Origin of the sequence: Lysinibacillus sp. GbtcB16, assembly GCF_019091145.1 — a bacterium.
GTDB lineage: Bacteria > Bacillota > Bacilli > Bacillales_A > Planococcaceae > Lysinibacillus > Lysinibacillus fusiformis.
In genome coordinates, this window is record NZ_JAGXJV010000001.1 from 2,082,216 (window position 1) to 2,197,558 (window position 115,343).

The following is a 115,343-nucleotide window of genomic DNA, read 5'->3' on the forward strand; positions in this document are numbered from 1 at the left end:
CACAAATAAAATAGTTGTCAGTGTCACTAAAACGACTAGTAAGGATTGTCGCTCCCATATATCGGACACAGGTATGTCAAGTACAACGTTGCGAATAATGGACCCACCATAAGAGGTTGTTAGGCCTAGTACAAATATACCAATAAAAGAGTATTTGGCCTGTAAGGCGACAAATGCGCCGCTAATTGCATAGGCAATAATGCCAATAATGTGTAATACTGTCCACGTCATCTGATCCAACTCCTTTTGTTTACAGCAAAAAGCCCACCATAAAATAGTTGCGCATCTTTGACGCCAACTATTTTATGGTGGGCTAATATCCTAGCAGTTTTACCTACTAAATTATCCATCTCACCAAATCTTCATTTGAAATTTCATAGACGTTCTGCAATGTACAGAAAACACAACGACCATAAAATTTCCAAGTAAAATTGTAATCCATTTATGCTAGAAATACAAACGATAATTTCAGTTACAGTGTTTCATAGATGACCTGACCCATCTGAGAAACATCATAATCTCCTAATGCAGCCACTTCAGATTGGAAATCTGCTGAAGTCAAAATCTCCTTCACCGTATCAATTAATTGTTGATTGTCAGGTGTTTTTAACAGCACAATATCATAGCGCTCTCTAATAACAGGAATAAAATCAACGTTTACTAGTTTAGCAATTTTCTCAACCCCTATGCCAACATCTGCATGCCCATTTGCTACAGCCGATGCGACATCGAGATGGCTCATTTCTTCTTTGTCATAACCATCAATCGTAGAAGGAGCTATGTGATGAATACGTAATTGCTCATCTAATAAAGTACGTGCACCCGATCCTTTCTCACGATTGATGAGCGTAAATGACTTGGTCTTAAAGTCTTTAAAGGATTCTAGTTGGAGAGGATTTCCTTGCTGAACATAGAAACCTGCTCTACGGGACACTACATTAATGAGCAAAAAAGGATGGCTCACAAAAATCTTTTTTACATAGGGTGTATTGTAGTCTCCTGTGTCCCCATCAAACATATGTAAACTGGCAATATCGCATTCTCCGTTATACATCGCCATGATACCATTAAAACTACCTTCATGAGATCTCAATACTTTACTAGACTGTCTTTTTTCCATGTATTTTGCTAATACATCTAACACTACATCTTGTCCACTAATAATTATTTTTGGAAGTTTTTTTGTTTGGCTGGCTCCTACTGGCGTCGATGCGGCATTACCTGTCTTACGTTTTTGTATATAGCCCTGTAAATCAGCACGGTCCACCCTCATTTGGCGTCCTACTCGGAAAACGGGCAAATCTCCTTTTTTCACTAAATCATAGACCGTTAATTTCGAAACCTTTAATAATTGTGCAACCTCTTCAATTGTATAGGATTGTTCTTGTGACATATCATTCTCCTCCTATAAGCCTCTTCTTACATGGTAACTTATTTATTTACGTGTGAACATCTTGAAATTTTCTACCAATTACAGGTTTCTTTTTCACTTATAACTTATTATAATTAGTTATGTCTTGTTATAACGAGTTATAAAAGGAGAAAAATAAAGTGAAAAAATTTTATAATTTCTTTGCATCCATACTCATTCTAGTTGGTCTATTAGCTGCTTGTGGAAACGAAGAAAATGATCCGCAAGTAAAAGAGCCGATTGAATTAACCATTTCTGCGGCTGCTAGTTTACAAGATGCCCTAGAAGAACTAAAAACAACATATGAAAAAGAACACGATACAATTAAAATCCTCTATAACTTTGGAGGTTCAGGCGCATTACAGCAACAAATTTTACAGGGTGCTCCTGCAGATCTTTTCTTTTCGGCAGCCGAAGATAAATTCGATGCGCTTGTAGAAAAAGAGATGATTGATCCTAATCAGGGAGTGGATCTTTTAGCAAATGAATTAGTATTAATCGTTCCTAAAAATAATGACAAACAAATCCAATCCTTTGAAGATTTAAAACAAGCAGGAAAAATTGCACTCGGTACACCTGAAACAGTGCCTGCGGGGCAATACGGTGTGGAAACATTAAAAAATATGCAACTGTGGGAGTCACTTGAATCCAAGGTAGTATACACAAAAGACGTACGCCAAGTCCTTACTTATAGCGAAACAGAAAATGTAGATGCAGGAATTGTTTATAAAACAGATGCGCTTGTATCGAATAAGGTCGAAGTCGTTGCAACTGCAGATGATCAAACCCACACACCAATTATTTATCCTGTTGGTGTCATTAAAAATAGTAAGCATGTACAAGAGGCTGAAGATTTTTATCATTTCTTACAAAGTGATGAGGCAATGGAAGTCTTTAAAAAGTATGGGTTTAAAGGAGTGCAATAAAGGATGGGTACCGATTTTTGGTCTCCCCTTAGGCTTTCGATAGAAATTGCCTTTGTTGCCGGTATTATTGCTATATTGGCAGGAATTTTACTGGGCAAATGGATGGCGACCCATCATTTTAAGGGGAAGTTATTACTGGAAACGGTTTTGCTGATGCCCTTAGTATTACCTCCAACTGTAGTAGGTTTCCTGCTCATCGTTATATTTGGCAAGAATAGCTTATTAGGAAATTTAATTATTTGGCTTTTTGATCAGCCTGTCATGTTTACATGGTGGGCAGCCGTCATCGCCTCTACCATCGTTGCCTTTCCATTAATGTATCAATCGGCCAAAACGGGCTTTTCTTCGATTGATTGCGATATTGAACATGCAGCACGAGTGGATGGGGCTAACGAATGGCAAGTCTTTATGTTCATTTCCATTCCACTTGCATTAAAGGCTCTTGTTTCAGGAGGAATTTTGAGCTTCACTCGTGCATTAGGTGAGTTTGGGGCTACGTTAATGTTTGCGGGTAATATTCCAGGGAAAACCCAAACAACGCCATTGGCTATTTATATGGCCATTGATTCGGGGAACATGACCCTTGCCTGGACATGGGTTTTGTGCATGATCGCTATTTCTTTCCTAATGCTTCTTAGCATTCATATTCTAAAAGTATAAAAGAGGTAGCTGGTTTAAACCAGCCACCTCTTTTTCGTCATCCCCCACTAATAGGTGGAATAAAGGCGATTGTGTCACCCGATTTAACAATGGTTGTATCCGTTGCAAATTCCTCATTAATGGCTGTCATCATTTGCTGCAATGTCAATTGAGGATAATGCTGTTCCATCCATTCTTTTACGTGAGCAACCGTCACGTCTGACAGTTCTACTGATAGTGTTGACGCACCAATCGCTTCTTGTAAATGAGCAAATAATAAGATATTAATCACAATTTCCCCTCCTCATCAATCGCCGGTTTTCCTTCAGGATACGGGACGTTTTCTAATTGATCCCCGATCCATTGTGTACCATCTTCCCAATGTTCTTTTTTCCAAATGGGCACAATCTGTTTAATGCGGTCAATTGCATATTCATTTGCCAAATAGGCTACTTTTCGATGTGGGGATGATACCGCAATGACTACGGCAATATCCGTAATATCCAATCGCCCTACACGATGTGTAATCGCTATTTTTGCTTCTGGCCATTGCTGCTTTAGTTCCTGTGCAATTTGCTCAAACATTTTAATTGCCATAGCTGGGTATGCTTGATATTCCAAGTACAAAGTTTTCTTCCCTTGTGTGATTTCACGTACAGTTCCGATGAACAGCGTAATCGCTCCAGCGTTTCGACTAAGTACTTTGTGCCGTACTTCCTCCACATCAATCGGCTTATCAATAATTTCAAACATGGCTGTCGTCATAGTTTTTCCCTCATTTCATTCAACAAAAACTCCATATATTCTGTTTCTTCATTAATAGAAAAGCTTGGAATCCTTAGGTTTTGATCAATTGGATAGCTCGGCCAATAAATTACACAAAGGATATTAGACATTTGTTGTAGTAACAGATGGTCCTGTGCTGTTCGTAGTAATACGACCTTTGGGTAATGTTCTCTTTTATATCCCTCAATCAAAATAATATCCATTGAAAAATTAGCATAAATCGCAAGTATATCAGCAAGCTGCCAACTATGTTGATGAATACTTAACCGTAAAGTTCCTTCCCCTTCTACTGCTGAAACACGAGCACCTGCCTGTTCGTGTCGGTTACTATCCTTCGAAGAATTTTCTACCGGCGCTCCACCATGCCCATGATGCTTAATGGTCCCTACTCGTAGCCCTTCTGTCGTGGCTTGCTTGATTAATTGCTCCATCAAAGTCGTTTTTCCGCTATTTTGATAGCCAACTATCTGTATGATTTTTCGATGTTGTTCCAAGGCCACTCACTTCCTCGCAAATCTTCTAGCAATAAAACTGCTACCTGCATGTCTTTTTCATAGCCGCGGGAGCCACCAGGTAAGACAATAAATGCATTAGCTGACGCTAAAGACGAAACGGCACTCGATTTATCAAAACCAGATGGTACAGCCACTAGCTGACCATCTTCATAGTATGCTCGAGCTCTTACAAAGCGAGTGAATGGATTGGGCTTTGTAAAATCTGCCCCTAAAATAGCTTGCTCTCTGCGGACATGTGGCTGTTGATTGCCAAATGCCGTGCGAATAATAGGGCGTACAAATAGCTCAAAGCCTACATAGCATGCTGAAGGATTACCGGAAAGTCCAAATAATAATTGATCATTTCTGGCAGCAACTGTTGTTACACTCCCTGGACGCATCGCCACCTTATTAAATAATACCTTAGCGTCGATAGCTTGATAGATAGCCGGTAAATAATCATAATCTCCAACGGAAACGCCTCCCGTTGTCAGTAAAATATCGACTTCCTGTAATGCATTTTCAACGATACGAATACATAAATCAAGATCGTCGCTAAATTTGCCAAAGTATCGAACTTCTGCACCTGTTCGTTCGATTTGTGCCATGATCATATAAGCATTGCTATTTCGAATTTTTCCTGGCTGTAAAGATTCCTCTGGCTCTAGTAACTCACTACCAGTGGCAATGACACCTACCACTAATTTACGGAATACAGGCACTTGCGCATAGCCAAATGTAGCTAGTAAGGCCATGACACCGGGGTTAATATATTGTCCTCTTTCAATTAGAACCGTATGCTGCTGTACATCTTCACCTTTATAAGAAATATTAGTGCCCGCTGTAAACGCCCGTTTAATTGACATAAATGTTTGCTGATGTTCCACAAATGTCTGGGTTAATTCTAGCATTACAACTGCATCGCAACCTTTTGGTATTGGCGCCCCCGTCATAATGCGTACTGCTTGGCCATATCCAACTTCATCCTCGTAAACAAAGCCAGCACCAATTTCTCCAACGACTTGAAATATGGCTGGCTGTGCTGACGACGCTTCTTGACTATCGATAGAACGAATGGCATAGCCATCATAGGGGGATCGATCAAAGGCTGGTACATCATGATCGGCGACAATGTCCTCCGCAATAAAGCGTCCATATGCCTGTGATAATGGCACAAACTCCTTTTTGGCTTGAAAAGCATATTCCATTACACGATGTACAGCTTCTGACACTTGAATTGGTTGTCTCTTTTCTAACATTTGGCACACTCCTTTATCCTAACAAACGATAGTAAATGGTTTTTGCTTGTTGTATCTCCTGAATTCCATGAATCACTACACGCCCATCCTGAAAAATGACAATGCGATAATCTTCTGTTTGGCAAGATAGCAAATAAGGATTAATTTGAATATCTCCATAGGAACGAAGCTGATCTGCCAACTGCTCTAAATTATAGTGAGTCGGATTTGGCGGTCGGATTTGTACTGCATCACGACCACAAAGCACCTCTAGTTTTGTTTGATTTTCATAAGCTAAAGATGGATACGTAGGGTGGTGACCACAGGTTGGACAATCATCCTGACGTATTTTATCTACGTTAATTTCATAATGTTGATTTTGCCAAACATCAAACGTCAAATAGCTTTTTCGTAACGCCTTTTCATCGCCCACTAGCAGTTTTAACACCTCTGCTACTTGATATGCCGCTACTATTTGGACAGTAGGGCTAATAATTCCTACTGTATCACAGGTCATCCCTGTTTGAGGCATGACCTTTAACAAACATCGTAAACATGGTGTTTTCCCTGGCACAATCGTATAGGTAGCCCCATAACTACTTACACAGGAACCGTACACCCATGGAATACGATACTGTTGTGCAAGATCGTTCAACAGAAAGCGGACATCGAAATTATCAGTGGCGTCTACCATGACATCTATATCGTCTAGCAACGGTAGCAATGATTCTGTACAGGCATCCATAATAGCAATATGAATGGCCACCTCTGCATTAATTTGTTGCAGTCGATTTTTGGCTGCGATCACTTTCGGCAATTTCTCTTGTGCATCTTCCTCCGTATACAATTGCTGTCTTTGCAAATTACTCCATTCCACATAATCTCGATCTATCAGCGTTAATTTTCCAACACCTGCACGCACGAGTGCTTCTGCACTAGCACTACCTAAGGCGCCAACCCCTATGATGAGGACATGTTTTTGTTTTATTGCCTGCTGCCCTGTTTGTCCAATAGGGCTAAATAATTGTTGTCTCGAATATCTATTATTCATAAGTATTTTGCCTTTCCTTCTATGAATTTTCGTTTGACCTTTTCGTCGATAGCATTATAATAAAGTGAAACTTACTCAGAATATTTTTCTCTATTTCGTGCTCGTTCTTCACTTCATCAATCGAGCCTTTTTTGTAAAAAACTCCAATAACGCAAGAAAAGGAGGTCATTCTACCTTGCATCCTACACATCATCAACAACCCATCCATGCGGCCATTTTAACTGTGAGTGATACACGGACAAAGGCAGATGATTTAGCGGGTCAGCGCATTCATTCTTTACTTCAAGAGGCTGCTTTTGAAGTAGTTGACTACCAAATAACAAAGGATGAACCGCTTGAAATCTCAGAACTTATTCATCAATGGTGCAATCATGCCAACATCAATGCCATAATCGTCACTGGCGGAACTGGTTTTACACCAAGAGACCAAACCTACGACACCATTTTGCCTCTTTTTGAAAAAGAAATGATGGGGTTCGGAGAAATATTTCGAACGTTAAGCTATGAGGAAATTGGTCCAAAAGCTATGTTTAGTCGGGCCACAGCTGGTTGCCGCCATCAAACGGCTATTTATGTTTTACCAGGTTCTACTAACGCTGTCACATTGGCCATGACCAAGCTTATTTTACCGACCGTACAACATTTTGTTGGCGAATTGAATCGCCTATGAACGTTGCTGGTGTTATCTTAGCTGGTGGTCAATCTTCTCGATATGGTCAACCGAAAATGTTTGAGACGTTTGCTGGGCTGCCATTATATAAGCACAGCCTCAACGCCCTCCAAGAAAATCAGCTAGCTCCTTTGGTGATTGCTACAAACGCTAGCCTGCAACCAAGGTTTGGCCCCGAGAATGTGCAATGGATTATAGAACAGCAGCCCCATCAAGGGCCACTTTTTGCCCTGTATCATATACTGGCAGCTTTTCCTGAGGTAGAATGGTTTTTTGTCGTCGCTAGTGATATGCCCTATATGAACGCACCGTTTATTGAAGAGATGCTAGGCAATATAAATGATTCTTATGATGCGATTGTTCCAAAACAAAACTCACGCTACCAGCCATTAGCAGCCTTATATCGACGCACTGCCCTACCCTTGGCAAAACAATTGATGGAACAAAACAAACGGAGTATGAAAGTGCTTTTAGATCAGCTTCGTGTTTGTTATGTTCCTTTTAATGAGAACTGTCCAACATTTATTAATATCAATGCTCAACATGATTGGCTACAAACAGTTACAAAGGAGTCTAACAATGAATAATTTTACCCACTGGAACGAAGCAGGTCGTCCCAAAATGGTCGACATATCTGATAAAGAAATAACAACGCGTACAGCCATAGCACGCAGTACCATTACATTATCCAATGAGGTCTATCAGGCCATCCAACAAGGTGGTATCAAGAAAGGTGACCCTACACAAGTCGCTCAAATTGCAGGAATTATGGGCGCTAAAAAAACGGCTGATATCATTCCTATGTGCCACCCTATTATGCTACAGGGCACGGATCTGCAATTTGACTATCAGAAAACGGATCTTGGTTATGAGCTACACATTCAAGCTACTGTCAAATGCAATGGAAAAACTGGTGTCGAAATGGAGGCTCTTACAGCTGTTTCCATCGCTGCCCTCACTTTTTACGACATGTGTAAAGCGGTAGATAAAACGATGGTCATTAAAGAAACCTATCTTGTAGAAAAAACAGGTGGAAAAAGCGGTACCTTTACGCATAAATAAACAGAAAAAATTCGGCATCTTGCCGATTTTTTTCTGTTTTTCATGTTTACCCTCCGATATGAGACATTTCAACTTTAGCCTTTTTCCTGTTTGCCATCGTCTGTTCATTCCGCTCGTCTGAATAGCGATCATTTCTTTCTGTCCAAACATTTTTTATACAATTAATAATTGCTGTATCATCTTGTCCTGATCTTAATAGCTCTCTTAAATCCGTACCTTCAGTAGCAAATAAACAAGTATATAATTTGCCTTCTGCTGAGAGGCGGGCACGTGAGCAAGAAGTGCAAAAAGAATCTGTGACTGATGATATAATACCAATCTCCCCTTGATTATCCTTGTATTGGTAACGTGTCGCCACTTCCCCTTGATAATTAGGAGCAATTGGTTGCAGCGGTGAATGCTGATGGATTTGCTCAACGATGTCTTTTTTGGCCAGCACGTCATCCATGCGCCAACCATTCGAATTCCCAACATCCATATACTCAATAAAGCGTAATATATGTTGTTTTTCCTTAAAGAATCGTGCCATTTCTAAAACATCCTGGTCATTTTTCCCTTTTTGAACAACCATATTAATTTTTACTTGTAAACCTGCTTCCGCTGCCTTTTCAATACCCTCTAACACCGTTGACACCTTCCCTCGATGTCCATTCATCTCAAAAAAACGCTCATCGTTTAGTGAATCTAAACTAATTGAAACACGGGATAAGCCTGCTTGTGCCAATGGCTGTGCATACTTTTTTAATAAAGTGCCATTTGTTGTTAAGGCGATATCCTCTACACCTTCTAGGCGATGAATTCGGGCAATTAATTCCGTTAAATCACGGCGTAATAAAGGCTCTCCACCTGTAATACGAACTTTTTTAACACCTAATGAGACGAAGATTTTGACTAATCTTTCAATCTCATCGAAGTTTAATATTTTATCAGACGGTAAAAATGCATAATCTGGACCAAATACTTCTGCTGGCATACAATAACGACAACGAAAATTACAGCGATCTGTCACGGATATTCTTAAATCTCTTAACGGTCTGTGTAGTTGGTCTTGTAGATCCGTCATTTAATCTCCTTCTTTCCGTACATTCTGTGCTGGCATGATGATGCGTTCTGGATGTGTATAAATATTCAATGTTTGTTGTCGAATAAAGCCTACCGTCGTAATACCAAGCTGCTCAGCCAATTGCAAGGCTAATTCGGTTGGTGCCGATTTAGACAATACTATTTCACAGCCTATTTTAGATACCTTTAGTAATATTTCTGATGATATCCGTCCACTAAAAACAATAATTTTATCGTGCATGCTTATATTTTGACGTAAACAATAGCCGTAAATTTTATCTAGAGCATTATGGCGACCTATATCCATCCGACTTAAAACAATGCCATTGACATCGCATAGCGCTGCATTATGCACACCACCTGTTTTTTTAAATATATCAGCCGTTTCCTGCATGGCATGCATTAAACGAAAGCAATCTTCAGTCGTAATTTGTACATGAATATCTTCCATTTTTTTTGCTACTAAAGCATCGTTTGTGAAGACAAAGCCTTGTCGACTCATTCCACAGCAAGACGTTATATAGCGTTTGTTTTGCGTTTGCTGATAGTAAGGATTGATATGCTTGGTTTTAATGTGCACAAAGCCTTCTTGTTCTTGATGCCAAATATCCTCAATATCCTCGTAACTACGGATCACCCGTTCAGACGCTAAATAACCGATGACCATATCCTCGACATACTCTGGCGTACAAACCATCGTGACAAATTCTTGTTGATTAATTTTCACGGTCACTGCATATTCTGAGACAATTAAATCATCTATTTCCTTCACTTGCTGCCCTTCAACCCGCACAATCTTCCTCGTAACGGCCCTCTCCATAAGGCTTCCTCCTTTATTCACTTATAGGCTTTTCAAAAACAAAGACGGAAATCGCAAAGTCCTCTTCAATTTTAATATCTGAAAATAGATGGAGTAATTTACTGCCCATTAATTCTTCCATGCCCTCCGGTGGCGATTGTGCGTATAAATCTTGAATCATGCTCGTCCTTGCGGCATGAACCATTTTCAATCCTTCGGGTGAACCCGCAATGAATTTTTCAGTTGGGGTTATATTCCCGTATAAAGTGGAGACAGCCATATTTTCAACAAAAACCGTATGAATACGTTCTGGACCTTTACCAAAAACTTCTTTTCGTAATTTACGAATCATATCGTTAAATTCATGAACTTTTTTAGACATCGTAATGATTCTCCCATCATCATTATACTTTTTTAGGCAATCACTATGGGGGTCACCCTTACAGTTTGTTAATCATATAGTAACTTTTAAAAAAATAAAAGGGAAAATGTTTTTGATCATCATTCTCATGTAAAAATATTTATGATTTATATTGTTCCTTTTGCGGCAAAGGGCTATAATAATAGCACAAATGGAATTTATGTATTTTGATCCCTATGTCGCATCTACTTAGAAATCGCATAGTGTTTATGAATATTTGAATTCTATTATGACCAAAAAATAAAGCTGATTGAGTTTTTAGCAAGGCCTGCTAAGAATTTTATCCACCATGAATGTATTAGCATGTCTTGGACGTGCCATTTCATGGTGGATTTTTTTATTTTTTAATCCGGGACATGGATAACTTGTTATGTTCTAACAATTACCCTATTTTGAGGTAGCTTCAAGGCCATTTGGGAATTACAATGATAACAAGACAATCTTTCCATCATTTATAAAAACTCGCAATGTAATTCCCTTTTGTCTTAAGCCGTAACAGGTTGTCCGAGTAGTCTCATAGTGTAAAAGGAGGAAGTTACCTTGACTCAAATTCATATTAATGGCGTAACGTACGATGTAAAAGAAGGAGCTACAATCCTTGATACCATTAATCAACATGACATCCCACATCCGCAAATTTGTCATGTACCTACCGTTGATCCAATCGAGACTTGTGATACATGTATCGTTGAGGTGAACGGCCAATTAGTTCGGTCATGCTCGACGAAGGCAGTTGATGGCATGGATATATTATTAACTTCTGACAAAGCAAAGGCGGCACAAACGGAAGCGATGGATCGTCTTCTTGAAAATCATTTATTGTATTGTACAGTTTGTGATAATAACAATGGGAATTGTACTTTACACAACACAGCCGAGTTAATGGAAATCGAGCATCAAAAATATCCATACAAACCAAAAGTGGAGCCACATGAAGTGGACATGTCACACCCATTTTATCGATATGATCCAAACCAATGTATCGCATGTGGACAATGTGTAGAGGTTTGTCAAAGTTTACAGGTGAATGAAACGCTATCTTTGGATTGGGAGGCAGAAAGACCTCGCGTAATTTGGGATACGGGTGTTGCGATTAATGATTCTTCCTGTGTCAGCTGCGGTCAATGTGTAACCGTTTGCCCATGTAATGCGTTAATGGAAAAATCCATGCTTGGAGAGGCTGGATTTATGACCGGTCTTAAACAGGATATGTTAGATCCAATGATCAGTTTGATAAAAGAAGTTGAGCCCGGCTATAGTGGTATCTTTGCTGTTTCTGAGGTGGAAGCAGCGATGCGTAGTAAACGGACGAAAAAGACAAAAACAGTTTGTACCTTCTGCGGTGTAGGCTGCTCGTTCGAAGTGTGGACAAAAGATCGTAAAATTTTAAAAGTACAACCTTCCGATGGTCCTGTAAATGCCATTTCTACTTGTGTCAAAGGGAAATTCGGTTGGGACTTTATCAACTCTGAAGAACGTATAACAAAGCCTTTAATCCGTAAAGACGATGCCTTCGTGGAATCTTCTTGGGAGGAAGCACTTGATTTAATTGCTACTAAGCTGGGGGGCATTCAACAACAATATGGCCCTGGCTCTGTTGGCTTTATCTCATCATCTAAAATTACCAACGAAGAAAATTACTTAATTCAAAAAATGGCACGTCAATTGTTTAAGACAAATGATGTTGATAATTGCTCCCGCTATTGCCAATCACCAGCGACGGACGGTTTATTGCGCACTGTAGGTATGGGTGGCGATGCAGGAACAATTAAAGATATTGCCAAGGCAGGTCTTGTCATTATTATTGGGGCTAATCCGGCTGAGGGTCATCCCGTTTTGGCTACTCGTGTCAAACGTGCCCATAAATTACATGGTCAGAAACTGATTGTTGCCGATATACGTAAACATGAAATGGCTGAGCGTTCAGACATATTTATGCGTCCGAAGCAAGGTACTGACCAAGTATGGTTAATGGCTGTAACCAAGTATATGATGGATCAGGGATGGCATGATGAAGCCTTCATTCAGGAAAATGTCCTACACTTGGATGATTTCAAACAAGTTCTTGAAAAATATACACTTGATTATGCACAAGAAATGACTGGTATTTCTAAAGAAACTATCATTCAGGTAGCAGAAATGATTCGTGACGCAGACGGCACTTGCGTTCTTTGGGGTATGGGCGTCACACAAAATACAGGTGGTTCTTATACATCGGCTGCCATTTCTAATTTACTTTTAGCAACTGGTAACTACCGTCGTCCAGGTGCAGGTGCCTACCCTCTTCGCGGTCATAATAATGTTCAAGGCGCATGTGATATGGGTACACTACCAAATCTATTGCCAGGCTATCAAAAAGTAACAGATGATGAAGCCCGTGCTAAATTTGAAAAAGCATATGGTGTCAATATTCAACCACAGCCAGGTCGTAACAATATGCAAATGTTAGATGCGATTATGGAAGGTAAAATGAAAGCGATGTATTTAGTAGGTGAAGATATGGCGCTTGTCGACTGCAATGCGAACCATGTAGATGAGGTGCTATCCCAATTAGACTTCTTTGTGGTCCAAGATTGTTTCCTATCACGCACGGCACAGTATGCGGATGTCATTTTACCAGCTGCTCCTTCCCTTGAAAAAGAGGGTACATTCACTAATACAGAGCGTCGCGTTCAACGTCTCTATCAGGTTTTGCCGACACTTGGTGAATCGAAGGCAGATTGGGAAATTCTACAGGCAGTTGCTCGTCGTCTTGGTGCTGACTGGCATTACAATCACCCAAGCGACATCTTCGACGAAATGGCTAGCCTTTCTCCCCTTTTCTCACAAGCCAACTATGATGTATTAGAGGGCTGGGGTAGCTTCTGCTGGGGTAGTCATGATGGGAAAGATACTCCTTTACTATATGAGGATGGATTTAACTTTCCTGATAAAAAGGCACGCTTTGCATTAAATGACTGGATGGAACCAGTTGAATTTGAGGCACAGTATGATTGCCATATTAATAACGGACGTATGCTTGAACACTTCCATGAAGGCAACTTAACGAATAAATCAAAGGGTATCCAATCAAAAGTTCCAGAGATTTTTGTAGAAGTATCACCCGAACTAGCGAAAGAACGAGGCATTGAGGATGGAGCCCTACTCCGTTTAGTATCGCCATATGGTGCTTTAAAGCTAAATGCTCTTGTTACAGATCGCGTGCAAGGTAACGAGCTATTCTTACCAATGAACTCTGTTAGCAAGGATTCCGCAATTAATTTCCTAACGGGTCCAGCCGCAGATGTGAATACGTCAACACCTGCCTATAAACAAACGAAAGTTCGAGTAGAAGTGTTAAAAGCAAAAGGAAAATCACCACTTCCTCGAACAAACCCACGCTATAAAAAGCGCCACCCTCAAAATGGCGTCGAGGTACAACGGAAATGGAATCGTCCTGGCTACGTTCACTTAACAACTACCAACGAAAGAGAGTGAGAGTATGGCTGTCCCGATTACAAGCATAAAAAAGCAACAATTTACGGAAGAACAACTAAAAGAACAAAAATTAGATAATCTAAAACAACTACTTTCTGATCATGAAGATGCAGTTCAGCAAGTATTTACCATTATGGCAGAATTAAATGATATTGGTGCATTAGAAGCCGCTACTAAGTTACTTGAAGCGAAAGAGGATGTTGCGCATATAGCACTTGCACAATTAACACGAAAGCCTGTGACGAATATCATTAATAATTTGATGGGTGTTGCAGGAGCCTTGACAGAGCTAAATCCTGAAACAACAACAAAACTTATTGAAGGCTTAAATGCTGGGGTAGACGAAGCGAACAAAGCTCTAGAAACTGATGAAAAAGTAAGTGCTTTTAAGCTAGTTAAAATGTTAAATGATCCAGATGTTAATCGTGCACTCAATTTCGGTGTCCATTTCTTAAAAGGACTTGGTAAAGGCTTAAAAGATTAGGTGGTGCCTACATGTTAACGAAAGAAAATATACTAAACGCCTTGAAACAGGTAGAAGATCCAGAGCTTCACCAAAGTATTATAGACTTAAATATGGTGCGTAATATTCAAATCAATGGTACACAAGTATCGCTTGATATCATTTTGACTATTGCTGGCTGCCCTTTAAAAGCAAAAATTCAGCAGGATGTGGAGGGGGCATTAAAAGCGATTGGTGTCTCCCCTGTTATCATTAGCTTTGGGGCAATGACTGAACAGGAACGTCACACCTTAACCGCCTCTCTACAAGCGAAAAATGTGACAGATAAAGGGATGCCAAAAATGCTATTGCCCCATTCAGGTGTTCGATTTATTGCAGTAACTAGTGGTAAAGGTGGTGTTGGAAAGTCTACCGTAACGATCAACCTAGCTGTTGCTCTTGCTCGTCTTGGGAAACGTGTCGGTATTTTAGATGCAGATATTTACGGCTTCAGTATACCAACGATGATGAATGTTGACCAAAAACCGACCATGCTGGACCAAACTGCTATTCCCGTGATGGTTCATGGCGTCAAAATCATGTCGATGGGCTTTTTTACAAATGACAACCAGCCTGTCATGTGGCGTGGACCTATGCTCAATAAATGGATTCGAAATTTCCTGGTCAACACCCATTGGGGAGAATTAGATTATCTTCTCATCGATTTGCCACCCGGTACAGGCGATGTGGCAATTGATATGGCGGCGATGATTCCTCAAGCACAGGAAGTGATTGTCACAACACCGCATCTTGCTGCATCTCACGTCGCTTCCCGAGCAGGTTTAATGGCTCAACATACCAAGCACACCATACTTGGTGTCGTTGAAAATATGGCCTATTTTGAAGGGACAGATGGTCAAAAAAACTATCTTTTTGGACAAGGTGGAGCTGAGCAATTAGCCGAATTACTGCAAACTAATGTTTTAGCACATATTCCTTTTGCTCAGCCTGAAGAAAATACAGGCTCCTCCGTATACGATGCAGATACAATTATTGGTGAAGTGTTTACTCACCTAGCAGAAGATATACTCTATCAATAAAAAGAATCCCTTGATTTGCTTATACACAAATCAAGGGATTTTATTTTTCCCTGTTATTTTTTTCAAGCATTCACCGAATTTAACGGATCACTAATGGCCAGCCTTTTTTAATACTTGCATGAAATAAAAACGATACGTATTTTGGACAAAAGTATCTAATGGGAGCCCTACATTCACCTGATATTTTGTAAAAATAAAATAAAATCGTTTATCCCATTTTAATCGTAATAACTGTCCCGCCTCTTCACCATGCTTCTCTGTAAATTCCTCAATCAAAGGTTCAATCATCGTAAAGCAATAGTCTTTTAAATGCGCGAGAGCTTCGATATCTTTATCCCTTTGAAAGCGAATAATCCAATCTATTATTTGCTCATTCATTAGCTTACTCCATCCTTATTTTACAGAGTTTCTTCCTATTAAATTATACTCTTTTTTATGAGAAACGAATAATGCTTTCCTGAGCTAAATCATATTTCATCCCTCTGTCATTTACATTTCATCAATTGGTCGATTCCAACGTAGGTGATATTGAACAACTCTATCCCTTGAATGTTTATCTAAGAATAAAAGCTGATCCCCTGTTTGGATGATATAGCCCTTCTCCACTGTTCGTACTTGAGGCTGCTGTTGATAGGAATTAATGGCACCAATCTTCTCTTCCCAAAGCAATTGATGCTTCTTCATATCGTACAGCACGAGCATATGATCTGCATTCTCTCGCTGAGTCCGTCGATATGAAACGAGGGCAGTGCCGTTGGCTAAATCTACATCCATCACTTTTGGCTCTAAATTTTGATAGTTTCGTATAGCAGGCTCTGACAACACCTGGTGACTAAAATCTTGAATCTCCTCATAATCATCTAAAGGCTGCTGATGCGTAGCAAAATAACCCGGCAAATCCGACTCAATAAAGAAACGAGCAGCTATATAATTTTTGGCATTGTCATCTTTGTTTAAAGTCTTACCATCATAATGATAAAAATGACCATCTACGCCTTCTAAATAAAGTTTGTTTTGTAAAGCTATCAGCTGCTGCGCACTATTGCTTAAAATATCTATTAATGGCTGGTGCTGCTGCCGAAATTCCTTTTCAGAAAGAATTTCTTTTCCCGTTTCTATATCTAAAAGTGACAATTGCCCATATTCACCATCTCTATGGTGAATAAGCAAGCCATCCATAAAGTTTCCAATAAGCGTTTCTTTATAAGAAGCCGATTTTGTCCATTGCTTTTCACCTGTCTCCAAATTCACAGCTACAATAAGATAATGTGAAATCAAGTGTGTTATGCCATTGGATGTTCCATTATTTTCAGAGCCCTGCACCATTTGGACAGCTATTTTTTGTGATTCATCTATATAAATAGAGGAGTCTGATTTGATCGGAAAGCTTCGTCCTGCTAAACCGAAAACGATCATTAGTGCATTACTTACTACTATATAAACGATGAGCAAGCTGATAGAAATAATAAGACGCTTCCGTTTAATAGCTATAAATAATAATAGTAACAATCCCAGTCCAAAGATAACCCCTAAAAAAATATCGTGAACAAGCCAGCCGTTTAAGCGCCAAGAATACATGTACCGTTGTAGAAATTGTTCCACTTTACTACCTCCTCTACCAAACAACCATTAGCTAAAATCTGAATAAAGCACATAACGGTCACATTCCAGGCATTGAAATAAATACCCCTGATGATGCCCATTGTTCATCAAGGAGGCAGAAAGCTCTTCTAGCGAAAAGCCCGTATAATTGTCAAACTGATCGTCTATGGCTAGCTCCACCATCTCACTCCAACCAACATAGCCAATAAATGCACAGTAATCTGAACAATGGGCTACCCAATTATTCCCTTGCCAGCTCACATAACCTGGCGTTCGATACAGTACTTCCTCTGCGAATGTCGGATTTGTAATCTGTTCATCATGAATTAAATCTTGCTGGTATGAACCATCATATTTTTGGGCAGCTTCTCCACTATGAATACAAGAAGGACAAAGATAATCAACATCCTCTATCGCGTAAATACCACCTGTATAATAGACATCCACTTCCTGCTGACAACAATCGCATACAACGATGTCATCTGTTTCAAAAATTTTCGCTTCTAATGGCTTTGGTAAGTATTTAAACTTAGGGATGACCGTTTGGATAGGCCGTTGATCTCGTATTTTTTGTGGCATCAACGGAACCAGCGAATTTGGTTGATTTATGTAGGTTTGTAGCGTTCCAAATTTTTTCCGATCTTTTTTCTCTTTATTATTCATAATAGCTGTAAATAGTTGATACGCCTCTGGATACATCCTTAGTAGACAATAGACCTCGACTAGTATTCTCAATGTTTCTTGCGTTTGTGGCTCTTTCTTTAATTGCTCTTTAAAAATATGCATCCGGTTAACCGTTATTGGTTGAGAAGGATTGAAATTATTTCTAAGCTCTTGCCATTCTTCAGCAATTGTCATCAAAATCTGCCTCCTTCGTTTACCTAATTTTACTATTAAAAAGAATACTCTTTCATGACTTGGCAAATTTCAACATGATAATGTGTGTACCATTTCTCTTTTCCTAATTGCTGAGCCGTTAAATGCTTGGCATTGGCTTTCCAAGCTTGAATGGCCTCTAGTGATTCCCAATAGGATACGGTAATGCCCTTCCCTTCCTCCTCCCTTACACTTTCAACACGTAGGAAGCCAGGCTGTTGCTTGGCTAAAGCATCTATTATTTTGGCCATCTTACCATAACCCTCTCCATCATGTTCGGTTCTTTGTGATGTAAAGATCACTGCATAATATGTTTCCATTTTTTTCTCCCCCTCTATAACTTTTATTGTAAACGATAATGACTTTGACTAAAATCAAAATATAGTAAACGAAAGGATTGTGACATATGGGAATTAATCCAAATATGGCTGAAGTCGCAGCGCTCCTCGGTGAAACTTCAAGAGCTACAATGCTCGCTAGTATGATGGATGGTCGTTTCCATACGGCTAGTGAATTAGCCTATATGGCCGCCATTAAACCTCAAACGGCTAGCTTCCATCTAGCTAAATTAGTAGAAGGAAAACTAATAAAGGTGGAAAAACAGGGTAGACATCGCTATTTTCAATTAGCAGACGAGGAAGTTGCTCAATTTCTTGAATCCTTCCTAGCCATTTCACCGCCTCCTGAAATACGCTCGTTAAAACAATCTAGCCAAATAAAATTATTGCAGGAGGCTCGAACTTGCTATGACCATCTGGCTGGTAAATTAGGCGTTCATTTGACAGAATCGATGATGCGAGCGGGCTATTTAAAATTAGAAGAAAAGCAGTTTGTTTTAACAGATGAAGGCACATTATTTTTCACATCATTTGGTATCGATTTACCTGCATTAAAAAAGAAAAGAAGATCCTTCTCACACGCCTGTTTAGATTGGAGTGAAAGGCGTTATCATCTGGCTGGTGCTCTTGGTAGTGAGCTATTCAATCATTTATTCCAGCTTGGCTGGCTTACTCGTGTCCCTTCTATTCGAGCCATTCAGGTGACAGAGAAAGGTAAAATTGGGTTGAAAGACGTATTTCAACTAGAGATGTAAACAAGTATGGGACTTGAGGCAACATGTTATGACCTCAAGTCTTTTTTCGACTAAACGTACGATTGACTAGGTAAATTCCTACTAGTATGAATAATCCCCCTCCCATGAAAGATGGTTGTAAGGGTTCATCTAACAATAGCCAGCCTGTTAACACGCCAAAAAAAGGCGCTAAAAATAAATAGGCACTTGTTTTACCAGGGTCACTATTTTGCAGTAAATAATACCAGCCTGCAAATTGGATGATGGAGGAAAAGACGCTAAGCCATAATAAAATCAGCAATGATGATCGATTGACAATAAAAAACGATTGCTCTAATAATGTACTCGCTAGCAAAAGAAGCAAGCCCCCAAACAGCATTTGATAGGCTGATAAAACCCAAGTATCAAATAACGCACCCCATTCTTTCGCTAATAATGTGGCAATTGCCCAAAAAACAGCCGATAAAAATCCAAATAGAAGTCCTATTTTCCATTCAACCTGAGCACCCATCGTGATGATCACACCGATTAAACCAAGAAAAACTCCTATCCATTGATGAAAACCGTAACGTGTTTTAGTAAAAATAGTGGCAAATATGACAACTAGTAATGGGTTTGTAAATGTTAATATAGAGGACTCACTTGCTGAAATGGTACGTAGACTTAGAAAAATACACCCCATCACTCCCGCCGTTTGAAATCCGCCAATAATTAATAACTTTCCCCACTCTTTTCTTGTAGTTGGATGCGGTCTTTTCAAGAGGATAACGATGATAGCCATGATGATTCCTGCCAGTATAAATCGCAGGGCAGCCAATAATAAAGGGGATGAATAAGGGTACCCTAATTTTACAACGGCGAAAGATGAACCCATTAAAAAGGTCGTAACTACTAATAGTGCAATAAATTGATAGTTTTTCATACAAATTTCTCCTTACCTGATTTAATCACTTTATATCGATTATAAACAGGAAGTAATTCAACATTTATCGAAGTATGGATTACAAAAAAAGCATGTAATAAAAAATCTTACCTCTAATAACTAAGAGGTAAGATGCTATAAATATCAATTTCCCATAAATATCTTCAAGTTTTCAGCAATTTCTCGTGATTTTGTATGGTGTAAGTAATGATCTCCATCCATTATAATGACTTTGCCATGCACTGAATTTTTGACTTGCTCTTCATGGAGTGGTATCCAGTTTTTCTCAATTCCATCATTGTTGTTCGCCTGAACAAATAACAAAAGAGGTAAATCCTTAGGGAATGTAAGGTTTTCTGCTTCTTTAAATTTTTGATATAAACCCGTTAATTCATTGGAAGTACTCGAATTATAAAAGTTTTTGAGTGTAATCATCCTTATTTGTTCTTTTGTTTCATCATCATAGGGTAATCCATCATACGGATCACTACCTGATAGTTTTAGAGCCACTCTAGCGATTCCAGATTTTTTGAGAAGTTGTAATGACTTAATTGGGAACTCCGTATCCATACCACCCTGAGTAGGGACACTGCTATCAATTCCGATAAATGCCGTTACCTCATCCGGATATTTATTGACATAATCGAGTCCATAGATCCCTGCTATCGAATGTCCCATTAACATATACTTGTCAATTTTTAATGTCTGTAGTGCTTCATGAATCTCACTAACTATATTCTTCGTGCTGCGCTCTTTCTTCGTATCATCGCTTAGCCCATAGCCAAAAGGCTCTACAGAAACTACCTTATAGTGTGGAGCAAGTTCTTCAATCAGTGGCTGAAAATCAAGCGTTGGAGCTGCTGTTCCAAAGCCTGGTAGTAAAACAATGGTTTCTGCCCCCTCCCCTTGAATAGTAATATTCATATTTTCTCCATTTACAGCAACGAGCTGACCATAGGGTTCTATTTTACCTTGTTCTATTTTGTTGCAAATAATGTTGACCGTAAAAACAATAGCGAGTAGTAGCACTCCTATTGCACCTATAATCGCTATCGATTTCAATAAGATTCTAGTAAATTTTTTCATGTTTGACGCACGAGGGGGTTCACCTTTACTCGTGCCTGCCTCCTTTACACTGTTGTTAACAGCTACCTTATGAGCCGTTAGCAACAGTGTAAAGGACGAAGATGTCTTCCCAATGACGGTAATATGAACGCAATATGAACAATAAAAAAATGTTACGATATCCTATGTGAATAGCTACATAGGAATCCTAACATTTATCTTTTAATGGGCTGTGATTGGCAATGTAACAATAAATGTCGTTCCTTGTCCAAGCTCACTCTCCACCCGAACGTCCCCTTTATGCAAGGAAACGATTTGTTTCACAATAGCAAGTCCCATCCCACTTCCTTCATATTTTGGACTGTGGGAACGATCCGCCTTAAAAAATCGCTCGAATACCCGCTTCTGATCCTCTTGAGAAATGCCAATGCCTGTATCTGTTATGCGAACTAACACATGTTGAGCGTCTTGTGACATGCTAATCTTTATCGTGTCGCCATCCTTTGAAAATTTAATACTATTCGTAAGAAGATTTGTCCAAACCTGATTTAATTGATCATAATCCGCCATGACATACATCGACTGCAACTGAAGGTTAAAATGGATGTTTTTAGCCATCCATTGTGGCTGGATCGCGACGATTACACGTCTAATTTGTTCATCTAGGCTCAACGACACAGGCTGCATCGGCGGTGCCTTGGACTCAAGTAAACTTAGTTTTAGTAGGCTATCACTCATTTTAGACATTCGTTGAGCTTCAGCCATAATAATATCCAGATAACGGTTTTTTTCCTCATCCGTTAAGTCTACTTGCTTTAGTGCCAGAGCATAGCCAGATATCGAGGTAAGGGGTGACTGAACCTCATGGGATACGTTCGAGACGAATTCTTTCCTCATTTGCTCTAATTGCTGCAAATCGTAAGCCATTTCTTCAAAGCTTCTGGCCAAAACACCTAATTCTCCTGATTGTTTAATGTTGAGCTCGACATTAAAATCTCCACCTGCTATATGTCTCGTGGCTTTTGTTAATTTTTTAATCGGTCTCACTAAAAACATAGCCGCTATTAGAAATACTACACTGCCTATAACTAGCGCATATGTGGAAAAATTTAAAATTACCGTGAGCGCAAAAGAGGCAGAGGAGACAGCTTTTGGTTCGATAAACATCGCTTTGGTTCCTTTGTCAGTTGTTAAAGGCATACCGACAAGTCCTGAAGAAACGTTCGGATTCACTTGCACAACTTTACCATCCAACACGTCTCGAACTTGCGTCTTAGTCACGTCAACTAATTTATCGCTTGGAGCATCTCCATAAGCCTTCATCTTCCCTGCTTCATCATAAACATAGACATCATACGATTTCAGTTGATTCATTTGGCTAAGTAAATTGTCTGCCTCCTGAAAAGGCATTGTGTCAAAAATTAAGACAATGTCCTGTCCAAAATTCAGCAAGGGGATTTGTAAGTACTCATTCAATTTATCTTTAAATATCCATGTGGCTACGAAGAAGGAAACGACTGTCCCCCCAATGACCGCAACAAGAAATGTTAACACAACACGTGTATATAAAGATTTAATCATTCATCAACCTCTAACCTATAACCAAGACCTCGTATTGTCTCAATATGAAAATCAGCTATCATCGCGAAGCGTTCACGCAAGCGCTTTATATGTACATCAATTGTTCGATTATCGCCAGCATAATCGATTCCCCAGATTTGATCGATCAGCTGTTCACGTGTATAAACCTGTCCAGGCGTTTCGGCTAGTTTATATAATAATTCGAACTCTTTCAGTGGCAACGTAATCGAATCCGTTCTTGTCATAATTTTATAGGTCTGACGGTCAAGGGTAATAGCACCGAGCTTAATGGTCTGCGAGTAGCCAATCCTGTAGCGCTTTAATAAAGCCTTTACACGTACCGTCAATTCTAAAGGATCGAATGGTTTGGTCAAATAATCATCTGTACCGAGCTCAAAGCCTTTGACTTTTTCCCATGTTTCACCTCTTGCCGTCAGCATAAGTAATGGGATTTCAGCATTTGCTCTCCGTAGCTCCTTACATAAAGTCCAACCATCCATCGTTGGCATCATAATATCAAGCACTACGAGATCAACAGGTGTTGAGTGATAGATGGATAATGCTTCCTTTCCATCTTCGGCTTCCACTGTTGTGAATCCTTCCTTGCGCAGAAACAGGCATACAAGCTCGCGAATATTCGCATCGTCGTCAGCAACAAGTATAGTCGTCATACATCCGTTCCCTCTTTTCCAATATAAAAGTCAACCCTATTATACTATAAATGAACGTCACTTCTCGCCTACATGACTCTCCTTTCTAAGAGAAAAACTTACATTAAGAAAAAGAACACCCTTCCCTAATTTCTTTTATTTTTACATAAAATGAAACTTTTGGTTTTCTGGCTCGTATTTATTAGAAAATACTGATTTTTCCGGAGGTCATATGTTTAAAATTAGAGGCTTTTCCCTTATCTTTATATGCTTATTAGCAGCCTGCTCTCAGGAGAATGTAGTTCCTAAAGAGCAGCTACAAGAAGAAAAAATGGATGAAAATATCTTGATAACAGCAGATGGTAAAGTTACCTTTAAAATTATGAATAACATCGAGGCTCCGAAAGAAACTGTGGATACGATAAAAGATGAAATCCGAAAGGCTTATGATGATATTATTCAATCCATCCATACATCCTATGTTCCATCTGAGCAAATAACAGTATTTCTAAATGGGGAAGACACTGAATCATGGGGTTTTGCATCGAGAATAGAATTAGCTATCAGTCAAGAAGGTTATTATCCACTTGTTCATGAAATGACACATTCCTTACTTGGTTATGGGGGCAATTTTGATACTGATCATGGTTATTTTACACAAGAGGGTTATGCGGTCTATATGGACGAACAATTTAGTAAAAGTGAATATGATATCGAAAAGTATATGAAGTATTTTATGGATTCAGATAAATTAATTCCCATTAGCAAATTAATAGATCCATATCAAGACGATGCCTATTTCCGCCCAAATCTTACAAATCTAAATGAGTTGAATACACTTAGATGGATGAGCTATATTCACGCAGCTTCATTTGTTAAATATTTAATTGATACCTATGGACTCGAAAAATTTGAAAACATATACGATAAGAAGGACTTGGCAAATAAAATAGAAGAAGTATACGGAAAAGGAGTTCATGAAATTGAAATGGATTGGTTAGCCTTTATTAATAATCAAAAGGGGTTTACCTATGAAGAAAAGTTTAAATCGCCTGATTTCTATGATAAAAATACAATTATTCTCCAGCTTGATCCTACATATTTTGAAAAGTAGTAAAGAGCCCTACGTTCAGCACAAAAGATCTAAGTTCGCAACATACCGGACTTAGATCTTTCCTTTTTGCCTATACATGCTCTCAACTTCAATTAGGCAATTAGCTTGGCAAACCATGCCACATAATGCGCTCCAGGAATGAATAATAACTGTGCCACAATCGTCCCTAAAAATCTTGAAAACATCATCATGACCGAGGCTTTTTTTAAATCTAAATAGCTTCCCCTTTTATTAATTACATCATCGGCCAGAATGGAGATTTTTGGGTCAATGAATAAAATTAACAGAATGGTCGCTATGCCATTAATTAAACCAGATGCCATAACGGCAGTTGTTTTTAATTCCGGTACTAATAAAGTTGCATACAAAGCAGATAAAACGCCGATGGTATAGATTGCCGTAATGACGATATTCGTAATAAATAATTGTAGAGGGATATCTCGTAATCCAATATCTTTTAAATAGGTAAAGCGGGGCTTATGAATATGCTTCAAGCCACGTCTTACATATTCATACGTAAAACCCTTTTTCATTAATGCTGGGATGGAGCCCCTTTCCTCAGCCAAATGGACGATAGCTCTTGAAAAAATGGCTACGAAAGTTGGGATGAGTAAGATACCTATGAGTGTACCAAGTGATGCCGCTCCAATAATTATTCGAAACTGCTGTTCTACATGTGTCAAGGCATCGTCCACAGGTGCAGTATCGACCAAACTACCCGTAAATGGCTGTTGCATCATATTAGCAAGCCGTGAAACCATGACCATTACATTAAAAAGAGCTAAAGCAGATGCTAGTAATCTGACACGCGCTCCAGATAAACGTACCGCATAGGCAAGCGTTTCAATGGCATGAATGATTAAAATAAACAAGGCAATCATTATCAATTTATTTGTTATTAACTCCACACTGTGTACCTACTCTTTGCTTTCTAACGATTTTACATACTGACGCAAAACAATCAAAATAGTTCCGATAGAAAATCTTACCCTACAAATGAAAGGGTAAGATTTTTTTCATTAGGAGAAAGGAGTACTCGTTTAGTTCCATTCTCCTTCTCTCATTATTTAAACTGCTCTTCTAGACCAAATCACTACGGGAATGAGCAGTAACGACAATAGCCCTCCTGCTAAGGACAATGCCGCATAACTAGCATTCGCTACGACCATTCCTGAAAGAGCACCACCAGATGCCCCTGCCAATGCCACAAATACATCCATTTTTCCTTGTGTTTTAGCTCTTGTAGATGGCTCGGTCGCATCAACGATTTGTGCGGTACCACTAATTAAACCGAAGTTCCAGCCTAACCCTAGTAAAGAAAGTGCTACTATTAATAAAATCATCGAATCGCTTGGAGCGAATGCCGCTAATAAACCCGCTAGTAGCAACGTAACACCAGCGGCAATACTCATGGCTGTTCGTCCAACTTTATCAACAAGAATGCCTGTTACAAGCGATGGCAGATACATAGCACCTACATGAAATCCAATAACAATACCTACTTCCGATAAACCATGTCCATGATGTTTCATATGTACGGGTGTCATCGTCATAATCGCTACCATGACAATTTGTGTTAAAACCATTACGGTTGCCCCTACCGCTAAGCCACGCTTATTCCCCATTGGATGTGTTTTCTGTACTTGATGTTCTTGAGCAAATTTTTGCTTATGCGCCTCTATTCCTTTAGCGATTTCTAAGGGATCAGGACGCAGCAACACGAATAGAACAAATCCTGCTACTATAAAAGCGGCAGCAGATAATAGAAAAGGTCCAGCAAGTGCGGGGATACCCATCGATAGCGCCACTTTTCCCATCAATTCTACTAAATTGGGACCTAAAACTGCGCCGAAAGTTGTCATAAGCATAGTCGTACTAATAGCTGTAGCACGTTGTTTGTCATTCGCTAAGTCTGTACCTGCGTATCGTGCCTGTAAATTGGTTGCAGTTCCTGCTCCATAGATTAATAGAGAGAGAAACAGCATAATTACACTATTAAATATCGCAGCCATGACGACTCCAATGGCTCCTAACCCCCCAACAATAAAGCCAGTAGATAATCCTGTTCGGCGGCCATGACGTTGTGATAATTTACCAACAATGAAAGCCGCACCAGCAGACCCTAACGTAAATAATGCGGATGGTACCCCTGCATAAGCATCGGTTCCAAGCATTTGTTGGGCTAATAAAGCGCCTACTGTAATACCAGCCGCTAGCCCTGCTCCCCCAAATATTTGAGAAAGGCTCACTACTAGTAGTACACGCCTATATAAGCTTTTTAGTTTTTCTGGTGACTCTATATATGATTCTATCGTAACTTCCACTTTTCCAGACATCCTTTACCCCCTCTTTCTAATTTACACACGATTTTATTTGCCACCATATTTGCTCTCCGTTATTCTCCAGCCAACCTCTGCCAATCTAAAACACCCTCTTCTAGCCGGAAAGCTTTAATCCCTTTTGCTGTTAACATTTTTACAGCTTCGGCTGACATTAAGCAATAAGGGCCTCTGCAGTAAGCTACAATGTCAACATGAGTTGGTAATGTAGCTAATTGATCCTCTAACTCTTCAATAGGCATAGAAACGGCTCCTGGAATATGTGCTTGTTCAAACTCTTCTTTTGGTCGAACATCGAGTAATAGCACTTCACCCTTCTCCATCCGTGTTACGAGATCGGCAAGCGTTACTCCCTCGATGCCAAGATGCTCATTAAAAAATTCTTCTTTTATTTGTTGAACCTGAATCAATTGCTTTTCAGATAGTGCATGTAATGTCGTTAAAAATTTAGCAATCACTTCATCTGCTAATTCGTAAATGACAAAATTACCTTCCTTTGAAAACTTTACTAATCTGGCATTAAATAGTGTCTTTAAATGCTGAGACACATTAGCAACGGACATATCTGTACTTTTGGCTAATGCATCAACAGACTTTGGACCTTGAGAGAGAATATCAAGTATTTCTAATCGTTTAGGACTTGATAAACTTTTGCCAATTCTAGCGAACTCTTGATATAACAAGTCCTTTAAATGTCGTTCATGCAATTTCGAGTACCACCTTTCAACTGTTCAATTAATTTATTGAATAGTTGAATCTTAATTCTTTATTTTACCATTGTCAATTACTTAATGTTACGAAGAAAACGATTGTTTAAGCACAAAAAAGAACATGTTTTAAAAACATGTTCTTTCAATAGGACTAGAGGGCATGCATAACGACTTTCTTCTTTTTAGAATACAATAAAAATGTCGTCGTTAAGCTTAAACTAATAATGCCGAACACAAGCCCCATCCCACTTAAGCCGATTAAATCTAGCATCATACCTGTAGATAATAGGACGACCTGAAAGACGACCGAATCGATCATATTTCGGAACGAGAAAAAACGTCCATGGAATTGTTTTGGGACCTGTTTTTGAAAGATAACCATAGTCGTTGGGAAGAAACAGCCTACTGTAAAGCCAAATACCCCAAAAGCGACTAAAGCAAAAAGTTTGATATCTGCTAGTAACAGCAAGAGCTCCATAGATCCAATAATAAATGCCAATGTAAAGAGGAGTGTGCCCATTTGCACTCGATCAGCAATTATTTTTAATCCTGCTGCACCTAGCATAAAGCCGATACCTTCCACTGTATACAACAAACCTGATATCGTTGTAGATTGATGCATTTCCGAGATTTTCATAATGACTAAATTAAAAGAGCCTAAAAATAACGTTGGAATTAACATAAGAACCAATGTCATTAGCACCATTGGATGCTCTTTCACCATCGGTAATACCTCTTTAAAGTTCCCTTTTTCTTTATTCGTTACTGTTGCATTTGTCGCTTCATCTAATTGCAATAAACTAGTAATCACAAACATGACGATATAAACGATCAATGAAATGATATATAACCACTTTAAATCAAAAAAGCTTAGCATAAATCCTGCTGCGGCTGTGCCGATGATTCTAGAAATAGTTCTAGCATTCATTTGCCAGGCATTTAGCGTAATTAAGTCTTGCTCCTTTGCAATCATTGGAATAATCGATTGCAGTGCAGGCATATAAAAGGCAGCTGCTATTTGCAATGTAATTAAAAATAAAATCATCCATACGACCGAATTGGTATAAAGTGCGATAAACATAAATAAAACACTCACTATTCGCCCGATACTTGCCATTTGTACAACTGTTTTTTTCTTCGATTGATCAATAATGCGACCAGCCATAGGCCCTACGACCAAGCCCGCTAAAATCCCACAAGAAATAATTAATGATTTGTGAAAGTCTGAAGGGACAACCTCTTGCATAAAGGCGAGATTTCCAATAATACCAGCCCACAAGCCGAGACCTACGACAAATTCACCTAATAAAATAATCCATACATTTCGATTTCGCCACATGCTGTTCTCCTCGTTGTTCTTACAATGTCATAAAACCTATCGTAACAAAATTTTAAATATTCGTACATAGCGATATAAAAAAATATTGCTAGTCTCTATGCCATTTCGCCCAATTCTATCTTTTTTAAAGAGTATACTATTTTTCCTATAAAAAATACTCATCCAAAAGTTTGAATTATTCAAGCAAAAAACACCGTTTGATGAAAATATCAAACGATGTTTTTTATTAGGATAGTTCTAGTTTATGCACAAGCGCTTTTCTTCTGCGCTCGATTATTTTTTGACTAATTAATGTAATGATAAATAATAAGCCTACAGTTGTGGCCATCATCCCTGCTATAGAGGTATCCCATAGCTTCGCTAAATAATAGCCAATGACAGAAGCACCAGCACCAAAGAACATGCTGTAGGTAAACATTTGCTTAATCGTCTTACTAATTAAATAAGAAGTTGCGGCCGGTCCAATTAGCATGGCAACGACTAAAATGGCTCCTACGCTATCAAATGCTGCAACTGTGGTAAATGAAATCGAGGTCATAAATCCATAGTGGAGAAAGACAACGGGTATACCAATTGTTGCGGCATAGACAGGGTCAAAGGTTGCAAGCTTCATTTCCTTAAAGAATAGTAGCAAAAATACAATATTGATCACTAATACGAGTAAAAGCATCCATACAGCCTTAGGCATGGCTAAACCTAAAACCGTCCATCGATCCCATGGAACGAAAGCAATTTCTCCCATCAAGACATGCTCTACATCCAAATGGACATTACTTGCAAATAATGTAATGAGCAGGACACCCGCCGCGAATAAGGATGTAAATACCACCCCTATCGCTGCATCCTCTTGAATACCAGAAGAATGTAATAATTGAACGAGATAAGCAGTTAAAATACCCGCAACTGCTGCACCTATTAGCATCCAAAAGCCATTCAATGATTGGGTAATAATATAGGCCATCACAATACCGAAGAGTACAGTATGGCTAATGGCATCGGCTATCATAGACATTTTACGCAAAATAAGAAAAACGCCTGCAATCCCACATGTTACACCCACTAATAAGCCAGTTAATACAACCCAAAACTCTATCATCCTATATCACCCTGCTTTCGAAATTGCATTTTTCTACGATATTTATTAATTTGACCAGCAGGACTTATAAAATAGGAGATAAAGAATATACCTGCCGCCACTAGAACGATAATTGGACCGGTTGATAATCCTGTTCGAATCGCGCTAATAAAAGTACCTGTAACACCTGAGATACCTCCAATCGCTGCACTCAACAGGAGCATCGTACTCAGTTTTTTCGTCCATAGTTTGGCGCTTGCCGCAGGAATAATTAATAAAGCTGACATTAATATTACACCTACAGCTTGGATACCTGTAACAATCGTCATGACAATTAATACGGTTAGCGTAGCCTTTAAGGCCTCAATCGGTAAGCCAATTCCTTTTGCATAAACAGGATCAAAGATGAGTAATTTCCATTCCTTATAAAAGAACAGACTAACTAAAATAATTATGGCTGCACTGATGAACAGCCACATTAAATCAGCCTTTGTCATCGTTGCGGCTTTCCCAAAAATAAAGTTATTAAGACCACTTTGTTTTCCAATGGGACTTCTGTTAACAATAGTTAAAAACACAACACCGATGCCAAAAAATACGGTCAGTACTAACCCAATAGCTGCATCCGCCTTCAACTTTGAAAAAGATACAATCCATTGTATACAATACACAGATAAAGCAGATGTAATACCCGCTCCGAGCATTAAAATTGGTAATTCCTTTTGTCCTGTCAGGAGGAATGCAAGCGCGATGCCTGGTAATGCTGCATGTGCCGCAGCATCGCCCACTAAGCTTTGTTTTTGCAAGAAGGAGAAGGTACCTGTTATGCCTGCAGCTATACCGAGTAACATAGTGCCACTAAGTACCCACAATAAGTTACCACTTATCATCATGAACCCTCCTTACGCATGCTGCATCATGAAAAGTTTACCACCATATGTTTTTTGCAATTGTTCTGGTGTAAAAACATCTTCTGTTGCACCTGATGCTAGTATCGTTTTGTTTAATAGAATTGTATAATCAAAATATTCTTTGACCGTTTGAAGGTCGTGATGCACAACAAAAATACTTTTTCCCTGAGCCTTTAATTCTTTTAAAATATCAATGATCGTTTTTTCTGTTGCAGCATCGACCCCAGCAAATGGTTCATCTAAGAAATATATATCTGCATTTTGTGCTAAAGCTCTTGCTAGGAATACACGCTGTTGCTGTCCACCCGAAAGCTGACCTATAGAACGCTCTGCAAAGTCCAGCATCCCTACACTTGCTAATGCTTGCCGAGCAACTAGTTTATCCTGTTTCGTCGGTCTTTTAAATAAACCTGTATGGCCATATCTCCCCATTAACACAACATCGAGAGCATTTGTCGGGAAATCCCAATCAACGGCATTTCGCTGTGGTACATACCCAACTACTAAACTTTTTGGCTCAAAGATTTTGCCTAAAATTTCTACTTTTCCAACTTTATTAGGAAGTTGGTTTAATATAGCCTTTAAAAACGTTGATTTCCCGGCACCATTGGGCCCTATAATTGCAGCTAGATGACCTTTAGGAACCGTCACACAGGCATTTTCCAATACTGTTTTCTTATCATAAGCTACTGAAAGATTTTCCACTGTTAATGCATCCATTTTATCCACCTACTTTAATGCATCGACAATTGTGTCGATGTTATATTGATACATCCCTATATACGTACCTTCTGTTGTGCCTTCCGCACCCATTGCATCCGAAAATAGTTCTCCGCCGATCACAATGTCATGTCCCTTTTCTTTAGCCCCTTCTATAACCGCCTTCATCGCTTTATCAGATACACTAGACTCGATAAAAATGGCCTTGATTTTATGAGCGACTAAGAAATCAACCATTTCCTGAACGTCTTTGACTCCATACTCTGAATCTGTACTTAAGCCTTGTAAGCCACGCACTTCAAAGCCTTGACTTCGACCGAAATAATTAAAAGCATCATGGGCAGTTACTAAAATCCTTTGCGGCTCTGGAATTTCTTCGACACGTTTTTTTGCATAGCTTTGTAATTCATCTAGCTTTTTTAAGTAAGACATTTCATTCTGTTGAAAATCCTCTTTGAATTCTGGGTATTCTTCTTGGAGTTGCAAACTGATTGCTTGGACAACTCCCTTCCAAAGCTCAATATCGAACCATATATGAGGATCATGTAGCATGGCATCACTATCACTAGCAAGTAATTGCTTAGTATCTAATGTTTCCCCAACAGCTAGCACGGTTTTATCTTTTGCCATTTGTTCAAAAATGTCGAGCATCTGTCCTTCCAAATGTAAACCATTGTAAAAAATAACTTCGGCCTTATCCAATTTCGATAAATCGCTTTGGGTAGCCTTGTATAAATGGGGGTCAACCCCTGGTCCCATTAATGCCGATACTTGTAAATGATCACCACTAATTTCTTTTATAGCATCTGCAATTTGTCCTGTTGTGGCGACAACAATTCCTTTTTTTTCTCCATCTGCTTCAGTTGAACAACCGAATAACAGAAGTGAGAGTGATAGTACGAATACACCTAACCATTGTTTCATTAACTTACCTCTACTTTCATTTTATTAGCCATTGCTTGAAAAAAAGCAGTCATGCTGCACCTATAAAGGGGGTGGCGGACATGCCTTATTAAATCTTTTGGCTACGCCCGCCTTGTCAGACTAGCATCATTACATGCATCGCTCTTTCTCATACAGCCACTTTATTTATATAATTTTCCGAATAAACTGGCGCCAGCTCATCCAGAAAAGGATTAATATTATGCCTGCTCCTACAGACTCTGTAAGTTTCCAAAGAATCGTAAGAAGTAATAAAACAACCATTGGAAGAATCGTCAGCTTGAATTCACCTAACTCTTTCATTCACGCACTCTTCTTTCTTTAGAGATATTTTGTTTCCCTTAGGAAAAATATATGCTTAAAACAAAAATAATTCAACTACTTTATGAAAATTTCTTTAAAAAAATTTTTTTCTAGAGGAAAATTTACTTTCGCCCAAACAAAAAATCTCTAATGCTATGATTAGAGATTTTTTATAAAATAGTGCTATTAAATACGGGTCAATCGTTGATTCCTAGCGGTTTTCCTATATATTCAAATGCATAAATATGGGTTCTAGTCAATTCAATGACGTCTGTTATTAAAGCTTCTTCTGATTTTTCATAGCCGCTTGCAATCCATTGCATCATTAATCCGTAGAAGCCATAAGAGGTATAATGTTTGAACATATCCATATTCACCGGTTGATGGTTTATGGTCTCAAAGTTAAATTGCTCTTGATAAATTTTCGTAATTGTCAAAGGCATGCGCGTATGCAATCCAGGAATCGTATCTTCAAAATTTAATAGCTCAAAAAATGTACGATTCTGATAAATGTAATGAATAATATTAAATGAAGGAGCTTTGAGCTTCGTTGTGTACACTTTTTCCCCAAATAGATAGGGTTCCCCCACTGCTTGTTCTAGTCCATTCAACATCTGCTCTAGCAAATTTTCTGCTAGCTCAAATTTATCCTGAAAATGCACATAAAAAGTACTACGATTATAGCCTGCTTGTTCTACAATATCCTTTACTGTAATTGCCTGAAATCCTTGTTTTTTAATTAAATCAACTAAAGTGCTATAAAAATGACGACGGGTTCTTTCCTGTCTTTGTGTCCATTTTATCACTATTTCTTCCTCCCTTTTAGACATTTTATATAGATATGTCTACTAGTTAGACACTTGCCATCACATTAATGATTGTTTCTGTTTTATAGAGTTTTACAATAAAAGTACACCGTGATTGACACAGTGTGCAAGAAAATTTACTTTTATGGGAGTGTCAGATATGGGGAAATTACAAGATAAAGTCGCAATTATTACAGGTGGTGCTTCAGGAATTGGAGCAGCAACTGCTGAATTATTTGTAGCAGAAGGTGCTAAAGTAGTACTTGTAGATCTTAATGAAAAAAAAGGCCAAGCGTTTGCAGCCCAACTGCAAGCAGGCGGAGCAGAGGCTCTCTTTATGAAAGCGAATGTAACAGATGAAAATGAAGTGGCCGCTATTTATCAAACAACACTAGAGACATTTGGCAAAGTCGATGTTCTATTTAATAATGCAGGAATTGGACGAGTAACGCCAACTGAGGAATTACCTTATGCAGAATGGCGTCAAACAGTGAACGTGGATTTAGATGGTGTATTTTTAATGGCACAGGCTGCCATTAAGGAAATGCTAAAAGCCCAAGGCGGGACAATTGTCAATACTGCCTCCATGTATGGATGGGTTGGTTCACCAGGTTCTGCAGCCTACAATGCAGCGAAAGGTGGCGTTATCAACTTAACACGTTCACTAGCACTAGAGTTTGCTACGCGCGGCATTCGTGTCAATGCCCTTTGCCCTGGTTTTATTGATACACCGATTATTCCTGAAGAAAGCAAAGAGCCATTACGTCAAGTAACACCTATGCAACGTTTAGGTCAACCAGAGGAAATGGCAAAAGCCGTTTTATTCATGGCCTGCGATGATTCAACATTTATGACAGGCAACACATTAACGGTGGATGGTGGCTATACTGCCCAATAAATAACACTAAATAATCGCTTCCCCTGTAGTGGGTAGCGATTATTTTTTTATTAAGAAAAATTTGCAGTTTTTATCCATTTCCTGCAAACTATTAACATATCGAGCAGGAAAGGATGAAGATGACAAATGAAAAAATTAATAGGTATATTATTATTTTCCATTCTTATCGTAGGCAGTGCGAGCAATGTACAAGCTGCTGGTTTTAAAGATGTGTCAGAGGATCATTATGCCTATGAAGCTATCTTATGGGCAGAAGAATATGATATTGTGAATGGTTTTGCAGATGGTACATTTAAACCGAATGCTACTATTACCGAGCAGCAATTAGCTAAACTTTTAGCTATTTTTTACGAGCTTGAATCTCCCATTGATGAATTAAAAAAACAGACCCCTTCTGCCATCTGGTCCGATGAATTTTATAACCAGCTTGCTAGCTATGGTGTCCCCTTAAACGGCTATTTCGATAATCGACTACGAGCTGCTACCGTGAAACGTGGTGTCGTGGCACAGGCTATTACTCATTTAGCTAGTGGCAAAAAAGGATTAGATTCATCTATCCAATTTTTACTTGATTACTATATTTCTTCTGGACAAAATCCACAGTATGAAGACCGTAATTTACAAAAGTTTTATGGTGTGACCAACAATATGACACGAGCACAGGTTGTGACAATGCTGTATCGCATGGATGAACGAAATTTTTATGAAATTTCAGGGGATGCACAAGCCATTCATGACAATGCCAACAAATTATCGTTAAACACTCGTGCAAAAAATGCCCAAAATCAGCTGGATAAATCAATGCAACAAACTACACCTAGCAAGAGTGCTTGGGAAGGCGTTTATACGTATTATTATAAATGGGGTAAAGGAACAAATGACTTTAACCGTCGAGATGCAATCATTTCAAACGCCACAAGCAATAGCTTTTCCATTGCTTTAACTGCGAATGATGGGACAGCTACAGGGAAAGTCAACGGGACTGCCACGATAACAAGTTCGAATAAGGCATTAATGAATAAGTCCTCAAACGGCAATCGTTGTGTCGTTGAGCTAGAGCGATTAACGAATAATTCGCTGAAAGTTACAGAAGTGGATTGTCGTGCAGAACGTAGTGAAGGCACCAATTATTCTGGTACGCTAAAACAACAATAGTACACAAGAGAGTCTGATTCGTTCAGGCTCTTTTTTGAGCACCAAAAATTTTATATTGCTCCTTGGCTATGGTAATAAAATCTACAAGGCAAGGCTGCATATGTTTATCTTTATGCCAAGCAATGTCTGTAAAGATTGGTGCTAAGTTGATTGTCGAGTGAATCTCCTCTAATTGTCCATTTGCTAATTCCTTTTCTACGACCATTCTCGGTAAAAATGTAATACCTAAACCAGCCATCACACATTGCTTAATCGCTTCTATACTCGCAAACTCTATCATTTGTAGAGGCAAAATATTTTCCTGCTGTAGCTGTGCTTCTAAATGATTGCGATAGGAGCACCCCGTTTCCGTTAGTAGCATGGTTTCTGTTGAAAGATGAGAAGCGACGAGAGGCTCCCTGCTAGCTTTCGAGGCACTCACAAAAATAAGCTGTTCTTCGAGTAAACGTTCTCGATGTAGCATCGCTGTTTCCTGATATGTATCTGTAATAAAGGCCACATCTAACTTACCTGATTGCAATAACTCCTTGGCAATGTCAGTCGTATGCACAGGCTTAAATATAATTTTCACATGGGGTTGCGCCTGTTGAAATTGCTGCAAAATGCTTGGTAGTCGATAAACACATTGACTTTCCTGTGCCCCTACTTTTAACACTACTTGTTCTTGTTCATTGGACATCGCCTTTTTCATTTCACGATCTAGCTCTAGCATTTTTTCAGCATACTGTTGGAAACGCTTGCCTTCCTCTGTTAAAATGATCCGCTTCCCAAGCCTCTCAAAAAGTATAACCCCTAACTCTTGTTCCAATGTTTTAATTTGCGCAGTAATACTTGATTGAGCGTAGTCTAGTCGCTGTGCCGTTTGTGTAAAGCTTAATGTGTCTGCTGCTGTTAAAAATGTTTGAAGCTGCTTTATATCCATTTCCGCACCCCTCTTAATCATTTTTTTCGATATATCTTTATAAATCATTCACTTTTATCGATAGTAAATCCAGTTTACACTAGCTCAGCAAAAGTGAACAACTTTTCAACCAAAGGAGGTTCAATAAACAGAAAAGGATTTGGAAACGTTATCGTCCAAATCCCTTTTTCATCTCACGCTATTGTAGTTCTTTTCTAAGACATTCAGCAGCTGACATCGCTTTTAAATCTCGGACTATATCTCCTGGTTTATTTCCTTCTCCTAAAATATATCCTTCAAATGATGTCCCCATAAAGTCAAAGATGTGTTGAAACTGCTGGATCATTGGTAACCCTTTTATATAGGGCATATCACCACCAACTGCAATGACATACGCTTTTTTAGAAGACATGTTTTCCTTGAAATGCGGGTAATTTGAATCTCTTAAAGTTTGTGACCATCGATCAATAAAGTTTTTCATCGGCCCTGTCATGCTATACCAATAAATAGGTGTAGAAAATAGTAGAATATCATGCGGAAGTATACGTTCAATGATGGAATTATAATCATCATTGACTGTAGAAAAACCTTCCTCTGTATGGCGTTTATCTATTATAGGTTGAATTGAATAATCCTTAAGATAAATTTCTTCAACTTTTAAATCTTGAGTGACTAATTTTGTTAACGTTTCTGTATTGCCATTCGGACGATTTCCACCATAAATAACGACTATTGACATGTTGGTGATCCCTTCTTCCTTAAAGTTTTTTAGTATTGTTCCCGAATAGTTATATCTTATTATGATTTCACAAATCGATAAAGATGATTATTTCGATAAAATGAATCGAAAAAACCGATTATAGAGAAGTGACTAGCATGGGAATTACATCATGGAAACCTTCAGAAAAAGGATTGGGTTAAGAACTACCTTCCTAATGAACAAACCATCACATTATAATGAATCAAAAATTTTCTTTACCCATTCAAGATACTCACGCATATAGTATTGCTGCTTAAAGCCATGATTCTGACCTTCTGCTACAATTACAGTGACATCCGCATCTGCAGTTCGTGCGGACTGAATATATTCCTGAGGTCCTTTTACCCCTACAGCTGAATCCTTCGTTCCATAAGCAATAAATTGGGGGATATGAGCCGTTCTGAAATGCTTGGATAGATCAGTCTTATGCAAAAGCTCTTCTCGTTCTTCTGGATCTCTAACCACTTGATCATCAAAAGATGCAAAGAGCATCGGGACATTATAGCGGTACGTCAATGCTGGGTAAATCATAGCTGCAGTTGTTACTTGGTCATCAACTGCATCGATAGCATCAAGCTGATAATTTTTTGGAAGCCGTTTTTCTCCCTGAATGAGATTGATAAAACTTCCTGTTTGAAAACCACCTGCACTAAAGCCTATCAACCCAATTTTATTAGGGTGTATACCATAATCATTTGCATGGTAGCGTAGATAACGGACAGCACGCTGCACATCTAATTGGGGAATGGGCCATTCATAGGGATTAGAACGATAGTGTAGAACGAACGCGTTGATACCTGCCTTATTTAATGAATCAGCGATATCTTTTCCTTCAGTAGTGCCGCCATCCATTTCCTTAAAGCCATAGCCACCACCTGGAATCACAATGACCGCACTATCACTGTTTGACACCGTATATGGAATCAAATAGGGCTCATCCTCATAGGTAGACTTTTCATAGCCACCCTCTATTTCATGGACATATGTAAACGTATCAATGGCAGCCTCATTATCTTGATAGTCTTCTCCTACAATATGACCGATAAATTTAAATGTAGCTAGCAGTCTATTAGGATTGCCTTTAATATTCATATCGTCTAGCTTGCTTCCAGAATGATTACCTGCAACTTCTTCTCCCCAAATTTCGACCTTTCGTTCAATATCGGCAACTGGCTTACCTGGTTTATTGCCAAATGGATTGATCTCAAGAAAAGCATAACCAAACCCTATGATCAAAACCAATATAGCTAGCAATATTCCCACAAACTTGGCTGTTTTCTTCATTATTTTCATTATTTTCATCATCATTAACCTCCGTAAGTAGAGAAAAAAGTTAGACGAGCTTCTACGAATTACCTAAAGATGATTTTCTTGACAACTCAAGCATCTTTTTAGCCTTAGCCTTCGTATTTTTTACTTCACTATATGTTCCGCAGGTGAATCTTTTTCAAGTCTAAAATCAAATTTGTCCATGTTTTTATATTGAGGATCTAGATAACTAGTTGTCGCATCACTATTGGAAGCGATTTTAAACTTTTTAAACGAATCATACTCGGTATCCTTCCATATCCAAATACCATCCTGTCCTTTTTCCTGATGAAACACATTCCTCGCCAATTTATTATTTTTATTACTAGTAAAATAGTTGGCTATAAATATTCGAGAAGATCCAGCTGTTAGTATATTTTTTTCGATAACATTATTCTGAGTATCATGCTGTAATAAAAGCTGACCTCCATTTAATTCCATCGTATCATTACGGTAAATAATATTGTGAGAGATAATCGAATTTTTCGTCCCTCCTCTCTCTTCATCATATCCACCAATCGATATTCCTGTGAAAAAATTATTATATACTGTATTATTTAGTACTTTTATATTATCTGCATACTTATTTGCATGTTCAGATGTTACTTCAATTCCGATATCATTCTTAAAAAGAGTATTGTTCTCAATCGTTATATTCTTTCCACCATCGACATATATTCCCCCAGCAGAATAATTCTCGCCATATGCTGGATTACCATAGGAGGAAATTTCATAAACTTGATTATTTTTTACAACACCGTTTCGTACATAGTCCAATTTTTTATCATTTGAAATTCCTTCAAACCCAATCAGATCAATTCCGATATTATTGCATCGACGAACTACATTATTTTCTATTGTAAATCCATCAATGTTCCCATTCAGGACCATCGATTCACTTGCACCTACTATTAAATCTTCCACTGTATTACCTACAATATTTATATCTCTCATTGAACCTGTTCCATAGACAGCGATACCATGGCCATTTCCATCCTCGGCAAAGGTTTTTATCCTTTTCACATGATTATTCGCTACGGTAATATGGCTACTGGAGCCTGTTACATAGATTCCCATCACTGTTTCATCTAGTTGTTCCGTCGTTAAATCCTGGATTGTGAATCCACTAATGGTAATGTAATTTTTATTCTTTATCGTTACAAGAGTTGCATCATCGTCAGTATTTTCCATCGACTCTCCACTAAGAATAACTTCTTCATTTTCATACGCCTTGAAAATAACGGGGTTTAATTTTGTACCACTATGTATAACAGCAAGCTTTCCCTTATAAATGCCTTTCCGTATCAATACGGTTGTCCCTGCTTCCGCTTCTAATGCCGCCTTTTTTAGTGTTCGGTATGGGCTTAATTTTGTACCATTATTGGTATCATCTCCATTGCTGTCTACAAATATTGTCCTATCCTGTTTTGTTTCTGTATCAATCGTCGTTAAAACGATCATCACAGCAGCTATAATCAAAAAAAATAAAATCCATTTTTTCATATCTTCTCCCTTTTCACGATAATTTCTAAAATTTTTTTTGAAACGACGTTAAATGGTCGATTTTCTAATCACAATCTCTGCTAATACTAAATTAATGATAAAGGCTAACCACGCTCCTAATGAATACGAAAATCCATATGGAAGACCCGCTACATAATGCAATATCGTCACAAGTATGTAAATAGTTAGATTAGCAAACGTTAAGAAAAAGCTTCTTAGCATCCAGCTCCGATGACGATGAACTTGTCCTTTTCTTATAAAGCGATAACCGTTTATCGTCGTATGCAACCAGAGTGTATTTAAAATGAAGAAACCAATCGTACTCCATATACCCCCATTTGCGTAGAGCGCTACATAATAGCCTGGAAGTATATTAAATACAATCACCATTACGTAGATTCGACCATTCCAGCGGTGTAGGTGAGGGTTTTTCATTCTCAACGCTCTCGAAAGACCTAATGGCCCAGTCATTAAAGCAATAATGGCTAAAGCAATATGTAGTTGGATCATGACAATCCATAATTTTGCATTCGGAAGTTCTATTTCCTTGTTCGAAAGAAATGTCGAAAATGTCGGATCGACCATAAAATTTTTAGACGTTGTATGTAAAATCCACATTACAGCTATCACCGATAAACTAATGACTAAGCCTTTTCTACTTCTCATGTCCTGCTTCCTCTCTGTTTGTAAAGTGCACTTCGATAGATGCACTAGTGTCTGATCAAAATGGTACATCTGTCTATCTCAAAGTATCTATAAACAGTCTATCATTAAGGACTCTTCTTCCGATACTAATCATTAACCTTTGTTACTAGACAATTTTAAGCGAAAAAAAAAGACCTAATCGCTCTGCAACTAGGTCGTTTTTTTTCTATGCTTCCACTGCTATATGCTGGAAGGTTGTTACATCAAATAACCCTGTATCTGTTAATTTTAAAGCAGGAATTACTGGTAATGCTACAAAAGAGAATGTCAGTAAAAAATGAAAATCTAAAGTTGGGTTGAGCTTCTTTAAAGCACCGTGTAAGCCAGCTAGCTGTTCCTTCGCCTGCTGTGCTGGTACATCTGTCATTAAGCCCCCAATTGTTAAAGGCATCTCCGCGAGAATTTCACCGTCGGCTACAATAACGAAGCCACCTTGGATTTCCTGAATGCGGGAAAGTGCCAGAACCATATCCTCATCATTTGTGCCTACGACAAGAGCATTATGTGAATCATGGGCTACTGTAGTAGCTACTGCGCCTTTTTGTAACCCAAATCCTTTAACAATACCTAAGCCTGTCGTATGCAATTGATGATGGCGTTCGATAACCGCTAATTTCAGTAAATCTTCCTCTACCGATGGGACAAATACGCCGTCTTTCACAGGTACATCTATGACTAAATGATTGGTAATTAGCTGATTCGGCACAATTTCCATCACATTCGCCTTCGTTCCCTTGGTGAATGATAGTTGTAGTCTATCCTTTGTGATGCTAGGTAAATGAACAGAGTGATGAATATGGGCAGGAACTATTGTCTCCTGACGATTTGTCAGCATGTTGCCATTTTCAGCAACTTTATGACCATTCTTCCAAACTGCTTTTGCCTGCATCGTCGATAAATCATCTATACGCACAAAATCAGCTTTATAGCCTGGTGCCAGTACCCCTCGATCAAATAAACGATAGCATTCTGCTGTGTTCACGGTTGCTAGCTGGATTGCCTGCAATGGTGTCATCCCTTCCTCTATTGCCATCGCAACATCGTAATTGATGCTACCTTCATCAATCAGCTCATCCACATATTTATCATCCGTGCAAAAACCAAAGCGACGTGCAGTGTGTGGCTGAACAGCCGGTAATAAATCACGTAAATTCTTCGCTGCTGATCCCTCTCGAATCAGGACATACATCCCCTGCTCTACACGGTCAATGGCTTCTTCAGCTGTCACACATTCATGATCCGTCTGAATACCTGCAGCCCGATAGCCTGTAATTTGCTCACTTTGTAAGCCCGCACAATGCCCATCAATAACTAGATTGGCTTCCTTTGATAATAAAATTTTTTGAAGCATTCCCTCTTTTCCATTTAACACGGCTGGGAAATCCATAACCTCCGCTAAGCCACGAACTTGTTCATGGTGCAGAAATGGCTCCAAATCTTGGGCTGTTAATGTTGCGCCAGCGTTTTCAAACTGTGTCCCTGGTACACTTGAAGGAAGCATCACAAAAATATCCATATCAGCTTTTTGAGCATCATCAAGCATAAATTGGATTCCTTCTGCTCCTGCTACGTTTGCGATCTCATGTGGATCTGTCATCACGGTTGTAATACCATGAGGAATTAAGACACGACTGAACTCCCCCGGTGTTAGCATGGAAGATTCAATATGTATATGGCCATCTATTAATCCAGGAATGACGTAGCTCCCCGCTGCATCCTCTACCACTTTTGCATGAAATCTGTTGTTAGTATCAAGTGCCACAATCATGCCATTCTTCACAACAATGTCCGCTTTCTTCCACGTTAATGTAAAGACATCGGCAACTTGTGCATTTTTAAGAATAAAATCTGCCTCTAATTTACCTTGAGATGATAAAATATTTTGCGTTAATTGTTGTAATTTTGTCGTCATAGCCTATACTCCTTTTTCTTTTAAGAACTATCATGCCTGAAAGTTGTCTATCATTGCAACTATTAATCGTCAAGTCAGTAAAAAACGACCATTGTTTAATGGTCGCTCGAAAATTCTAGCTCTTTTGGTGGTTGTCCTTTTTTATTCATCAAACGCATACGAATAGGTTCAATTTTTAAGGTCACCATTTCATCCTGATTGCCAATAAAAATACTCGTAAAAATTTCTGCAATTTTATTTTTAATTCCTTCTTCGTGTACTTCAGTGAGCTTGCCCTCTATCTCCACATAGGAATCACCAAAGCCCCCATTTTCATAGCCATATAAAATATGGGTATATGGATTTTTACGGAGCTCCTCCATTTTCTCAGAATGCTTATTTGTCACAGTATATAACACAAAATCCTCATGTTGGAACGTCATATAGCGCGAATAAGGTTTCCCGTTTTCTACAGTAGCCATCGTTCCAATTTTTTCACGGTTCAAAACTTCTAAAATTTCTTCGCGTACAGAAGTCATTCATCTCATCCTTTCTTCTATACCTATATTTTGCCCTTTCCACCTAAAGCTAAACTGTTTTTTTTGAAAAATGTGAAATGACAAACTTCGGGCAAATTACAAATCTCTTGTTATAATAATTGGATGGACAACAGGAATTTACGGATGAATGAGGGTTAAAAAATGAAACAAGCTTTTTTTACGCGCTGTTTATTTTTCATAACAGGCATTATCGTGCTATCTTTTGGCATCACATTAACCATTAAAGGGCAGCTTTTTGGCGTAGGCTCTTGGGATGTTTTACATATTGGCTTAACTAACACACTCGGGCTAACAATCGGTTCATGGTCCATCATTTTAGGACTGGCTATTTTAGCGTTTGATATGCTAATAACAAAAAAATTCCCATTGCCAGGAACTTTTATCGATATGTTTTTAGCTGGCATCTTCATAGATATTTTTAATTATTGGCTACCCGATATCGATGGCTTTTGGATGCAACTGGTTTCTTACCTAACAGGGTTAGTATTACTAGGCTGGGGCTGTGGTATGTATATGGTGGCTAATTTAGGAATTGGTCCTCGCGATACCTTAATGCTAATGATGGTTCATAAACTTGGCTGGAGCGTCACACGTTCCCGTACAACCATGGAAGTTACGGTCGCTGTACTTGGCTTCTTACTTGGTGGTCCTATCGGCATTGGTACGGTGATTATGGCCTTTGGACTTGGACCAATTGTACAATTTGCCTTAACTTATAACGAAAAATTATTTATGAGATGGACGGGCGTGAAAAGCGCCGTCATTTAAGCTTTCTGACAATGCAAAGAATGCATTGTCTTTTTTTAGGGAAATAACAAGGAGCCATGTTTGGAAATGGCTCCTTGTTTCACGCTATGCTTCTGGCTCAGACGTATTTTGACCTGTCGCTTCAATCACTTCAGGCGTATCGTCCACTGTGTCATCTTCTTGAACATTTTCAGCAGATGGTGGTGTAATCGTCACCAGTGTATAGTCATCTTCTTGTAAAATTTCAAATGAAAATTGTTGACGTATATCTCCCACGTATAGGGACGTCCCAATTGCTACATTTGTGACATCGATTTCGATTGTTTCGGGAATTTCTGTTGGCTTCACTTTAATACGAACCTCACGATTAGGCTGTAAGAGGAAGCCTCCATCTGCTACTCCGATGGCATCACCGATTACGGTTACTGGAATTTCTACTTCCAGCTCTTCTGACATATTGATCGATTTAAAATCAACATGTTTAATATTCCCCTTTAAAGCACAGCGCTGAACTTCTGATAAAACAGCATTAATACGCTTTCCATCAACATCTAATTGAAAAACACTTTTTGTACCATGCGCTGCAAGCAATTTCGCAAATACTCTTGCGTCTAATGTAATGGCTGTTGATTCCATTTGAAAGCCATAGACAACACCTGGGATGGCACCGTTTTGTCGAAGCTGTGTTAATGAGGATTGGCGTCCTTTTTGGCGTTTATTGGCTGTTAAAACCGTATTCATCGAATATTTCCCCTTTCATGGAAACTAGTCTCATAAATGGTTTTGCCCTTTCCTCGGTTTTTTATACCTGCATGACCTGTTCAAAAAAATGAGCCAAAAAAAGCACCTCTCTGTCTAAAAAACGATGAAGGTGCCTGATGATTACTTATAGTGCTACTTTTTGATTCAGTAAGTCATGTAAATCCTGCAATTTTTTAATTTCATAATGCGGTTCAATGCCACTTGTGTTTTCAACGTTGCGGATATTAAACCAACAAGTATCGATACCGGACTGTATACCACCCTTTATATCGGATGTCAAAGAATCACCAATAATTAACGCTTTTTCTTTATCAAAATTATCAATTCGTTCAAACACATAATCGAAAAAGTCCGGCATAGGCTTTTGATAGCCCGTTTGCTCCGAAATAAAAATGCCTTTAAAATATTGCGCTAAATTCGCATCCACAAGACGTTTATTTTGTGTAACGGTTACCCCATTCGATACTACATATAAATGATAATGATTGGCTAGCTGAGCGATTACCTCATAAGCCCCATCAACATAATGGTGGGCCTCACGCAAATATTTTTGGAAAAGTGATTCAAAATAGGTGCCATCAACTTCTATGCCAAATTCCTTTAAAGCCATCGAAAAACGGGTATTATGTAATGTATTTTTCGTTACTTCTCCACGCTCAAAAGCTCGCCACATCGACTCATTAATTTCTTTGTAACGTGCAATCATCTCGGAAGTAACTACTATGTTTTCTTCTTTAAACATGCGGTCAAGTGCAGCATTTTCAGCCAAATCAAAATCTAGTAACGTATCATCCACATCAAATAATAATATTTCATATTTCGTCATGTCCGTACCTACTTTCTATGATGCATTGTGCTATTTTCTCTATCCATGATAACGTTTTTTTAGAAAAATAACAGTAAAACCACCTTTTTCAGAATAGTAGGACTTGTAGGCGCTTTATCTTCATCCACTTCAGTGTTAATGGATTTGCGAGCATTTTCCTTTATTGGTTAACAAATGTTCGTCTAATCCTAAAATAGCCCTTTCAGTAATTTCATATTTGAAATTATCGATGAATATGAGACAATAGAATGCTAGAAAGGAAGATGTACGAAAGATGACGACCTTACAAAAAATAACGCCTGTCTTTGATCCATGGGAAGCGTATTTAGATGTTGAACAACATGGACAAATGACTCTATCTAATATTGAATTTACAACAACTAACCTTTGTAATATGCGTTGTGCACACTGTGCTGTCGGCTATACATTACAAAATAAAGACCCTGAGGCATTGCCAATAGATTTAATTTTACGTCGCTTAGACGAGATACCTCATTTAAAAACACTTAGTATTACAGGTGGCGAACCGATGATGAGTAAAAAGTCGGTACAAAATTATGTGTTGCCACTTTTGAAATATGCTCATGAACGAGGTGTACGCACACAAATTAACTCTAATTTAACATTGGAGCCAGCACGATACTTATTAATCGCCCCTTATTTAGATGTACTGCATATTTCACATAACTGGGGTACTATCGATGAATTCGTTGAAACAGGCTTTGCCATGATGGAGCGCAAGCCTACTTATGACCAACGTGCAGCTCTGTTCCAGCGCATGATTGATAACTCAAAGATGCTTGCGGAACACGGTGTCATGGTTTCAGCAGAAACCATGCTAAACAAAAAAACTTTACCATACTTAGATCATATTCATAACCAAATTATCCATGAAATGAAATGTGCACGTCATGAGGTACATCCAATGTACCCATCAGATTTTGCTAGTGCCCTCACATCCCTCTCACTAGAGGAAACACGTGAAGCGATCCATCATCTACTAGATATACGTGATGACAATACATGGATGTTATTCGGAACACTTCCATTTTACCCTTGTAGTGCGAATGAAGAAGATCAACGATTACTTCAACGTCTTCGTACAGCGAAAAACGTCACAATGCGTAACGATCCAGATGGCCGTTCACGTTTGAATATCAATATTTTTACGGGCGATGTCATCGTTACTGATTTCGGTGATACACCAGCTCTAGGTAATATTGTACATGACGAGCTTCCAGCAGTATTTGATAAATGGATGGCAACCGATTTAGCTAAATCACTCAATTGCCATTGTCCAGCTGTTAAATGCCTTGGTCCTAACGTTTTAGTAAAAAATATGTATTATCAAGATCAAGCATTTGTTAGTGGCTCTGGCCGCGTTTAAGCGACTCATCACTAAAGAAAGTCCCTCTTGAAGAATCTGTCTCAAAAAGGAATTTCTTTTTATTGTTTTTAAAAAATTTCTCAACTATGTATAAAAAATATGTCGTGGTCTATACTATTAAAGATTTCACTTCAAATCCTATGACTAGGAGGGTTAACCCGATGAGTGCGATTGATCGATAACTCAAAAGGACCATCAAAGCTGAGTAAAGTACAGTTCTTAGGAATATCTTAAGATTCTATGCGGAAGCGAGGCAGTGTGTCATGGAGTATTTAATGTAAGTGGTAATCGAACCCGGAAATTTATTTCCGGGTTTTTCTATTTTAGGTATGGTTAAAAGCAGTCAAGTCCAATAAAAATCACCTCGAAGCGTAGCAACGAGGTGATTTTGTTTTATAATAATTCCTTCGCTAGGAATTTATAGGTATTTAAACGACTTGCTAATTCATATTGATTACAGTTCAGCATGACTTCATCAAAGCCATAGTGTTCTTGTTCTTTCACTAAAAATGCAGCAATATCCTTTGGTGTGCCGACAAGATTTGCTTTGCGATTATTGGCGATTGTCATTTTATCCATTTCTGTTAATGGATAATCCTTTGCTTCTTCAGGTGATATAGTTTGAATAATTTGCCCCTTCATCAGCTGAAGACGAGAAATATCGATTGGTTTTGCCAAGTATTCCGCTTCCTCTAAAGTAGGTGCCACCGTCGCCGCATAGGTCACAATAATTTGTGGTTTTTCCATATAATAAGAAGGCGTAAAATAGGCTTTATAGGCATCAAAAATATCCTTCGACATATTGCCTGTGAAAAATTGGGCATAGGAATAACCTACACCTAGCTGTCCTGCCTGCATCGCACTTTGACCACTTGAACCTAGTAGCCACGCCTCAGGTAATGAAATATGAACGGGTGCCGCAACGACTTGATCATAGACATGTTCGCCCGTTTTTTGGTTATTCATCAGCTTTAAAATAATTTCAAGCTTATCATATTGCTCGGTGAAACGTTGTCTTCTTCCTTCTGCAAGCGCATAAATCGAGGCATGATCACCACCTGGTGCTCTCCCTACTCCGAAATCGATTCGATGAGGTGCTAATCCTGCCAATGTTTTAAAAACCTCTGCAATCTTATATGGTGAATAATGCATCATCATGACGCCACCTGTCCCAATACGAAGTCGCTGTGTTTTTGCAGCTAAAAAAGCAGCGGTTACTTCGGGAGCTGAACTTGCCAGCGACTGACTATTATGGTGTTCAGCTAGCCACATACGATGATAACCGAGTTCTTCCCCTAATAAAGCTAGTTGTTCTGTACGTTGGAAGGCTTCCTCTGCCGAATGACCTTTTGGTATAGGCATTTGATCTAAAATACTTAACTTCATTCAAAACATCCTCTCTGTCTGTAAGCTCCCCCTTTTAACTGTAATATAGTTCTGCTTATTTACAAAGCAAAAAACCTTACTCATAAGCTAGTTGTTTCATTTCCCACGTTTGATAGACCATGCCGACGAGTTTTTGTTTTTGTTCAGCATTTAAAACATTTTCATTAAATTTCATCGCACGAAGGGAAAATTGCGTTGTTTGTTCGTCAACGACGAATTGTAAAATAGCATGTCCTTTTTCATCTTGAAACGTAATATCCCCTGATAATTCTACAACTTGCTCCCCTGTTTTCGCTTGATAATACCGCCAATATGGTTCAAAGAATGCGTAGTTAAATGCATTACGAACCGTGACATCAGAAAAATTCTCCAAATAACCTTCTTTGACGATATCAATATACTCATGATCTGTTATATCTTTTTTTGCATTGAAGACATATCCAACAAGCATCCCCATAAACACGACACAGAGAAATACACGTATATGATTTCCTAAACTCATGTCATCACGTCCCCTTTACGTAAAAACACTATCATTTACATAATACATCAAATTTCCAACTCCAAGTAGAAAATATTTGATTATTGTAGAATTTTTACGAAAACCCTCATTGTTCAAGCTCCGCAAAATTATAGAAAGAGTATTTACAGCCCAACCTCAGTTCGCTACTATCAGATTATTATGATAGAAAAGAGATGACCTGTTGTGCCATTTGATTTAGATGTAAATATTTTAGTCATTCTTATCGTTTTTGGTTTTTTAGCCGCATTCATTGATTCAGTTGTTGGCGGTGGTGGACTTATTTCTTTACCTGCCCTTATGTTTGTAGGTCTCCCACCTTCAAGTGCTGTAGCAACCAATAAATTAGCAGGTACAATGGGATCACTTACAAGTACTTTGACATTTTATCGCTCTGGCAAGCTTGATATTAAAGCAGTCTATAAGCTATTTCCATTTGTCTTTTTCGGATCTATGCTTGGAGCATGGATTGTCCACTTAATGGATCCTAGTGTCCTAAAGCCGCTCATGCTGATTATGCTGGCTGCCGTAGCGATCTATACGATCTTTAAAAAAGATTGGGGAAGCATCACTACCTATAAAAAGCTAACACCAAAACGTTATTTATTTTTTGTAGTAGTAATTACTGTCATTGGTTTTTATGATGGTTTTTTAGGTCCTGGTACAGGTTCATTCTTATTATTTGCTTTTCTCATGGTAGGTTTTGATTTTTTACAATCAGCAGGTAATGCGAAATTTTTAAATTTCGGTAGTAATGTTGCAGCCCTTCTTATGTTTATATACTTAGGGCAAATCAATTATGCCTATGGTTTACCAATGGGACTTGCGCAAATTGCTGGGGCCATTGTGGGCTCCAAATTTGCAATTAAACGTGGCAGCGGGTATGTCCGTAAGCTATTTATTGTTGTGACCATTCTATTACTATTAAAAAATACATATGACTATTTCTCATAATCATCTATTATGCTGACGTATGCCAACAGTATAGAAGGCTAAAACTTATCTCATATTGGGGTAAGTTTTTTTTTATGGCTTTCAACTTTTTCCCTCATTTCGTACGTCTAGTACATGTATACAATTTGACAATGTTAAAAAAGGAGCTTCTTTGGACATGAAAACAAGAAATGCATTTCAACATGAAGAGGTGTTTGTCCAATTCATTAGTGAACAAAAAGAGCGTTTTTATTTGCTCGCGTATAGCTATACAAAAAATGAACAGGACGCACTAGATGTTGTACAGGACAGTGTTCAAAAAGCCATGCTGTCATTAGATCGACTTGAAAATGTTGATTATATGAAAAGCTGGTTTTATAAAATAGTCGTTCGTACAGCCATTGATTTTTTACGAAAGCATAAACGCTTACAAGTAACTGATGATGATACTTTGCAATATTTAACCCCCGCTCAAGAGGATGTCTATGAAAACGTCGATTTAGAGCATGCGTTAGAGGAGCTACCGCAAATGTATCGAGAGGTTGTGATTCTCCATTATTTCGAAGATTTAAAGCTCGCAGACGTTGCGAACATCCTCGATATTAAGTTAAGTACAGCCAAATCGCGTCTTTATAAAGCATTAAAACTATTGAAAATACAATTGGAAGATGTGAAGGGAGAAACTGCACATGGATAAAAAATTAAAAAATTTAGAAAAACAATATACAGATGTTTCTATTCCTAAGGAATTAGATTTGGTGGTTGAACGAGCATTAAAGCAAGGACGAAAAAAGAAAAAGAACCGTACTCCTCAATGGTTGCTTGGCTCGGCAGCTGCAGCTATGCTATTTACTGCTAGTTTAAATGTGAGTCCAGCAATGGCTCGAACACTTTCAGACATACCTGTTGTAGGAAGTGTTGTTAAAGTATTAACTTGGACAGAATATGAGGTGGCAGAAGATAATTTTGATGCCAATATTAAAGTACCTGCTATTGAAAATTTAGACAATCAAGATCTTGCCAATACATTAAATGAAAAGTATCGTGCAGAAGGGAAAGCTCTTTACGATGAATTTATCACTGAAGTGGGTGATTTAAAAGCCAGTGGTAGTGGTGGTCATTTAGGCGTTGATAGTGGCTTTGAAATTAAAACTGATAATGACCAAATTTTATCGATTGGTCGCTATGTGGTAAATACTGTCGGCTCTTCTTCCACTGTGATGGAATACGATACGATCGACAAAGAAAACGAAATTTTAATTACTTTACCTATGCTTTTTAAAGATAAAAATTATATTGAAGCTATTAGTGAAAATATTAAGGAACAAATGCGTACACAAATCGCTGAATCCAATCAGGATAAAGTTTATTGGGTGAAGGGTGCTGGCATGGCCGATGAAGATTTGATGGAGGAATTTACAGCCATTCAACCTGATCAGCAATTCTATATTTCAGATAAAGGTAAGCTTGTGATTTCCTTTGATAAATATGAAGTGGCACCAGGCTTTATGGGCGTTGTGGAATTTGAAATCCCAACAGACGTCTTAAAGGATGATCTTGTGAGCGCAACATACATCCATTAATTATATAGGACTTAACGAGGTATTTGACAATTACATCATCAAATACCTCGTTTTTTCATGGAGAAGAACCCATTTTCTGCTTATAAAGCTACTGTTTTTTGTCTAAGCTAATATGTATCAATCAATGTTAGAGGGTTTTCATCATGAAAAGTGTAGGATCCATCAGTATTTTACATGTAATCTTCCTATCAATGACCGTTATTGGCTTAAAAAATCATGTAACTATTATTCCTCCACTGCTAGATGCCGCCAAAAGAGATGGCTGGCTATCTGTACTATTTGCGGGGGGTGTTATTTTCTTTTGGTTATTTTTATTAGTTTACATCCAAAAAAAATCGAAACAGGAACCCATTCGAGACTGGCTCAGCGAAAAAATTGGAAAAGTCGCTTCTACTACCATCATCTATATTGTCGCCATTTTTCTATTGATTATCGCAGCTTTTACAATGGTGGAAACATTACAGTGGGTAAATAGCACATTTTTACCTCAAACACCTGTCCTTATATTATTGTTTGTTTATACTATCCTTTGCATTTTACTAGTGACAACTAGCTTACAAACGATTGTTATTGTCAATGTCTTTGTATTATTTGGAGTTGTAATCCTAGGTTTCTTTGTCGCCTTTACCAATATACAAGTAAAAGATTATAGTTTGTTGCGTCCCTTTTTCGAGCATGGTTTTCAGCCTATCATACACGGTATGATTTTTCCTGCTTCAGGGTTTATAGAGCTATTATTACTATTATTTTTGCAGCACCAATTCAAAGAACGTCTTCGTTGGTACCATTTCACTATTATACTGGCTATCTTAATTGGCCTTACATTAGGTCCGCTAATTGGAGCTATTACTGAATTCGGACCAAGTGAAGCATCGAAACAACGTTATCCTGCTTATGAAGAATGGGGATTAGTGACCATCGGACGCTATATTGAGCATCTAGACTTTTTCTCTATTTACCAATGGTTAACAGGGACTTTCATTCGTGTTAGCTTTCTTCTTTATATTGTCGCAGACTTATTAAAAATGACGGGTGATCCGAAACGAATCTGGCAAATGCTCGCCCCCCCTTTTTTCATCATTTGTTTACCGTTAATTATGTTAAATGAAAGCTTATTTTTAAAAGTAAAGGGACATTATATTTTAAGTGCTACATTTATTTTCTTATTTGCATTATCTATTTTTTTCATTGTCGTGGCTTTCTTATCGGATAAATCTTCTAAAAAGGGGAAAACTGAAGAACAAGACATGAAAAGTGGTGAATCATAATGTCTCAACAGGAGCATGAGTTTGATTTAAATACAATAAAAAAACTATTTCAAAAATCTGCAGATATACAATTTCAGGAATATAGCTTTAATGAACAAAAGGTACAATTTATCACTTGTGATGCCATGATTGATCAGCAAATGCTGAACGGTGTCATTATTCAGCGGATCCAGTATTTATATGATCAATTGGATGACGTATCTTTTGAGGAAAATATAGCGAGGCATCTCCATGTTCCAAGCCTTCAGAAAATCCAAGATAAGGAACAGCTTATTTCATCCGTTTATAGTGGCTTCCTGTTGATGTATTTTGAGCAGGATAATCTTTTATACGCAAGCAATATCGCTAAAAAGCCTAATCGTAAGCCGGAAGAAACGCGTATGGAGGTTCTTATTAAAGGGCCAAGGGATAACTTTATTGAAGATATCCGTGTCAATATCGCTTTAATTCGCAAACGATTACCGACCAATTCATTTTGCGTCGAAAAGGTGGAGCTCGGAAAACGCTCAAAAACAACAGTGGCGATTCTGTACTTTGAAGATATTGTGGATATGGACATTCTACATGGTATAAAGAAACAGCTAGCTGCAGTCGATACAGATATCGTTTTTAGTGGCGATTTATTGATGGAACGCGTAAATAAAAATTCGAAATTATTTCCAAAGTTCGATTATACAGGGCGACCCGATTATGCCGTTCAAGCATTAGCAAGGGGCCGCTTTGTTATTTTCGTAGATGGTGTCGCTTATTGTATTATCACGCCTGTGAATCTCTTCTTATTATTGAAATCTGCGGAAGATAATGAATATCCGGTCATTTTTAGTTCTGTAGAACGAGTACTACGGATACTCGGTATTCTTATAGGATTACTACTGCCTGCCTTTTGGCTTGCCTTAACAACCTACCATCAAAATCAATTGCCATTACAGTTACTGGCAACCGTTGTGCAGGCCAAAGCTGGATTACCTCTCCCTTCTTCACTTGAAATGCTACTAATGCTTTTGATGTTTGAATTGTTCCGTGAAGCAGGGTTACGGCTTCCTTCAGTAATTGGGGGAACCATCAGTGTTGTAGGTGGAATCATTATTGGAGATGCTGCAATTCGAGCAGGTGTAACAAGTCCTGAAATGATTGTTGTTATCGCCATCTCTACCATCGCTTCATTTACCTTGGTCAATCAATCCCTAGTGACATCCGTCAGCATATTACGTGTTGCCTTTATCCTAGCTAGTGCCTTTTTCGGATTATTTGGCTTCTTTGTTTCTTTATATTTGACACTTCTTTACTTATGCAATATCCGTATTTACGGCTACTCTTACATGAACCTTGCAACAGATTTAAACTGGTCCACCATCAAAAAATCTATTTTTCGTCTATCACCAAAAGGTTACACGGAGCGCAATAAAGCACTTGCTCCTCAGGATGCAACCCGTTCAGCTAATGCTCATATAGAAGACAAAAAAGACCAAGAAAATAACTAGCATCCCCTCACATATTGAGGAGATGCTAGTTATTTTTGGCTACATCTTTTGTATGCTCTCTTCGATGGATGCTAACCTCGATTCCCAATATCGCTTCATTTCTTCTCTTATTTGCTGATTAGCAAGATGTTCCTGATGAAAACTAATGGTCGTTTTATTATTTTCTTTGGATAGGATACGAATTTGTATGGTAGAAGGTCGATGCCATCCCTCCTTTTGCCAAGTAAGACGGAGTTGCAAAAGTGGTTTGACAATCCGAATTTCTCCGGTTCCCACTATTGTACGATACTGATGACCAGGTTTAAGAATTATATTTCCCCCTCCTCCTAACCATGCATTCAAACCTTCCTCCCCTGTAATAAGAGACCATGCTTGCTGTTGCGAGAGTGGAAACGTTTTTCTAACCCCTACTTGATAACCAACTGTTTTGGTTAGTCCAATATTCTTGTGGCTGTCCATGTCTTAACCTCCATCTATTAATCTGTCATTTTCTATTCACTACTAATAATTCCTCACCTCTTCTAAAATACCTTGTCCTATTAGTCCTTATCCTTTGAATAGGAAAAGACAGAAATGCTCTCACACATTTCTGCCTTTTAATCATCGGGCCGACATGATATTACGTCAGCTCTACATAATCATTTTGTATGCTTTGTTCGTTTTGTCCCTTACGGAATTGAATGTGATGGAGCTTCGCAAAGATACCATTGTGAGCCACTAACTCATCATAAGTACCATCTTCCTCAATACCTTTTGACGTCACGACCATTACCCGATCTGCGTTTCTAATAGTTGCCAGGCGATGAGCAATAACTAACGTAGTACGGTTTTCAGCTAGCTCTGATAAAGATTGCTGAATAATCATCTCTGTTTCGGTATCTAATGCAGAGGTCGCTTCATCTAAAATTAAAATTGGTGGGTTTTTCAAGAACATACGCGCAATGGCTAATCGTTGTTTTTGTCCACCGGATAATTTCAATCCTCGTTCCCCAATTTGCGTATCATAACCATCAGGTAGCTCAGCGATGAATGCCTCTAAATGGGCCTTTTTCGCTGCTTCACGAATTTCTTCTTCACTGGCGTTTAGCTTTCCATAGGCAATGTTTTCACGAATTGTCCCTGTAAACAAGAAGACATCCTGCTGTACGATACCAATTTGAGATCGTAAGGAAGCCTGGGTCATATTGCGAATATCGATACCGTCAATCGAAATAGCACCTTTTGAAACCTCATAGAAGCGAGGAATTAACGAGCAAATAGTCGTTTTACCGGCACCCGAAGGGCCAACAAAAGCAATAGTTTGTCCAGCCTTTACGTCGAATGAAATATCTTTTAAAACCTGTTTTGAAGTATCGTAATTAAAGTGAACATTATGGAAGGAAATATTACCATCTAAATGGTTAATGACCTTCGCATTCTCACGATCTTGAATTTCTGGTTCCTGCTCAATTAATTCACGGAATCGCTTAAAACCAGCCATTCCCTTCGGATAAAGCTCTAATAACGCACTAATCTTATCAATTGGTTTAATGAGGACATTTGTATATAAAACAAAGCTCACTAGCTCCCCATAAGTTAATTTTCCATTAAAGCTTAGCCAAGCGCCGACTACTAACACCATTAATGTAAGGAGGCGTGTCATCATATAAATGCTCGAGTGAGTACCTGCCATTATCTTATAGGCATATAATTTAGCCGTACGGAAAAATCCATTCTGCTCCTTAAAGCGTTTAATTTCAAAATCTTCATTTGTAAAAGATTTAACAACACGGACCCCGGACACACTATCCTCTACTCGTCCGTTCACATCAGCAATTTTGCCATACATCGTTTTCCAAGCATTATTCATTTTTATATTACTAAATGTCACAAGCCATGTTAAAAATGGCACCATGATCGCTGCAATTAAAGCGAGTGTTGGGTTCACATTAAACATAATGGCAAAGGCACCAACAAAGGTCATAATGGCAATGAATAAATCCTCAGGTCCATGATGGGCAAATTCCCCAATATCAAATAAATCATTGGTAATACGGCTCATGATATGACCTGTTTTCGTATTATCAAAGAATCGGAATGATTGCCTTTGTACATGCGTAAATAATTCCTGACGCATATCTGTCTCAATATTAATCCCCAATTTATGCCCTAAATAGTTCACGATAAAGTTTAAAAACGTACTTATTGCGTACACTAGCAGCAATAATACACTTATTTTTACAATCATTCCCCAATCGCCTGTTGGTAATAGCTCATCAATAAACCACTGAACGGCTAATGGAAAGGCGAGCTCTAAAATGGCTACAATGATTGCACTTGAAAAATCGATGACAAACAATCGTTTATGCGGCTTATAATAGGAAAAAAATTTTCTATACATGTTTGTCTCCTTTCTAAGTTGTAAAAATTTCGCCTATCTTTTAATAGTACCATTTGTGCAAACGTAACGGAAAAGTATTTTTTCTCCATAGCAGTATATTTTTATTTACTTTCAGTTTTTCGCATGCTATGATTGGTGTAAGAATTGAATAGCTTTTGACTTAATTGTCAAAGGGGAGTAGCTAGCGGATGCGATCGAAGCATCTGATTCACATTCGTCATTACATGGTTCCTACCATCGGGTGTGATGGCATAAATTGTCTCACAGAATAATTTCTGTGCAACGAACAGTAAATTGCTTAGCAAGACCTTTGCCTATTTTTTAGGCAGGGGTCTTTTTCTTTTGCTTAAAATTGGGAAGAATATGTTAGAAGCAACCATTCATTTCTGTTCAATAATTAAAGGAGGAAACAAATTTGGAGGCAATTATTTTAGAATACGCATGGGTACTCGTCGTATTAATTGTATTAGAAGGATTGTTGGCAGCTGACAACGCAGTGGTAATGGCAGTTATGGTTAAGCATTTACCAAAAGCACAACAACAAAAAGCTTTATTATATGGATTGGTGGGGGCGTTTGTTTTCCGCTTCGCCGCATTATTCCTGATTACAACACTCGTTAATTTCTGGCAAATTCAAGCAATAGGTGCAGCTTATCTATTGTTTATGTCTATTAAGCATATTTATGATTCACGGAAAGCATCGCAAAGCTCCGAGGAGATCCAAGAGCCGAAAAAGCAATCCGGCTTCTGGATGACGGTTGTAAAAGTAGAACTTGCTGATATCGCGTTCGCGGTAGATTCTATTCTAGCTGCGGTTGCTATTGCTGTAACATTACCACATATCGGTGATTTTGATATTGGTGGTATTAATGCAGGACAGTTCGCCGTTATGTTCTTAGGTGGTCTTATCGGGGTTATCATGATGCGATTCGCGGCTCGTTGGTTCGTGAAAGTTCTTGATAAATTCCCTTCACTAGAAACGGCTGCATTCCTAATCGTTGGTTGGGTTGGTGTGAAATTAGCTGTTTTAACATTAGCACATGAAAAATTAGGTATTATTCCACATGAGTTCCCACATTCTACAATTTGGAAAGCTATTTTCTGGATTGTCCTAGTAGCAATTGCCCTAGGTGGTTACTTAATTGGGGTCAAAAACCAAAAAACTCAAGCACAATAATGATTAAAAAAAATCGCCACGACCTATGTCGAGGCGATTTTCTATTTTAGTATGTAATATTTTTAAACAGCGCCATGCTAAATAAATTTTCATGTCATTGTAACCTTTCTAAGTCGCTCTATCCAACTCCCCCGACTAATACTTGACTTTACAAACGACACAATAGCCTTTCCCTGCCGTTGTATCGAAAAATAAAGAAGTGTAAATTTTCTAATTGAGAACTAATATCAATTAAGTTTTGCACATATTTCCATGAAATTTAAAATTTTTGTATGAAGAACCGCTAACATTGTATACTAGTGAAGAAGGCATTTACTGCAAAAGGAGGAAAACTTTTATGTTATCTGAAAAACTACACACAGCACTTAACGAACAAATGAATTTTGAATTTTACTCGGCCCATGCTTACATGGCAATGGCGGCTTATTGCACAGACCAGGATTACGATGGTTTCGCTAACTTCTTTTTAGTACAAGCCGAAGAAGAACGCTTCCATGCGATGAAATTTTACAATTTCTTAAGTGATATGGGCTACCGTGCAACCATTCAAGGCTTTGAAAGCCCAGGCAATCATTTCGAATCGATTTTAGATGCCTTTAAAACAGCTCTTTCTCACGAAAAAGAAGTGACGCGCCGTATTTATCATTTATCAGATATCGCTTTAGATGAACGTGAGCATGCGACAATGGCCTTTTTAAAATGGTTCATCGATGAGCAAGTAGAGGAAGAATCTACATTTGATACATTAATTCGTAAAATCGAACGTATCGAAAACGACTCCAACGCTATCTTTATGCTAGATGCAGAATTAGCTACGCGTACATTTACGCCTGATGCAGAAGCATAACATACTTATTAAATTAGCTAACCCATGACAAAGGCTACGAAGTTTCATCAAAGAAGCTTCGTAGCCTGATTTTTAGGCTTTATATATACTAATCCTACTGGTACAAATAATTATAAAATTCATAACCTGCATAATAAAGGAACCCTATTTCTTCGTTTGGTTTTAATAGCAGTAATTGTTCTGTTTCCTTTAGATAATACAACGGAGCATCATCATTGATAAACGGTCTTCCTAAATCTTTATACCATTTTTCATTCAGCTGTTTAGGATATAAGTTAAACGAAATATATTCAATCTTATCGCTTATACCTATATAAGAACAATAATGCGTCTCTATATCTTTTTCGGTACTATCTTTTAGATAATAAATATTACAGTCTATGTCACCATCTATAGATTCTAATTGTTTCCTCTTAGCAGGGTTTCCTAACTTATTAACTACATCTTTTCTTGAATTGCCCAAGGTAACCCCACTTACTATGAAAACATTCTTTTGTTTATCATGCTTAATTGTAAACCTATCTTGCTCAAATAATTCTACCAATGATTTATTATACTTTTCGGCAATATCTTTAGCAGAGTCCCCATTACTATTGACAATATTTTTATCCACCTTAAGTTTAAGTAGCCCCTCAACAGTTTTTTTATCCCCGTTTAGGATCGCTAAATACAATGGTGTTTGTCCTTGTTTATTAAATCCATTTACAGCCGCCCCTTTAGTTATTAATTCTGCCAAATAAATCAGATTGTCTTTTTTGTGATTAAGGAGAATGTGAATCGCATTATTTCCTAATTCATCTACCTGATTAAGATCTAATCCTTTATCTATAAATAGTTGAACTATCTCTTTATTTTGAGTAAGTATAGCTGTTGTGTATGTATTTTGACCACCTATATTCACTTTTTTTAAATCAATGTCCAAGTTTAGCAAATCCTTGATTAATGCTGTATTGTTTAATGGCTGTAATAAGGCTACTTGAACAATATTGTTACCGTCATTATCCACTTCTTGAAGATTTACTTTCAATTCATAAATAAGGTATTCAAGTATCTCTCTATTCCCTGTCTGCATAGCAGAATATAGTATAGTATGCCCCATCTCATTCTTGACGTTCATATCAATTTCGAATTTATGAAGCTCTTTTAGTATCTCATATTGTTCATTTTTAACTGCAACATGTGCAAGACTATCCTCTTCTTTTCCTACTCTGATACTTCCCATTCTTTTATTCATTAAGGAAATAGCTAACTTTTTATTCGGTAATTCGATGGCTTTACTAATTGAATTTTCACCATCCCTATTTACAAAATTAGCGTTGGCCCCATTTTCAATCAAAAAATTTATATCATTCGAATTTTGGTTTTTTACTGCCTCAATCAAAGCGTTGTCCTTATCTTTTAATAAAAGATAATTATCCCATGAAAAAGTAAATTTTGTTATAAAACCATATATTGCAATACCAATAAGCAATAGAAAACTGATTAACACAGAGCTATATTTTACTATTCTCTTTACTTTTTTCTTAAATATTTCATGTTGACGTTCTTTTTCTAATAGCTCTTGCTTTTTTTCCTCTTCTATCTGTTCTTCATATAACTTAATATTTTCACTAATCGTTTTTTCATTCATATAAATGGAAAGAACATTATCTTTTTCTCTTTTGCAACGTTTACATTTTTTCATGTTCTCTAAGTTAAGACGTCCACATACACATGTCCATTTATCATTTATTAATTGTGAATAATATTTTGCATCATTTCCTTCATGCGTTTGTACAAACGTTAATTGACCTAGATCAGTAATTTGTTTTAGGTCTACTTTCTCTAACTCTGATTCCGTTTTTGTCCATATTGTTTCATCACTAAAAAGTACTTTCTCAAAGACTATATCTATACTTCTGGTATGAGAAAAACTATCTAATGCAATTTTTTCATTGTTATCAAATGCTTGGTTAGGTTCTATTGATTCACTTAGATGCAGTTTATATTCAAAGCTAGTTGATTCCCAACCAACTGGTTCACCAAATTGATCAAAACAATAAATAGTAGCATTTAAGCCTTTTATTCTTTTTGCTGAAATATTATTAAATTTCAATGAACAGTAAACTTTACCCGTTTTCTTACTTCTATATAGCTGATACTCAAGTAATTCAACTGGACAATTTATATCAACTAACATTCGTTTCCTCCTATTAATTCAACAATTCGAACTCTTCTTCTTGAGGCTTATTTGTAACCTTGGAATTTATGTCTTGAAGCAATGCAATAATTTTTGCTATTGCAAGAAAGAATATTCCTGTTAGTACCATGAATATTGCTGATACTAAGGTTGTTGTAAGATGTGAGCTATATATATTTTTAAAAACAAAATATCTTTCTTCAATTAGGTTGTTATCATAATGTTCTTTAGCTGCTTCTTCCCAGTATTCCATATCCTCTTTTTCTTCCTTTAAGATTGATATTTGAGATAAACTAAAAACTATAGCTGTAATAAATAATATATAACTTGATATCTGTAGTACTAGTTTCATTAGCACACCCTCCATATATTGAAAAATAATTAATATTATATACTGATTACCCATTATTTACTATAAATTTTAAAATAACTAAGAGAAAATATTCATAAATATAAATTTTTGAATATTACTTCCGAAAGTTTTATAAAAAAAACGCTTTAAATGATCATTTATTCTTACTGTCCCTTAAGTAATTTAGTCATGAAACCTTTCATTTCAAAGTGGGTGGGGCATGTACGTTTTCTCCAATCTCTAATCTTCCTTTAATAAATCTCATACTTTTAGGAAGCAAATTAATAAGTTTAATTTTGAATACCTACATAAAAAAAAGAAAAACGTCAACAATCAACGTTTCTCTTTTCTTCTTTATGATTCAGCTGGCTCTCGAACTTCTCCATCAAATGCAGCGCGATAAATAGCATAAATATCTTCTCGTTCTAATGGCATCGGACTTCGAGCTAAAATTCTTGTTTGCTTTGTTGCATCGTCCGTTAATTGTTCTAGGGATTCTTCTGGTATATTAAATCCCTTTAATGTGGAAGGAATTTTTACATCTTGAACGAGCTGCTGTAAGGCATCCACACAATTATAGGAAGCCTCTTCTTGCGATAAGTAGGCAGATGATAAACCCATGGCATCTAAAATATCTTTCATTCGTTTTTCACAGCTTTGACGAATATACCCCATGACATATGGTAATAGTACGGCATTGGAATCGCCATGGGCTATATGAAATTGACCTCCCAAAGGATAAGCTAAAGCATGAACACCGGCTACTCCTGCATTGAAAAATGCTAAACCAGCTAAATAACTACCATAGCTCATATCTGAACGTGCCTGCTTATTCTCCCCTTCCAGCACAGCCGTACGAATAGAGCCACTAATTAGGCGAATAGCTTGTAGTGCAAGTGCATCCGTTACTTCATTGGCATTGACTGAAACATATGCCTCAATGGCATGTGTTAAAGCATCAACCCCCGTTGCAGCGGTTACCTTTGGTGGTAATGAAATCGTTAGCTCTGGGTCTACAATCGCACTGTCTGCCAATAAGTAGTCATGTGTCACAACGTCTTTTGTTGTGTCGAGGGACAGGACTGAAATATTTGTCACTTCTGAGCCTGTTCCAGATGTAGTAGGTATTAAAATTTTAGGTAATCCTTTATGTTCAAGTGCTTTTGTGCCTGTTAAATTTAAATAATCCGCTACTTTCCCATCATGCACGGCTAAAACAGCAGCAAGCTTAGCTAAATCAAGAGCACTTCCACCCCCTAAACCGATGACCAAATCAAATTGATGTTTTCTAGTAAAATCAACTAGTTTTTCTCCAATAGCAAGTGGGGGCTCTGGGGCAATATCTGTATAAATGGTCGTTGCATATCCTTTTGTACGCAAGGGCTGCTGGACTTTATCTGCTAGCCCTAATTCCTTTAAAAATGGGTCTGTGACAATTAAAATATTTGTAGCTTTAAATCTTTCTACTTCGGGCAGAAGCTGATTTAAACATCCCCAACCTGTATAGCTTACAGGCGTAAAGGTTAATTTATGCATGGCTTCTCTACTCCTATCTATTCATAATATCCTTCTGTCGATTTTCTAAATGATTTAAATTGGACAGGGTCATGACCAAACCAAACCTGAGAATTCGTTTCATTGGCAAGTCGACGAATGCGTTCAACTGTAGAATTATAGCCAACCGAATCATAAATAATGCCCGGTGGCTTAACAGGTGGGCCAAAGCTTTCCGCCGTATAGATGGCATCTGACGCTAATATAATTCCACCTGTGTCTGGCATATTAATGTGCAGACCGAGCATACCCCACGCATGGCCACTACCAAAATTCAACACTTGAATACCTTCTGCAAGCTTCACATTATCTTCACCCCGTTTAATAAGGCGCCATTGTAAATTATTTTTAATCCACATATCAATGTCGCCCCAAACGTAAGCACCGTCTTTAACATTTCTTGCATACGTTTGTAATGTGCCGTTAAACTCATCTTCTTGTACAATGATCGTTGCATTCGTAAATAATTCTAAGCAGCCTGCATGGTCGAGATGCAAGTGGGATGCTACAACAAATTTGATATCCTCAGGACGAACATTCAATTCTTCTAATCGATGATGTAAATAGCATTCTTCTGGCATATTAATAGGGAACGCTTTTTGTGTAAATTCTCCCCAACGTCCATCGGGTCCCATAGCATTTGGATTACACGCCGTATCAAATAAAATTTTGCCCTCTGGATGATCAATAAGTACTGTATAAACGGGGAATTCTACAAATTCATTTGGTTGATTTGGATGATCGATTGTTGCTGGATTGTGCATGGCAATCATATAATTCTTATCCATTCGCATCGTACCGTTGTCCATTACATACAATTTTGGGTGTTGTTTGATCATTTTCATGTTTCCCATCTCCATTCGTGATTATTGGTTATTCCAAATAATGAGCTTCATTTCTGTCATTTCTTCCATTGCATACTTAATACCTTCACGGCCTGTACCACTTTCCTTCACGCCACCATATGGCATATGATCTACACGATAAGTTGGCACGTCATTAATAAGGACGCCCCCTACCTGTAATGCTTTGGAAGCTTTAAAAGCCGTCTCAATTGATGGTGTAAAAATACCTGCCTGTAGTCCGTAATGAGAATCGTTAATAGCCTCTATTGCCTCCTCTATAGAAGATACTGAATTCACAATAACAACTGGCGCAAAAATTTCTTCACAGGATACCTTACTTTGTGAAGATACGTTCGATAACACAGTTGGCAATAAAACCTGATTGTCAATATAACCACCAGCAATGATGTTAGCCCCTTCAGCAACTGCTTCTTCAACCCACTCATGGGCTCGTTGTTGTTCTGCTGCTGAAATCATCATAGCTAAATCCGTTGTTTCATCAAGAGGATCACCAATGACTAGCTGTGCCACTTTAGCGCTGAGCTTGTCTAAAAACTCATTTACGATACTTTCCATTACATATATTCGCTGCAATGAAATGCATACCTGACCTTGATTTGAAAATGCCCCCATAATCACTCGGTCCATAATCTGATCAAGTTGAACGCCTTCGTCAACAATCACTCCTGCATTCGACCCTAATTCTAACGTTACCTTTTTTAAACCTGCACGATTTCGTAGTGAAATACCTACAGCAGGACTTCCCGTAAACGTTATCATTTTCACATGAGGATGTGCTAAAAATACATCTCCTACTAATTTTCCCTGCCCCGTCACTAGATTAAAAGCTCCCGCCGGTAAATTGGTTTGTGCCAATAGTTTTGCTAGAAAATGAGCGGATAGAGCCGTTTGAGTAGCTGGTTTTAACACAATCGTATTCCCTGCTGCTAAAGCAGGACCTACTTTATGCGCAACTAAATTTTGCGGGAAATTAAATGGTGTAATTGCTGCAATTACGCCGATTGGCTCTCGAATGGTATAGGCAAAGCGCCCTTCCCCATTTTTAGAAGCGTCCATCGGAATCATTTCACCAGATAATCGTTTAGCCTCCTCTGCGGCAAATTTATAGGTTTCAATGGTGCGATCAATTTCAGCATAGGCATACTTGAGCGGTTTTGCTGATTCTAGTGAAATGATACTAGCTGCCTCTTCTCGATTTTCCAAAAAGAGTGTCGATAAATGCTCCAAAATTTCTGCTCGTTGAAAAGCCGTTAACGCAGCCATGCTCTTCGTAGCTGCTTGTGCACTTGCAATGGCCTCATGCACATCTTGTTCAGTGGCCATTGCAAAATCGGCAATCACCTCTTGTGAATGCGGGGCTTGTACCTCCATATACTCTGCAGTCGTCTTCCATTCTCCATGAATCCATAAGCCCCTTTTCAAGACTTATCTCACTCCTTTCTCTTATGGTTACGTATTCATTTCTGAAAATAAAGAAATGAATACGTAACCATTTTGGTGTAAAAAATAAACTGACGTTAAATCAGTTCATTTTTACACGTTGTATTTCTTGGGAAAAGTTTAACAGACTCTGTTTGCTGGATGCAAGTACTTTTTTTCTCCATAACCTCAAATAATTTTTCAATCGCTAAAAATCCTAAGTTTTCTTCTGATGTTATCCCTACTGTTGTCAAAGCAATGGAATGATGTTTACTAAGCTCCACATTATCAATGCCGATCACATTGAAATCCCTAGGAACCTGAAAGCCTCTTTCTAAACAAAGGTTCAAAATTTCTATAGCGATGGCATCTGTCGCTGCACAAATTGCTGTAGGTCTTCTGTCCAGTTTTAATAGTTCCTCAAAAGCCTTTTCGATATCTTCCTTATTCGTATTGGTAAAAAATGCAGGTACAGATTTAGCTTCTATTTCATGATCCTTTAGTGCCTTTTCAAACCCTTGGTAGCGACCAAAAAATGTACTCATTTGATGTGGACCACCAATCCAGCATAGTGATTGATGCCCTAATGATAAAATATGATTAGCTGCTAGATATCCTGCTTGCACATTATCTATTTCTACAAAATGTCTATTTTCTTGATGCTTACGATTAAACATAATAAATGGAATTCCTAGTTTTTCTAATTTAAAAAATAAATCATCTTGATAGAGCATCGAAGATAATATAATGGCATCTGCCTTCGTTTCTAAAACTGCATTGTAAATCGAGTGTAAATTATCTTCTGTACCAAAATAAACGTTAACTTTATAGCCACGGGCATTGACATAATTGACGATAGCGGTCGTCGTATCAACAAAAAAAGGATTGTGTAAAGGGCCTGATATTAATGTGATAATGCCTGTCTTTTTCTGGACAAGCGATCTAGCTATATCATTTGGAACATAGTTTAAGTCCTCAATCGCTTTCATCACTTTTTCAACTGTTTTTGGCTTTACTAGCTCTGGTGTATTCAACACTCTTGACACGGTTGTTTGAGATACACCAGCATGCTTTGCCACATCTTTTGAAGAAACCAAAAAACCACCCATTTCATTGTTGTAAAGCTATATTATACCATACATACCGCCCTATTGATGATAGGTACTTAGGGATTCACTTTCTCTCATAAGGCTTAGCGGCTTCACTCGCTTTGAAATTGTAGACAGGCTTGATCATCTTAATAATATCCACTGTTTCTCCAATCGCAGATGTAATTTCTGCCATAGGCTTATAGGCCATTGGTGCCTCGTCTAATGTTTCTTCATTGACTGATGTTGTCCAGATTCCCTCCATCGTCTCTTTAAAATCTTCCATATTCAATGCTTTTTTAGCGGCACGGCGTGAGTACATACGACCTGCACCATGTGGGGCTGAATTATTCCAATCAGCATTGCCTTTTCCTATACAAATAAGTGATCCATCACGCATATTCATAGGAATAACAAGCTTCTCTCCTTTATTGGCACGGACGGCTCCCTTACGTAGCGTCATTGTCTCCGTCTCAATATAGTTATGAATCGTATCAAATGTATCTATCAACTGCCAATTCATATGTTTTGCAATGGTTTCAGCAATAGTCCAACGATTCATCTGCGCAAATTGCTGCGCGATTTTCATATCATGAATATAGTCATGGAAATGTTCGCCCTCCAGATAGGCTAACTCTTTCGGAACCACAGGATGTTTCTCTTTATAGGCTTGAATCATCGCTTGGATTTCCTTTTCTCGCCCTTGTTGTTTAAAGTCCTCTATTTTTTTAGTCAACTCTTGCTGACGTAGATTGTCATAGGCTCTTTTTTGATGCCAGTTTGCTACTTTTGCCCCCACATAACGTGAACCAGTATGAATTAGTAAATAGTACTGATTTTCCTCATCTTTAGCCAATTCAATAAAATGATTGCCTCCACCAAGTGTCCCTAACGATAGATTCGTATACTCATCCTTAAAGCCACTTGCTTTGAACTGTTTACCTTCGAACGCTAAAAATTGTCGGTCAGGCGATAGTTCCTTATGAACCTCTTGACCGCTCGGTACATACGTTCGAATGATAGTATCGAGTTTCTCATAATCAACCGTCGTTACATCTAATTGCGCTACAAATACACCACAGCCCACATCCACACCGACTAGATTTGGCACAACCCGCTCCTGTAGGTGAATGGTCGTGCCAATAACACAGCCTTTCCCTGCATGATAATCAGGCATAATACGTACCTTTGTACCTGACATAAACGCCTGATTCGTCAATTCTTGAATTTGATCGATCGCTGATGGCAATGCTGTTTCAGCATAAATTTTAGCATCCGTATAACGTCCTTTAATTTCAATCATTTTTACCCCTCCTTACCATTTATACGTATAAATGGTATGATATGTTTCATTCCATAAAAAAACGCCCTAAAAGATTGATTCTTTTAGAACGTTTTGTAAAGTTTATTCTTCGTATTGTATGGCTAGTTTATTTGGTATCTCTGGAATATCGTTCGATTTCACATCTTCTTCTTGTAAGGTTAAGCATTGCTGTGGATACATTTCCTCCACATCAAAAGGTATAGCAATACTCTCCATTTTATTATTCATTTGACTACGTGCCAATAAACCATTCCTCGAAAGATCGATGCTCAAAATAGCCTGCACCGTTTCTTCAAGCATTTCTAGATCCTTTGCTTTTAGTGGCATTTGTTCCTGCATTAAAAAAGGTTGAAGATGGTCCTTAATATAGCCCTGTGCTTCAATTAAACATGAAAATTCATTTAGTTTTTCAGCATAACGCTTTAATTGTCGCTTCTCTTTCGCACGTTGTTGATTTAATTCCTGCACTTTTTGTTCAATACGACTCATACGTTCCTTTACTAAATTGACTAAATAAGGTTGAATGTCTCGAACTGCTTGCAACATGGACGTTTCTGCTTGCAGTACATTGTCGTATTGAGCTACACAAACCACTTGTTGCTCATTTAATTTTTGCACACGCTCTTTGAAAAACTCATTTTGGGTATGTTGACCGAAGATAGCCTTCATAAGCCCTTTACCATGTATCTTTTTATGCTGTGCATCTAAGCGTTCATATTCTCGTGAATACTCACTGTGCATAGTACGATACTCCCGTAACATTTGTTGATAATATACAGCGATTTCAGTAAATTTTTCTACCTTCTCATCTTGTAAATAATCATGTTGCGAGATAGTTTGTAAGAGCTGATAAAGGGTTTGAACATGTGTAAATGTATTGGCCACTTGCTCATATTCTTGCTCATATTCCTTAACTATCGCTAAGTCACGCTGATAGCGAGAAAACTCAAATTGGGTATCGCCTGCGTACTTTTCAATATTCTCAACAGCAGACTGAAATGGGTCACGTCGTGGAATTACAGTTAATTCGAAGCGGAACCGTTCAAGCCATTGTAAGAAGCGAATTAAAATGGCATAGGTTTTTTTTTCACTATTTTCAGCCACACGATGTATGTGAGCTATTAAATGGTCATATTGACTTTTCTGCCAAAGCTCAAGGTTGTCTGTTTGCTTGGCTGCCAGTGCATTCGTTGCAGAAATAGCTATAAAATCACTCATCAAATGGCCAATACGTTGTTGTTCAGCAGTAATAAATGCGTCTGCATGCTCATCAGCATCAATACCATTGATGACACATAAAGGCTCCACTCCTTTATGCTTTAACGTATCCATTAATAAAAGCTCAGCATCAATCGCCCTAGAGCCGGCACGTAAAACCCAAAAAATTTCATCTACACGGTTCATTAGTGCTTCAGAGAAATAGGCCATTTCACCTCCCCCAGCTTCTAAGGAAACCGAGTCAATGATTGTCACAGATTTTAATAAATCATTTTTTAAATATACTTCTAAGTAATCTAAATGTTCACGTAAAATCTGCGAAGCAAATGTATCACCTGTTGTCAGTAGTTCTAATTTACTAAGATCAAATATGGCTACAACGCCATCTAAAAAATAGGCTTTAATCTCTTCTTGTTCGCCATATCGAATAAATGTATTGACACCTGTCGGATGTTGATCATTTACAGATAAAACCTCACGTCCAAGGAGTCCGTTGACTAGTGTCGTTTTGCCTACTCGTTGTTTACCGACAATTAAAATCATCGTTTGGTTATTAGCATCTTGAATAATACGATTTAAATGTTTAGCTGTATCTTTCACATATGTATTTTGGACAATAATACTGTACAATTGTCGAAGCTGATCAACAAATTGTGGCAATATATTATTCGCTGAGGTTGTATATTCGATTGGCGTATGGTCAATGTTCGTCATCCTCAAAACCTCTTTTCGTATGTATCTATAAGATCATTATAAATGATACTGATGCTTTACTAATATATAGATCAACGAAAAGAGGACAATATACTTATGCATTTATACATCAAATAGGAATTCATCCTTATACTGATACAATGTCATTTCACATTTCATTCACAATTCAGACTAAAAGAAATAGCCAATTTTATGAATTTTACTAAAATTGCCAGCGTAAATAACCTTTATTATAGCTATTTAGATCTATCTGTTCCTTTTGGAATACTATTCCCCGGTGCCCGCCATACGCGCGTAAACTTCACCAAGTGTAGGCATGCCTCCCTGTGCACTAAATTTTTCAACAGACAATGAAGCAGCAAGGTTGGCAAAGTACACTGCCTCATCTAATGATTGACCCTCTACTAAGGCATGCGCTAGTGCACCGTTAAAGGTATCACCTGCACCAGTTGTATCCACAGCAGTCGTCATATAGCCTGGAATATGAACGGGAAATATACCATCAAAATAACGCGCACCATCACTTCCTAGCGTTATAATGAGCTTATTAGGATACTTTTCTAGCAGTTGATCGATGGGCTCGTTAAAAATTTCTGCACATTCTGTTTCGTTTGGCGTTAAATAGGCGATATCCTTCATCCACTGTTTATCAAAATTTGCCGCTGGTGCAGGATTTAATAATACTGGCACTCCCGCCTCTTTACATAGTTGAATGGCATATGCTGTTGTCTCTTTTGGAATTTCCAGTTGAATGATCACCATTTGGCTTTTTTGTATCAACTCTTTGGATGCCTCAATATGTGTAGGTGCTAATTCATAGTTTGCACCAGGCACCACTACAATTCGATTATCTTGATTGTAAATAAGAATGTTAGCAATACCTGTTGGAGCTGTAGCACTATGAACAATTGCATCTGTCTTTACTTGCTCTTGCAGTAAACCTGCACATAATGTTTCACCAAAGCTATCCTGACCGACACAGCCAATCATCGCCACATCACTTCCAAGTCGAGCAGCCGCAACTGCCTGATTTGCCCCTTTTCCTCCTGGAACTGTTCGAAATGCATGGCCAAGAATGGTTTCTCCCTGCTTTGGAAAAACATTCATTTGTACAACTAAATCCATATTTAAACTTCCTATAACTGTAATCATTAATGTCCCTACCTTTCTTCTAAGCTCTATTTTAATGGAGAAAAAAGGTCAAGGACAGGGTGTTTTAAAAGCTTTTTAAAGTTTTCCTAATAATCCTTTTCTAGCCTCACGTTCAATTTTACTATCACAATCTTCGCAGGAGAATTTTCCTTTCATATTTCTTTTATACAAGGTATATTTTCTTGTCCCTTCCACAACCTCAAACGTCTTTTTACAAAAAATACAGGAAACTGAATAAGTAATCATAATCAATTCTCCTTTCAAATAACTTGCTACTTCTACATTATCAAAATATACCATTTATTCACAATTTTTTATTCAGAATATTCTTGTTAAATTTACTTCTATTCACATTCTATCCATATTTATTTGCATGGATATTTGCAAACGCATAAAAAAACTGAAGACAACTCTTAGTTTGTCTTCAGTCTCCAAAAATAGGTTAATAAGCTACTCGCTTCTCTTCATAAGCAGCGATATGGTCCTCGTATTTAAAAGTTAAGGCAATCTCATCCCAACCATTTAGCAATGTTTCCTTGTAGTATGGATCAATTGTGAAATGATAAACTGTTCCATCCTCATCTGATACCGTTTGTGCTGCAAGATTCACTTCCACTGAATATGGATTTTCTTTGCCCTTCGCTAGAATTTCATCACATTCCGCTTCTGTTAGCTTAATAGGAAGAATCCCATTTTTAAAGCAGTTATTATGGAAAATATCTGCAAAGGAAGGCGCAATGACGACATTAAATCCATAATCCAATATGGCCCATGGTGCGTGTTCTCGAGAAGAACCACAGCCGAAATTATCCTGTGCTACTAGAATTTTTGACTCTTTAAATGCTGGTTTATTTAATACAAAGTCTTTTATTTCATTGCCGTCTGCATCAAAGCGCCAGTGATAAAATAAATACTGTCCAAAGCCTGTGCGCTCAATACGCTTTAAAAACTCTTTTGAAATAATTTGGTCTGTATCCACATTTTTACGATCAAGTGGTGTAATAACACTATTTACGATATTAATTGGTTCCATTTTCAACATCCCTTCGTGTAAAAACAAGCTTTACACAGTTTCCTTTACAAATTCACGTACATCTACAAAATGACCTGCAATTGCGGCTGCAGCTGCCATTGGTGGAGATACTAAATGTGTACGAGAACCAGCTCCCTGACGTCCTTCAAAATTGCGGTTGGATGTGGAGGCACAGCGTTCACCAGCTGGGACCACATCATCATTCATCGCTAAACACATGGAGCAACCTGACTCTCGCCATTCGAAGCCGGCGTCTATAAAGACTTTATCTAAGCCTTCTGCCTCTGCTTGTTTTTTTGTAGTATGAGAGCCTGGAACAACGATTGCTGTAACATCGCCATGTACTTTTCTTCCTTTAATAACATCCGCAGCTGCACGTAAATCACTAATACGCGAGTTTGTACAGGAGCCAATAAAGACATGCTGGATATCAATGGACGTTAATGGTTGCCCTTCCTTTAAGCCCATATAATCAAGAGCTTTTTGAAGTGCTGCCTTATCGGATTCATCTTTATAATCTGCTCGTGTTGGGACGTGGCCAGAAACTCCTGTACCCATCGATGGATTGGTTCCCCATGTAATGATAGGCTCGATTTCTTCCGCTTGAATAATACGAACTGTATCGTAAGTAGCATTCTCATCAGAAGCTAGGCTTAACCAATAGTTAGCTGCTTCCTCAAATTGCTCACCTTGTGGCGCATATTTACGACCACGAATATAGTCTACTGTTGTTTGGTCAGGGGAAATAAGCCCTGCCTTGGCACCAGCCTCAATCGACATATTACATATCGTCATCCGTTCTTCCATGGACAGTTTGTGGATAGCCTCTCCAGTAAATTCCACAATATATCCTGTGCCGACTCCAATTCCGAACTTTGCAATAATGGCTAAAATAATATCTTTAGCGGCTACCCCGACTGATAGCTCCCCTTCCACACGAATCTCCATTGTCTTTGGCTTATTTTGCCATAATGTTTGCGTCGATAATACATGCTCTACCTCAGAAGTTCCAATACCAAAGGCAATCGCTCCAAATGCACCATGTGTGGATGTATGTGAGTCTCCACAGACAATCGTTTTGCCAGGCTGTGTAAGCCCTAACTCTGGTCCAATCACATGGACAATTCCTTGATCAGGATGGCCCATACCTGCAAGTTCAACACCAAACTCTTCAGCATTTTTGGCTAAAGTTTCAATTTGGTTACGTGCAATCGGATCATGGATGGTTGGTAAATTTTTTGTTGGAACATTATGATCCATTGTTGCAAAGCTTAAATCTGGACGACGTACTTGACGTCCATTCATCCGAAGTCCTTCAAAAGCTTGCGGAGAAGTTACTTCATGAATTAAATGAAGATCAATATATAACAGGTCCGGTTTGCCCTCTTCCTGATAAACAACATGTTTACCCCAAATCTTTTCAATTATATTTTTACCCATTGTCTTCACCTATTTCTTTAAATATATGTTGTCATAATGCTTTGTGAAACAAAACTAGTATCAATTTCATTAATAACCTTGTCTGTCCATTCATTTGTTGATAAAACGCGACTGCCATCACGGGCAAGATCTGCTGTAAAATAACCATCATCAAATACCGCACTTACGGCACGTTCAATTTCTGCTGCTTCTTCCTTTAAGCCAAACGAGTATTGAAGCATCATCGCTACAGAAAGAATAGTTGCTGCAGGATTTGCCACTCCTTGCCCTGCAATCTCAGGTGCTGACCCGTGTACTGGCTCATATAGGCCAAAATTATCTCCACGAATAGATGCCGACGGTAATACACCTAAAGAACCCGTAATAACAGATGCTTCATCACTTAAAATATCCCCGAACATGTTTTCTGTAACTACTACATCATAGTGTCCAGGATTTGTAATCAGTTTCATCGCTACAGAATCTACTAGGTTATGTTCCACCATAACATCTGGGTATTCTTTTTTCTTTGCTTCTACGACTTCTCGCCATAAACGACTTGTTTCAAGAACATTCGCCTTGTCAACAGAGCATAACTTGCCTCCACGTAAACGTGCTAGCTCAAAGGCATTTTCAACGATACGCTCTACTTCTGCTTTCGAGTAAACAGTTGTATCAATTGCGCCATTTTCAGTACGCATACGTGGTTCCCCGAAGTATACGCCACCTGTTAGTTCACGAACAATCATTAAATCAACGTTTTCAGCTACTTCACGCTTTAATGGTGAAGCATCTAGTAAACTCGGGAACGCCTTTACAGGACGTAGATTAGCAAATAAATCAAAGTGTTTGCGAATTCGCAATAATCCCTTTTCAGGGCGTAATTCAGGTGGATTCTGATCCCACTTTGGCCCTCCAACTGCTCCTAGTAGAACCGCATCACTATTCTCACACATCTCAATTGTTTCATCTGGTAGTGGATTATTGTGTTGGTCGATGGCAGCGCCCCCGATTGTTCCATACCCTAAATGGAAAGTATGATTAAACCGTTTACCAATCACTTGTAATACACGCACAGCAGAAGCAACAACCTCTGGCCCAATTCCGTCACCAGGAAGTACTGTAATTTTTTTCTCCATCATCAAAACACCCTTCTTTATATAGCGCATTCGCTAATTTAGTAAAGACGCTCACCAAATTTATGAGTGATGAGCGTATTCAATTTTCTTGATTAACCTTATACGCCATGATTATTGCATCCGACTTGTGAATGGTACCTCACACATTTCACTACTTGTAAAACTGGACGATTAATTAAACTGGATGTGCACGAAGACTATCTTTTATTAAATGACGGTTAATAGCATTTAAATAAGCTTTCGCCGATGCTTCCAAAACATCCTGAGAGGAGTTGCGGCCAGTCGTCGATACATGATCATAACGAATATTTATAACAGCTTCACCAAGTGCATCACGGCCTTTACCCACTGATGTCACACGGTAATCAATCACATGAACAGCACTTGGTACTAGCTGCTCTAGCGTGTTAAAAATGGCTTCTACTGACCCAGAACCAGTGGCAACTACTGTTTTCTCTAATCCCTCTGGTGTTAGCACAATGGCTGTGGCCGTCGGAATATTTTCTGTACCATATTGCACTTGAACCATTTTCAATTCAAATAGTGGCACATCCTCTAACTGAATTTGCTGTTCCGTAAGAAGAGTCAGTAAATCTTCCTCTGTAATTTCCTTTTTACGATCCGCCAGTTTTTTGAATTCTATAAACGCCCTATTCAACTTTTCATCTGATAGATCAAAGCCCATTGTTTCAGCTCGATCACGGAAGGCTGCTCGACCAGAATGTTTTCCAAGAACTAAAGGTATTTCTCCTTCACCAATCAGTGCTGGTGAAATAATTTCATAAGTTTCTGGATTTTTTAACACACCATCCTGATGAATACCCGATTCGTGTGCAAATGCATTTTTCCCAACAATCGCTTTGTTTGGTTGAATCACAACGTTTGTCAATTTACTGACTAATTGGGACGTACGTTTAATCTCTTGCAGTTGTATTCCTGTTTCTACCTGATAAAAATCCTTACGTATATGAAGGGCTACGGCAATTTCTTCTAACGCTACATTGCCTGCTCGCTCTCCAATGCCATTAATTGTTCCCTCCACTTGTGCAGCACCATTTTCAATTGCCGCCAATGTGTTGGCTGTTGCCATTCCTAAGTCGTCATGACAATGGGCAGAAAATTTGACTTTATCAGCGCCTTTTACGTTTTCCAGCAAATACTTAAATAATGCACCATATTCGTAAGGGGAGGCATAGCCGACTGTATCAGGGACATTAATCGTTGTGGCCCCAGCGGCAACCACTTCATTCATAATTCGTACTAAAAATTCACGATCTGAACGGAATGCATCCTCAGCAGACCATTGTACAAGGGGAAAGTATTTTTTCGCATATTTAACGGCTTCAACCGCTTGCTCGATCACTTGTTCTGGTGATTTTTTCAGCTTGTATTCCATATGGATGGGCGAAGTAGCTAGAAAAATATGAATATGTGGTTGTTGGGCTACTTTAATAGCTTCCCATGTCGTATCAATATCCTTTTGGATACAACGAGCAAGGCCCGTTACAACTGAATTTTTTACTGTTTCAGCAATGCGATGGACTGCATCAAAGTCACCGGGTGACGAAGCAGGAAACCCTGCTTCAATAATTGTCACACCAAGGCGCTCAAGCTGTTTAGCTATTTCTATTTTCTCTGCTGTATTTAAATTGATACCAGCAGATTGTTCACCATCGCGAAGCGTAGTATCGAAAATATCAATTTTTCGCACTTGTCGCCACTTCTCTTACCACTTTTTCTTTACCTTCGTTGATGAATGGCATCATCTCACGTAGTTTTGCGCCTACTTCTTCGATTTGATGGTTCGCACCAGCCTCTTTGAACTTTGTATATTCAGGACGACCATTTTCATTTTCTTGAATCCAACGGCGAGCAAACGTACCATCTTGGATATCCGTTAACACGTCTTTCATACGACCTTTTACAGACTCATCGATGATGCGTGGTCCTGCCACATAATCTCCCCACTCTGCTGTATCTGATACGGAGTAACGCATTGTTGCCATTCCACCTTCAAACATTAGATCAACAATTAGCTTTAACTCATGTAGTGTTTCGAAGTATGCTAATTCTGGTTGGTAGCCTGCTTCCACTAACGTTTCAAATCCTGCTTTTACTAGCTGTGTTGCGCCACCACAAAGTACTGCTTGTTCGCCAAATAAATCTGTCTCTGTTTCTTCTTTAAATGTTGTTTCAAGAAGGCCACCACGTGCGGCACCAATGCCTTTACCGTAAGCAAGTGCTAAATCTTTTGCTTGGCCCGTTGCATCTTGATGGATAGCGAATAAACCTGGTACACCAGCACCTTCTTGGAATTGACGACGAACTAAATGCCCTGGCCCTTTTGGCGCTACTAAAAATACGTCTACATCTGCTGGTGGTGTAATTTGCCCAAAGTGAATATTGAAGCCGTGTGCAAACATTAGCGCTTTCCCTGCTTGTAAATGTGGAGCAATTTCTGCCTCATACACAGCTTTTTGTCGCTCATCTGGTAGTAAAATTTGGATTACATCTGCTTCTTGTGCTGCTTCAGCCACTGTTTTTACGTCAACACCATCTGCTTTAGCAGCATCGAAAGATCCTCCTGGGCGAACCCCTACTACTACGTCAAAGCCTGATTCTTTTAGGTTTAATGCATGTGCATGACCTTGTGAGCCGTATCCGATAATAGCGATTTTCTTTCCTTTTAATACTTCCTCGTTAATATTTTGTTCATAGTACATTGTAGCCATTGTTGTTTCCTCCTAGAATTTGGTTTATTTTCACAGCTCTAGATGCATGTCATTTTGGTAGTGCTCACATCTAAAGCTATCAATTTTATAGGCAAACTATTTTAAAATAGAGAGCTGCGGATTCGAGATCTTTTGTGTTTCACGAACTGAGGCAGTTGCTCCTGTACGTGTAAGTTCTTTAATGCCATATGGTCGAATGAGTTCAATAAAGGCATCTATTTTGTCTGGGTGTCCTACGACTTGATACGTCACTACATTTTTAGCTGTGTCAATTATTTGAGCACGGAACGGTTCGACAATCGAATTCATTTCCAAGCGTAAATTTGGTGGTGAAATGACCTTTACTAGTGCTAGTTCTCGCAGGACAATTGATTTTTCAGTAATATCATTGACCTTTAATACATCAATTTGTTTAGATAATTGCTTCACCAGTTGTTCAATTTTGCCTTCATCCTCTACATTGACAACAAATGTCATTTTTGAAAAATTCGGTTGCTCTGTATGACCAACTGTAATGGATTCAATATTAAACTGACGTTTCATAAGTAAACCTGTTAATCGATTTAACACACCACTTTGGTTAATCACAGTTACGGTAATTACTCGTTTCAATTCTTTTTCACCCCAATCATTTCATGTAGGCCTTTGCCTGGTGCTACCATTGGGTATACACATTCAAGCTGTTTCACACGACAATCGATCAACACAGGCTCATCAGAAAGTAATGCCTCTCGGAAAATAGCTTCCGCTTCATCAATTGTGTTAATGCGATAGCCTTTAATGCTATATGCATCCGCCAATTTAACAAAATCCGGTTGGATTGGCATAAGTGAGGATGAATAGCGCTCTTCATAGAATGTTTCTTGCCATTGGCGAACCATTCCTAAACAGCTATTATTCAAAATCACTATTTTTACTGGTAAGTTAAATTCCTGTAGAATGGACAGCTCCTGTGCAGTCATTTGAAACCCTGCATCTCCTACAATCGAAATAACTTTTTTGTCTGGCTTCGCAAATTGGGCACCAATTGCGGCTGGGAAGCCGAAGCCCATCGTACCAAGTCCACCAGACGTTACCCATGCATGATCATTATTTAAATGATAGTATTGCGCTGTCCACATTTGATGCTGACCAACATCTGTTGTCACAATGGCATCACCCTCTGTAATTTTATGAACTAATCGCAATGCCTCTTGTGGTAAAATTTCCTGATCATGATCATTCTTGCAATACCATAATGGATACTCATTGGCGTGATTTCTTAAATAGGCTAGCCAATCCGTTGTATCAGGACCATCAAAATCCTTTTTCAGTATCGCTTTCAATGCTTCTTTTGCGTCTGCCACAATCGGAATATCTGTCGGTACGTTTTTACCAATTTCAGCAGGATCAATATCGATATGAACAATTGTCGCATTTGGTGCAAATGTAGCTAAATTACCTGTTAAGCGATCGTCAAATCGAGCACCAATATTAAGTAATAAGTCTGCCTTTGTTATTGCTGTGTTCGCTGTTGCCGTACCGTGCATGCCGGCCATCCCTAGGAATAATTCATGTTCACCGTGGATGGAGCCTAAGCCTAGTAAAGTATTCGTTACAGGGATACGGTATTTTTCAGCGAATGCTGTTAATTCTTCACGTGCGTCTGCAAAAAGAACACCTGCACCAGCTAAGATGACTGGATTTTTTGCTAAAGAAATTGCTTGTATCGCCTTTTGGATTTGTAAGTAGTTAGGCTTATAGGTTGGTTGATAGCCTGGTAAATAAATTTCATCTGGTGCTTGAGGCGGATTTTCTACATCAAACAGCATTTGTGAAACGTCCTTTGGGAAGTCAACGACAACTGGCCCCTTACGACCTGTGCTGGCAATATGGAAAGCTTCTTTGACAATACGTGGGATGTCATTTACATCTTGTACTTGATAATTATGCTTAGTAATTGGTGTAGTAATACCCATAATATCCGCTTCTTGGAAAGCGTCTGTGCCAATAACAGAAGTCGCAACCTGACCAGTAAATACCACTAAAGGTATGGAATCAATCATGGCATCGGCTATCCCTGTAACAAGGTTTGTTGCGCCTGGGCCACTTGTAGCAATGACAACACCCGTTTTCCCTGAAACACGCGCATAGCCTTCCGCCGCATGGATGGCACCCTGCTCATGTCTTGTTAAAATATGACGGATTGGATTTTTATACATCGCATCATAAATTGGTAATACAGCACCACCTGGATAGCCAAAGATGATTTCAACACCCTGATCGTGCAATGCCTGCACTAGTACATCGGCCCCGTCCTTTGCTTGATAGGTTTGCTCAACTGTTGCAGTTGTTGCTAATTGTTCTTTTTCATTGATTGAAACATTCGCACTCATCAATATGCCTCCTTTATTTCTTTCAAACTCACACATCAGTGTTGTAGATTAATGAAGTGTCACTAGCTGGTTAGTCTATACTCTCCTCCTGAAGAAGGAGAGTTAGCTCATTCCATTATGAAAATAATAAAAAGCCTTTTTCTCCACACGCAAAGAACTACCTTACGTAGGGATGAAAAAGACTTTCCATGGTACCACCCTTTTTTATAGCAAATAATTGCTACCTCGCGAATAAATGACAGCATTTATGCACCAATGCGGAATATATCGCATCCAATAGGGTGTCATAAAACATTTATTCATTAATAACGAGCACTTTCGACTATGCCCGAAGCTATCTAATGGTGTAAACACGTTTAATAGCTCACTCCGAGGGGATGTCGGATCTAGTTGTATCGCCGGCTTCCAGCACGACCGGCTCTCTGGTAGATACAAGGCTCTAGAACCTTTAACCTCATCAACGTTTTCATTTATCTAGTTTTAAATCTTCATAACGCCACCAGTGGAAGCGTTCGTCACTAATTTTGAATATCTTGCGAGCCAACCTCGTTTGATTTTAGGCTCAAAGACTGGTAATTTTGCACGACGTTCAGCTAAAACTTCCTCTGAAACTTGTAAATTAATCGTACGATTTGGTAGATCAATTTCAATCATATCTCCGTCTTCTACTAAAGCAATTGGACCACCTTCAGCAGCTTCTGGTGAAATATGTCCGATTGAAATACCGCGTGATGCCCCTGAGAAACGACCATCTGTGATCAATGCCACCTTTGTACCAAGGCCACGACCTTGAATTGCAGATGTTGGTGCCAGCATTTCCGGCATTCCTGGGCCACCTTTAGGACCTTCATAGCGAATGACGACTACATGGCCCTCTTTCACTATTCCATTATCAATATTTTCTTGTGCTGCCTCCTGTGAATCAAAAACGATGGCTTGACCTTTGAAGACTTGGATGGAAGGATCTACTGCGCCGACTTTAATCACGGAGCCTTCTGGTGCAATGTTACCGAATAACACCGATAAACCACCTACAGCACTATATGGATTTTCTTTCGTTCGAATGACTTGATTATTTGTAATGTGATGATCTTTAACTAACTCACCCATTGTCATTCCTGCCACTGTTGGACGATTAGGATGTATAGCACCTGGAATAGACACCAATTCATTAATAATGGCACTAACGCCACCAGCTTTATTAATATCATCCATTGAAATATCGGAAGCAGGCATGATTTTTGCTAAATAAGGTACTCGTTCTGCAACTTTATTAATATCCTCAATGTTGTAATCTATTTCTGCTTCATTGGCAATGGCTAATGTATGTAGAACGGTGTTAGTAGATCCACCCATAGCCATATCTAATGCAAAAGCATCGTCAATTGCCTCTTTTGTAATAATATCGCGTGGCTTAATATCTTCCTTTACCATACGAATTAATTGTTTTGCCGCTTCTTTAATGAGTTTGTGACGCTCTTCAGAAGTAGCTACAATTGTTCCATTACCTGGTAAAGCAACCCCTAGCATTTCCATTAAACAGTTCATAGAGTTTGCGGTAAACATCCCTGAGCAGGAACCACAAGTCGGACAAGCATTATTTTCAATATCTAATAGCTCTTCGGCAGACATTTTTCCTGATTTATGAGCACCGACACCTTCAAAAACAGACGTTAATGAAAGCTGTTTGCCTGATGCAGATGTACCGGCCTCCATTGGACCACCAGACACAAAAATCGATGGTACATTGGTACGAACAGCTGCCATAAGCATACCTGGTGTAATTTTGTCACAGTTTGGAATATAAAATACGCCATCAAACCAGTGTGCATTAATAACCGTCTCAGCTGAGTCTGCTATAATTTCACGACTTGGTAATGAATAGCGCATACCAATATGCCCCATTGCAATACCATCATCGACACCAATTGTATTAAATTCGAATGGAATACCACCCGCTTCAATAATGGCTTCTTTTACAACATCAGCGAACGTACGTAAATGAACGTGACCTGGTATTATGTCGATATAAGAGTTACAAACCCCAATAAATGGCTTGCCTAAATCTTTTGCTTTTACTTTGCCTGTTGCATATAAAAGACTTCGATGTGGCGCTCGATCTACGCCTACTTTTATCATGTCACTTCTCATTTTAAACGCCCCTCATTTATTGCTTTCCATACTATGTTCGTTGCTATATACAAAATCAAAATCTTCTGTCTATTTATTTTTTGTTTATAGATAACAGCTTTCTAGAGTACTACTGCTGTAACGAACGTGTTAAATTGTTGTTATCATAGTACGAAAAAAAGGTCTCGTCAACACTATTTTTTGAATTGTTTAAACAATTCAAAAAATCTGTCAAAATTGAAATCGTTTACATGCTGATTAAGCATCAGTTTTATCTCGTTTTGATAAAAATTTTGACATTTCGTTCAAATTTTAATTTTTTAAAAATATAGAACAATAATTTTCTAAATATGAACAAAGAGTTGGAAAGGGCGGAAAAGGAGATAGCGCTTACAATAGAAATAATTTTTTTAAATATCCTGTAAAAAACACATGATCAGGATCATATTGGTGTCGAATGTTTAAAAATTTTTCAATTTCAGGATATAATTCATAAACCTTTTGAGCGGTTAAATGATGTTGTTTGCCCCAATGTGGACGACCTTCATATTTCTGCATTAACGTATGCACCCATTTAAAATAGGGCTCCTCCGACATTCCTTTATACATATGGAAGGCGATAAAGGCAGATTCACGCCCCTGTGTTGGGCTTAAAAAACCAGCTTCCCCTGCAGTTGTTCGACATTCTAATGGAAAATGAACATTAAAAATACGCTTTTTAAAGGTTGCATGAATTTCCTCTAGACAAGCTTCAAATTGAGATAATGGGATGGCATATTCACTTTCCTGGAACTTCACACTACGAGGTGAAGGATAAATTTCATAGCTTATACCTATTTTTTCACTTTCCACCACATTAGCCGCTGCTATTTTACTCATGGCACCACTTAAAGCTGGTTTCCACTTACAAAGCTCAGACATCGCAAAAAAAGCACCATTTTCTACAATTTGTAACTTAAGGTTTTCTATTTTCTTATTCCATTCACTTTGATAGACAGGAGCCACAACATTCATTCGCTTTACTTGAATCGTCTCACTACCAGGGAAATAAAACCATTCCACATGACGATGTTGTTGGATATCCTCCGCAAACCCGATGAGTCCATTCGCTAAAGTATCTCTTGCCCCCACATAATGCAGACCATATAATGGCATGACTTTAATCGTTACTTTAACAAGAATACCGAGCATTCCTAGCGATACATGAAGTGCTTCAGACAAATCATCTAATCCTCGTCGATGCTCCTGATAAGTTCCCGTCCCATCCACAAACCCCCACGACATCACGGCTGAGGATAAAGAACCAAGTGTAACACCTGTGCCATGAGTCCCCGTTGAAACGGCACCTGCAATAGTTTGCTCCTGAATATCTCCCATATTAATTAATGCAAATCCATGCTTTGCTAGCATTGGTCCAATTTCATATAAATAGGTTCCAGCCCATAATGTAGCCTCCTGCTTTTCCTCATTCACAGCGATCAATCCGCGCATATTATGTAAGGAAATAGCTATATGCTCCGGCATTGCCACAGCGCTAAACGAGTGTGCTGCACCTGTAACACGAATTGTCTTAGCAGATTCGCGTGCATGTCTAACAATCATTGAAACTTCTTCAATGGAATGCGGTAAATACATTTCACTTGGATAGGAAATAACATTCCCAGCCCAATTAGTCCATTTTTCTCCATTCTTCCATTTTTCTATAGAAAACATTGTCCATCCCCCCTGTATGTTGTATAAGATCCTACATACTTGTCCCCTCGAACACCATGTAATAATTGGAATCGTTCACAAAGCTCCCCAGCCTTGGCATGTCGAAAATAAATGGTATCGCCAATTTCAATGTTTTTCCCTTTGACCTTAATCGGTGTTTGCACCTCTCCTGCCCCTTCTAAGTTAAGATATGCAAAATTGGTAGGTTCATAGAATACAGGTAACCGATCAATACTGATCGCACCAGAAGCTGTATATCCCCCACCATGACAAACAACGATATTTTTTTCAGGCTGTCTCGTGACACGCAAGGCAAATCCGGCTGCTTTTTCAAGCTGCAAATGGGTAAATTGATCGAACAGAGCAGGGGCATAAAAGGCAGAACCAACCGTAATTTCAGTCACTTCTTTCTGCTGAGTTGTGTAAGACATACTACCTGAGCCTCCTCCATTAACAAAACGTAAATTTGGAAAATAGGCTTTAATATGAGCGATAGCTAATCGACGAAATTGAGTGACCTGCTTTTTCGCCTGTGCTTGCATGGCTTCTATTACTCTACCCTTTACTACATTCGATGGACGATTACCAACACCAGCGATTTGCGCCTCATAGCCCATAGCCCCTACTACTTCAATAGAAGGATTATTTTTTATGGCTTGCAAAAATGGAGTTAACGTTTCAAGGGAATATAATGATGAACGTTTCGTACCAAAGTACAATAATTTGAAATCATTGGATACATTAATATCGATGCAAATTGGGACACGCACACCCATTTCATTCCCTAACTTCGCTAATAGTTGGATATGTTCCTGTCGATCAACCATAAATGTAACGGTTTTCCCCTCTTGAACAAAGTGTAATAATTGACGTATAGCCGTCTCTTCCATCACTGGATAGCCCAGTAATACATCATCAAACTGTTGCTGTAGTAAAAAAATTGTCTCTGCTGCTGTAAAAGTCATAAACCCAACTACATTCACAAGTTGATGTTGAATATAGCGAAGCACCTCAACTGAACGAATCGATTTTGTTGCTAGACGAATTGGTTTTCCCCCACATGCACCCTGTACAATTTGAATATTTTTATCAAGTGCATCAAAATCCAACCACGCAAATGGCCGTTCCAAATGACCAAACGGTTGATCCCATCTTGTTGTCATTTAATCCCTCCCTTTTAAGTACTAAGTATTAGACATGTAATAGAATAATTCCTTTAATCAAAATAAAAACAACCGTGAGCAGTTAACTAACAATGCCTACACGGTTGTTTTTAAAATGGGACAAACATTTCATTCACCTTTCTATTAAATTGGTTACGATGCGTAGAGGAAATCCGCTGCTAGATTTAATAAAACTAACAAATGCAAGCCCGCAATTAGTAAACCTTGACGATTTAATCGTTTCATTACAGCCATATTCATATATAACACGCTCCTTTTTCACATTATATTCTTTTTTAGCTCATTTTTCAAACTATTCAAATAATGGAAAATTACCCATTTAAAAAGACTACCTATTAGCAATGTGCTAAATAAATTTATGCATGGGCGATTGAGGTGATGAATCAAAAAAATTTTTACGAATGAATAGGCTGTTTTTGCAAATAATTTTAGAAAAGGCTCATTCATTTCTTTCGAAAGTAGGTGAATGTATTTTAGGTACGATTTGAAGGCGCAAACATACTATAGAAGTAAGCGATAATCGGTGTATGTATCATATAAAAGCTGTTATATGTAATGTAGGCATATTCACAACAAATTATGCAGATGATTTGGCTGTCACTCCAGCTAAAAGGTTAACGACAGCCGGATAAAATCATGTAATTATTACTAAAAAAGATGGCAACGTTTAATCTGCTTCATTCAGGGTATAACTAAGTAATCGCCATTATATCTTAACTTTAAGGAGATGAGAAATATGATTAGTTTCATTTGGTATTTAATCATCGGAGGGATTCTTGGATGGTTAGCAGGCGTAATTTTAGGTAAGGATGTACCTGGTGGTATCATTGGTAATATTATTGCGGGGATTGTCGGTTCTTGGATCGGTAGTATGGTTTTAGGGAACTGGGGATGGAGAGTTAGTGATTTCTACGTATTCCCTGCGTTAATCGGTGCTATCGTGCTGATATTTATCGTAAGCCTTATTCTCAAAGGTATGCGTAAAGCAACTTAAATATGCGATGAAGAGCCATCCAATGTGATGGCTCTTTATTTTTCCTGATGTAAAAGAACTGCCGTTTTTAACTCATCGTGATAAGCGTTGTACAATTGATAGTAAGACAACACATCTTCCACATATTCCTCACTGTGATTATATTGAAAAACCGCCTTTTTAATTTCACCTTGTGCGGCACCATATTTCGACAAGTAATTAGCTGCACTAAAAACTGCATCCTCTATGTCATATGGATCAGCAACCCCATCACCATTTGCATCAACTCCATATCCCCCGTATTTCGCAATGGTCTGCGGGCTCATTAGTTCAGTCTTGGATATATCGCCCTTCCCTAAACCTGAGCAAGTGGGATGCTTCCAGCCAACAAATGTGCAAGGCATAAATTGCATATGCCCTTCTGCACCTGCTGACGATACCATCGTTTTCACTGTCGAAAAACGAGTCTCAATGCGATGATGTGCAGCAAGTAAGGTCCAAGGTACGCCATACTTCTCCTCCGCCGCTATGTATACAGGAATAAATTTTTCAGGAATGCTTATATCAAAATGCTCCTGAATTTCTTCTATCGCCTTTTCCTGAGCAAGCTTTTCAAAAATCGGTAAGGTTTGAAGCTCCTTCCAAGCAAAAAAGGTAAGGACGTATACGGTTATTGCAATTGGAATCAATAATGCTATCATACCCAATTTTGTCGCGGGTGATAACATCGGTTTGTTATTCTTTTTTTTAGCCATAAGTCACACCTAATCTAGTAGTCTACTTCCATATTACCAAATTTTTCGAAATAAGTAGTGAAATTTTTTAAGTCATACAACCTAGCAGCATAGGACATCATTTCCACTACGAAAGCAGTTGAAAGACTTGGGAAAAATATAGTAAAATACAAATTGATTAATTTTAAGGATCATAATAGGGAGGAATTTTATTTTGTGGAAAGACTTTAAAGAATTTGCGATGAAAGGCAATATTATCGATTTAGCAGTAGCGGTTGTCATTGGTGGTGCTTTCGGTAAAATTGTAACCTCCTTAGTTGAAAATATCATTATGCCATTAGTTGGTGTGTTAACAGGTGGTATTGATTTAACAGCAAGCTTTGTCTATGGCTCGGGTGACGCTCAAATCAAATTAGGCGTATTTTTACAATCAATTATTGATTTTTTAATTATTGCGTTTGCAATTTTTATGGCTTTACGAATTATGACGAAGCTTACCAATAAAAAGGAAGAAGCAGTCGTGGAAGAACCAACTCCTGAGCTGGATGCCAAGGAAGAGCTTCTAAAGGAAATCCGCGATTTATTAAAAAAGGAACAAGCCTAATATCTATCGCTACTTCGAATCTGTCTCATTCCAATGAGGCAGATTCTTTTTCATTAGCAGAAAAATACCTCCAATGGCTTTTCTTCAAATCCACATTGCTCCCTCAACGATTAATGAACTTACTTCCAGTGAAGCCGCATTGTCAGACATAGAAATAATCCATTCCCCACTATAACCTACTATTCCTACGTGATTAACATAAAATAATCTAGCTAATTTTCTGAAATCACCCTTGTTCTTCTTGAATATCCATGTTAAATTGGTAACAATTATTGAGATTACTACTATTAAATGAAAAGCGAATAGTCCCGCTTTACATAATATTGGAGAAAAGAGTGACGTCATGACATTAAACAGAAGCATTGAAACAAAACTAGTACAACTAGGTAATTTAAGTGACCCAACAACGGGAGCGGTTAGTCCACCTATTCATTTATCAACGGCTTATAAACATGCTGGGATTGGGGAATCTACAGGCTTTGACTACACACGGACAAAAAATCCAACCCGTGCTCTTTTAGAAGCAGGCTTTGCTGATTTAGAGGGTGGCGATATGGGCTTTGCCTGTAGCTCTGGGATGGCTGCCATCCAATTAGTATTATCTATATTTAAACCAGGCGATGAATTAGTGGTGCCAGATGATTTATATGGCGGTACATATAGACTATTTAACTTCTTCCAAGAGACATATAATATTAAGCCTGTTTATTCAAAATTCGAATCAGTGGAGGAGGTAGAAGCATTAATAAATGAAAATACACGTGCCTTATTCATCGAAACACCAACGAATCCGCTTATGCAGGAATTTGATTTACAGGTGTATGCTGAGCTTGCACATAAACACGGTGCTTTGTTAATTGTAGATAATACATTCTATACACCGTACTTCCAACGTCCTATTGATTTGGGAGCAGATATTGTGCTTCACTCCGCAACAAAGTATATTGGCGGACATAATGATGTCTTAGCTGGGATCGTAGTAGCTAAAGGCACAGAATTAGCTGAACGCATTGGCTTTATTCATAATGGTAGTGGCATGGTGCTTGGTGCTATGGATTCTTGGTTACTTATTCGTGGCTTAAAAACAATGCACCTTCGCTTAAAGCAACATGATGCCAATGCCAAAGCTATTGCTGCTTACTTAGAGGAAGAGGCACTAGTTACAGATGTCCTTTATACAGGAAAAGGTGGTATGCTGTCATTCCGCTTACAAAAACCAGAGTGGATTGACCCATTCCTTCGTAACTTAAAGTTAATTACTTTTGCTGAAAGTCTTGGTGGTGTGGAAAGCTTTATTACATATCCAGCTACTCAAACACATGCAGATATGCCTTATGAAGAACGAGTTGAACGTGGTGTTTGCGATCGTTTACTACGCTTCTCAGTTGGTATTGAGGAAGCAGAAGATTTAATCGCAGACTTACAACAAGTATTTGATATCCTAAGAAAAGAGGCATAATGATGAAGCAACATATTGAAACTAGCCTCATTCATGCGGGTGTTCGTGATGGCTACTCAAATAAAAAAGGGGCAGTCAATGTTCCTATGTACCTTTCCTCTACTTTCCACCAAGAGAGTATAGATGAGTTTGGCGAATATGATTATGCGCGTTCTGGTAACCCTACGCGCGATGCTCTAGAAAAAGCGATAGCAGAGCTTGAAGGTGGAGTTCGTGCCCATGCCTTTTCTTCAGGGATTGCTGCGGTTTCAGCCGCTTTAATGCTGTTATCACAGGGCGACCATATCGTCATGACTGAAGATGTTTATGGTGGAACATATCGTTTTGTGACAAAGGTATTACCACGCTTTGGGATTTCCCACACTTTTGTAGATTTCACAGATATAGCAGCCGTGGAAGCTGCAATAACGCCGGCTACAAAACTGCTTTATATGGAAACACCATCTAATCCAACGTTAGGCATTACAGATATTTGTGGTGTAGTAGAGCTGGCGAAACAACACCAATGTCTCACATTTTTGGATAATACATTTATGACACCATTACATCAACGTCCGTTAGAACTAGGTGTTGATGTCGTTATTCATAGTGCGACGAAGTTTTTATCGGGGCATTCTGATATTATTGCAGGATTAACAGTCACAGCTGATGAAAAGCTAGGACAGGACTTATACTTTATCCAAAATTCATTTGGCAATATATTGGGCGTGCAGGATTCCTTTACACTCTTGCAAAACATTAAAACGACAGATGTCCGCTTTAGCCGTTCTGCACAATCTGCTCAAAAAATTGCTGAGTTTTTAGCAACTCATACACTGGTGGAACAAGTCTATTACCCTGGATTATCCTCACATCCAGGTCATAACATCCATCAGCGTCAAAGTACAAGCTCTGGAGCAGTTTTATCTTTCCGCTTACCAAGCTATGCTTCCGCAAAAGCATTAGTCGAGGCAATGAAAATTCCAGTTTTCGCTGTTTCACTTGGTGGTGTGGAATCCATTCTTTCCTATCCGGCAAAGATGAGCCATGCCGCTATGGAGCCTGAGGAACGTGCCAAACGTGGGATCACAGATGGACTTTTACGTTTTTCTGTAGGACTCGAGCATGTAGATGATTTAATAGCCGATTTCGCACAGGCTTTAGAGGTCGCTGCAAAAGCTTAATCGAATAAACATTAAAACCGCGCCAATAATGACGCGGTTTTTCTGTACGCTCAATTTTTCACCTTAGCCAATACGCGATATAAATAATCGCCATGCCCCTTAGCTAACAAAGTATCTTGCTCAGCTGATATCCAGTAAAAAGAAAAAAGTAAATCTGCTTCATTCAACCCAGTAGGATAATGTTGCCAGGTGTCCTTTGTTTCTCCGGAGATAGTTAAATGATAAAAATAGCGTTTCTGTAAAACACCTGATGGATGGTTAAAGTAATCCTGTGCAATGAGCTCTTGAACAACAAGTGTTGTTAGGCCTGTCTCCTCCAGCATCTCCCGCTTTACGGCCTCTAAAGGTGTTTCCCCTTCTTCAATCGTACCTTTGGGAACTTGAATACCTGCCCCTACTGTATTTTGTTCAAATACGAGAACTTGAATTTGCTCCCCATGCTCTCTTGTAATATAGCCAAATGCTTTTTCAACTACTTGCATGAAGTCTTCCCCCTATCTAATTGTGCGTTACAATAAAGATAAAAATTGGAATTGCAGGTGAAAAGTGTTGACATCTATTATACGTCAGATGCAAGAAAATGACATTACTTTTGTACAAGAAAATACTAGTCAAAGCCGGTATCATACCTCACTCTAACATTGCTTTAGTCACCGATTTTAGAGGGTTTTATTGAACTATTCTCATCAGCATGGATTGGCATATATTTTTCAGTCTTATGCATTCTGCTATTGCCCAGTACGCTACCACATGTTTTATTTATGTAAGATTAATTTGTTCGGCCTGAATAACAAGCGCTGTTAATCCTGTTGTACTGCCAGATTCATGTGCTTGTCCTTGTTGCCAAAGAACGCCATCTCCTGTTGCAATATCGACTCTTTTTCCATCCTCACCACAAACCCAGCCTTCACCTTGAATAACAATCAATAATTGTGGTACAGGTGCTTCATGCATGCCTACCAAACCATTTGGTTCAATATAGATAAAGCCGATATTCGTGGGAACTGCCGTTTTCATGATTTTTTGATAAAACGCATTTATGGACTCATAAGAGTGAATGTGATTCGCTAAATCTTGAGAAAAATGAAATAGTTGCATCTAATTTGATTCCTTTCACGCTAAGCTAATTCTTCCTGGGCAAATGCTAATAATGTTCCATCCTCTTTTTTAGTATAAAAAACAAATGCATCATAGCCATTTCTTTTTACCGTCTCCCAATCTGTTGTTTCACCATTCATTAACTGTACATTTCCTTGTTCATCGACCTCATAGTCATCCACTTCTTCATCATAATCAATGTTATAAAAAAATGATAAGATCACTTCAGTGGCGGGCATATTATATGACTGTAGAGGACGGTTGCCACGTTGTTCTTCTGTATAGTCATCACAAAACAACGCATTATAACCGTGTAGGGTCGCATCAAAAAGCAAAATTTCCTCTGCTGTTAATGGGTCCTTGGCAACGATTTTAGCAGTCGAACCTGAAATGAATGGTAAAACCTCCCCTTCTAAGGCTAATAAATCACCATAATACCAAATTTCAAATTGCGTGTTATTTGAAGTAGAGCAAAGCTGTAATTGCGATTCGACCCCTTCTGGCTGTTGAATCCTTGTTGTGAAATGCTGTAAATAAGTAGGAATAAGATTGTTCATAGTTGGCTTCACTCCCCTTTTATTCAATCCCTTTTCAGTATGATCATACATTATATATTACACAAAAAGAAAAGCCCAGAAAATTTCTGGGCTTGATGACACTTACTTTTCTAGCATGATTAAAACTGACGGGCCTTTGCTTCGCTTCGCAAGAGACGGTTATGAAGAGTGATCTCCGTTTCCCCGTTTACTTGCGATTTTGATCGCTTAATCCTTGACCAGTTGCGGTGGATTTTTTGAGATTTGGGGTCTAATTGTTCGAACCTACTCATTTTTCATCCTCCTCATCATTATAGATTTCATAAGTGAAATCTTTTTTATTATGACCAGCTAGCATGGAATTATACAACGCCTAAAATTACCGCTTACGTTTTCATATTATTTATTTTCTTGTAGCCAAGTTAACGCATATTGCACATATAATTCTGCTCCAATTCGCAAACCATCTTCGTCAATATCAAAATGACCATTATGATGTGCCCAGCGTGTATCTTTTTCTGTATTTCCAGAACCTACTAATGCAAAACAGCCTGGCACTTCATCTAAATAAAAGCTGAAATCCTCGCCACCCATCGTTGGGTCGTCTAAATGATAAGCTTCAGCACCAAAATGCTCCATTGCTAAACGTTCAACTAAGTCGGCACTAGCTTTATCGTTGTTGACGGCTTGAGTACCGTATTCATAAATAACCTCAGCTGTTCCACCATAGAGTATTGCAACTTGATCAGCATAATGGCGAATTTGCGCTTCCATATGCATACGTACGTCTTGATCGAAGCAACGCACAGTTCCTTCCAAAATAGCGTCTTCGGCAATTACATTGAAACGGGTACCGACATCCATTTTACCAATGGTTAAGACAGCTGGGCGAAGTGGATTGACTGTACGCGATACAACCGTTTGAACATTCAACGCAAAGGTCGAAGCAATCATCACTGCATCGATAGCATCATGTGGCGCTGCAGCATGACCACCCTGACCTTTGAAAGTTACTTTAAAAATATCAGCAGAGGCAAACGCAGGTCCTTTATTGCACTGGATTTTTCCTGTGTCTATTTGTGACCAAATATGAATACCGAATGCGTTATCTACACCTTCCATAGCGCCTTGCTCAACCATTGCTTTTGCCCCTGTAGCATCTTCTTCAGCAGGCTGGAAAATAAATCGAACTGTCCCTTCTATTTCGTCACGGACTGCATGTAAAGTTTTAGCGGCAATTAATAGCATGGCTGTATGGGCATCATGACCACATGCATGCATCTTTCCATTTGTTTTAGATCGATATGGAATATCCTCTCGAATTTCATAAACGGATAAGGCATCCATATCCGCTCGTAGGGCAACCGTTTTTCCTTCCTTGTTCCCTTTTAATTCAGCAATAATACCTGTGGGTTCTGTTCGTCTATAAGGAATACCTAGCTTATCTAAATAAGCTGCTACAAAATTCGTTGTTTCATATTCCTCCCACGAAAGCTCCGGCTCACTATGTAATGTTTGACGAATTGCCACAAGCTCACTGTTAAGATCAGCAATGATAGGTTTAATATTAGTCATGATTACTCTCTCCTTTTTTATAGCCAATTGACGAAAATACCCGCTAAAATAACCGATGTTATGGTTACACTAATGAAGCCTCCAACAAGCATAGGTGGCAGCATACGACTTAGCAGCATTTCACGCTCTTTTTCATCCGTCGTCGATGATTTCACCACTTCATTCGTTAAAATATAATCTGCGGGGAAACCATATAGCGCTGTTAAGGAAACCGCAAACGCTAAGTTCGGGCTAACTTTTAATATTTTCCCTGCGATGAACGAGAAAATATACATGCCGGCTACAGCTAGGACAATCGAAACAACTAACGGAACAATAATGCGCATTAGCATTTCAGGGGTTGCCTGTTTTAAGCCGTCGAATATAAAGAGCATTAAGCCCATAATGGCAAAGCCAAAGCCATTTGCTTTTTGTAACGGTTGCTTTTCTAAAAAACCGATTGTTGAAGCAAGTACACCAAACACTAAGCACAGTACTAGCGCATTAACTGTCACAATTGGAGCTAATACGGTCGATGTACCGTAGGCCAATAAACCAATAAGCGCTAAACGGAAAAATTTAAAATATTCTGTATTATAATTGGCAGGCATCTTCCTAAATAATTTAGGCTGTTCAGTAGCAGCGTTTTCTTCTTCCTGCACTTGTGAAATCGTATGTAGCTTACCTTGTTGGTGTTCTTTTAATAAACGTTTTGCTTCACGTTTTAATACAATTGAAGTAATCGGATAGCCTGCAAATCCTTGAATGACATAAATAACAATTGCAAAAACTGCTAAATCCTCTAAGCCAGCAGCCGAGGCACCTTCTGACATGACTAATGCAGCCACAACTCCTCCAACCAATGGTGGAACTGCCACAATCATTGTTTTCAAATCAAAAATCATGGCGCCAATGGTAAATAAAATAGCAATAATTCCTACAATACCGGCCAATGAAATGACAATTGCCTTCCACTGGTTTTTCAATTCCTTGAGTGACAGAAGTGTCCCCATATTGGTAATTAATAAATACATTAACATCGTGGCAACTACTGGACCGATCCCGGCAATACTAACAATATCTTTCGGGAAAAACGTCCAATAGCCGATTAAAAATAATACCGCACAGACGAACACAGATGGAATCCAAGCCTTTGTTCTTGTTGCGACAATATCTCCGATGTAAAGAATAGCAAGTACTATCGTCAGTGCTAACATTTGAGACATATTAAATAATTCTCCTTACCTATTAATTTTTTAATGTCCTCTATAATAATACTTATTATTCTAAAAATTCTATTTTTACAGAAAAGAAGAAGAACAGCCCTTTTTCGAGCATATTTGTGACATTAAATTTACAGTTTCCTAAATATTCAGTTTTTTAAGTATTGATAAAAAGTAGAACCTTGCTTAATAGGCTCTACTTCATGTCATAAATTCTATGCTATTAATATTATAAAATAGTCATACAACATGCAATTATTGTCATTAGGACCAATCTCAGCATAGACCCTCCTCTAAAACAAGCCACCGAGGAGGGTTTATGTTAAAACAAATTCAGGTTATGTTGGTCACTGTTTTTTCTCTAATAAAACGTTGACAATTTTATCAAGCTGAAGATCTAAAGAGTATGGATCCTCCATGACGAATTCATCATCGAATTCACCATACATATAAACATGGCCATTTTTCACTGCTGGGGCTCCTTGCCAAATAGGGCTGTTCAATATCTCCTCTGCATCTTCTTGCGAATTCACATAGACAAATACATGATCGCCTAAATACTCGGGCAGCACCTCTAGCGAAATATTTTCAAAGCCTTCTTTCATATTTAATGCTTGTTCTGTAGGAGGTAATTTCAACATCTGATAAATGGTATTACTACCATAATTCCCACCCTCAGCAGCTAACACAAACAAACCTGTAGGGCTTAATTGCACAATTGATACCGTTTCTCCTTCCTTAATGATGCCTTTTATTTGTTTTCGAGCATCTTCTACCTTGCGCTCATATCCTGTTATCCATTCCTCCGCTTCTTGCTCTTTACCAAATACTTCAGCAATTCTTCTGAATTTTTCCAAAGGCCCTGCCGTTGAAAGTTCTTCCCAATACGGGATAAAAACTGTCGTTCCTATTTTTTCGTATTGTTCAATATTTTTTTCGATTGATCCAATAATTAAATCGGGCTCTAACATAATGAGTTTTTCTGGGTTCATTGGAAAGTTACCCAAGTTCTCAATTTTATCGAGTGTTTCTTGCGGAATACCTGATTTTTTTATCCACCCTTCCGTTAACATTCCTTCACGAACCCCGATTGGTATAATGCCTAGCTTTAATAGTTGTCCCATATATTGATCAGCCGCTACACGCTGTGGCTGTGCTGGAATTTCAACATCACCTCTTGGCGTAGCAACAATTCTTGTTTTCCCTTCCTGCATCACTTCTTGCCCACTATTCGCCTTTGTTTCTTGATTGGCAGCTGGTGTAGCCCCATTTGTAGTTGTTGCATTTGAGCATGCAGCTAATAATAATGATAGACACATAAACAACGTCATGGCCGTTACCTTCATGTTTTTAAACTTCGACATTTCGCTTGCTCCCTTTCGTTGATAATGATTTTCAATTTCATCATCAATATACCATTCGATAGGATTTGGGAGAATAGCATATCTTCTTCTCCAAAATGGCAATTCTTCATCTTCGCTTTTTTGTTTCCATGCTTTTTTAAATTGAGCTGGAGAAATGCCCTTATGTCGTTTAAAGCTTCGACTTAATGAATAGCCATCTGGATAACCAACATGATCAGCAATATCCTGCAATGTCGCATCTGTTTGTACTAGCAATTTCGCTGCTTTATTTATACGCATGACACCCAAATAATGAATCGGGCTAGTATGCATTTTTTCTTTAAATAACTTAGATAAATAACCTACACTACAAGATAATTCCTGAGCCAGCTTTTCAAGCGTCAATGGCCTCTGATAATGTTCCTCAATATAGCGAACGGCTTCTGTAACTATATCTGGCTTTATAGGGTGAATTCCCTGGTTATGCATTTGTCGTAGTAATTCATAAATATATTGATAAAACAATGCTTTTATATGTAAACGTTTCAGCTCTTTTTCATTGGGTTGTAGCCAAAACGTATTCATTTGCTCCACTTTATCAAGCAGAGTAAGTGGATTAGCTGGTGCGAAAGCATACTGGTATTGAAACGGATTGTCGTTTTCCAACAAAGCTACAATTTCTTGTCGATTCGGTAACGGTAGAGTGGTTTTATAGAAAATCAGAAAATAATCAAATTCCTTCTCTGCTACAATCTGTATACAGACACCTTTTCCTGCATGAAAGGCATGAAAGGATTGTACTAAATGCCTATTTTTATCGACCCATATTTGAGCATCGCCTCTTTTTGTATACAGAAAGGCATTCATAGGCAATGGATAAGGGCCGAATGCTTCTCCTTGTTCCATCATTGTAAAACGTATATCCATGATTTTAATGTACGCGTGATTCCACAAAAGTATATGGTCGCTTAATTTCATTTAGTTCAAGCACTCCTTCTAGTTTAACCATTGACATGGCTCTAGTTTAACAGAATTCCAGATAAATGATAATGATTCTCACACAAAAAGGACTTGTCATTGTTGCGATCAAGTCCTTCTTTGTATTTTTTATTTTTTGAATCGATTACCTGTGTTCATATAGATCATTAAAAAAATCGTAAGCACTACAAAAAGAACAAGACCTACAATAAATAACCACTGTGTTTGAAATAGTTCATTCAGCACCCATAAAAGTACACAAAAACAGTAGCCATACATCATCTTCCCCATAAATTTTGCAAGTGCTATTTCGTCATACGTATCTTTTTCGTCTTGTGACATTGTGTTAAAGCCAGCAATTAGAAAAGTTCCTTTCCCCTGTGATAATACAAGGGCAAAGATGAGAAATGGAAGCATGATGATTAAATATACAAAAACACCCAAAGTGACTCAGCCTACTTTCCATTAATAAATTGTTGAATAGCTGGTAGTAAATCTTCATGTAGTGGAAGTGTTGGGTCTGCATAGGTTGCTAAATTCGCGGCATAGTCTTCTGGTGCCTTTTTCAACACATGGTTCATTCCCTCCATATAAAGAAGCTTTGCATCAGGGTTACCTTTCTTTAATGCCTCTGCATCGACTTCCTTCACTTGTAAATCAGTCGTTCCTTGCACAAGTAGTACAGGACTCTTTACTTTTCCAAGCTCTGTGGCTGGATTATACTTTAACACGGAAATAAGGAAAGGCTGTACAGAAGGACGGAAGACTGCTTGTAATTCTGGCGAAATATGTTCCACTTGCGTTCCTTGCTTTAGAGCTGCCAAAATGTCCTTTGATTCTTTGAATAAATTTGGTGCTAGTTGACTTTTTAATTGCTGCACTAAAACTTCATCCATTGGACGTCCAGCACCTGCAATCGAAACAAAGGATGCTACTCCTGTTTTTTGAGCCGCTAATAAACCAATTAATGAACCTTCACTATGTCCAATGACATGAACACTTGTATAGGCTTTATTAGCCTGCAATGATTGGATGATTTGCACTGCATCTTCAACAAAATGGTCAAACGTCACATCTGCTTCTTTCGTCAAGAGTGCTTGATTATCCCCAATACCTCGTTTATCATAGCGTACAGTTGTGATTCCCTTCTGAGCCAAACCTTCAGCAATCATTTTTAAGCTATTATTTTTACCAGCTAAAACTGAATTACCATCCTTATCTGTCGGTCCAGAGCCAGCAATAATAACTGCGACTGGTGATGGAGATGTCGTATTGGCTTTTTGAAGAGCCACTATGAGGTCACCTTGCTGAACTGGAATCTTTAATGTTTCATAAGTTACTGGTTCCTCTTTATATGCTTGTAATATAAGTGGGAAGTTCCCACCATTTTGTTGAAATGTAGCTTCTATTTGTTCATTTTTGAAAGTACCATTAATAGCAATTATTGATCCGTTTAAATGAATGGAAACGGTTACCTGATCACCTGTATATTTCACACTCTGCAACGGGAAATTAGATAGGCCCTGAGCTGGCACGGATAGAGTACCACTATTTTTCTGTAAATCAACAATGATTGGTAGCTGTCCATTCGGTGTTTCAATATTGCCTTCCCATTTTCCAATAAACTGTTCGTTCATGGCACTTTCCCCCTTGGTCTCTTTATTTTCTACAAGCTCTTCCTTTTGCCCACAGCCAGCTAAAAGTAAAAGCGTACAGCATAACACAAACAATTTTTTCAATTTACTCTCCCTTTCTATGTCAAACTTACTAATAAAATTGGCCATACTGCCCTACTGATTGTCATGTAACACCATTTGTTTGCAAAATTGACTATCCCATCAATGCCTTATTGTTCTTAGCTTACAAGGATGGATCGTATGTATTGGAATAAAAAATGCCCTTTTCCAAAGGTGAAATAGTGGTGCCAAAAATGCCTACTATTTATAAGCATAATACCCCTACTTCCATTGTTTTATAATTCACTGGATTAATTACACAGCTATTCCATTCGATAGGCTAATGGACACCAAACAGAATCTGTTCTATATAGAGTAGTACAGATTTTTTTCATTGTCAAATGTAGGGATTATTGTAGTTTCTCCACCTCCCCCATGAAAAAGCAGCATAAAAAAGGATCCAGAAAAATTCTGGATCCATGGACACTTATTGCTTCTATTTGATTTTTTACTGGGATGGTTTACGCTTCACCTTAATCTACAGTGAAACAGAACTCTGCTTCACCTTTAGGCTTAAGTTTTAAGAAGCTTCAACCATCAACAGCTGTGGCGGACTTTCCTGAGATTCTTGGTCTTTGGGTGTTTGACTATTACTCATTCTGCATCCTCCCCATCAGGTTAGATTAATAAGTGTTTCCGCACTTATTATGAACCATTGTCCATTCGTTTATGCATGATTATTTTCTTTACCGTTTAAAACTAAAAATAATAGTACAACTCATAATTCTAATTTCTTCTCAACTTTTATGTCATTGTTCCTTGGCTTATTTGTTGTAGCTGTTCTTCTCCCCATTCACAAAGTGCATCTAAAATAGGGATTATGGATTTCCCTTTTGAAAACAAACTATACTCTACCTTTGGAGGTATTTGAGCATATTTTTTACGAATAATTAGGCATTCTCTTAGTGAACGTACTAGGAAATCGGCTTTTTCTATTTACTAATTTGTTTAGCTGAAATACAAAAACCCCAATTCCGCGTCTCCAGAATTGGGGATTGTCCTTCACGTATGTAAGGTACTCTTTTTCATGTCACCCTCTGGTTTTGTTGAAAAAGGATAAGGTTTTCATAGCGCCTCACAGGACAGCTTTAATGAATATCTATGCAAAAGTCACGAGGACATGCACGCAAAATTAATGTTGGACAGCTAGACAAGCTTGGGCTTTTTCAATTTGAATTTTGACTTGGTCAAAGCCAGTTCCCCCAAGGGAGTGACGGCGTCGGACAGCCGCTTCTGGCGTTAACACCTCATAAATATCCGAATCAATTAGCTCGCTTTCACGCTTCATCTCATCCAATGGTAAATCTAATAAGTAAATGCCTTTTTGAATACATGTGAACACAAGTTTACCTGTCACCTCATGTGCCTCACGGAAAGGCATACCTTTTGTAGCAAGGTAATCAGCTAGCTCGGTTGCGTTCGAGAAGTCAGCATGAACAGCTTGCTGTAAGCGTTCCGTATTGACAGTCATCGTACGAACCATACCTTCAAAGATTTTCAGAGAACCAAGAATCGTATGCACTGTATCAAACATGCCTTCTTTATCTTCTTGCATATCTTTGTTGTACGTTAATGGTGTTCCCTTTAAAACCGTTAACAAACCCATTAGATTTCCATAAACACGCCCTGTTTTGCCTCGAATGAGCTCAGCCATATCGGGATTTTTCTTTTGTGGCATAATGGAAGAACCTGTTGAAAAGGCATCATCCAATTCGATAAATTTAAATTCATCTGTAGACCATATAATAATTTCCTCAGCAAAGCGCGATAAATGAGCCATTAACAAGGATGCATTGCTTAAAAATTCTACAATAAAGTCACGGTCGCTTACAGCATCCATCGAGTTGGCATAAACATCATTAAATCCTAGCAATTCTGCTGATTTTAAACGGTCTATTGGGAATGTTGTCCCTGCCATCGCTCCTGCCCCTAATGGCAAAATATCAATGCGTTTGATGGATTCTGTGAAGCGTTGCTTATCACGCTCTAGCATCCAAAAATAGGCCATTAAATGATGGGCAAAAGAAATGGGCTGAGCTCGTTGTAAATGTGTGTAGCCCGGTGCAATCGTTTCAATATGCTCCTCGGCTTGGACTAATAAAGTTTGTTGGAATATAGCAATTAAATCAATTGTTTCCTGGACACGCTTTTTCAAAAAGAGATGCATATCCGTCGCAACTTGGTCATTACGGCTACGTCCTGTATGTAGTTTGCCACCAACAGGACCAATTAAATCAATGAGCATCTTTTCTAAATTTAAGTGTATATCTTCATTAGCAATGCTAAATTCAAGCTCACCTGCTATTGCCTTTTCTTTCAGTTGGGCAAGACCACTCAGTATGGCCTCTACATCAGCTGATGGTAAAATCCCTGTTGCGCCTAGCATTGTGACATGTGCAACACTACCTTCAAGGTCCTCTAGCACAAGTTGTTGATCAAAGCCAATGGATGCACCGAATTCATCTACCCATGCTTCTGCTGATTTTTGGAAACGTCCACCCCAAAGTTTTGTCATGTCAGCTCACCTTTTCCTTTATTACTTTTCAAAAGGTGTAGGGCAAGCACAAATGCTTCACCCCACCCTGCTTATTACGATTACTTTTTATTAACAGCTGAGTTCACTACAGTTGGTAGACCCCATAGTTCGATAAAGCCTACAGCGGAAGCGTGGTTGAATTGATCTTCCTTCGAATATGTGGCTAATTTTTCATTGTATAGTGAATTTGGTGATTTACGTCCTTCTACAATGGCATGCCCTTTGAATAATTTCACACGCACTGTACCATTCACATATTGCTGTGATTGGGCAAGGAATGCCTCAAGTGCATCACGTAATGGAGAGAACCATAAACCATCATAAATTAATTCAGATAGTTTTTTCTCAATGACTGGCTTGAAGTGGGCTAATTCTTTGACAAGTGTTAAATCTTCCAGCTCCTTATGAGCCGTTAACAGCACCTTAGCGCCAGGAATTTCATAAACCTCACGAGATTTAATACCTACTAAACGATTTTCAACGTGATCGATACGTCCAATGCCATGTGCACCTGCTACTGCGTTTAATTCCTGAATTAAATCAGCAAGCTTCATTTCTTTGCCGTTTAAAGCAACTGGTTTACCAGCCACGAATTCGATTTCCACATACTCTGCTTCATTTGGTGCGTTTTCTACTGAAACGGTTAAGCCATAAGCTTCTTCTGGTGGAGATACCCATGGATCTTCCATAATGCCCGCTTCATTCGCACGACCCCATAAGTTTTGGTCAATTGAAAATGGAGAATCTAATGTCGCAGGAATAGGAACATTATGTTTCATCGCATATTCAATTTCCTCATCACGGCTCCAGCCCCACTCACGAACTGGTGCTAATACTTCTAGATCAGGATTTAATGCTTTAATAGAAACTTCAAAACGAACTTGGTCATTTCCTTTTCCTGTGCAACCATGAGCGACAGCATCCGCACCTACTTGGTTCGCAATCTCAACTAATTTTTTCGAAATTAATGGACGAGAAAGAGCTGACACTAATGGATACTTTTGTTCATACCAAGTGTGTGCTTGTAATGAGATTAATGCATAGTTTTCAGCAAATTCATCCTTTGCATCCACCATATAAGATTCAATCGCTCCTACTTGTAGAGCTTTGTTTTTTACAAACTCCAGATCTTTCCCTTCACCAACGTCAAGACATACTGCGATAACGTCCCAACCTTGTTCTTTTAACCATGGAATTGCTACCGAAGTATCAAGTCCACCTGAATATGCTAGTACAACCTTTTTATTTGCCATAAAAAATGCGCCTCCATTGCTCTATAGATATGTATGTTTATACATTCAATTAAAAGTTTATACACGAATAGTATCATGTTATAAAAATAAAAACAAGTGTATTTTTATAAATTAATAGACTTTTATTTTTCTTATAAAAAGTCAGCTTACCCATACATTACTCTTAAAGAAATCAATGATATATACTCAAAAAAAACGCTTTTTTACTATAGACATAAATGTATACTGTATAAATTACAACAAAAAAGAATCCAATGTATAAACTGGATTCTTATGACACTACTAATGGATAAATAAACAAACTATCCATTTTCATCTTAATGGGTCTTTGGGAGCCAATTGATCAATTGTTTACAAGCGAGAAGCGCACCCGGCGGTAGTGTGGAAATCATCACATTGGCTTTATGATGTCATTGGCTAGGTTTATTAGACCAAACCTTATTTGGATTCATCAGTATAAGTAGAAAGGCTGCTATTGAATACAGGATAGCGTTATACATCATTAAAATAATTAAATTATCGTTTATAATGCCTATAAAAAAATTGAAGAATTGATGGATCATTATAGGAATGATTAAATTTTGATTAATTGTATAGAAGGCTGTCATAATAATGGTCGTAGAAATGATGGAAAGCATAAAGAATATGATGTATTTTAGTAGCTCCAGCCCTGTAAGTCCTGTTGTGAACCAAATAGGTAAATGCCAAATTCCCCACCAAAATCCTATGATGATTGCAGATTGTAATGACCCATATTTCTTTTGGAGCTCAAGCAACGCAAAGCCTCTCCACCCTAATTCTTCTCCTATAGGTCCTGACAATAGATTTTTAAAGAAAAAATAACTAAGCATTCCCCAAGAGGAAATAGTCAAGATAGCATCAGCTTGAGTATTTTTCATAACAAGAAGTAAGATGATCATAAAGATGGTGGCTTGAATAAGCAGAGCAGAAAGAATGACAGAAAATCGAAGCTGATTTTTAAATTTTTGTTTCACGAAATGTAAAAAATGCTGCCCTGGATAAATTTTTGAAAATAGTATGGCAAAGGCAAAAGTCGATGACCATGCAGATAGACAGCGTACTATATCGAATACCCAGGTAGGAAAGCCTAACATTTTAACGGCTCCTACAAGGCAAAAAAGTGGCAAAAAGATGATATTAGTCAGGATAATGAAACTCGCTACAGGTCTTTTTAGCTTCTTTTTTTTGTTCATATCATAAATCCCCCGTTTCGTTCTGAATACTTTCAGCTTAAACCTGGGGGTTGCTCACAGGTCAATACATATTTCCATCTATCACTCTATTTTATGGGAACATACATTTCTAAAAAAATTCGTTCTAGTCCTCCCTCGAAAGTGGCTAGTAATAAGTTAATATAAACGAGACCTAAAAGCTCATAGCCATTTTCTTTAGCTACTCTTCTAATTGTCGCCTCCACTTGGTCGTCTGTATTATTGCCACCCGTTGACCATCTTCCATCTTCAATGACCGTATATAAACAGGTAGGATGATATAAAACTTGCTCTTCTAACGTTTCCTCGTTTTCTTCTAGCTTTCGCACAATCATAAATTTTTCTTCCTGCATGCCTTGTTCATTAAACTGTATTACTCTTCTTAATGATGTCAGGATAACCGCTTTTTTTAAACTGTCTGTGTTTTCTTTAAGTGCGTCATATTCTTCATAAGCTGTATAATGGTCTATTACGCCTACCATGGCTAGAGGTTTCATTTCTTTTATCGTAAAGGTACCTAAGTATTGTTGAATTTTTTGGCAATCCTCTTGTGCATTTTGGAGTTTTTTTAACAGTAGGTTTTTATAGGCTATCTCCTCTAATACCTGTTGTTCTTTCTCCTCTAATAGGTGTTGGATTCCCTCAATACTCATGCCTTTTCTTACTTCTTGTATTCGTTTAATTTCTAAATCCAATTCTCGATAAAAATTGACGGTTGTTAAATGATATATATCCAATTGATTGTATGTTCTATAGCCATTCTCACTATTTTGTTGAGGCTTAACCAATTCCTTTTCCTCATAATATTTGATCGTATCTCTAGAAATGCCTAAAAATTTTGCCACTTGTCCAATTGTATACATAATACCCCCCTTTTCTTAGTCAGTATGAAAAAACTGTAGACATGAGAAGTACATGCTTACAGTTAGATGTTCATTATTTTTTATGGAAAAATGATTTCCCTAACAACTCAATAGTTGCAGGTGCCAGTGCATACAGTTTACTTGATAGCCCCATGATTTTTGGGAGGTTGATCTCTCGAACTGGGCGCTCAATTGTTTTAATTGTCGCCTGTGCCACTTCATCAGCTGATAATAAAAATCTACCTAAAGATTCGCGATAGCCACTTTGATCATTGGCCTTGTCTAAAAATGGTGTATCAATCGGTCCAGGGTGAATAGCCGTTACTTTTACATGATAGGGCGCAAGCTCCATCCGTAGTCCATTTGTAAATCCTACAATCGCATGCTTGGTAGCTGCATAAACACTTGCTTTCGGAGTGGCGACCTTGCCAGCCTGAGACCCAATAAAAATCAAATGCCCTTGATTTCGCTCCATCATCGTGGAAGCTAACCGTTTAGCAAGGTAAATAGGTACACTAATATTTAATTCAATCATTTGTGCAATATCCTCATCCATTAACTTTGGAGCCTCAGCAAACTTTCCAACACCAGCTGAAAGGATGGCAACATCAATGGGTGGAAGCTGCGCACAAACAGCGTCGAGTGTATGTAAATGGGTTAAATCAGCTTGAATGACTTTGGCTCCCAAACGTTCTAAAACTTTTAAAGCTACAGCATTGCGGCCTGTAGCATAAACGGTATGACCCTGCGCTACTAGTAACTCCGTTATTTTTAAGCCTACACCACTTGTTGCCCCTGTCACAAAGATCGTCTTACTATTCATATATAGTCCTACTTTCTTTTAAATAAATAGATGCCTTTTTCTGTCTTCGTTGAAGTAATATAATTATTTGCCTCTAAATAATCTAAATGCCCCAATGTTTTGGATAGAGTTAAACCAAGCATATGCTGGAAGATAGCTGGATACAATCGTTTCGTCACTTGCACAACTGTTAATTGATCATCCCCTAGTAATTCACAAACTTTCATGGATTGCTGATGCTGTCTTTCTAGTCGTTTATCAATTAAGATTGGAATGTCTTGTAGTTCAGCCCCATGTCCTGTATACATCATTTTGACAGGTAATTGGCGTAAAATTTCTAGCGATTCGTTATATTGTAATAATGATTTTGTGCGTCCCAATGAATGATCTAATGGTGGCTCAATTAAAGGGTTCGGCGTTATTTTTTCAAGTAATAAATCTCCGCCAATCACATGATGGGTTTGTTCATCCCAAAAAATAAAATGGCTTTGTGCATGCCCTAATGTTTCAATTGCCTTTAATCCTGGATGCCCAGGTACTTCATCTCCATCCGCCAAAATTTGTGTCAATGGACGTTCACCTACAAGCTCTAATTCGCGACGAACATGAACGCTTTTAGCAATATACTCTTGTGGCACCCCATGTTCAAATAAACGTTCACTGTAAAATTGCTCGTGATAACGTAAAAACTCCTCGTCATGACGAAGCCACTTATCATTATAGGCATGGCCTAAAATTTCAGCATGTGGAAATGCATCGACCCATCCCGCATGATCAGGGTGATGATGGGTGAGCACAACTTGTTCAATATCTCGCATATCGTAGCCTGCGGCACGAATTCCCCATTTCAGAGCATCATAGGCTTCTACCGTTTTTGGTCCAACATCAAAAATGCTAAGTGCATCACCTTTCACAATAAATGCATTGACATCTCCTACTTCATAGGGTGTTGGTATTTCTATTTTGTATATAGACAAAGTTGTCTCCCCCTTTTTACTCGCTAGTGAATACTGATTCATTCTATTTTACAAGTTTTTTCTGTTTTCGTCATCTTCCTGTTGACAGGTAGCTCATCCATCACTATAATTTTGAATAATCTAATTATTAATGTGCGTTGAAGAAGCCGAGTACGTAATTGGTGAAGGTGTTAGAGAGTGTTACATTTGCTGAGAGTAACATCACCCACTCCCATTACCGAACCTATTTCTGAGCAGTTATGCAAACATAACCGTCTCCCTTGCGATAAAAGGGCTAAGAGTTGTGCCAACATTGGCAAACAAAGGTGGTACCGCGGAAACAAAAGCGTTTTCGTCCTTCTAAATAAGGACGAGAGCGCTTTTTTATTTTGAACTGGAGGTTTTATTCATGAAAAAAATTTTATTTATCGGTGCGGGCTCAATGGCAGAGGCATTGATTCAAGGGTGGATAAAGCAAAAGGTATTTTCACCACAGGAAATTTACGTCACCAATCGCTCTGACAAAGAACGTCTACATTTTTTACAAGAAACATATGGCATTCACTGCATGTTTGATCAGGTCATTTTTCGTCAGGCAGATCTAATCATTTTGGCGATGAAGCCAAAAGACGCAATTGCAGCAATGCGGGAGTTAAAACCAAAAATCACAGCACAGTCTGCGATTCTGTCCATTCTAGCAGGAATTGGGATAGGGACGATTACTGAACTTTTAGGGAGCCGTCCAGTCGCACGAGTGATGCCTAACACGTCTGCCACTATCGGTATGTCCGCAAGCGGCATTGCATTTAATAACGAAGTATCTACTGCACAGCGTATTCTTTTTCTCCAGTTATTAGAGGCTGTTGGCTCCGTTATTGAAGTCGATGAGGATCAATTACATGCAGTCACAGCCCTTTCAGGTAGTGGTCCTGCTTATATTTATTATTTAATGGAAGCGTTCGAGCGTGTAGGAACAGAGGTAGGTCTATCCAAAGATACAGTACGATTATTGATGACACAAACTCTTGCTGGTACTGCTGAAATGCTCAAGCAATCCGTAGATGAACCGGATGTCCTACGCAAAAAAGTAACAAGCCCTGGCGGGACAACTGAGGCGGGGATTCAAGCGCTAGAGCAGTATCAATTTAATGAGGCGATTGAAGCTTGTATTAAAGAAGCAGAAGCACGATCTCGTTCACTTGCAAATGGATAACATTAGGTGCAAAATAAAGTTTATCACTAGGAATTAGGGGGCTTTATTTTGAGTAAATTATTCGAACCTTATCAATTACAATCGATTTCCTTAAAAAACCGTGTTGTCATGGCACCAATGTGTATGTACTCAGCCGAGGATGATGGTATGGTCACACCTTTCCATCAAGTCCATTATGCGACACGGGCAGCTGGGCAAGTAGGATTAATCATTTTAGAAGCTACGGGTGTTGTACCAGAAGGTCGTATCTCCAACAAGGACTTAGGCATTTGGGATGACGCGCATATTGAAGGCTTACGTCAATTAGTAGAAGGCATGAAAGCATATGGGGCTAAAACAGGCATCCAGCTTGGTCATGCCGGACGTAAAGCAGCAATAGATGGCGAAATTTTTGCCCCATCAGCAATTGCCTTTAGTTCAGACTATCAAACACCAACAGCCATGTCTGAAGAGGACATTCATCATGTGATTGAAGCGTTTAAACAAGCGGCTATTCGTGCTGCAAAGGCAGGCTTTGACGTACTAGAAATTCATGGAGCACACGGCTATTTAATCAGTGAATTTTTATCGCCTGCTACGAACAAACGTGAAGATCAATATGGTGGCTCACAGGAAAATCGCTACCGTATATTGCGTCAAATCATCGATGCCATTCGCAGTGTTTGGGATGGGCCATTGTTGGTACGTGTTTCTGCAGAAGATTACGCAGAGGATGGCACTACAATGGAAGATTTCATCGTCTTTAGCCGCTGGATGAAGTCACAAGGGGTAGACCTTGTAGATGTATCAACAGGTGGCGTTGTCCCTGCTGCTATCAATGTTTTTCCAGGTTACCAGGTTTCTCATGCAGAAGCCATCAAACATGGAGCTGATATCCCTACTGGTGCAGTGGGTCTTATTACAACAGCCATTCAAGCCGAAGAAATTTTGCAAAATAACCGTGCAGATTTAATTTTCTTAGCTCGTGTATTACTCCGTGAGCCGTACTGGCCCCTCCATGCAGCTAAAGAATTAAGCGAAGAACTGCAACCACCCGTACAATATGTTCGTGGTTGGTAATCCTCGTTCCATAACAAAACAGCTTGTGCGTTCACAAGCTGTTTTTTAATTAGAACAGTGGATTTTGTTTGATTTCTTCATCAATAGCCTGTACTAATGCCTCCGCATCATCCGCAGTGACGATTTCTCCGTTCACAATAGCAAAAATACCTTGCTCACAGATGTCACAATGCGATGTACAACCCGATTCCTCCATCTCAATATCTTCACGTTCTAGTAAGACATCATATGCATCTGCCGCACCTAACGATAAATTCGTGATGCAAAACTCAACTCTATTTTTTAATGGCTGTGAATCTTTCTTCTTTTTAAAAAGAGAAAATACCATGTTTATTCCCCCTTACAAACTATTATCTATCATACCATAATGGGTCACTGTCTATGAAAACCCTTACAAACAATTCACTCAGATTCCCCTCATTTTTGAACATCATGTGAATTATAAATAATTTCTAGTTAGTAATAGCTCTAGTAAGTCATTTGGAACATTTGTCGACTCTTTATAGAACAAGTATACGGGTACATTTGGCAATGAAAAACCTTCAAACGGTACAATATTAAAACGTCCCTCCATATGCTCTTTTCTTACGATCATACGAGGTAGAAAAGACATCCCTAAGCCGTCTTTGATTAGTCTTTTTACGACATAGGATTGGGAAATTGATACTTGCCTCGTTAACATATAGTTTTCTCTTAAATTATGTAAAAGCTCATTCCAAATAGTTGGGTGATGATGCGTAAATAATGTATATGTTTGAAATAGCTCTTCATAATCGATGTAAGCCCCTGTTTCATCGTCATAAGCATCTAATGGAATCACTAATTCTAACGGGCTTTCAATAAGCAGCTCTTGATGCCAATGTCGATAGCGAGTTGGTAATAAGGAGATACCTATATGCGCTTGATGCTGATGAACTAAATCTTCAATTTTAGCTGAATCCTCCACTAAAATCGAAATTTCCAATGCAGGGTGATCATTGATAAATTGATACAAAACATGCGGTAAAATGGTTTCCACCATTAAAGGGGTCATAGCGATAATAATCTTTTCATGAATGCCTTTACTGACTAAACGAATACGTTCAATACTTTGCTCCCACTGAAGGACCATTTGCTGTGCCTCTAGTCGAAAAAGCTTCCCGGCTTCAGTTAATTGGACACGGTTTCTTTCACGCTTAAACAATTGAACATGCAAAAATTCTTCTAACTGTTGAATGTGAACGGTGATACTTGGCTGTGAAAGATGAAGTTGTTGTGCCGCTGTTCGAAAATTACAAGTTTGAGCCGCTACAATAAAGGACTGTAACCATTTAAACTCCATGTTTTCTCCTCCTTGATTACTATTTTTGATTAAGTTCATTACATATATTTAATTTACTAAATTATACAATAATAATAGACTGACTATTAAATAGATGATGCAAAAGGAGAGATATACATGTCTTATGCTACATTAAGTCGTCAATTTCGAGTATTTGCCGAACAGGAATGTGTAGACTCTAGCCCCCTGTATGAACATTTAGCTAATAATATTGCTGTGGATGAGGAGCTTTTAGAGATTGCCTCCATGATTCCACCCAATCAACCAGCACCCAATTTATTGTTGGCGGCTGTGCAATATTTATTGGGTTCCTTGAAAGATCCTTTAGCTAAGTATTACGCGTCTCTTACGGCAACTCCACTTCCCATTCAAGGGGTTTACCCTGTCTTTAAGGCATTTGTAATGGCGCATACAGCACAATTAAAGTCATTGTTTCAAGAAAAACTTGTCCAAACCAATGAAATTCGACGTTGTGCCTATCTCTATCCTATGATGACTGACATATATCACAAGCATCAACGACCATTAGCCTTCATAGAAATAGGAGCAAGTGCTGGACTTCAGCTTGGTATGGATCACTACAATTATTGCTACAATCGTCAATTATCCATTATCAATACGAGCAATGGGTGTACCATATCCTCAGAAAACCGAGGGGAAACACTTCCTGCGACTGTGTCTAAGCCACCTGTTGTTTGTCGAAGGATTGGCATTGATTTAAATCCTATTGATCTCCGGCAAAAGGAAGAAAGTCAATGGCTGCAAGCTTTAATCTGGCCTGAACACCACGAACGTCGATTGTTGTTGAATGAAGCTCTCCCTATCTTTGGTCAATTAGATATTCAGTTAATAAAGGATGATGCAATCCAACTGATCCAAGAGATTAGTCAAACAATTGCGCAAGAGGCAATGTTAGTCGTTTATCATACACATGTCGCCAATCAAATGCCATTATCATTACGGATTGAATTAATGGAGCAGTTAAAGGAAATAAGCATGGTGCGACCTCTTTATCATTGCTATAATAATCTATTTGACTTACAGCTACATCAAGATTTTATGCATCTTGGCACCATTGAGCCGATTCGTACAATGGAACGACCAGATGGGCATGCACGCTGGTTTAAATGGGCCAACTGCTAGCATGTACAATAAAAAGAAACGCTGTGCCCTATTGCTACACAGCGTTTCTTTTAATCTTTAAAAATCGTATTCAGCATCTTTTTTCGCACGAATTTCTGCAAATGCGTCTGTTACCATTACAGTGTCCTCTGCTAACCGTTCAAGACGGAAAAGAACATCATCATTGACAATTTCTTTGCGTAAAAAGTCTTTTTCTTCTATAAATACATAGGTTGGCACAATATGGGCCTTCATGTAAGCTAGAATCGGCTTTAATTGCTGCTCCACCATCAAGTAGTGCTTCGACGTACCTGCTGTGACCACAACACTGACCACTTTATCGCGAAAGGCATTGACTGGTAATAAGTCAAAGATATTTTTCAATGTTGCTGGAATGGATGCCTGGAATGTTGGCGTACCAATAACAATAGCATCCGCAGCCATGATGGTTTCTGTCACATATTTTGTATCGCCCTCATAGTCAAAATAATTACGTCCATCACTAAATACTAGTTGATAGTCAGCGAGATCCAGAAGCGTCACTTCATGCTCCGGGTATTTTTTTTGGACCATTTCGACAAATTTATGCATAGCTGTTCTTGTTTTTGAGCCGATAATAGAACCGGCAAGTGCGACAATTTTCATGACTGTTCGCTCCTTATTTTGCTGTATATTTTTTCATTGCAGGAATAATATCATTACCGATCATTTCAATATTTTTCATGATTTTATCGAATGGCACGCCTCCAAAATCAATTTGAGCCATAAATCGTTGCATGCCATAAAGCTCATATTGATAAAGTAATTTCTCAATAATTTGCTCCTTGCTTCCGACCATTAACGCATCCCGTGTATCTGTTGCTTGTGCAAATTGCTGCTTTGGATAGCCTCCCCCACGTATCGCTTGGAAACCACCATTTAAATGTGGATACATCCCTTGCAATGCCTCTTTTGTTGTATCGGCTACATAAAACAAGCTTGTTGTGGCAACTGGCAATTCATTTGGATCAAAGCCTTGTCGCTCTGCCGCTTCTCGATATGCATCCACTGATGGCTTAAAGTTCGCAGCCGGCCCACCAAGAGTCGTTAACATCATGGGAATTCCCATATATCCTGCTTTGATGGCACTTGCAGGTGGACCTCCGACAGCACGCCAAATCGGTAAGGAGCCACTTTTTGGCTGTGGTAAAATTTGAGCGTGATGAAGTGGAGCACGGAACTGTCCTTCCCACGTTACAAGCTCCTCTGCATTGATTTTCATGAGTAGCTCTAATTTCTCTTCAAAAAGTTCTTCATAGTCATGTAAATCTACACCGAGTAAATGGTAGGCACCTACTCGGGAACCACGACCTGCCACAATTTCTGCGCGACCATTCGATAATAAATCAATAGTTGCAAAATCCTCATATACACGTACAGGATCGGAAACACTCAGCACAGTAGCAGAGCTTGACAGCTTAATTTTTGATGTCGCTTGTGCTATGGCGCCCAACACGACTGTATGTGCTTGCGTTGTAAAATACGATTGATGACTTTCGCCTACTCCAAATACATCAATACCCGCTTGCTCCGCTAATTGACTAGCTTCAACTATTTCTTGTAGTCGTTGCTGCGCAGAAATTCGTTCTCCTGTTAGTGGGTTGGGAATATGGTCTCCTAAAGAATACAGCCCAAATTCAAGTCCTTGTGATTGATCAATACGATATTTTTCCATTATGACTTATCTCTCCTTATTCAAGCGGCTCTAAAATCGCTTCAATTTCTGCTCGTTTTTCTTCTAAAAATGGCGGAAGATCTAGCTCTTTTCCTAGTTCATCTACTGTGGAATCCACCGTAAACCCTGGGCCATCTGTTGCCATTTCAAATAGAATTCCGTTACGATCTCTAAAATAAAGACTTTGGAAATAATAACGATCGACGACACCTGTACTAGTCAACCCTAGTTCTTTAATTTTTGTATCCCATTCTTGAAGCTCCTCCACCGTTGCTACACGTATAGCAAGATGGTGAATACTCCCTTTTCCTGGCTTTTCGCTTGGTCCTTCTAATTCTTTAACAAGAATTTCTCCAAGTACTTCTCCCTCTATCGATTGCAGAACTGTCCCTTGGTCATTTTCTGCAACAACTGTATAGTGAAATAAATCTTGTAGTAAATTTACAGTCCGTTGTAAATAACGCACCGTAATTTCAACTGTACCCATTCCTAAAATGCGATGCTCTTCAGGGATTTCATTGCCATCCCATGGTTGCCATTGAGTTGGCGTTTCCTGACCATGATGATTTAATAACACCATTCTCAGCCCTTCTTGATCTTCAAAAAATAAGGCATCTTTCCCTGCATATGTGGTGATGTCACTATGTTCAACCTCAAGCTCTTGAAAGCGACCTTTCCAATAAAGTAAACTCTCATAGCTTGGTACAAGTAGACCAATACGTGTTATCGCATTAGTTCCTCGCACTGTACGGCCCGCAACAGGCATCTCAAAAAATGTTAATTCGGTTCCCGCTGAACCTGTTAAGTCCCCATAAAATAAATGATACATAGATGGAGAGTCTTGATTCACAGTTTTCTTCACACGTCGTAACCCTAAAATTTTTGTGTAAAAATGATTATTTTGTTTTCCATTTTTCGTTAGCATGGAAATATGATGGTGTCCACTTAATTTGTTCATTCGCTGCTCCTCCTCGAACTCACTTGACTACGCAAGTGATAGCGTAAAAAAAATTACGCTTGTGGCAATTTTTTTTCCTGACTATGCTTTTCCAGCTTTGTCATGACTTTATATAAAGTTTTCATTTCTTCATCTGTTAATACATCTTCAAAAAATGAGGATTGGAAGTGAAGCTGACTAGGTGTCGCTGCATCAATCATTTGCTCCCCTTTTGCCGTCAACGAAATCGCCTTCGTCTTCCAATTTTGCTTACGCTCAATGAGTCCCTCTTTTTCCAGTCTTGCTAGCATGCGAGACATTCCACCTTGTGTGACTGTTACCTTCTCTGCTAGTTGACATTGTGTAATAGGTGCATAGGTTTTTATTTGGATTAGCACATCAAATTGTGCAGTTGTTAAATCAAAACGTTTTAAAAATTCATTGGATAATTGATTACTTTGGGCTGTAAAGCGCATCATGCGAATCCAGGTTAAAGTACCTAATGTATGATTTTTCACGACTTTATCCTCCCTTCTGTTATCACTTTACCACGCAAGTGATAAAGTAGCAAGGAAAATATCTCGAATCTGAGATATTAACTACATAGGGAATGTCCCTATATAATGCCATGTGTGGTAATAGGATATAAATTGCCTTTAAAAGCAAATGATATTCTCCCTGTTTCTTCTGATACGACCATAACAAGTGCATCACTTACCTCACTTAATCCCAATGCTGCACGATGTCTAGTGCCTAATTTCCTTTCACCTGTATAACGTTCAGACAGTGGCAATACATTGGCAGCCGATTCAATTTGATTATGATTGACTAATACAGCTCCATCATGAAGAGGATTGCCCGGAAAAAAAATAGATTCTACTAATGAATGGGTTAAGTCAGCACCTATATGAATACCAGGCTGAACTAGATTCTCCAAAGCGTCTTCCCGCTGGATCACAATTAAACCACCATGTCTTCTCAGCGACATATTTTGTACACTATGCGATAGTTCTGGATACTTTTCAGTAAACGGGGAAAGATAACAATTTAAATAAAATGTGGCTGCTTTCATTTCTATTGCCACAAATTTTTCTTTAATTTTTTCAAAATTGCCAAGGAGACAATTTGTATCTGTATCCATCTGTTGAACACTTTGCTGTAATGACATAATCACTTGGAGAAGCTCATCTTTTAATGTTTCTTTCATTGGTGAAAAATCACAATTTATTGAATTCACAAAAGGCACCTCTCTTTTTTATAAAAGCTTTTCTCTCTTAGTTTCTCTGGAAAAGCTATTTTTATGCGTCACAGACGATTAGAGCTATGAAGCGTTCTTTTTCTCTAATAAGAAAGACAATATAAGTCCGATTGTACTTAAAATGGTTGTCGCGAAAAAGGCTGCACGAATTCCACTTAGCATAGCATTTGCGGTACCCATCTGGAGCTGAAGCGTAGTGACTGTGCTCATGATGGTAACTAATAACGCTGTGACTAACGCTCCTCCAACCATACGCAATGTGCTATTCATCGCTGTTCCATGTGCCATCAATGCTATAGGTAGTGCATTCATACCAGCCGTTGTCAAAGGCATCATTATCATGGAAATGCCCAATGAAATCGTAGTAAAGAGGAGTGCAAGGAACCAAAGACTCGTGTTCATTGATAACCCTATTAACACACTAGATCCAAGCAACATACATGTAAATCCACCAAGTGCTAAGCCTTTACCTCCAACCTTATCGAAAATTTTACCTGTTATTGGCGACATAATCCCCATCACTAATGCACCCATCAATAACACTAACCCTGTTTCAAATGCGGTCATTTGACGGACATTTTGAATATAAAAAGTTAACAGTATTTGCGTACCAATCATAAGTGCATAAACTAGGCTTGATAATATAGTTGTAATCGTGAAAATGGTCGATTGAAACACACGAAATTCTAGCATTGGTTGTGATAAACGGAGCTGTCGTCTAATAAATAGAACAAGCATAATGATTCCCACTGCTAATGGTATCCATACCTGCATTGATAGAAACCCAACGGCTCCCGCAATACTGAAGCCGTATAACAAGCCTCCCCAACCAAAGGATGAAAACACGATAGAAAGGCTATCTAGTTGCCCCTCCTTTTTCGTCGTTACATTTTTCATAAAAATAGATGCTACCGTGAGGACAATAACGGAGACTGGCAGAACCGTAAAAAATAAATGTCTCCATGTAAGATGATCTAAAATCCAGCCTGCTAAGGTTGGGCCAACTGCTGGGGCAAAACCAGTTACTAGGCCAGCAAACCCCATAATGGAACCACGTTTTTCTTTTGGGTACATCGTTAACAAAATGGTTTGCATTAAAGGCATAATGATTCCTGCACCAGATGCTTGAATGATTCTAGCAATCAATAAAACTATAAAGGATGGCGCAAACGCACCTAAAAATGTGCCTACACTAAATAAGGTTAATGCTACGATTAACAATAAACGGTTGGAGAAATGGCCGATTAAAAAAGCCGTTATTGGTATGAGAATACCATTTGTTAATAAATATACGGTCGTAAGCCATTGAGCTAAATTGGCATCAATCTTGAAATCCTCCATGAGTGGTGGCATGGCAATTAGCAATAATGTTTGATTGAGAATAGATACAAAGGCAGCGGATAATAAAATCGCTACAATTAAATTTCTTTTGTCTTTCATATTTCATTGCCCCTTTTGTTAGTTAGTAATAACTAACATTTTAGTTGAAAATAAATAGCCCT

Annotated in this window: 113 protein-coding genes and 1 pseudogene (1 of these 114 only partly in view); 28 read left to right on the plus strand and 86 right to left on the minus strand. The window is 38.5% G+C overall.

All coding sequences use genetic code 11. The features are described from left to right. Together KVT27_RS10665 and KVT27_RS10670 are read right to left on the minus strand one after the other, a co-directional pair. Positions 1-231 carry the beginning of a trimeric intracellular cation channel family protein gene (locus tag KVT27_RS10665; RefSeq protein WP_036148807.1) on the minus strand. The gene continues 363 nt to the left of window position 1, outside the view, so 231 of the gene's 594 nt are visible here — the first part of the coding sequence; the start codon lies at positions 229-231; the stop codon falls past the left edge of the window. A gap of 241 nt (positions 232-472) precedes the next feature. Further along, the gene (locus KVT27_RS10670; RefSeq protein WP_036126619.1) at positions 473-1,393 is read right to left on the minus strand and encodes a helix-turn-helix transcriptional regulator; all 921 of its coding nucleotides are present in this window, start codon (positions 1,391-1,393) and stop codon (positions 473-475) included. A gap of 158 nt (positions 1,394-1,551) precedes the next feature. Here KVT27_RS10670 and modA point away from each other — a divergent pair, with 158 nt between their 5' ends. After that, on the plus strand, positions 1,552-2,337 hold the full coding sequence (gene modA / locus KVT27_RS10675) for a molybdate ABC transporter substrate-binding protein (protein ID WP_150907255.1): 786 nt from the start codon (positions 1,552-1,554) through the stop codon (positions 2,335-2,337). A 3-nt stretch (positions 2,338-2,340) separates the two neighbouring features. After that, on the plus strand, positions 2,341-2,997 hold the full coding sequence (modB, locus tag KVT27_RS10680) for a molybdate ABC transporter permease subunit (RefSeq protein WP_036126622.1): 657 nt from the start codon (positions 2,341-2,343) through the stop codon (positions 2,995-2,997). Positions 2,998-3,034: 37 nt separating this feature from the next. On the opposite strand, the gene moaD is transcribed toward modB, so the two are convergent. Genes moaD through KVT27_RS10705 form a run of 5 tightly spaced genes read right to left on the minus strand, consistent with a single transcriptional unit; the run spans position 3,035 to position 6,545 of the window. Further along, a complete protein-coding gene (gene moaD, locus KVT27_RS10685) occupies positions 3,035-3,268 on the minus strand; it encodes a molybdopterin converting factor subunit 1 (RefSeq protein WP_036126624.1) in 234 nt (77 codons plus the stop codon). Next, complete coding sequence (locus KVT27_RS10690) at positions 3,265-3,741, minus strand: molybdenum cofactor biosynthesis protein MoaE (protein ID WP_036126627.1); 477 nt, start codon at positions 3,739-3,741, stop codon at positions 3,265-3,267. Before KVT27_RS10690 ends, moaD begins: the two co-directional genes overlap by 4 nt. After that, the gene (gene mobB, locus KVT27_RS10695) at positions 3,738-4,262 is read right to left on the minus strand and encodes a molybdopterin-guanine dinucleotide biosynthesis protein B (RefSeq protein ID WP_082011553.1); all 525 of its coding nucleotides are present in this window, start codon (positions 4,260-4,262) and stop codon (positions 3,738-3,740) included. The genes KVT27_RS10690 and mobB overlap by 4 nt, the downstream gene beginning before the upstream one ends. After that, positions 4,226-5,515, minus strand: coding sequence for a molybdopterin molybdotransferase MoeA (locus tag KVT27_RS10700; RefSeq protein ID WP_036126631.1), 1,290 nt, complete (start codon positions 5,513-5,515; stop codon positions 4,226-4,228). Before KVT27_RS10700 ends, mobB begins: the two co-directional genes overlap by 37 nt. A 13-nt stretch (positions 5,516-5,528) precedes the next feature. Then, positions 5,529-6,545 (minus strand): thiazole biosynthesis adenylyltransferase ThiF, encoded by a 1,017-nt coding sequence (locus tag KVT27_RS10705; protein ID WP_150907449.1) that lies wholly within the window; start codon positions 6,543-6,545, stop codon positions 5,529-5,531. A 175-nt stretch (positions 6,546-6,720) separates the two neighbouring features. Here KVT27_RS10705 and KVT27_RS10710 point away from each other — a divergent pair, with 175 nt between their 5' ends. From KVT27_RS10710 to moaC, 3 genes are read left to right on the plus strand one after another with little or no spacing between them, the layout of a single operon-like run. Further along, positions 6,721-7,215 (plus strand): MogA/MoaB family molybdenum cofactor biosynthesis protein, encoded by a 495-nt coding sequence (locus KVT27_RS10710; protein WP_036148813.1) that lies wholly within the window; start codon positions 6,721-6,723, stop codon positions 7,213-7,215. Beyond that, positions 7,212-7,802, plus strand: coding sequence for a molybdenum cofactor guanylyltransferase (locus KVT27_RS10715; protein WP_036221965.1), 591 nt, complete (start codon positions 7,212-7,214; stop codon positions 7,800-7,802). The genes KVT27_RS10710 and KVT27_RS10715 overlap by 4 nt, the downstream gene beginning before the upstream one ends. Then, entirely contained in the window at positions 7,795-8,277 is a 483-nt protein-coding gene (gene moaC, locus KVT27_RS10720; RefSeq protein WP_036221962.1) for a cyclic pyranopterin monophosphate synthase MoaC, read from the plus strand. Before KVT27_RS10715 ends, moaC begins: the two co-directional genes overlap by 8 nt. A 46-nt stretch (positions 8,278-8,323) precedes the next feature. On the opposite strand, the gene moaA is transcribed toward moaC, so the two are convergent. The 3 genes from moaA to KVT27_RS10735 are packed head-to-tail and all read right to left on the minus strand — an operon-like array spanning position 8,324 to position 10,520. Continuing rightward, positions 8,324-9,340 (minus strand): GTP 3',8-cyclase MoaA, encoded by a 1,017-nt coding sequence (gene moaA, locus KVT27_RS10725; protein ID WP_150907252.1) that lies wholly within the window; start codon positions 9,338-9,340, stop codon positions 8,324-8,326. Then, the gene (gene fdhD, locus KVT27_RS10730; protein ID WP_036126642.1) at positions 9,341-10,159 is read right to left on the minus strand and encodes a formate dehydrogenase accessory sulfurtransferase FdhD; all 819 of its coding nucleotides are present in this window, start codon (positions 10,157-10,159) and stop codon (positions 9,341-9,343) included. A 13-nt stretch (positions 10,160-10,172) separates the two neighbouring features. After that, positions 10,173-10,520 (minus strand): Na-translocating system protein MpsC family protein, encoded by a 348-nt coding sequence (locus KVT27_RS10735; protein WP_031416179.1) that lies wholly within the window; start codon positions 10,518-10,520, stop codon positions 10,173-10,175. Positions 10,521-11,099: 579 nt separating this feature from the next. On the opposite strand from KVT27_RS10735, the gene fdhF reads away from it, so the two are divergent. Genes fdhF through KVT27_RS10750 form a run of 3 tightly spaced genes read left to right on the plus strand, consistent with a single transcriptional unit; the run spans position 11,100 to position 15,578 of the window. After that, the gene (fdhF, locus tag KVT27_RS10740; protein ID WP_036126645.1) at positions 11,100-14,036 is read left to right on the plus strand and encodes a formate dehydrogenase subunit alpha; all 2,937 of its coding nucleotides are present in this window, start codon (positions 11,100-11,102) and stop codon (positions 14,034-14,036) included. A gap of 4 nt (positions 14,037-14,040) precedes the next feature. Beyond that, the gene (locus KVT27_RS10745; RefSeq protein WP_036148814.1) at positions 14,041-14,520 is read left to right on the plus strand and encodes a helical membrane plugin domain-containing protein; all 480 of its coding nucleotides are present in this window, start codon (positions 14,041-14,043) and stop codon (positions 14,518-14,520) included. Between the two features lie 11 nt (positions 14,521-14,531). Beyond that, positions 14,532-15,578, plus strand: a complete 1,047-nt coding sequence (locus KVT27_RS10750) for an Mrp/NBP35 family ATP-binding protein (protein ID WP_036148816.1) — start codon at positions 14,532-14,534, stop codon at positions 15,576-15,578. A 90-nt stretch (positions 15,579-15,668) separates the two neighbouring features. On the opposite strand, the gene KVT27_RS10755 is transcribed toward KVT27_RS10750, so the two are convergent. The 4 genes from KVT27_RS10755 to KVT27_RS10770 form a co-directional block, all read right to left on the minus strand. Continuing rightward, positions 15,669-15,956 carry a hypothetical protein gene (locus KVT27_RS10755; protein ID WP_036148819.1) on the minus strand — a complete coding sequence of 96 codons (288 nt, stop codon included), beginning with the start codon at positions 15,954-15,956 and terminating at the stop codon, positions 15,669-15,671. Positions 15,957-16,067: 111 nt separating this feature from the next. Next, the gene (locus KVT27_RS10760; protein ID WP_036148821.1) at positions 16,068-17,180 is read right to left on the minus strand and encodes a PA2928 family protein; all 1,113 of its coding nucleotides are present in this window, start codon (positions 17,178-17,180) and stop codon (positions 16,068-16,070) included. Between the two features lie 27 nt (positions 17,181-17,207). Beyond that, positions 17,208-18,038, minus strand: coding sequence for a CbrC family protein (locus KVT27_RS10765; RefSeq protein WP_036148824.1), 831 nt, complete (start codon positions 18,036-18,038; stop codon positions 17,208-17,210). A gap of 35 nt (positions 18,039-18,073) precedes the next feature. Further along, positions 18,074-18,376: an antibiotic biosynthesis monooxygenase family protein gene (locus tag KVT27_RS10770; RefSeq protein WP_036148826.1), complete on the minus strand. Its 303-nt coding sequence runs from the start codon at positions 18,374-18,376 to the stop codon at positions 18,074-18,076. 86 nt (positions 18,377-18,462) lie between these two features. On the opposite strand from KVT27_RS10770, the gene KVT27_RS10775 reads away from it, so the two are divergent. After that, positions 18,463-19,149 carry an ArsR/SmtB family transcription factor gene (locus KVT27_RS10775; RefSeq protein ID WP_036126657.1) on the plus strand — a complete coding sequence of 229 codons (687 nt, stop codon included), beginning with the start codon at positions 18,463-18,465 and terminating at the stop codon, positions 19,147-19,149. Positions 19,150-19,183: 34 nt separating this feature from the next. Here KVT27_RS10775 and KVT27_RS10780 read toward each other — a convergent pair whose 3' ends face one another. The 4 genes from KVT27_RS10780 to KVT27_RS10795 form a co-directional block, all read right to left on the minus strand. Then, positions 19,184-20,050, minus strand: coding sequence for a DMT family transporter (locus tag KVT27_RS10780; RefSeq protein ID WP_036126659.1), 867 nt, complete (start codon positions 20,048-20,050; stop codon positions 19,184-19,186). A gap of 144 nt (positions 20,051-20,194) precedes the next feature. Then, positions 20,195-21,136, minus strand: coding sequence for an alpha/beta fold hydrolase (locus KVT27_RS10785; RefSeq protein WP_217581273.1), 942 nt, complete (start codon positions 21,134-21,136; stop codon positions 20,195-20,197). Between the two features lie 201 nt (positions 21,137-21,337). Then, positions 21,338-22,696, minus strand: coding sequence for a HAMP domain-containing sensor histidine kinase (locus KVT27_RS10790; protein ID WP_217581274.1), 1,359 nt, complete (start codon positions 22,694-22,696; stop codon positions 21,338-21,340). After that, positions 22,693-23,367, minus strand: coding sequence for a response regulator transcription factor (locus KVT27_RS10795; RefSeq protein ID WP_036126667.1), 675 nt, complete (start codon positions 23,365-23,367; stop codon positions 22,693-22,695). The genes KVT27_RS10790 and KVT27_RS10795 overlap by 4 nt, the downstream gene beginning before the upstream one ends. Positions 23,368-23,578: 211 nt before the next feature. Here KVT27_RS10795 and KVT27_RS10800 point away from each other — a divergent pair, with 211 nt between their 5' ends. Beyond that, the gene (locus tag KVT27_RS10800; RefSeq protein ID WP_217581275.1) at positions 23,579-24,460 is read left to right on the plus strand and encodes a gluzincin family metallopeptidase; all 882 of its coding nucleotides are present in this window, start codon (positions 23,579-23,581) and stop codon (positions 24,458-24,460) included. Positions 24,461-24,552: 92 nt separating this feature from the next. On the opposite strand, the gene KVT27_RS10805 is transcribed toward KVT27_RS10800, so the two are convergent. The 10 genes from KVT27_RS10805 to KVT27_RS10850 all read right to left on the minus strand — a co-directional run bounded on the left by KVT27_RS10805 (position 24,553) and on the right by KVT27_RS10850 (position 33,629). Next, positions 24,553-25,341: a lipid II flippase Amj family protein gene (locus KVT27_RS10805; RefSeq protein WP_008178602.1), complete on the minus strand. Its 789-nt coding sequence runs from the start codon at positions 25,339-25,341 to the stop codon at positions 24,553-24,555. A 186-nt stretch (positions 25,342-25,527) separates the two neighbouring features. Next, complete coding sequence (locus KVT27_RS10810) at positions 25,528-26,796, minus strand: MFS transporter (RefSeq protein ID WP_217581276.1); 1,269 nt, start codon at positions 26,794-26,796, stop codon at positions 25,528-25,530. 59 nt (positions 26,797-26,855) lie between these two features. Then, on the minus strand, positions 26,856-27,506 hold the full coding sequence (locus tag KVT27_RS10815) for an ArsR/SmtB family transcription factor (protein ID WP_036126672.1): 651 nt from the start codon (positions 27,504-27,506) through the stop codon (positions 26,856-26,858). Between the two features lie 154 nt (positions 27,507-27,660). Then, positions 27,661-28,848 carry an MFS transporter gene (locus KVT27_RS10820; RefSeq protein ID WP_150907244.1) on the minus strand — a complete coding sequence of 396 codons (1,188 nt, stop codon included), beginning with the start codon at positions 28,846-28,848 and terminating at the stop codon, positions 27,661-27,663. Between the two features lie 226 nt (positions 28,849-29,074). Then, positions 29,075-29,944: a metal ABC transporter permease gene (locus KVT27_RS10825; RefSeq protein ID WP_208705803.1), complete on the minus strand. Its 870-nt coding sequence runs from the start codon at positions 29,942-29,944 to the stop codon at positions 29,075-29,077. Next, complete coding sequence (locus KVT27_RS10830; protein WP_217581277.1) at positions 29,941-30,813, minus strand: metal ABC transporter permease; 873 nt, start codon at positions 30,811-30,813, stop codon at positions 29,941-29,943. Before KVT27_RS10830 ends, KVT27_RS10825 begins: the two co-directional genes overlap by 4 nt. Before the next feature lie 12 nt (positions 30,814-30,825). Next, positions 30,826-31,554 (minus strand): metal ABC transporter ATP-binding protein, encoded by a 729-nt coding sequence (locus KVT27_RS10835; RefSeq protein ID WP_025116239.1) that lies wholly within the window; start codon positions 31,552-31,554, stop codon positions 30,826-30,828. Between the two features lie 9 nt (positions 31,555-31,563). Continuing rightward, positions 31,564-32,478 (minus strand): metal ABC transporter solute-binding protein, Zn/Mn family, encoded by a 915-nt coding sequence (locus tag KVT27_RS10840; RefSeq protein WP_039391594.1) that lies wholly within the window; start codon positions 32,476-32,478, stop codon positions 31,564-31,566. Between the two features lie 165 nt (positions 32,479-32,643). Then, positions 32,644-32,799, minus strand: coding sequence for a hypothetical protein (locus KVT27_RS10845; protein ID WP_008180975.1), 156 nt, complete (start codon positions 32,797-32,799; stop codon positions 32,644-32,646). Positions 32,800-32,996: 197 nt separating this feature from the next. After that, positions 32,997-33,629 (minus strand): TetR/AcrR family transcriptional regulator, encoded by a 633-nt coding sequence (locus KVT27_RS10850; RefSeq protein WP_217581278.1) that lies wholly within the window; start codon positions 33,627-33,629, stop codon positions 32,997-32,999. Positions 33,630-33,765: 136 nt separating this feature from the next. Here KVT27_RS10850 and KVT27_RS10855 point away from each other — a divergent pair, with 136 nt between their 5' ends. Further along, positions 33,766-34,503, plus strand: coding sequence for an SDR family NAD(P)-dependent oxidoreductase (locus tag KVT27_RS10855; RefSeq protein WP_217581279.1), 738 nt, complete (start codon positions 33,766-33,768; stop codon positions 34,501-34,503). A 126-nt stretch (positions 34,504-34,629) separates the two neighbouring features. Further along, positions 34,630-35,658, plus strand: a complete 1,029-nt coding sequence (locus tag KVT27_RS10860; RefSeq protein ID WP_217581280.1) for an S-layer homology domain-containing protein — start codon at positions 34,630-34,632, stop codon at positions 35,656-35,658. A gap of 22 nt (positions 35,659-35,680) precedes the next feature. Here the strand turns inward: KVT27_RS10860 and KVT27_RS10865 are convergent, their stop codons facing one another. From KVT27_RS10865 to KVT27_RS10895, 7 genes are all read right to left on the minus strand, one after another. After that, on the minus strand, positions 35,681-36,580 hold the full coding sequence (locus KVT27_RS10865; RefSeq protein WP_150907243.1) for a LysR family transcriptional regulator: 900 nt from the start codon (positions 36,578-36,580) through the stop codon (positions 35,681-35,683). Positions 36,581-36,758: 178 nt separating this feature from the next. Beyond that, a complete protein-coding gene (locus tag KVT27_RS10870) occupies positions 36,759-37,298 on the minus strand; it encodes a flavodoxin family protein (protein ID WP_150907242.1) in 540 nt (179 codons plus the stop codon). Positions 37,299-37,511: 213 nt separating this feature from the next. Further along, entirely contained in the window at positions 37,512-38,621 is a 1,110-nt protein-coding gene (locus KVT27_RS10875; RefSeq protein ID WP_254636093.1) for an alpha/beta hydrolase, read from the minus strand. Positions 38,622-38,732: 111 nt separating this feature from the next. Then, complete coding sequence (locus KVT27_RS10880; RefSeq protein WP_217581281.1) at positions 38,733-40,130, minus strand: right-handed parallel beta-helix repeat-containing protein; 1,398 nt, start codon at positions 40,128-40,130, stop codon at positions 38,733-38,735. A gap of 48 nt (positions 40,131-40,178) precedes the next feature. Further along, complete coding sequence (locus KVT27_RS10885; RefSeq protein ID WP_217581282.1) at positions 40,179-40,796, minus strand: DUF2306 domain-containing protein; 618 nt, start codon at positions 40,794-40,796, stop codon at positions 40,179-40,181. A gap of 205 nt (positions 40,797-41,001) precedes the next feature. Next, complete coding sequence (gene ade, locus KVT27_RS10890; protein WP_036148870.1) at positions 41,002-42,747, minus strand: adenine deaminase; 1,746 nt, start codon at positions 42,745-42,747, stop codon at positions 41,002-41,004. 95 nt (positions 42,748-42,842) lie between these two features. Continuing rightward, the gene (locus KVT27_RS10895; RefSeq protein WP_036126690.1) at positions 42,843-43,265 is read right to left on the minus strand and encodes a pyridoxamine 5'-phosphate oxidase family protein; all 423 of its coding nucleotides are present in this window, start codon (positions 43,263-43,265) and stop codon (positions 42,843-42,845) included. Positions 43,266-43,427: 162 nt separating this feature from the next. On the opposite strand from KVT27_RS10895, the gene KVT27_RS10900 reads away from it, so the two are divergent. Further along, positions 43,428-44,054, plus strand: coding sequence for a YczE/YyaS/YitT family protein (locus KVT27_RS10900; protein ID WP_025116225.1), 627 nt, complete (start codon positions 43,428-43,430; stop codon positions 44,052-44,054). Between the two features lie 84 nt (positions 44,055-44,138). Here KVT27_RS10900 and KVT27_RS10905 read toward each other — a convergent pair whose 3' ends face one another. Continuing rightward, entirely contained in the window at positions 44,139-44,774 is a 636-nt protein-coding gene (locus KVT27_RS10905; RefSeq protein ID WP_036148871.1) for a 50S ribosomal protein L25/general stress protein Ctc, read from the minus strand. 145 nt (positions 44,775-44,919) lie between these two features. Beyond that, on the minus strand, positions 44,920-45,621 hold the full coding sequence (locus tag KVT27_RS10910; protein WP_036148875.1) for a YjjG family noncanonical pyrimidine nucleotidase: 702 nt from the start codon (positions 45,619-45,621) through the stop codon (positions 44,920-44,922). Between the two features lie 274 nt (positions 45,622-45,895). Between KVT27_RS10910 and yfkAB the strand changes: the two genes are divergently transcribed. Continuing rightward, a complete protein-coding gene (gene yfkAB, locus KVT27_RS10915; protein WP_036148877.1) occupies positions 45,896-47,008 on the plus strand; it encodes a radical SAM/CxCxxxxC motif protein YfkAB in 1,113 nt (370 codons plus the stop codon). 393 nt (positions 47,009-47,401) lie between these two features. Here the strand turns inward: yfkAB and KVT27_RS10920 are convergent, their stop codons facing one another. After that, positions 47,402-48,394: an LLM class flavin-dependent oxidoreductase gene (locus KVT27_RS10920; RefSeq protein ID WP_036221893.1), complete on the minus strand. Its 993-nt coding sequence runs from the start codon at positions 48,392-48,394 to the stop codon at positions 47,402-47,404. A 76-nt stretch (positions 48,395-48,470) separates the two neighbouring features. After that, the gene (locus tag KVT27_RS10925; protein ID WP_036126697.1) at positions 48,471-48,896 is read right to left on the minus strand and encodes a hypothetical protein; all 426 of its coding nucleotides are present in this window, start codon (positions 48,894-48,896) and stop codon (positions 48,471-48,473) included. 204 nt (positions 48,897-49,100) lie between these two features. Between KVT27_RS10925 and KVT27_RS10930 the strand changes: the two genes are divergently transcribed. From KVT27_RS10930 to KVT27_RS10950, 5 genes are all read left to right on the plus strand, one after another. After that, entirely contained in the window at positions 49,101-49,868 is a 768-nt protein-coding gene (locus KVT27_RS10930; protein WP_036221890.1) for a TSUP family transporter, read from the plus strand. 157 nt (positions 49,869-50,025) lie between these two features. After that, entirely contained in the window at positions 50,026-50,544 is a 519-nt protein-coding gene (locus KVT27_RS10935; protein WP_217581283.1) for an RNA polymerase sigma factor SigV, read from the plus strand. Next, entirely contained in the window at positions 50,537-51,430 is an 894-nt protein-coding gene (gene rsiV, locus KVT27_RS10940) for an anti-sigma-V factor RsiV (RefSeq protein WP_036148881.1), read from the plus strand. The genes KVT27_RS10935 and rsiV overlap by 8 nt, the downstream gene beginning before the upstream one ends. A gap of 143 nt (positions 51,431-51,573) precedes the next feature. Continuing rightward, positions 51,574-52,698, plus strand: a complete 1,125-nt coding sequence (locus KVT27_RS10945; RefSeq protein ID WP_036126704.1) for an endospore germination permease — start codon at positions 51,574-51,576, stop codon at positions 52,696-52,698. Beyond that, entirely contained in the window at positions 52,698-54,179 is a 1,482-nt protein-coding gene (locus KVT27_RS10950) for a spore germination protein (protein ID WP_052059869.1), read from the plus strand. The genes KVT27_RS10945 and KVT27_RS10950 overlap by 1 nt, the downstream gene beginning before the upstream one ends. 39 nt (positions 54,180-54,218) lie before the next feature. Here KVT27_RS10950 and KVT27_RS10955 read toward each other — a convergent pair whose 3' ends face one another. Next, the gene (locus KVT27_RS10955) at positions 54,219-54,638 is read right to left on the minus strand and encodes an SRPBCC family protein (RefSeq protein WP_217581284.1); all 420 of its coding nucleotides are present in this window, start codon (positions 54,636-54,638) and stop codon (positions 54,219-54,221) included. Positions 54,639-54,798: 160 nt separating this feature from the next. Beyond that, complete coding sequence (locus KVT27_RS10960) at positions 54,799-56,559, minus strand: ABC transporter ATP-binding protein (RefSeq protein ID WP_036126707.1); 1,761 nt, start codon at positions 56,557-56,559, stop codon at positions 54,799-54,801. A gap of 415 nt (positions 56,560-56,974) precedes the next feature. Here KVT27_RS10960 and KVT27_RS10965 point away from each other — a divergent pair, with 415 nt between their 5' ends. Both KVT27_RS10965 and KVT27_RS10970 read left to right on the plus strand, forming a co-directional pair. Next, positions 56,975-57,736 carry a TerC family protein gene (locus KVT27_RS10965; protein WP_036126708.1) on the plus strand — a complete coding sequence of 254 codons (762 nt, stop codon included), beginning with the start codon at positions 56,975-56,977 and terminating at the stop codon, positions 57,734-57,736. A gap of 337 nt (positions 57,737-58,073) precedes the next feature. Beyond that, positions 58,074-58,583, plus strand: coding sequence for a ferritin (locus KVT27_RS10970; RefSeq protein WP_036126710.1), 510 nt, complete (start codon positions 58,074-58,076; stop codon positions 58,581-58,583). Positions 58,584-58,677: 94 nt separating this feature from the next. Here the strand turns inward: KVT27_RS10970 and KVT27_RS10975 are convergent, their stop codons facing one another. The 20 genes from KVT27_RS10975 to KVT27_RS11070 all read right to left on the minus strand — a co-directional run bounded on the left by KVT27_RS10975 (position 58,678) and on the right by KVT27_RS11070 (position 84,153). Further along, entirely contained in the window at positions 58,678-60,762 is a 2,085-nt protein-coding gene (locus tag KVT27_RS10975; protein WP_217581285.1) for an ankyrin repeat domain-containing protein, read from the minus strand. Between the two features lie 13 nt (positions 60,763-60,775). Then, entirely contained in the window at positions 60,776-61,114 is a 339-nt protein-coding gene (locus tag KVT27_RS10980; protein ID WP_225316144.1) for a hypothetical protein, read from the minus strand. Between the two features lie 354 nt (positions 61,115-61,468). After that, positions 61,469-62,650: an iron-containing alcohol dehydrogenase gene (locus KVT27_RS10985; protein ID WP_036126712.1), complete on the minus strand. Its 1,182-nt coding sequence runs from the start codon at positions 62,648-62,650 to the stop codon at positions 61,469-61,471. Between the two features lie 17 nt (positions 62,651-62,667). Continuing rightward, positions 62,668-63,513, minus strand: coding sequence for an AhlS family quorum-quenching N-acyl homoserine lactonase (gene ahlS / locus KVT27_RS10990; protein ID WP_370689946.1), 846 nt, complete (start codon positions 63,511-63,513; stop codon positions 62,668-62,670). A 21-nt stretch (positions 63,514-63,534) separates the two neighbouring features. Then, a complete protein-coding gene (locus KVT27_RS10995) occupies positions 63,535-64,956 on the minus strand; it encodes an aldehyde dehydrogenase family protein (protein ID WP_036126714.1) in 1,422 nt (473 codons plus the stop codon). Between the two features lie 95 nt (positions 64,957-65,051). Continuing rightward, a complete protein-coding gene (locus KVT27_RS11000; RefSeq protein ID WP_233301248.1) occupies positions 65,052-66,050 on the minus strand; it encodes a LacI family DNA-binding transcriptional regulator in 999 nt (332 codons plus the stop codon). 76 nt (positions 66,051-66,126) lie between these two features. Next, positions 66,127-67,344 carry an RtcB family protein gene (locus KVT27_RS11005; RefSeq protein WP_036148890.1) on the minus strand — a complete coding sequence of 406 codons (1,218 nt, stop codon included), beginning with the start codon at positions 67,342-67,344 and terminating at the stop codon, positions 66,127-66,129. Positions 67,345-67,446: 102 nt separating this feature from the next. Continuing rightward, entirely contained in the window at positions 67,447-69,297 is a 1,851-nt protein-coding gene (locus tag KVT27_RS11010; protein WP_036126721.1) for a dynamin family protein, read from the minus strand. Between the two features lie 267 nt (positions 69,298-69,564). Then, on the minus strand, positions 69,565-70,449 hold the full coding sequence (gene rbsK, locus KVT27_RS11015) for a ribokinase (protein WP_036148891.1): 885 nt from the start codon (positions 70,447-70,449) through the stop codon (positions 69,565-69,567). A gap of 75 nt (positions 70,450-70,524) precedes the next feature. Then, positions 70,525-70,695, minus strand: coding sequence for a hypothetical protein (locus KVT27_RS11020; protein ID WP_008180501.1), 171 nt, complete (start codon positions 70,693-70,695; stop codon positions 70,525-70,527). Between the two features lie 196 nt (positions 70,696-70,891). After that, positions 70,892-71,482, minus strand: coding sequence for a 3-isopropylmalate dehydratase small subunit (leuD, locus tag KVT27_RS11025; RefSeq protein ID WP_036148892.1), 591 nt, complete (start codon positions 71,480-71,482; stop codon positions 70,892-70,894). Between the two features lie 30 nt (positions 71,483-71,512). Next, positions 71,513-72,922 carry a 3-isopropylmalate dehydratase large subunit gene (leuC, locus tag KVT27_RS11030; RefSeq protein ID WP_036148893.1) on the minus strand — a complete coding sequence of 470 codons (1,410 nt, stop codon included), beginning with the start codon at positions 72,920-72,922 and terminating at the stop codon, positions 71,513-71,515. Positions 72,923-72,939: 17 nt separating this feature from the next. After that, positions 72,940-74,040, minus strand: coding sequence for a 3-isopropylmalate dehydrogenase (gene leuB / locus KVT27_RS11035; protein WP_036128076.1), 1,101 nt, complete (start codon positions 74,038-74,040; stop codon positions 72,940-72,942). A gap of 175 nt (positions 74,041-74,215) precedes the next feature. Continuing rightward, positions 74,216-75,751 (minus strand): 2-isopropylmalate synthase, encoded by a 1,536-nt coding sequence (locus tag KVT27_RS11040; protein ID WP_036148898.1) that lies wholly within the window; start codon positions 75,749-75,751, stop codon positions 74,216-74,218. Beyond that, positions 75,738-76,772, minus strand: a complete 1,035-nt coding sequence (gene ilvC, locus KVT27_RS11045; protein WP_036148906.1) for a ketol-acid reductoisomerase — start codon at positions 76,770-76,772, stop codon at positions 75,738-75,740. The genes KVT27_RS11040 and ilvC overlap by 14 nt, the downstream gene beginning before the upstream one ends. A 96-nt stretch (positions 76,773-76,868) precedes the next feature. Then, entirely contained in the window at positions 76,869-77,384 is a 516-nt protein-coding gene (gene ilvN / locus KVT27_RS11050) for an acetolactate synthase small subunit (RefSeq protein ID WP_036126735.1), read from the minus strand. Further along, complete coding sequence (ilvB, locus tag KVT27_RS11055; protein ID WP_217581287.1) at positions 77,381-79,147, minus strand: biosynthetic-type acetolactate synthase large subunit; 1,767 nt, start codon at positions 79,145-79,147, stop codon at positions 77,381-77,383. Before ilvB ends, ilvN begins: the two co-directional genes overlap by 4 nt. A gap of 480 nt (positions 79,148-79,627) precedes the next feature. Beyond that, on the minus strand, positions 79,628-81,298 hold the full coding sequence (ilvD, locus tag KVT27_RS11060) for a dihydroxy-acid dehydratase (protein ID WP_217581288.1): 1,671 nt from the start codon (positions 81,296-81,298) through the stop codon (positions 79,628-79,630). Positions 81,299-81,667: 369 nt separating this feature from the next. After that, complete coding sequence (locus tag KVT27_RS11065; protein WP_036126741.1) at positions 81,668-82,990, minus strand: D-arabinono-1,4-lactone oxidase; 1,323 nt, start codon at positions 82,988-82,990, stop codon at positions 81,668-81,670. Further along, the gene (locus tag KVT27_RS11070; RefSeq protein WP_217581289.1) at positions 82,978-84,153 is read right to left on the minus strand and encodes an amino acid deaminase/aldolase; all 1,176 of its coding nucleotides are present in this window, start codon (positions 84,151-84,153) and stop codon (positions 82,978-82,980) included. The genes KVT27_RS11065 and KVT27_RS11070 overlap by 13 nt, the downstream gene beginning before the upstream one ends. A 757-nt stretch (positions 84,154-84,910) precedes the next feature. Here KVT27_RS11070 and KVT27_RS11075 point away from each other — a divergent pair. After that, positions 84,911-85,168: a GlsB/YeaQ/YmgE family stress response membrane protein gene (locus KVT27_RS11075; protein ID WP_004231402.1), complete on the plus strand. Its 258-nt coding sequence runs from the start codon at positions 84,911-84,913 to the stop codon at positions 85,166-85,168. Positions 85,169-85,203: 35 nt separating this feature from the next. Here KVT27_RS11075 and KVT27_RS11080 read toward each other — a convergent pair whose 3' ends face one another. After that, entirely contained in the window at positions 85,204-85,902 is a 699-nt protein-coding gene (locus KVT27_RS11080) for a lytic transglycosylase domain-containing protein (RefSeq protein ID WP_036126745.1), read from the minus strand. Between the two features lie 193 nt (positions 85,903-86,095). On the opposite strand from KVT27_RS11080, the gene mscL reads away from it, so the two are divergent. The 3 genes from mscL (at position 86,096) to KVT27_RS11095 (ending at position 89,107) form a co-directional block, all read left to right on the plus strand. After that, positions 86,096-86,485, plus strand: coding sequence for a large conductance mechanosensitive channel protein MscL (mscL, locus tag KVT27_RS11085; protein ID WP_008180473.1), 390 nt, complete (start codon positions 86,096-86,098; stop codon positions 86,483-86,485). A gap of 343 nt (positions 86,486-86,828) precedes the next feature. Further along, positions 86,829-87,944 carry a methionine biosynthesis PLP-dependent protein gene (locus KVT27_RS11090; RefSeq protein WP_217581290.1) on the plus strand — a complete coding sequence of 372 codons (1,116 nt, stop codon included), beginning with the start codon at positions 86,829-86,831 and terminating at the stop codon, positions 87,942-87,944. A gap of 2 nt (positions 87,945-87,946) precedes the next feature. Beyond that, positions 87,947-89,107, plus strand: a complete 1,161-nt coding sequence (locus tag KVT27_RS11095; RefSeq protein WP_217581291.1) for an aminotransferase class I/II-fold pyridoxal phosphate-dependent enzyme — start codon at positions 87,947-87,949, stop codon at positions 89,105-89,107. A gap of 50 nt (positions 89,108-89,157) precedes the next feature. Here KVT27_RS11095 and KVT27_RS11100 read toward each other — a convergent pair whose 3' ends face one another. The 16 genes and pseudogenes from KVT27_RS11100 to KVT27_RS11175 all read right to left on the minus strand — a co-directional run bounded on the left by KVT27_RS11100 (position 89,158) and on the right by KVT27_RS11175 (position 105,280). Beyond that, positions 89,158-89,589 carry an NUDIX hydrolase gene (locus KVT27_RS11100; protein WP_217581292.1) on the minus strand — a complete coding sequence of 144 codons (432 nt, stop codon included), beginning with the start codon at positions 89,587-89,589 and terminating at the stop codon, positions 89,158-89,160. Positions 89,590-89,866: 277 nt separating this feature from the next. Next, the gene (locus KVT27_RS11105; RefSeq protein ID WP_036126755.1) at positions 89,867-90,205 is read right to left on the minus strand and encodes a cupin domain-containing protein; all 339 of its coding nucleotides are present in this window, start codon (positions 90,203-90,205) and stop codon (positions 89,867-89,869) included. Positions 90,206-90,225: 20 nt separating this feature from the next. Next, positions 90,226-90,762, minus strand: coding sequence for a hypothetical protein (locus KVT27_RS11110; RefSeq protein ID WP_036126756.1), 537 nt, complete (start codon positions 90,760-90,762; stop codon positions 90,226-90,228). A gap of 119 nt (positions 90,763-90,881) precedes the next feature. After that, positions 90,882-91,034: a YpzG family protein gene (locus KVT27_RS11115; RefSeq protein WP_004231380.1), complete on the minus strand. Its 153-nt coding sequence runs from the start codon at positions 91,032-91,034 to the stop codon at positions 90,882-90,884. Between the two features lie 106 nt (positions 91,035-91,140). Continuing rightward, the gene (locus KVT27_RS11120; RefSeq protein WP_217581394.1) at positions 91,141-92,319 is read right to left on the minus strand and encodes an amidohydrolase; all 1,179 of its coding nucleotides are present in this window, start codon (positions 92,317-92,319) and stop codon (positions 91,141-91,143) included. Between the two features lie 14 nt (positions 92,320-92,333). Next, on the minus strand, positions 92,334-93,521 hold the full coding sequence (locus tag KVT27_RS11125) for a hypothetical protein (protein WP_036148918.1): 1,188 nt from the start codon (positions 93,519-93,521) through the stop codon (positions 92,334-92,336). 344 nt (positions 93,522-93,865) lie between these two features. After that, positions 93,866-95,788 (minus strand): AraC family transcriptional regulator, encoded by a 1,923-nt coding sequence (locus tag KVT27_RS11130; RefSeq protein WP_082011561.1) that lies wholly within the window; start codon positions 95,786-95,788, stop codon positions 93,866-93,868. A 180-nt stretch (positions 95,789-95,968) separates the two neighbouring features. Continuing rightward, a complete protein-coding gene (locus tag KVT27_RS11135) occupies positions 95,969-96,283 on the minus strand; it encodes a DUF3784 domain-containing protein (RefSeq protein WP_051998130.1) in 315 nt (104 codons plus the stop codon). An 11-nt stretch (positions 96,284-96,294) separates the two neighbouring features. Continuing rightward, on the minus strand, positions 96,295-97,578 hold the full coding sequence (locus tag KVT27_RS11140) for an alpha/beta hydrolase (protein WP_217581293.1): 1,284 nt from the start codon (positions 97,576-97,578) through the stop codon (positions 96,295-96,297). A 741-nt stretch (positions 97,579-98,319) separates the two neighbouring features. Continuing rightward, a pseudogene (locus tag KVT27_RS11145) lies at positions 98,320-98,469 on the minus strand (winged helix-turn-helix transcriptional regulator); the annotation flags it as partial. Positions 98,470-98,707: 238 nt separating this feature from the next. Then, positions 98,708-100,090 (minus strand): argininosuccinate lyase, encoded by a 1,383-nt coding sequence (argH, locus tag KVT27_RS11150; RefSeq protein WP_036126767.1) that lies wholly within the window; start codon positions 100,088-100,090, stop codon positions 98,708-98,710. Positions 100,091-100,170: 80 nt separating this feature from the next. Further along, positions 100,171-101,364 (minus strand): argininosuccinate synthase, encoded by a 1,194-nt coding sequence (locus KVT27_RS11155; protein ID WP_036126768.1) that lies wholly within the window; start codon positions 101,362-101,364, stop codon positions 100,171-100,173. A gap of 410 nt (positions 101,365-101,774) precedes the next feature. Next, positions 101,775-102,578 (minus strand): CPBP family intramembrane glutamic endopeptidase, encoded by an 804-nt coding sequence (locus tag KVT27_RS11160; protein ID WP_036126771.1) that lies wholly within the window; start codon positions 102,576-102,578, stop codon positions 101,775-101,777. 86 nt (positions 102,579-102,664) lie between these two features. Next, positions 102,665-103,459 carry a MerR family transcriptional regulator gene (locus tag KVT27_RS11165; protein ID WP_036126773.1) on the minus strand — a complete coding sequence of 265 codons (795 nt, stop codon included), beginning with the start codon at positions 103,457-103,459 and terminating at the stop codon, positions 102,665-102,667. Between the two features lie 73 nt (positions 103,460-103,532). Further along, positions 103,533-104,282, minus strand: coding sequence for an SDR family NAD(P)-dependent oxidoreductase (locus KVT27_RS11170; RefSeq protein WP_036126775.1), 750 nt, complete (start codon positions 104,280-104,282; stop codon positions 103,533-103,535). An 8-nt stretch (positions 104,283-104,290) separates the two neighbouring features. Then, positions 104,291-105,280 (minus strand): MBL fold metallo-hydrolase, encoded by a 990-nt coding sequence (locus KVT27_RS11175; protein ID WP_052059870.1) that lies wholly within the window; start codon positions 105,278-105,280, stop codon positions 104,291-104,293. A gap of 346 nt (positions 105,281-105,626) precedes the next feature. Here KVT27_RS11175 and proC point away from each other — a divergent pair, with 346 nt between their 5' ends. Continuing rightward, a complete protein-coding gene (proC, locus tag KVT27_RS11180) occupies positions 105,627-106,430 on the plus strand; it encodes a pyrroline-5-carboxylate reductase (protein WP_036126779.1) in 804 nt (267 codons plus the stop codon). A 48-nt stretch (positions 106,431-106,478) separates the two neighbouring features. Continuing rightward, entirely contained in the window at positions 106,479-107,489 is a 1,011-nt protein-coding gene (gene namA, locus KVT27_RS11185) for an NADPH dehydrogenase NamA (RefSeq protein WP_008178311.1), read from the plus strand. A gap of 49 nt (positions 107,490-107,538) precedes the next feature. Here namA and KVT27_RS11190 read toward each other — a convergent pair whose 3' ends face one another. Together KVT27_RS11190 and KVT27_RS11195 are read right to left on the minus strand one after the other, a co-directional pair. Next, positions 107,539-107,817, minus strand: coding sequence for a YuzB family protein (locus tag KVT27_RS11190; RefSeq protein WP_081937113.1), 279 nt, complete (start codon positions 107,815-107,817; stop codon positions 107,539-107,541). Between the two features lie 111 nt (positions 107,818-107,928). Beyond that, a complete protein-coding gene (locus KVT27_RS11195; protein WP_217581294.1) occupies positions 107,929-108,810 on the minus strand; it encodes a LysR family transcriptional regulator in 882 nt (293 codons plus the stop codon). Positions 108,811-108,927: 117 nt separating this feature from the next. Here KVT27_RS11195 and KVT27_RS11200 point away from each other — a divergent pair, with 117 nt between their 5' ends. Next, positions 108,928-109,953, plus strand: a complete 1,026-nt coding sequence (locus KVT27_RS11200) for a DUF2332 domain-containing protein (protein ID WP_217581295.1) — start codon at positions 108,928-108,930, stop codon at positions 109,951-109,953. Between the two features lie 57 nt (positions 109,954-110,010). On the opposite strand, the gene KVT27_RS11205 is transcribed toward KVT27_RS11200, so the two are convergent. From KVT27_RS11205 to KVT27_RS11230, 6 genes are all read right to left on the minus strand, one after another. Further along, entirely contained in the window at positions 110,011-110,577 is a 567-nt protein-coding gene (locus KVT27_RS11205) for an NADPH-dependent FMN reductase (protein WP_036148925.1), read from the minus strand. 13 nt (positions 110,578-110,590) lie between these two features. Further along, positions 110,591-111,646, minus strand: a complete 1,056-nt coding sequence (locus tag KVT27_RS11210) for an LLM class flavin-dependent oxidoreductase (protein ID WP_036221810.1) — start codon at positions 111,644-111,646, stop codon at positions 110,591-110,593. A 16-nt stretch (positions 111,647-111,662) separates the two neighbouring features. Next, positions 111,663-112,604: a ring-cleaving dioxygenase gene (locus KVT27_RS11215; RefSeq protein ID WP_036148929.1), complete on the minus strand. Its 942-nt coding sequence runs from the start codon at positions 112,602-112,604 to the stop codon at positions 111,663-111,665. Between the two features lie 53 nt (positions 112,605-112,657). After that, positions 112,658-113,062: a MarR family winged helix-turn-helix transcriptional regulator gene (locus tag KVT27_RS11220; protein ID WP_216604582.1), complete on the minus strand. Its 405-nt coding sequence runs from the start codon at positions 113,060-113,062 to the stop codon at positions 112,658-112,660. 137 nt (positions 113,063-113,199) lie between these two features. Continuing rightward, complete coding sequence (gene cdaS / locus KVT27_RS11225; RefSeq protein ID WP_080709156.1) at positions 113,200-113,820, minus strand: sporulation-specific diadenylate cyclase CdaS; 621 nt, start codon at positions 113,818-113,820, stop codon at positions 113,200-113,202. A gap of 84 nt (positions 113,821-113,904) precedes the next feature. After that, positions 113,905-115,281: a DHA2 family efflux MFS transporter permease subunit gene (locus KVT27_RS11230; RefSeq protein WP_217581296.1), complete on the minus strand. Its 1,377-nt coding sequence runs from the start codon at positions 115,279-115,281 to the stop codon at positions 113,905-113,907. Positions 115,282-115,343 lie beyond the last annotated feature (62 nt).

What these genes read in the sequence shown, in the direction of transcription:
- KVT27_RS10670 (WP_036126619.1), bottom strand. Translation starts at nt 1,393, where the DNA reads ATGTCACAAGAACAATCCTATACAATTGAAGAGGTTGCACAATTATTA.
- modB (WP_036126622.1), top strand. Translation starts at nt 2,341, where the DNA reads ATGGGTACCGATTTTTGGTCTCCCCTTAGGCTTTCGATAGAAATTGCC.
- KVT27_RS10690 (WP_036126627.1), bottom strand. Translation starts at nt 3,741, where the DNA reads ATGACGACAGCCATGTTTGAAATTATTGATAAGCCGATTGATGTGGAG.
- KVT27_RS10700 (WP_036126631.1), bottom strand. Translation starts at nt 5,515, where the DNA reads ATGTTAGAAAAGAGACAACCAATTCAAGTGTCAGAAGCTGTACATCGT.
- KVT27_RS10705 (WP_150907449.1), bottom strand. Translation starts at nt 6,545, where the DNA reads ATGAATAATAGATATTCGAGACAACAATTATTTAGCCCTATTGGACAA.
- KVT27_RS10715 (WP_036221965.1), top strand. Translation starts at nt 7,212, where the DNA reads ATGAACGTTGCTGGTGTTATCTTAGCTGGTGGTCAATCTTCTCGATAT.
- moaC (WP_036221962.1), top strand. Translation starts at nt 7,795, where the DNA reads ATGAATAATTTTACCCACTGGAACGAAGCAGGTCGTCCCAAAATGGTC.
- moaA (WP_150907252.1), bottom strand. Translation starts at nt 9,340, where the DNA reads ATGACGGATCTACAAGACCAACTACACAGACCGTTAAGAGATTTAAGA.
- fdhD (WP_036126642.1), bottom strand. Translation starts at nt 10,159, where the DNA reads ATGGAGAGGGCCGTTACGAGGAAGATTGTGCGGGTTGAAGGGCAGCAA.
- KVT27_RS10735 (WP_031416179.1), bottom strand. Translation starts at nt 10,520, where the DNA reads ATGTCTAAAAAAGTTCATGAATTTAACGATATGATTCGTAAATTACGA.
- KVT27_RS10745 (WP_036148814.1), top strand. Translation starts at nt 14,041, where the DNA reads ATGGCTGTCCCGATTACAAGCATAAAAAAGCAACAATTTACGGAAGAA.
- KVT27_RS10750 (WP_036148816.1), top strand. Translation starts at nt 14,532, where the DNA reads ATGTTAACGAAAGAAAATATACTAAACGCCTTGAAACAGGTAGAAGAT.
- KVT27_RS10755 (WP_036148819.1), bottom strand. Translation starts at nt 15,956, where the DNA reads ATGAATGAGCAAATAATAGATTGGATTATTCGCTTTCAAAGGGATAAA.
- KVT27_RS10765 (WP_036148824.1), bottom strand. Translation starts at nt 18,038, where the DNA reads ATGACAATTGCTGAAGAATGGCAAGAGCTTAGAAATAATTTCAATCCT.
- KVT27_RS10770 (WP_036148826.1), bottom strand. Translation starts at nt 18,376, where the DNA reads ATGGAAACATATTATGCAGTGATCTTTACATCACAAAGAACCGAACAT.
- KVT27_RS10775 (WP_036126657.1), top strand. Translation starts at nt 18,463, where the DNA reads ATGGGAATTAATCCAAATATGGCTGAAGTCGCAGCGCTCCTCGGTGAA.
- KVT27_RS10780 (WP_036126659.1), bottom strand. Translation starts at nt 20,050, where the DNA reads ATGAAAAACTATCAATTTATTGCACTATTAGTAGTTACGACCTTTTTA.
- KVT27_RS10785 (WP_217581273.1), bottom strand. Translation starts at nt 21,136, where the DNA reads ATGAAAAAATTTACTAGAATCTTATTGAAATCGATAGCGATTATAGGT.
- KVT27_RS10790 (WP_217581274.1), bottom strand. Translation starts at nt 22,696, where the DNA reads ATGATTAAATCTTTATATACACGTGTTGTGTTAACATTTCTTGTTGCG.
- KVT27_RS10795 (WP_036126667.1), bottom strand. Translation starts at nt 23,367, where the DNA reads ATGACGACTATACTTGTTGCTGACGACGATGCGAATATTCGCGAGCTT.
- KVT27_RS10800 (WP_217581275.1), top strand. Translation starts at nt 23,579, where the DNA reads ATGTTTAAAATTAGAGGCTTTTCCCTTATCTTTATATGCTTATTAGCA.
- KVT27_RS10805 (WP_008178602.1), bottom strand. Translation starts at nt 25,341, where the DNA reads ATGATTGCCTTGTTTATTTTAATCATTCATGCCATTGAAACGCTTGCC.
- KVT27_RS10810 (WP_217581276.1), bottom strand. Translation starts at nt 26,796, where the DNA reads ATGTCTGGAAAAGTGGAAGTTACGATAGAATCATATATAGAGTCACCA.
- KVT27_RS10820 (WP_150907244.1), bottom strand. Translation starts at nt 28,848, where the DNA reads ATGTGGCGAAATCGAAATGTATGGATTATTTTATTAGGTGAATTTGTC.
- KVT27_RS10825 (WP_208705803.1), bottom strand. Translation starts at nt 29,944, where the DNA reads ATGATAGAGTTTTGGGTTGTATTAACTGGCTTATTAGTGGGTGTAACA.
- KVT27_RS10830 (WP_217581277.1), bottom strand. Translation starts at nt 30,813, where the DNA reads ATGATAAGTGGTAACTTATTGTGGGTACTTAGTGGCACTATGTTACTC.
- KVT27_RS10835 (WP_025116239.1), bottom strand. Translation starts at nt 31,554, where the DNA reads ATGGATGCATTAACAGTGGAAAATCTTTCAGTAGCTTATGATAAGAAA.
- KVT27_RS10840 (WP_039391594.1), bottom strand. Translation starts at nt 32,478, where the DNA reads ATGAAACAATGGTTAGGTGTATTCGTACTATCACTCTCACTTCTGTTA.
- KVT27_RS10845 (WP_008180975.1), bottom strand. Translation starts at nt 32,799, where the DNA reads ATGAAAGAGTTAGGTGAATTCAAGCTGACGATTCTTCCAATGGTTGTT.
- KVT27_RS10850 (WP_217581278.1), bottom strand. Translation starts at nt 33,629, where the DNA reads ATGTCTAAAAGGGAGGAAGAAATAGTGATAAAATGGACACAAAGACAG.
- KVT27_RS10855 (WP_217581279.1), top strand. Translation starts at nt 33,766, where the DNA reads ATGGGGAAATTACAAGATAAAGTCGCAATTATTACAGGTGGTGCTTCA.
- KVT27_RS10860 (WP_217581280.1), top strand. Translation starts at nt 34,630, where the DNA reads ATGAAAAAATTAATAGGTATATTATTATTTTCCATTCTTATCGTAGGC.
- KVT27_RS10865 (WP_150907243.1), bottom strand. Translation starts at nt 36,580, where the DNA reads ATGGATATAAAGCAGCTTCAAACATTTTTAACAGCAGCAGACACATTA.
- KVT27_RS10870 (WP_150907242.1), bottom strand. Translation starts at nt 37,298, where the DNA reads ATGTCAATAGTCGTTATTTATGGTGGAAATCGTCCGAATGGCAATACA.
- KVT27_RS10875 (WP_254636093.1), bottom strand. Translation starts at nt 38,621, where the DNA reads ATGAAAATAATGAAAATAATGAAGAAAACAGCCAAGTTTGTGGGAATA.
- KVT27_RS10880 (WP_217581281.1), bottom strand. Translation starts at nt 40,130, where the DNA reads ATGAAAAAATGGATTTTATTTTTTTTGATTATAGCTGCTGTGATGATC.
- KVT27_RS10885 (WP_217581282.1), bottom strand. Translation starts at nt 40,796, where the DNA reads ATGAGAAGTAGAAAAGGCTTAGTCATTAGTTTATCGGTGATAGCTGTA.
- ade (WP_036148870.1), bottom strand. Translation starts at nt 42,747, where the DNA reads ATGACGACAAAATTACAACAATTAACGCAAAATATTTTATCATCTCAA.
- KVT27_RS10895 (WP_036126690.1), bottom strand. Translation starts at nt 43,265, where the DNA reads ATGACTTCTGTACGCGAAGAAATTTTAGAAGTTTTGAACCGTGAAAAA.
- KVT27_RS10900 (WP_025116225.1), top strand. Translation starts at nt 43,428, where the DNA reads ATGAAACAAGCTTTTTTTACGCGCTGTTTATTTTTCATAACAGGCATT.
- KVT27_RS10905 (WP_036148871.1), bottom strand. Translation starts at nt 44,774, where the DNA reads ATGAATACGGTTTTAACAGCCAATAAACGCCAAAAAGGACGCCAATCC.
- KVT27_RS10910 (WP_036148875.1), bottom strand. Translation starts at nt 45,621, where the DNA reads ATGACGAAATATGAAATATTATTATTTGATGTGGATGATACGTTACTA.
- yfkAB (WP_036148877.1), top strand. Translation starts at nt 45,896, where the DNA reads ATGACGACCTTACAAAAAATAACGCCTGTCTTTGATCCATGGGAAGCG.
- KVT27_RS10920 (WP_036221893.1), bottom strand. Translation starts at nt 48,394, where the DNA reads ATGAAGTTAAGTATTTTAGATCAAATGCCTATACCAAAAGGTCATTCG.
- KVT27_RS10925 (WP_036126697.1), bottom strand. Translation starts at nt 48,896, where the DNA reads ATGAGTTTAGGAAATCATATACGTGTATTTCTCTGTGTCGTGTTTATG.
- KVT27_RS10935 (WP_217581283.1), top strand. Translation starts at nt 50,026, where the DNA reads ATGAAAACAAGAAATGCATTTCAACATGAAGAGGTGTTTGTCCAATTC.
- rsiV (WP_036148881.1), top strand. Translation starts at nt 50,537, where the DNA reads ATGGATAAAAAATTAAAAAATTTAGAAAAACAATATACAGATGTTTCT.
- KVT27_RS10945 (WP_036126704.1), top strand. Translation starts at nt 51,574, where the DNA reads ATGAAAAGTGTAGGATCCATCAGTATTTTACATGTAATCTTCCTATCA.
- KVT27_RS10950 (WP_052059869.1), top strand. Translation starts at nt 52,698, where the DNA reads ATGTCTCAACAGGAGCATGAGTTTGATTTAAATACAATAAAAAAACTA.
- KVT27_RS10955 (WP_217581284.1), bottom strand. Translation starts at nt 54,638, where the DNA reads ATGGACAGCCACAAGAATATTGGACTAACCAAAACAGTTGGTTATCAA.
- KVT27_RS10960 (WP_036126707.1), bottom strand. Translation starts at nt 56,559, where the DNA reads ATGTATAGAAAATTTTTTTCCTATTATAAGCCGCATAAACGATTGTTT.
- KVT27_RS10970 (WP_036126710.1), top strand. Translation starts at nt 58,074, where the DNA reads ATGTTATCTGAAAAACTACACACAGCACTTAACGAACAAATGAATTTT.
- KVT27_RS10975 (WP_217581285.1), bottom strand. Translation starts at nt 60,762, where the DNA reads ATGTTAGTTGATATAAATTGTCCAGTTGAATTACTTGAGTATCAGCTA.
- KVT27_RS10980 (WP_225316144.1), bottom strand. Translation starts at nt 61,114, where the DNA reads ATGAAACTAGTACTACAGATATCAAGTTATATATTATTTATTACAGCT.
- KVT27_RS10985 (WP_036126712.1), bottom strand. Translation starts at nt 62,650, where the DNA reads ATGCATAAATTAACCTTTACGCCTGTAAGCTATACAGGTTGGGGATGT.
- ahlS (WP_370689946.1), bottom strand. Translation starts at nt 63,513, where the DNA reads ATGAAAATGATCAAACAACACCCAAAATTGTATGTAATGGACAACGGT.
- KVT27_RS11005 (WP_036148890.1), bottom strand. Translation starts at nt 67,344, where the DNA reads ATGATTGAAATTAAAGGACGTTATACGGATGCTAAAATTTATGCTGAA.
- KVT27_RS11010 (WP_036126721.1), bottom strand. Translation starts at nt 69,297, where the DNA reads ATGACGAACATTGACCATACGCCAATCGAATATACAACCTCAGCGAAT.
- rbsK (WP_036148891.1), bottom strand. Translation starts at nt 70,449, where the DNA reads ATGATTACAGTTATAGGAAGTTTAAATATGGATTTAGTTGTACAAATG.
- KVT27_RS11020 (WP_008180501.1), bottom strand. Translation starts at nt 70,695, where the DNA reads ATGATTACTTATTCAGTTTCCTGTATTTTTTGTAAAAAGACGTTTGAG.
- leuD (WP_036148892.1), bottom strand. Translation starts at nt 71,482, where the DNA reads ATGGAACCAATTAATATCGTAAATAGTGTTATTACACCACTTGATCGT.
- leuC (WP_036148893.1), bottom strand. Translation starts at nt 72,922, where the DNA reads ATGGGTAAAAATATAATTGAAAAGATTTGGGGTAAACATGTTGTTTAT.
- leuB (WP_036128076.1), bottom strand. Translation starts at nt 74,040, where the DNA reads ATGGAGAAAAAAATTACAGTACTTCCTGGTGACGGAATTGGGCCAGAG.
- ilvC (WP_036148906.1), bottom strand. Translation starts at nt 76,772, where the DNA reads ATGGCTACAATGTACTATGAACAAAATATTAACGAGGAAGTATTAAAA.
- ilvB (WP_217581287.1), bottom strand. Translation starts at nt 79,147, where the DNA reads ATGAGTGCGAATGTTTCAATCAATGAAAAAGAACAATTAGCAACAACT.
- ilvD (WP_217581288.1), bottom strand. Translation starts at nt 81,298, where the DNA reads ATGAGAAGTGACATGATAAAAGTAGGCGTAGATCGAGCGCCACATCGA.
- KVT27_RS11065 (WP_036126741.1), bottom strand. Translation starts at nt 82,990, where the DNA reads ATGTTTTCTATAGAAAAATGGAAGAATGGAGAAAAATGGACTAATTGG.
- KVT27_RS11070 (WP_217581289.1), bottom strand. Translation starts at nt 84,153, where the DNA reads ATGACAACAAGATGGGATCAACCGTTTGGTCATTTGGAACGGCCATTT.
- KVT27_RS11075 (WP_004231402.1), top strand. Translation starts at nt 84,911, where the DNA reads ATGATTAGTTTCATTTGGTATTTAATCATCGGAGGGATTCTTGGATGG.
- KVT27_RS11080 (WP_036126745.1), bottom strand. Translation starts at nt 85,902, where the DNA reads ATGGCTAAAAAAAAGAATAACAAACCGATGTTATCACCCGCGACAAAA.
- KVT27_RS11090 (WP_217581290.1), top strand. Translation starts at nt 86,829, where the DNA reads ATGACATTAAACAGAAGCATTGAAACAAAACTAGTACAACTAGGTAAT.
- KVT27_RS11095 (WP_217581291.1), top strand. Translation starts at nt 87,947, where the DNA reads ATGAAGCAACATATTGAAACTAGCCTCATTCATGCGGGTGTTCGTGAT.
- KVT27_RS11100 (WP_217581292.1), bottom strand. Translation starts at nt 89,589, where the DNA reads ATGCAAGTAGTTGAAAAAGCATTTGGCTATATTACAAGAGAGCATGGG.
- KVT27_RS11105 (WP_036126755.1), bottom strand. Translation starts at nt 90,205, where the DNA reads ATGCAACTATTTCATTTTTCTCAAGATTTAGCGAATCACATTCACTCT.
- KVT27_RS11110 (WP_036126756.1), bottom strand. Translation starts at nt 90,762, where the DNA reads ATGAACAATCTTATTCCTACTTATTTACAGCATTTCACAACAAGGATT.
- KVT27_RS11115 (WP_004231380.1), bottom strand. Translation starts at nt 91,034, where the DNA reads ATGAGTAGGTTCGAACAATTAGACCCCAAATCTCAAAAAATCCACCGC.
- KVT27_RS11125 (WP_036148918.1), bottom strand. Translation starts at nt 93,521, where the DNA reads ATGTCTCAAATGTTAGCACTGACGATAGTACTTGCTATTCTTTACATC.
- KVT27_RS11130 (WP_082011561.1), bottom strand. Translation starts at nt 95,788, where the DNA reads ATGGATATACGTTTTACAATGATGGAACAAGGAGAAGCATTCGGCCCT.
- argH (WP_036126767.1), bottom strand. Translation starts at nt 100,090, where the DNA reads ATGACAAAACTTTGGGGTGGACGTTTCCAAAAATCAGCAGAAGCATGG.
- KVT27_RS11155 (WP_036126768.1), bottom strand. Translation starts at nt 101,364, where the DNA reads ATGGCAAATAAAAAGGTTGTACTAGCATATTCAGGTGGACTTGATACT.
- KVT27_RS11160 (WP_036126771.1), bottom strand. Translation starts at nt 102,578, where the DNA reads ATGAACAAAAAAAAGAAGCTAAAAAGACCTGTAGCGAGTTTCATTATC.
- KVT27_RS11165 (WP_036126773.1), bottom strand. Translation starts at nt 103,459, where the DNA reads ATGTATACAATTGGACAAGTGGCAAAATTTTTAGGCATTTCTAGAGAT.
- KVT27_RS11170 (WP_036126775.1), bottom strand. Translation starts at nt 104,282, where the DNA reads ATGAATAGTAAGACGATCTTTGTGACAGGGGCAACAAGTGGTGTAGGC.
- KVT27_RS11175 (WP_052059870.1), bottom strand. Translation starts at nt 105,280, where the DNA reads ATGAATCAGTATTCACTAGCGAGTAAAAAGGGGGAGACAACTTTGTCT.
- proC (WP_036126779.1), top strand. Translation starts at nt 105,627, where the DNA reads ATGAAAAAAATTTTATTTATCGGTGCGGGCTCAATGGCAGAGGCATTG.
- KVT27_RS11190 (WP_081937113.1), bottom strand. Translation starts at nt 107,817, where the DNA reads ATGGTATTTTCTCTTTTTAAAAAGAAGAAAGATTCACAGCCATTAAAA.
- KVT27_RS11195 (WP_217581294.1), bottom strand. Translation starts at nt 108,810, where the DNA reads ATGGAGTTTAAATGGTTACAGTCCTTTATTGTAGCGGCTCAAACTTGT.
- KVT27_RS11200 (WP_217581295.1), top strand. Translation starts at nt 108,928, where the DNA reads ATGTCTTATGCTACATTAAGTCGTCAATTTCGAGTATTTGCCGAACAG.
- KVT27_RS11205 (WP_036148925.1), bottom strand. Translation starts at nt 110,577, where the DNA reads ATGAAAATTGTCGCACTTGCCGGTTCTATTATCGGCTCAAAAACAAGA.
- KVT27_RS11210 (WP_036221810.1), bottom strand. Translation starts at nt 111,646, where the DNA reads ATGGAAAAATATCGTATTGATCAATCACAAGGACTTGAATTTGGGCTG.
- KVT27_RS11215 (WP_036148929.1), bottom strand. Translation starts at nt 112,604, where the DNA reads ATGAACAAATTAAGTGGACACCATCATATTTCCATGCTAACGAAAAAT.
- KVT27_RS11220 (WP_216604582.1), bottom strand. Translation starts at nt 113,062, where the DNA reads ATGATGCGCTTTACAGCCCAAAGTAATCAATTATCCAATGAATTTTTA.
- KVT27_RS11230 (WP_217581296.1), bottom strand. Translation starts at nt 115,281, where the DNA reads ATGAAAGACAAAAGAAATTTAATTGTAGCGATTTTATTATCCGCTGCC.